Source organism: Mycobacterium sp. SMC-18, from assembly GCF_045310895.1.
Classification (GTDB): domain Bacteria; phylum Actinomycetota; class Actinomycetes; order Mycobacteriales; family Mycobacteriaceae; genus Mycobacterium.
Window position 1 is genome coordinate 227,548 of the sequence record NZ_JBJIAL010000002.1, and the last position, 85,777, is coordinate 313,324.

Below are 85,777 nucleotides of genomic sequence, written 5' to 3' on the forward strand. Positions count from 1 at the left end.
GACACACCTGCTCGCGGCTGGTGCCATCAACCGCAACATCGCTGCACTGGAAGAGTCCATCAAGGCGCTGGCGGTGAACCTGAAGAAGCGGCTGCCGCCACCGGACCTGACGACGTCCCAGCTTCGCTCACGGTCGTGGTGGAGCGGTCCGGACGTGGTGCTGCTGGTCGATGACTGGCACATGATCGTCGCCGCCAGCGGTATGGGGTCGCCGATGGCGCCATTGGCGCCGCTATTGCCCGCCGCTGCCGATATCGGTCTGCACATCATCGTGACATGTCAGATGAGTCAGGCGCACCGGTCCACGATGGACAAGTTCGTCGGTACCGCTTATGGCGCCGGAACGCCGACGATGTTCCTGTCGGGCGAGAAAGCGGAGTTCCCGTCGAGCGAGTTCAAACTCCGTCGTAGGCCCCCTGGCCAGGCGCTTCTGGTGTCACCGGACGGTAAGGAGGTCATCCAGGCGGCCTATGTTGATCCTCCGGCGGAATAAGTGTAGGTGACCCCCCAAAACCCTCGGTAGTATCAGTTTCAGACGTTCAGCAACGCTAAACGCCCGCTGATCGGCCTAGGGGGAACGGGGGTTCCGTGGGGGATCTTCAATTCTTATCTGTGCCGTTCGCACAATTCCATACCGCGATCTTGAATTGGTAAGGAGAAAAGAAATGCAGCCTTTGCAACATGAAGAGGGCGCGATCGGCGTCGGCACGCAGGTTGTCGCCAACGGAGCGCGTGGCGTTGCGACCGGCACCGCCACCATGACGGAGGCCAGCACCCTGGTCCCGGCCGGTGCAGACGAAGTGTCGCTGCAGGCCGCCATGGCATTCGCCGTCGAAGGCGTCGAGGTCATGGGCATCAACGCCTTCGCCCAGGAAGAGCTGGCGCGTGCCGGCGCGGCGTACGTCGAGGCGGGCGCCATGTATGAGGCCACCGACGTGGCTACGTCAGCGACCCTGATCTAGCCACCGCGTACGACGAGCCCACAAAGAGCCTGAGGACAGCACATCATGGGGCTTCCCGCCATGCCGGCGATGTTCTACGGAGCATTCCCGCCGGAGATGAACACCGGCCGACTCATGGCCGGTGCAGGCCCTGCGCCGATGCTGCAAGCAGCTGCAGGGTGGGAAGCGTTGGCCGTTGCGCTGGAGACGCAGGCGGTGGAGCTTGCCGCCAGCTTGGCGGAGCTGAGCGCGAACTGGTCCGGCATGGGCAGTGAACGGGCCGTCACGGCAACCACGCCGATGGTGACGTGGCTACACACCACTGCTGTGCAGGCACAGAAGCGCGCGATGCAGGCATTGGCACAGGCGGAGTCATACAGCTTGGCCTTGGCCACCACTCCGCAGCTGCCGGAAATCGAGATGAACCACGTCACGCACGGTGTACTCGAGGCCACGAATTTCCTGGGTATCAATACGGTGCCCATCGGCTTCAACGAGGCGGACTACGCGCGCATGTGGGCGTTGGCGGGCTCGGTGATGGAGACGTATCAGGCCGAGACCACCATGAACACGTTGTTCGAACCCATTCTGCCGCCAAAGCCCATCGTGATACCTGGAGTCGGCGAGGCGACGGAAGCGGCGATTGTCGCGCGAACCGCGATGGGGGTATCCGAGGCAGTGGCGCGCAATTTGGTCATTTCGCAGGTGGCCAGCCAGGCGGCAATCGAAGACGCGGCGCTGATGGTCGGAAATGCTGCGGCGCAGGCGAATTTCGCGGGACAGCGGGCCCAGGGCCAGGCGTCCAAGGCCGAATCGGCCGCGCAGCGTGCCAGCGAGCAACAGGACAAAGGCCAGCAGGGCGCGCAAATGATGATGCAGGTGGTCTCGCAGGTCGGTTCGCAGGCCGCGCAGCTGCCGCAGCAGCTCGGCCAGCTCATCACGCAGCCGGTTCAGCAGTTGAGCCAGCCGATGCAACAGATGACGCAGATTTTCAGTCAGCTGGGAAGCAGCTTCGGACAGAACAACGGGCCGCAGATCGGCCTCATGGGCGCCAGCCCCTTCTCCAATCACCCGCTGGCGGGTGGTTCGGGCGCGACATCGGGTGCGGGCTTGGTTCGCGCCGCGTCACTGCCGGGCATGGGCGGTTCGGCCCCGCGGACGCCGCTGATGGCCTCGCTGGTCGGTGGCGTCGATAACGCCTCGACCGCTTCGTTGGAGGCCGGCGCGGCAGCGGGTTCTTCCGGCGCCGGAAAGGCGCCGGTGAGCAGTGCCGGCGGTGCCGGGGCCGGAATGGGTCCCGCCGGCAAAGCAGAGAAAGGCGGGGGGACGAGGGAGGCCCTCAAGGCACCCGGGGTTCTGGTACAGGACCTCGACGACGATGACGACGACTGGTGAGTCGTCGCTTAACACACAGGCTTTCCGGCCCAGGGGGGTCGGCAAGGACTCGCCATTCCCGTGGTGAGGACACAGGAAACAGAAAAGGTGATCCAGCATGACGAGCATGAATACAGATGCCGAAGTCCTCGCCTCAGAGGCAGCGAACTTCGATCGCATCGCGGGCGAGCTGACCGGCGTCAAGACCCACGTCGACGCGGTGGCAGGCCAGCTCGCGACGCACATGAAGACACCCGAGGCGGGCATGGCGGCCCAGGCTGCATTGACTCGCTTCGACGAGGCCATGACGCAGCAGCTGAAGGAACTGGCTGACATCTCTACCAACATCCAGACTGCCGGCGTGCAGTACACCGCGGCCGATGCCGACGCCGGGTCGTCGCTGTCGAGCCAGATGCAGATCTAGCCAGACCAACCACTACGTACAACGACTCAGAAGCGGAGAAGACAAATGGCACAGGACTGGAATTTCGCCGGCATCGAGGGCAGCGCTGGCGACTTGGCCGGCGCCGTGAGCACGACACAGGGCTTGCTGGACGAGGGCAAGGCCTCGTTGGCGAAGCTGGCTTCCGTGTGGGGCGGCTCGGGTTCGGAGGCCTACCAGGCCGTCCAGCAGCGGTGGGACAACACCGCGATGGAGCTCAACAACGCGCTGCAGAGCCTCGGGCATGCCGTCAGCGAGGCCGGTGGCCAGATGCAGTCGACCGAGCACGGCGTCACCGGAATGTTCGGCTAGGCGATCCACGCGACGCAACACAGGAGGTGGGCAGGTCGGCGTAGGGTCGACTCTGCCCACCTCATGTGCGTTCCCGGTGTAATCCACACACAATCGAGAGGTACTCATGTCCGCCGACTATGACCGGCTTTTCAACAACTCGCCGGGCCAGGCCGACAACGAGGAAGCCACGCGAACCGTCGACCATGCGACCCTTGCTGCCGCCGCGCAGATGTCTGCCTCCGCGGCCGCTGCCTCGGCTGCAGGGGCCGAATCGCCGTCGGGCCCGCCCGTTGCCGGCCAGCCACAGCAGCCGCCGGGCATGGTCCCGCCGCCGCGGCCGTCTGAAGTGACGACTCAAATGCCGCCTACGCCACCGCAATTCATGCAGAACGGCCTGATGCGCTCGCCGCAGGGCGCGCCGATGGCCGGCGCGCAGTACGAGCAGCCGCAGCACGCCCCGATGATGATGCCGCCCCCACCGCGGCACATGCAGCCGCCGCCACAGCACTACGCCATGGATCCCCAGGCCGACATGCAGTGGACCGAGCAGCACATGCCGGACCAGACGTCGGCCGCCACCATCGGCGACCACCGCGCCATCGACGCGCTGTCTCACGTCGGCGTGCGGGCCGGGGTGAAGATGCCGTCGCAGCGTGGTTGGCGCCACGTGCTGTACCTGCTCACGCGGATCAACCTGGGCCTGTCGCCCGACGAACTGTACGAGTTGGACCTCTACACCCGGATCCGACGTAATGCCCGCGACTCGTACCAGATCGGTGTGCTCGGGCTGAAGGGCGGCGTCGGCAAGACGGCTGTCACGGTCACTCTGGGATCTGTCATGGCGAAAGTCCGCGGTGACCGAATCCTGGCTGTCGACGCCGATCCGGACGGTGGCAACCTGGCCGACCGGGCCGGCCGGCAGTCGGCCGCGACCATCTCGGATCTGTTGTCCGACAAGGAACTTGCGCGCTACAACGACATCCGCGCGTACACCAGCATGAATGCCTCCAACCTCGAGGTGCTGTCGTCGGCCGAGTACAGCGTCGCGCGCCGCGACTTCAACGAAGAGGACTGGTCGGCCGCGGTCAAGATCGTCTCGCAGTACTACAACCTGGTGCTCGCCGACTGCGGCGCGGGTTTGTTCCACCAGGCATCGCGAGCCGTGTTGTCGACCGTGTCCGGTCTGGTGATCGTCGCTAGCGCCTCGATCGACGGTGCCCGCCAGGCAGCGGTGACCATGGACTGGTTGCGCCAGAACGGATATCAGGATCTGCTGGGCCGGGCGTGTGTGGTCATCAACCACGTGACACCGGGCAAGACCAACATCGACGTCGACGACCTGGTGCAGCAGTTCGAGCGGCACGTGCCGGCCGGCCGCGTCGTCGTACTGCCGTGGGACAAGCACATCGCCGCCGGTTCCGACATCCAGTTCGACCTGTTGGGCAAGACCTACCAGCGGCGCATCACCGAACTCGCCGCGGCGCTGTCCGACGACTTCGACAGGCTCGAGCGCCGGTGACCGCATCGGCCGGCCCCGCAACCGCCGCGCCCACCGCGGCAGCTGACAATCCGACAAGGCAGTCGACCACCCGGGTCACCATCCTGACGGGTCGACGCATGACCGATCTGGTCCTGCCGGCGTCGACGCCGATCGAGACCTACATCGACGAGACGGTCAACGTCCTCGCCGATCTGCTCGACGACACCCCGGCCGATGTGTTGGCCGGGTTCGACTTCAAGGCCCAGGGCGTCTGGGCGTTCGCGCGCCCGGGGTCGCCGCCGTTGAAGTCCACCGAGTCGCTCGACGACGCCGGGGTCGTCGACGGTGCCCTGCTGACCTTGGTGTCGGTGAGTCGGACCGAACGCTACCGGCCGCTGGTCGAGGACGTCATCGACGCCATGGCGGTGCTCGAAGAGTCCCCAGAGTTCGACGGCGCCGCGCTGAAACGGCTTGTCGGACTGGCCATCCCAGTCGCGACGCTCGCAGTTGCTGGTGCGTCGTTGTGGTCGTGGTCGCAGTCCGGCCACGGTTGGTGGTGGCCGGTCGCGCTCGGCCTGCTGGGCGCGCTGGTGTTGGGCGGCAGCTTCGTTGCCAAGAGCCGCTACGACAACGTCGATCTGTCCGAGAGTCTTCTCGTGGCCTCGTTGCCGCTGTTGGGTGGCGCGGCCGCATTGGCGGTTCCGCTCCCTCGGGGCATCAACGACATGGGTGCGCCGCAGCTCGCCGGGGCGGCGGCGGTGATTCTGATCGTCGTGCTGGCGACCCGCGGCGGGCCGCGCAAACGTGCTGCGGTGGCAGCTTTCCTGGCGGTCATCGCGGCCGCGGTGACCGGCGCCGCCATCGCTTACGGATATGGCGGAGCTTCGTGGGTTCCCGCCGGTGCCATCGCCCTCGGACTGATCGTCGTGACCAACGCGGCGAAGCTCACGGTCGCGGTGGCGCGGATCGCGCTGCCGCCGATCCCGGCCCCGGGTGAGGTGATCGCGAACGAGGAACTGCTGGATCCGGTTGCCGCGCACAGCAATGTCATCGACGAAGAGTCGGCGACATGGCGCGCGATCATCGATTCGGTGCCTGATTCCGCGGCCCGCCTGACAGAACGCAGCACGCTGGCACGACAGCTGTTGATCGGCTTCCTGAGCGCCGGTGTCACGGTGCTGACCTACGGTGCCATCGCGATCGTGGTGCAGGGACACTTCTTCGTGCACTCGCTGATCGTCGCGGGACTGGTGACGGTCGTCTGCGGCTTCCGGTCGCGGCTCTACGCAGAACGGTGGTGCGGCTGGGCACTGTTGGCGGCGACGGTGGCCATCCCGACCGGGGTGATGATCAAGTTGGTCTCGTGGGATGCCGACAGCGCCTGGCTGGTGATAGTGCTGTACGTCGCCCTTGCGCTGGTGGCGCTGATCACCGTCGGTGCGACGGACGGCGTCGGCCGCGTCTCGCCGGTGACGAAGAGGATCTTGGAGCTGACCGATGGAGCGGCGATTGCCGCGGTGATTCCGTTGCTGCTGTGGATCGCCGGGGTCTACGACAACATCCGGAACATCCGGTTCTGACGGGTCTTTCGGCCGCGCCCGGAGCGCGATACCGCTGCAGGACCGACATGTTGGCGCCCGTACCGTGTCTTGAGTAGTCAATTTTTAGGGAGACCACGATATGTCCGAAAATCACGAGGCCGGCCCGGCGAGTGAGCAGCCGCCGACGGCCGGTGATCTCGAGGAGAAGACCCAGTTCGTCGATCGGTCGGCGTTCCAGTCGCCGAGCGCAGCCTTGCCGGGGACGGGCGACCAGACCCAGGTCGTTCCCTCGACCGCAGCCGCCCCCGAGACGGGTGACCAGACTCAGGTCGTTCCGCCGACCGTCGCGGCCCCGCAGTGGCAGCCGCCGCAGCCTCCCGCCGCGCCGAACCCTTACGGCCAGCAGGTGCCGCCCGCGGCCCCGCAGTGGCAGCCGCCGCAGCCGGGCTATCAGCCGCCGCAGTCGCAGTTCGGCCAGCCCGGAGCACCGGTGCCACCGCAGCCTGAGCAGCCGTGGAACCCCGCGGGTGCGCCCGTGCCGCCGCCGCCCCCGCCCGGGTTCGGCGCTCCGACCTACGGTGCCCCCGGGTTCGGCGCTCCGGGTTTCGGCGCTCCGATCCCGCCGGGATTTGGTCCGGGCGGCGCCCAGCCTGGTTTCGGCGCGCCCCAACCCGGTGGCTACCCCGGCCCGGGTGCACCGCAGTTCGGCGGGCCGGCCGGTCCGCAGCAGACGCCGGTCGACATGGCCAAGTCGCTGCTCACCAAGGGTGATTCGTTCATCTTCCGGTTGATGACGCGCGGTGTCCGCGGCGAACTGATTCAGCAGCCGTGGTTCCAGAACATGCGGAACAACCCGCAGGGTTCCAACCAGTTCGTCTATCTCGGCTATGGCGGAGCGGTGCTGATCGGGCTGTTCCTCAGCCTGTTCGGTGGCATCGGTTCGCTCATCGCCAGTGTGGTCTGGCTCGGGTTGGCCTACTGCTTCCTGGCCCTCGGCACGAAGCTGGCAGCCCAGTTCGTGGCCTACGGGATTTGTGGTGTGGGTGCGGCCGCCAGCCTGCTGGGTCTGTTGATCGGCATCATCGGCCTGGCGGGAGTGAGCAGCAGCCCCTACATCAGCGGTAGCCTCACGGCAATGTTGATACTGGCTGTGGTGATCAACGGTGTCATCGCAGTTGTGCTGGGCTACATCGGAATTCAGGTCCACAAGGGTATTCAGAAGATCGCTGCCGGTCAGTTCTGACAGCCCGACCGATGAACGGTGCACCCTGACATCGGGGTGCACCGTTCGCTGTTCTGAAGCTGCCGGCAGGCCATAGTCTGAATCGAACGTCAGGGGGCACGATGACAGGCGGTTTCGGATTGCGGGTGATACGCGGAACGGCGCTGCGACGTTCGGTGGCGGTATGCGTGGTGACGCTGCTCGCCGGCTGTGCGCCGACCGTCGCCGGCACCGCGGTCTCGCCTGTCAACGACCCCTTCCACGTCGCCGACCTCCCGGCCAAGGATGGCCCGAGTGGGTTGCGCGACAACGCGCCCGCAGCGGTCGGCAAGGTGCAGAACACCAACAACAGCGACGTCGACCGGCTGGCGTTGCAGGCGATCAATGACATCGCCGAGTACTGGCAACACGACTACAGCGCATCGGGTTTGAAGGGCTCATTCAAACCGATCGAGAAATTCCTGTCGTATGACGCCCGCGATCGGAGCAGTCCGGAGGCGTGCGGCGAGGACACCGCCGGCCTGGTGAATGCCTTCTACTGCCCCAGCGAGAAGCTGATGGCGTGGGACCGCGGCATCATGGTGCCGACCGGGCGAAAGTACTTCGGCGACGTCTCAGTCGCGGGTCTGATCGGGCATGAATACGGCCACGCGATCCAGTACATGGCGAAACTGGTGACCCGCAGTACGCCGGTCATCGTCCGTGAACAGCAGGCCGACTGCTTCGCCGGCGCGTATCTGCACTATGTCGCGGCCGGTGATTCCAAGCGGTTCATGATGAGCACCGGTGACGGCCTCAACCATGTGCTCGCCGGATTGATCACCGTCCGGGATCCCACGCTGGGGCCGCACGACGACGACATGCTCACCGACGGCCACGGCACCGCGCTGGACCGGGTCAGCGCGTTCCAGCAGGGCTTCACCGTCGGGCCGCAGGCCTGCGCGGCCATCGATCTGAACGACATCAAGCAGCGCCGCAAGGGTCTGCCGATGGAGCTCGAAGATGAGCCGATGGACGACGATCACCGGTCCGCAGACCTGGCGATCGACAAGGACACGATCGGCACTCTGGTCGAGTTGCTCGGGGTGATCTACTCCCCGAAGCAGCCGCCGAAGTTGACCTACGAGCCGGCGAAATGTGATATCTCACAGGGTGATTCGCCTGCCTCGTACTGTCCGTCGACGAACACGATCTCGGTGAACCTGCCTACCCTGCAACAGATCGGCACACCGGCCGACATGGCCGAAAAGACGCTCATCCAGGGTGACAACACGGCGTTCTCGATCATCGTGTCGAGGTACATGATGGCGCTCGAGAACCAGCGTGGCGTCAAGCTGGACAATCCGACAGCCGCGCTACGCACGGCCTGCCTGACTGCGCAGGCCCAGCGCCAGATGGCCAAGCCGCATGACCTGCCCAGTGGTGCCAGCCTGCAGTTGACCGCAGGTGACCTGGACAAGGCCGTCGCCGGGCTGCTCACCAACGGTTACGTGGCCACGGCGGTCGACGGGCAGGGTGTTCCGGCGGCATTCACCCGGATCGCGGCGTTCCGGGCGGGGCTGGCCACCGACGACGAGGGCTGCTACAAGCGCTACCAGTGAGGAGAGTGCATTCGTGAGCTCCGTCCCGCCGCTGATCGTGACGCTCGGTGGCGCCATGTTCACCTTCCCGCCCGGCAAGGAGGTCACCGTCGGCCGCGGCGAGGCCTCGGACGTCAGGATCCCGGACGCCGGCCCCGGTGCCAAGCATGTGGTATCTCGGTTGCACCTGATCATCCGGGTAGACCCCGGTGTCGGTCAGTGGGTGGCAATCGACAAGTCCCGCAACGGAATCTTCGCCAATCGGATGCGCGTGCCGTCGGCCGTCATCAGTGACGACCTCGTGCTGGCCGTCGGAGCTCCGGACGGGCCGCAGCTCCACTTCCGTACGGCGACCCAGGTCATTCCGGTCGCCAAGTACCGGCAGCCACCGGCGCAGATGGCATCCCCGCGTCCGACGCAGCGGATCCCTCAAGCGCCACGGCCGGTTCCGCCGCAGCCGCCGCCTCCGCCGCCGCGCCCGCCTGCAGCCGCCCCACAACGCTCGTCGGGACCGCCCGCGGGCGCCGTCACCATCGGGCGGCATTCGACAGCGACCATCAGAGTCGACGATTCGCTGGCCTCCCGAATCCACGCCTACCTGATACCCGCCCCGACCGGAACCCAGCTGTACGACAACGGCTCGGGCAACGGTACTTTCGTCAACGGTCACCGCGTCGAGGCGGTCACGCTGCGCCCCGGGGACGTCATCACCGTCGGCAACACCGACCTGGTGTTCACCGGAGGTACCGCGGTCCAGTCGCGGCAGGCGGTCGCGACCGGTGGCATCGAGGTACGCCAGGTCGGCCTCGCCATCGAGGGCCACCAGCTGCTGACCAACGTGTCGTTCGACGCCCGGCCCGGCACTCTCACGGCGGTGATCGGCCCCTCGGGCGCAGGCAAGTCGACGCTGATCAGGCTGCTCGGCGGCGTCACCAAACCCACGTCCGGGCAGGTCACCTTCGACGGACACGACGTGCACGCCCACTATGCGTCGTTGCGGTCGCGGATCGGCATGGTGCCCCAGGACGACGTGGTCCATCGGCAATTGACCGTCAGTCAGGCGCTGAACTATGCCGCCGAACTCCGGTTGCCGCCCGACACGAGCAAGGATGACCGCCACGCTGTGGTGGAACGGGTGCTCGCTGAGCTCGAGCTCGCTGCGCACCGCGACAAGCGGGTGGACAAGCTTTCGGGCGGGCAGCGTAAGCGCGCTTCGGTGGCGCTTGAATTGCTTACCGGCCCATCGCTTTTGATCCTCGACGAGCCCACTTCCGGTTTGGACCCGGCGCTGGACCGACAGGTCATGCAGATGCTGCGCCGCCTGGCCGATGCCGGGCGCACGGTGCTGGTGGTGACGCACTCCCTGACGTACCTGAACATGTGCGATCAGGTGCTGCTGCTGGCGCCCGGCGGCAAGACGGTGTACGCGGGGCCCCCGCAAGCGGTCGGATCAGCGATGGGTACACAAGACTGGGCCGACATCTTCGCCTGGGTTTCGGCCAATCCCGACGCGGCGCATGCGGTGTTCCTGCAGAACAATCCGGCCGCCGACCGACCGGCGGCGCCGCCGGAGCCCGCGGGTCCGCTCGGTGCACCGGCCCGTACCAGCACCCGCCGTCAGCTGCTCACCGTTGCGCGCCGGCAGTTGCGGCTGATCTTCGCCGATCGGATCTACACCACCTTCCTGTTGCTACTGCCGTTCATCCTGGGCGCGATGTCGCTGATCGTGCCGGGGGACACCGGATTTGGGGTGGCGACTGTAGGCCACTCCCCCAACGAACCGAATCAACTGCTCATCGTCGCCAACATCGCGGCAGTGTTCATGGGGACCGCACTGACGATCCGTGATCTGGTCGGCGAGCGCACCATCTTCCGCAGGGAGCAGGCTGTCGGTTTGTCGGCCGCCGCCTACCTTTCCGCCAAAATCGTTGTCTACAGCGCATTTACTGCCATTCAGACAGCAATCGTGGTGGCGATCGTGGTGATCGGCAAAGGTGCACCCACCCAGGGTGCCTTGCTGTTGGGCAGCCCGACTCTCGACTTCTATGTGAGTCTGACTGTGGCAGCAATTGTTTCGGCGATCCTGGGTCTGCTGCTGTCCTCGGTGGCGCGGTCCAGTGAGCAGATTCTGCCGATGCTCGTCGTCGTCATCATGCTGTCGATCGTGTTCTCCGGCGGCATGATTCCTGTCACCGGACGTGTCGGTCTGGATCAGGCATCGTGGTTCCTGCCGGGGCGGTGGGGCTTCGCAGCGTCGGCGAGCGTGGTCGACCTGCTGAAGATTGCTCCGCTCATGTCGGTCGACGATCAGCTGTGGCACCACGAATTACGTTGGTGGGCGCTGGATATCGGGGTGCTGGTGCTGCTGGGCGCGGTTGCCGGATTCGTGGTGTACCGACGGCTGCGGCTGCCGAGCTGCGGCGCCGAATCAGGTGCGCCGAAAGCGGCGCTGATCGTGGGCGCCGTGGTCCTGGCCGCGGGATTTGTGGCCGGCATGACCTACGTGACCCGCGACTCCGGAAACCGGCCGACGCAACCGACGGCACCCACAGCACCACCCAAAGCTGTTGCGCCGCCGGGGCACCGCATCGACCTGGCGACCCTGCTCCCCGACGGCAAGGCGGTGAGCGCCGCCATGCAGTCGCCGCCGATGGCGACCGCGACCATCGTCACCGCGGAAACTCCGCGAGCAGGGACAGCCACTCCCCCGCCGTGCGCCGGTGTCGCGGACGCAGGTGGCGCCACAACCTTCGGCCCGGGGTTCACCGGGATGTCAGGTATGGAACTGCGTAACCCGGCGGACCCGAATACCTGGATGGTTGCTTATGCCGTGGGCTATCCAGGACCGCAAGCAGCGGAACGGATTCCGGCCGCCGCGACATGGTTGGGATGTGCGAATACAGGTGTGACGTTCACGGCCGACGGCCGACCGGCGCGGCAGCTGGCCGTCGGTGGGGTCACATCCGACGACGGCACCCTCACCGCGGAGTTCACCGAACCGGGGCGCAGCTGCCAGCACGTGCTGACCACCAAGGCCGATGTGGTGGTCGACGTGCTGGCGTGCAGCCCGGGCGGCGGCACGCAGGCGGCGGAGCTGGCCAAGCAGATCGCTGACAAAGTCAGCTGACGGAAGGATCAGATGAATCCCTGGCGTACTGGAATGCTCATCGGAGCGGTCGTCGTTGTGGCGGCGGGTTGTTCGGTCACTGACCGGAAAGTGTCGGGTACGGCCACGACGGCCACAGGTGCCGCTTCCCCGGCGACGTCGACATCAGCTGTAGCCAAACCGATCGATGATGCCGGCCTGCCGAGGCTGTTGGGCTCGCCCTCGGAGATCAGCGACCTGGTGGGCGTCGCGATGACGCCGGAGGCGATCTTCAGAAAACCGGATACGAAGCTGCGGGTGGAACCGATCCGCTGTCTCGAAGCGGTCATGCCGGCTCTCGACACCATTGGGTACTACGGCCGAACAGGTTTCGCAGGGCAGCTTCTTCACGGGGATCAGCATGCGCAAGTGGTGCAGGTGGTGGCCGCATTCTCGACGGACGCGGAGGCGGCGGGCTTTCGTGAGGCGACTACCGGACATTGGAGGTCGTGCCAGGACCAGCAGGCGACTGTCACGGGTGGTCGGGTGCCCCTGACGTATGCGTTGGAAAGAGTTGAATCGGTCGATTCCGTCGCGAGCGTTCCGGTGTCGGGGACAGCCAGCGACGGGACCCGGGTTCCATGTCAGCACGCATTGGGTTCGCGCAGGAACGTGATCATTGACGTGCGGGTATGTGCTCCGAACGTGGCAAACAAGGGGCGCGACCTAGTCGCGAAGATCGCCGCCGGCCTGTGAATCAGCGGATGACACTCATCAGCGGAACGAAGTTGGCGTTGAGATACTCGGTAGCCAGGTAGCCGCCGGGATCGGCAAGTGCTGCAACGCTATTAGGGTCATCCACGATGATCATCGATCCGCGGTAGGCGGCCAATTGGTAGGGAAGCCCCGCTGCCCCACCGTTACCGGCGGCTTTGTCGGTGCGGACCACGACCAGTACTTCGCTGTGAATCAAGAACAATTTTCCAAGGTCGGGCATCGAACGGGTTGAACTATTGTCGCCTGGCTTGCGACGCAATTCGGGGTCGTAGTTCAGGCCGAGCGAACTGAGATAGTCGGCCGCGTTGGACGGCGTCAGCGTCTGGCTGACGCCATCGTCCGACACGTGGATCACCTGGACGCTCTTCCCCGCGGCTCTCGGATTCTGATTCTTCAGGTCGGTCTGCTGGGACGACACCTGATCAATGAGGTTGTCGGCGTCCTTGTAGCGGCCGAGAATCTTGCCGATCCATTTGAGCTGGGTCTGCCAGTTCCATGCTCGGCTGGTGTCTTTTGGCTGAGTCACGGTCGGGGCGATCGCGGCGAGGCGCTGGTAGGTCGCGTCATCGATCTCGCCGGTCGCGATGATGACGTCGGGTTTGGCGGCCTGAATGGCGCTGGTGTCGATGAAACCGACGGTGTCCTTGACCGACGGGGTTCCGGTGATCTTGGACTGCAACCATGAGGGCAGGGAAGTGCCTGCGCCGGCAATGGCCACCGGTTGTAGGCCGAGCGACAGCACGGCGTCGGCGTCGCCGGGGCCCAAGGCGGCGACAGCTGTTGGCGCCTTTGTGATTTCGGTGGTGCCGTGGGCGTGCGTGAATGATTGCGCCGTGTACGCCGGGGCGTCGGGCTTGCCGATCAGCATGATGGAGGCGACGACCGCGATGACGGTGATCACGGCGGCGCCGGCGGCACCGATGACTATTCGACGCTTGCGTGGACTCTTTTGTCGAGCAGCCGGAGGTTGGGGTGCCGCCATCTGGCCAGGCAGCGGGCCGGGCGGGTAAGGACCGCTGAACTGTCCGCTCGGATAAGTCAATACGCCATCGGGCGGTGTTGGCTGACGCGGCGGCCATGACTGCGAACCCGGAGGCGGTAGCCGACTGGGCGGCTGTAGCGCAGGGCCCGGGTTCGCGACGGCCGCGGTGGCCGCGGCCGCGAGTTCGCGGGCAGTCTGGTAGCGCGCGTTGGGGTCCTTCGCCATGCCGCGGGCGATGACTTCGTTCAGCGCCCACGGAAGAGTAGGCACCCGATCCGTGACGCGCGGTATCTCTCCTGTCACGTGTGCTGCCGCGATCGCGGCGATGCCACCCGGCAGTCCTCCATACGGTGTCCGGCCGGTGAGTAGCACGAACAGGCTGCAGGCAAGCGAATAGATATCGGCTCGAGAGTCGACGTGCTGCCCACTGAGCGCTTCAGGTGGCGCATAGGCGATGGACGCCATGACCGAGCCGTCGGTGGTCAGGTGCGCAGCGTCATCAAAGGCGCGAGCAATCCCGAAGTCCGCCAGGAAGACTCGTTCGTCATCACCGGGATCTTCGGCGTTGGCCAGCAGAAAGTTGGCGGGCTTGACGTCGCGGTGCATGATGCCCCGCCGATGCGCGTAATCGAGAGCCTTGGCGACCTCGGTGATGATGCGGGCCGCCCGCGCGGGTGACATCCGCCCGGACCGGACTTCCTGGTCGGCGTCGGTGCCCGCGACGTATTGCATGGCGATCCACAGCTGACCCGCCTCGGTTTCGCCACGGGAGTAGACCGCGACGATATTGGGGTGGTCGAGCGTGGCGGCGACATTGGCTTCGCGGAGGAAGCGCTCCCTGAACTGGCCGTCGCCCTGGATGGAAGTGGTGAGAACCTTCAGCGCGTCGCTGCGGGGCAGCTGGGGATTCTTGGCCTTGTACACCACACCCATGCCACCGACACCCAGGACGGATTCGATGGTGTAACCGGCCACGATGTCGCCGGGGTTGAAGGTCGAGGTCATTGTGGTCCGATTATTTCGCAGTCAGCAGCAGATACTGGGACGCCATTCGTTGTGTGGCGTCGAATGGTTGCAATGATGCTGCCGTATAGACCCACCGGTCCAGCGCTGCCGCGCAGGAGTAGACCCGGGCTTTGACGTCAGCGACATCGGTTGCCTGGCACTTCGCTGAGGGCAGGCCGGGCACGGCGGGACCAGGTTCACTTGGGTTCTTGGCGTCAGGCTCGGCGAACTTTTGCGCCAGCTGCGTCGCTGCGGCGGCGTCTTTGGCCCGGTACAGATGGGTGCCGCGTACCGAAACGACGTCAACGCCGGCTGGTGTCAGGGCGGTGCTCGTGAGTAACGGGTCGTCACTGAAATGAAGGATGCCGCGTGGCCCCCATAGGCCCTGATTGCTCTTGTGTTCCTTCGTGGGAACTGTCCGGCTGAGTAGGCCTTCGGGATCGGTTTGCATGGTGGCGAACTGCGCTGGATCGGTTGGCTGGAACTTGTCGATGCGTGAAGTCTGCATATCCAGCACCTTTGCAACGAATTGTGTTGCGGTGTCGCGGTTTACGTCACTCGAAGCGTATTGATACAGCACGTATGGCCCGTGCGGAGTATAGGAGCTGACTGTGAAACTTCGCTCTGACGTGGTGGCTGCGTGCGCGAGCGCCTCGGGATGTCCTGGAATTGATATCGGTTGATTGGGTGAGGCTGGATCTATTGTCGGGGCCTGTGCCGCGAATTGGCGGGCAGCGTCGTTGGCCAGGTCGGCTGTTGGGAATCGCAGTACCAGAATCACTAACTGGTTGTCGTGATCCGCGCCGCGAATGGTGCCACGACCTGAGCCGAACCCGTTGATCAGCTGATGATCTTTGGCGATCTGCTTCATCGGGCCGGGCTCGACGCTGTTTAGGCGGTCGGCGTCGAGAAATACGCCCGTCACGTTCACCCCGATGCTGATCAGGGTGGGATCGACTTCCCACGGTCCGACGACAAATTCGCCAAGCCGTTCGGCATCGATGAGGCGTCCAGATTCGGCGCCTGGTTTCAGCGCGGGCCCGGGCTTGGGTGCCGTCGGATAGTTCCCGGGGTTCAACAGGCTGACGATGGCGTCACCAGGCCTGAACGAGGGGTCTTTCGTCGCGTCGCCGTTCGTTATCGTTGTGCAGGCGGCCAGCAGTGCCACTGCGACCGTCGCTACGGCCAACTTGGCGGTCTTCATGACGTTCCCCATCGTCTCCCGACTGCGCCGGCTCCCCGTTGCGTTGCGCAGTGACTCTCCGCGAACTGTACGCACTCGAGCGCCTGAGTGCCTCAGCCCGCCGCGGCAACGGCCGGACGGCCTGAAGGCGGCCGAACGCGAGTTGAACCAGGTGCCGCTATTTCGCGGTCAGCAGCAGGTATTGGGATGCCATTCGTTGTGTGGCGTCGAACGGCTGCAACGAGGAAGCCACGTACACCCACCTATCGAATGACGCGGTGCAGTCGTAGACAAGCGCTTTCACTTCCGCATAATTGATCGCCCGGCACTTGGCCGCGGGGAGTCCGGGTACGGTCGGGCCAGGTTCGCTGGGGCTGCTACCGCCAGGCTCGGCGAGCTTCTGCGCGAGCTGCGCCGCGGTCGTGGCGTCTTTGGCCCGGTAGAGGTAGGTACCGCGTACCGAGATGACGTCGACGCCGGCTGCCGTCAATGCCGCGGCGGTTTGGACTGGGTCGTCTTCGAAATGAAGGAGGCCGCGTGGCCCCCACAAGCCCTGGTTTGCCTTGTGTTCCTTGGTGGGCACCGTCCTGCTCAACAGTCCTTCTGGATCGGTCTGCATGGTGGCGAACTGACTGGGATCGGTGGGCTTGAAGTTGTCGATTCGACTTGCCTGAAGGTCTAACGACTTGGTCGCCAGTTGCAATGAAACGCCGGGGCTTTCCTGTGCTGTGCCGCTTTGAATCAACACATATGGGCCATGCGGGGAGATGATCGAGGTGGCGAACGTTCCATCAGGCATGGTGACTTGGAGCGCCTGCGATTCCGGATGTCCGGGTATCGGGAGATTGAGTTTCGTCGAGGGATCGTGGATGCCCGGGTGCCGTGTGTAGAAACCAGATGCTGCGGCAGCCGCTTCGTCGGGGCTTGGAAAGCGCAAAACGGTGTTCTGCAGTTTGCGGAGGTGGTCGGCGTCGACGTCCGTGTGGCGGCCGGAGCCGAATCCGTAGATCAAGTGGTGCTGTTGCGCCAGTTGGTCGAGCTCGGGCGACAGGAGCGATACGACACTGAACAACAGACCGGTCGAAGTGAAGCCGACGTGCAGTAGCTGCGGGTCAATCTCCCATGGCCCGACCACGTAGTCACCCATGCGTTCGCCGTCGATAATCCGGCCGCTCTCGGGCCCGGGTTTCATGGCTGGTCCGGGCTTCGGCACCGTCGGGTAGTTGCCCGGGTTCAGCAGGCTGACTATGGCGTCACCCGGCTTGAATGACGGGTCTTTCGTGGCATCGCCGGTCGTCACCGTGGTGCAGCCGGCCAACAGTGCCACGGCCGCGGTCGCCGCGGCCAGCTTGGCGATCTTCATTCAGTGACCGCTACGGCTGGGCGGGCGGATTACCGGCCGTGATCTCGGCGACGAGCTCGTTGAGGCGGGCCCGGTCGGCGTTGATGGACTCGGTGGCCTTCGCCGTCGCGTTGCCCAAGGCCTCGTTGATGCGGGCTTCGACGGTTTCCGCGCCGAGGCGCAGCAGGCCGTCCTCGATGAACAGGTCCGTCAGCCAGTGGTGGCCGTTGAGCGTGACCTCGACGGTCTTGGCCTCGTCGGTCGCGGTGAACGACTCGGTGTTCATCTTGGCGAGCTGCTCGTCCATGACCGACTGCAGACGCTGGGCCTGCTGGAGAACCGCAGCGACCTCGGGGTGCATCTCGATCATTTGGTGTCCTTCTTGTCATCGATCTTGGTGCGACGCCGGTGTCCGATGACGCCGTCGGTGAAGGCCCGGTCCTCCTTGTACAGGACCTCGTCGGGCGACAGGTTCGCGTTGCGCTTCTTCTCCTTGCCGCCTTCGCGGCCAGCGCCGTGGCCGCCCATGCCGCCACCCATGCCGCCACCCATACCGCCGCCGCCGACCGGAGGGCGGCCCGCGGCCTGGCTGGCGCCACCGGCTGCCGCACCACCGGCACCCACCGCGGGCGCGACGGCTGCCGGCTGCATGGGCTGGCCGCCCAGCCCACCGCCACCGCCTCCGGACCCGCCGCCCGCGCCGCCGCCCGCGGACGCCGGGCTCACGCCGGGGCCGTCGGGCAGACTCGGCATCTCCGGCTTGTCGCCGCCCAAGCCGCCGGGCATGCCACCGCTCGGTGAACCCTGTCCGGAGCCGCCTGACGGCGAGCCGCCACCGGAAGGTGAACCGCCAGAGGGTGATCCGCCGCCTGCGGGCTTCTGCTCACCGGCAGAAGCCGGGCTGACGCTCGGCGACTCCGGAATCGATGGCGTCGCACCACTCGGGGTGCCACCGCCGCCACCGGCCGATGGTCCACCTCCACCAGGTCCTTGGGGCGCGCCTGTGCCGTTGCCGTCTTTCTTCGCCACGTCTCCCGGCTTGACGGCCGGCCACGGGCTCGACCCGAAGTTGGGTGGTGGCGGGGTGACGAGGGATCGGATCGTCGCCTGCTGCGCGTACTTGGCTCGTACGGTGTCGGATTCTTGCTGCTTGGTGGCGTGGCCGGTGAAGAAGTCGTATGCCGCCTGACCGACTGTCGCGAGCACGCTGGCGTTCTCGTAGTCCGCCACGTCCTGCATGCTGGGATGCTCGGGTCGCCTGCCGCCATGGATCGTGGATAGTTCGATGGCCTGGACGGCCAGGTTGTTCGCTGCCGCGGTCATCGCCGTCAGCCACGTCGAGTAGTCCTTCAGCGCCGTCTCCGCGGCTTCGGCAGCGTCGCCTTCCCACTCGACGCCCGCCATGTTGAACTTGCCGTTCAGTTCAGCCAGTTTCGCTGCCACTGCAGTCATTTTCGCGCCGAACTCGATCATCGAGGCGCCCTGGTCGCCGCCGTTGATCTGCTTGGCGGCCACCTCCCAGTCCATGCCGGGATTGCTGGGGTGCGATTCGGCTCCGCCAAGCGATTCGAGCATCCAGGGCAAGCTGCCGACCGGGTCTGAAGGGGCTGGTGCCGGGGGCAGGTTGGGCGTGATCGGTGCACCACCGCCAGCGCCCAGCTCGGTGGCATTGATGCCGGATTTCCCGGCTGCGTCGGCAGCGTCGTAAGCCGCGGCGGCCGCCCGTAGGCAGGCCGCCAGTCGCCGATTCTGAGCCCGCCCAGCCTTGAGTGCGGCGTCGAGCTGCTGCAGGTTGTTCTTGAGGAAACCGGTGGCCTCTTGCGCGATGGTCAACTCGCATGGCGCATTGGGCGCCGGCGGCAAGGTCGGCAGGTCTACGTCGACTTCAGCGGCCTTGGCGTTCAGCGTCTCCGAGGAGACTTTCAGTTTTCCAGCCATCTACTTGCTCCCCCTCACTTCTCCAGCGCCATCTGGAACCGGCTCTCCTCGCGCGGGTTGATCAGCTGGATGGGCAGCTGACGGTGGCGCGGGGTATCGATGAAGTTGTGGCGCAACAGAATTCGTGAAATACCCGGGTGTGGACCGAGGTAGGTGGTGGCGTTGGGCCACACCACCTTCGGAACGTTCCCGATCCGGGCGTTGATGAACCCCGCGAATTCCTTGAACTGCGGCGCCAAGGTGACGACGGCCCCTGCCGCCGCCGAGCGGACCACGAACTGGGTGAACACGTGTGCGTCGCCGAGGTTGATCGTCGAGTCCACGTTGTCGAACGGCATGTACACCGGGTAGCGGTCGGCGGTCTCCCCCACGAGGACGCCGGCCGAGCCGATCGGCAGCTCGTAGTGCCGGTCGGTGATCGGGCTCAGCCCCTCCAGCGCGGCGCGTTGGCCACCGAACAGACACGAGAAACCGCGCGGCGTCGTCGGCGTGGCCAGCGTGGTCAGCAGCACGGTCGCCGTCGGCGCTTGACCCGGCTTGACCCGGACGCGGGTGATCGTGTGGTCGGCGCGCGCCGACCACCACATGTTGGGACCGCCGGGTGCCGAGTAGGCCGCGGTAAATGTGCTGCGGCCCTTGATGGTTGACCACGTCTCGCGCTCGAAGCTGATCGCGGTCGCGCGGTCGTACTCCTCGAAGCTGCGGGCGGGGCGGGCGTCGATGCCGTGGCTGGCCAATTGATCGGCGATGCGGGTGGTGGTCGCCACCAGGTAGCTGGCCAGGCCGGAGACCCCGGTGCCGCGGCGCAGGGCCGACCGGCGGGTCTCGTCGGGGTCGGCGCGCAACACGATCCAGGTCCGCCGGTTGGCGGGGGCGGCGTAGGGGCCGACCACCTGCTCGTACAGCGCGACGACACTCGAGGGCGCGGTCTTGCCGACGCGGTAGCCGGCCGAGACGATGTCCGCCTCGAGATCCGGTGCGTGCGCCGCGAGCAGCTGCTCCACCAGTCGGGTGTCGAGGTTGTCGTCGGTGAAGGCCTCGCCGTTGACGATGACGGTCGGGGTGAACGAGCGCGGCACCAGTTCGACAAGCGAGACCAGGTGGTCACCCAGCCAGCGCACCGCGACGTGGTCGCCGGGCATGACCGTCGCGCCGACGGCCGGTTCCGACGGTGCCGGCGGGGCGACCTTGCGTCGGCGCTGCCAGGCGAACATCGCGGCGATCCAGCCTGTCAGCCGCCGCCCGCGGATGGCGAGGACCGAGAACAGCGCGATCAGGACACCGAGGGTGATGCCCAGCCACAGCAGATTGAAATGCATGCACAGCAGCACGACCGCCGGCACCAGCGTTGCCGCCCACAGCAGGTGCCCCGTGGTGAAGCGGAGCCCGAAGTGCCTCATCGGCGCCTCAGCGCACGGCGGGTCACCGCACCCAGGCCGAGCAGCACGATCAGCGCGGCACCGGCCACGACGACCATCGTGATCGGCCCGCGGTCCGGCGGCGGGATGTACACCGGCGGCGGAATGCTCTTGACCTGGTAGGGCGCCTGCTTGGGGCCGGCGGGAACGTCCCACGTCAGCGCCGCCACCGGGTCGATGACACCGGCGCCGACGTAGTTGTCCACTCCCCCACCGGGATGGCGTGCCGTCGCGGTGATGCGGGTGACGATCTGTGCGGCGGTCAGGTCGGGGAAACGCTGCCGCAGCAGGGCCGCCAGGCCCGAGACGTACGCCGCGGCGAACGATGTGCCGTTGATGGGGATGGGGCCGTCCTGTCCGTTCAGCGCGTTGACGGGATTGCCGTCGTAGCCCAGTGCGGTGTCGCCTTCGGCGGGGGCGGCGGCACCGACCCAGGGGCCGGACATCGAGAAGTTGCTGGGCTGGCCCTGCGGCCCGATGCCGCCGACGGTCAGCACCAGCGGCGAGTACCAGGCCGGCGAGACGATGGTCTGCACCTGCTTCCAGCCCCGCGGGTCCGACGGCACACTGACGTCCGGCGGCGGGTTCTGGTTGCAGTCCTGGCCGGTGTTGCCGGCGGCCACGATGACCACGGCGTTCTTGACGTTCACCGCGTAGGCGATGGCGGAACCGACGCCGGTCTCGTTGATGGCCCGGGTCACCTTGTAGCAGGCGGCCTCGGAAATGTTGATGACCTGTGCACCCAGGTTCGCCGCGTGCACGATGGCGCGAGCGAGGCTGCGCAGCGACCCGGCGGTCTGGGTGGTGTTCGGATCGTTGGGATCGCTGCGGGAGTCTTTCGGCTGAAATGCCTCCGAGGTCTGGCGCAGCGATAGGATGCGGGCTTCGGGCGCGACGCCGATGAACGCGTCCGTCGGTGCCGGACGGCCGGCGATGATCGACGCGGTCAGGGTGCCGTGGGCATCGCAGTCCGACAGGCCGTTGCCGCCCTTGTCGACGAAGTCGCCGCCGGGCTCGGCGGGGACCCGCGGCGAGGCGTTCACGCCGGTGTCGATGACGGCGACGGTGACGCCTGCTCCCGTCGCAAACTTCTGTGCCTCGGCGAGGTGCAGATAGTCGGCCGCCCACGGCTTGTCGGCGAAGTTGGTGTTCGGCAGCACGGTCGGTGCGGAGCAGATCTTGCGCTGCTCCATCGGCTGATCGGGGCCGGTGTCGTCGGGCGGGACGGCGCCGGGGTCGATGGCCGGCGGTTCGATGGCGAGTGCGGGCGGGGCGCTGGCGACAGCCAGCAGCAACGCAGCAGCTACGGCGGCTAGACGACGCACGAGCAACCGCCCCCACCATGGGGACGACCGCTCGTGATGTTCCGAGTCCCCCGTGACATTTTTCCCGCTACGACACCGCCGCGAACCGCGATGCCCTCCCCATACGCATGTAGCACGAATTCATACTAGTGGTGCGTAGTGGGGGCTCTGTGCGCTTTCTGTGGCTGCTGGGAGTGACCCCGAGCCGTGCCCGTCAGGCGTCGAGGTCCTGTGCCACCAGGTCAGCGACGGTGGCCAGGGCGGTTTCGTCGTCGGAGGCCACCGTCACCTGCGCTCCGTTGCCTGCCCCGAGCGTCATGATCATCAGTGCCGAGCCGGCGTCCACGGGTTCCCCGCCGTCGACCGCGAGGGTGACCTGGGCACCGGAATTGATGACGGCCTCGGAGATGACGGCCGCCGGACGGGCGTGCAGGCCGATGGCGGATCCGACGGTGACGGTCTTGCTGGGCATTGCTTCTCCTTGTGATTGTTGGGTTTGTTGCTTGATCGGGACGTTCTAGCTGTTGGCCGGCTGCAGGGCCGCGGTGGTGTCGACCGGCGGGAGCGACCGGCCGGCGCTCTTGGCGGCGATCACCGCGAGCGCGCTGCAGACGGCGCCGACGACGACGGCCACCACGAACCAGATGAGGTTGCCGATGGCGAAGAAGACGAAGATGCCGCCGTGCGGTGCCTTGGAGGTCACGTCGAACGTCATGACCAGGGCGCCGGTCACCGCGCCGCCGAACATCATCGACGGGATGACCCGCAGCGGATCGGCGGCGGCGAACGGGATGGCGCCCTCGCTGATGAAGCATGCGCCGAGAAGCCATGCGGCCCGGCCGTTTTCGCGTTCGGGTTCGGTGAACAGCCGGGGCCGGACCGCCGAGGCCAACGCCATGGCCAGCGGCGGCACCATTCCGGCGGCCATGACGGCGGCCATGATCCGCAGCGACGCGACGTCGGTGATGTTCAGTCCGGCGGCGGCGAAGGAGTAGGCGGCCTTGTTGACCGGTCCGCCCAGGTCGAAGCACATCATCAGGCCGAGGATGACGCCCAGCAGGATCAGTGAACTGCCGGACATGCTGCCGAGCCAGTGGGTCAGCCCGGAGGTGACGGCGGCCAGCGGACGGCCCAGCAGCAGGAACATCGACAGGCCGACGATCAGCGAGGCGCCGAGTGGGATCACCACCACCGGCATCAGGCCGCGGAACCACTGGGGCACCTTGAACGAGCTGATCCACAGGGCGGCGAACCCGGCGATCAGGCCGCCGACGATGCCGCCGATGAATCCGCCGCCGACGGTGACGGCCACTGCGCCCGCGGTGAAACCCGGTGCGATACCGGGGCGGTCGGCGATGGCGAACGAGATGTACCCGGCGAGCGCGGGGACCAGGAAGCCGAAGGCCAGCCCGCCCAAGGTGAAGAGCACGGCACCGAGGTACTGCATGAGCCCGCCTGCGGGCAGGTTGGTCAGCGAGTTGGTGGTCGCGATGATGTGTGCGAGCGAATCCGATTGCCCGGCAGGCTTGTTGGCGATCTCATATCCCGCGAACAGGAAGCCGAGCGCGATCAGCAGACCGCCGGCCGCCACGAACGGGATCATGTAGCTGACGCCCGTCAGCAGGATCTGGCGCAGCCGGGTGCCCCAGCCCAGCCCGCCGCGAGTATCGGTGGTGGCGGCCCCGGCGGTCTCGCCCTGGACTCGGGGGGCCTGCGGATCCTTCGCCGCGGCAACGGCTTCGGCAATCATGGTGTCGGGTTCGTTGATGGCCCGCTTCACACCGGAGGCGACGACGGGCTTGCCGGCGAAGCGCTGCTTGTCCTTGACCCCGACATCGGTGGCGAAGATGACGGCGTCGGCCGCGGCGATGGTTTCGGGGGACAGTGGGGTGGACCCGGACGAGCCCTGGGTTTCGACGCTGAAGTGCACCCCGGCGCGGCCGGCGGCCAGTTTCAGGGCATCGGCGGCCATGTAGGTGTGGGCAATTCCGGTGGGACAGGCCGTGATCGCGATGATCGAGGCCGTGGGCGCCGGTTCGGCAGCAGGTGCGGCGGGGGTCGGCGCCGGGGGTGTGACCGCGGCTGCCGGTGTCGGGGCGACCACGCCTTCGACGAGTTCGACCACCTCATCGGCGGTGCCCGCGCCCCGCAGCTGTTCGACGAAGTCCTTGCGGACCAGGGCCCGGGCCAGGCTGGACAGCAGCTTCATGTGCTCGGCACCGCCGGAGTCCGGGGCGGCGATGAGGAAGGCGAGGTCGGCGGGGCCGTCGGGTGCGCCGAACGGGACCGCGGGCGCCAGGCGGGCAAACCCGATCGTCGGTTCGTCGACGTGGGGCGATCGGCAATGGGGGATGGCGATGCCGCCGGGAAGCCCGGTGGCGGACTGGGCTTCGCGCGCCAGGGCGGCTTCGACGAGTCCGTCTCCGTTGGTGGCGCGGCCTGTTTCGGCCATCCGGGCGGCCAGCAGTTCGATCACATTCTGCTTGTCGGGGCCGGCGTCGACGTCGAGTGCGACGAGGTCCGAGGTGATGATCGGCATGGGTGTTCCTTTTGAATAGAACGGATCAGAGGTGGGCGGAGGCGGACGTGACGGCGTGGACCTGAACGGCTTTCACGTCGATCTGGTCCGGGCCGGGCAGTGCGGAACCCGGCAGGGCGGCAGCGGCGCTGCCGTACGCGACGGCGGTCTGCAGCCGCTGCGCGGGTGCGGCACCGGCGATGGTGGCGGCGAGATAGCCCGCGAGCGACGCGTCACCCGCTCCGACGGTGCTGCGCGGCACGATCGACGGGGCCGTGGCGGCCCAGGTGCCGTCGCGGTCGACGAGGACGGCGCCCGCGCCGCCGAGGGTGACGAGCACGGTGCCGGCCCCGCGGTCGACGAGCTGCCGCGCGGCGGATACCACCGGCATCGGATCGCCCTGTGCGGCAGCGTCTTCCAGCTCCGATGCGGAGCGCCCGGTCAGCCAGGCCAGTTCCTCGGAGTTCGGTTTGATGAGGTCGGGCGCCGCGGATTCGAAGGCTTCTGCCAGGGCGGTGAGCGGACGTTCGGAGGTGTCCACCGCCACGCCGCATGGCAGTGCCGCCAGCCGGGCCGCGATGCCGGCGTACCAGTCGTCGGGCACCCCGGGGGGCAGCGATCCGGACAGCACGACCCAGGTGGCCCCCGCTGCGTGGTCGCAGACGGCGGCGGTCAGGGTCGCCAGTGCGGCGGCATCCAGGTGGGCCCCCGGCTCGTTGAGTTTGGTTGTGGTGCCGTCTTTTTCGGTGATGGTGAGGTTGCTGCGCACGGTGCCCGGGATGGTGATGTTGTGGAACGGCACGCCGCGCGTCGTCAGCCCTGTCAGGATCGGATCGTGGTCGGCTGCCGGCAGCAGCGCGAGGGTGTCGACACCGTTCTGGGTCAGTGCGCGAGATACGTTGACGCCCTTACCTCCTGGCTCGGTGGAGACGGGGGTGAGGCGGTGCACCGCTCCCCTGGTCAGCGGCTCGTCGAGCGTGACGGTGCGGTCGAGGCTCGGGTTCAGGGTGACGGTGACGATCATGATTCACTCTCCGCGCAGATGACGTCGACGCCGGCGTCGATGAGCTCTTGGCGCTCGTGGGGGCGGATATCGGTGTCGGTGACGACGGTGCGAACCGCCGACAGCGGCGCGAAACTGACGAGGTCTTCCCTGCCGAACTTGCTCGAATCCGCCGTCACCACAACATGGTTGGCGCAGTGGACCATGGCGCGCTTGATGGCGGCCTCGTCGCTGTCCGGGGTGGAGAAACCGTGTCGGACGCTGATGCCGTTGGTGCCGAGGAAGGCGACGTCGACGCGCAGTGAGTCGAGTGTCCGCAGGGCCTGCTCCCCCACCACGGCCTGGGTGAGGCTGCGGACGCGGCCGCCCAGCAATTGCAGGGACACCGTCGGGTTGGATGTCAGCTTTGCGGCGGCGGGAATGGAGTTGGTGATGACGACGAGGTCGCGGTCGGTGGGGATGAGCTCGGCGATGCGCGCGGTGGTGGTGCCGGCGTCGATCAGCACCGTCCCGCCGGTGGCGGGCAGGAAGGCGACGGCTGCGGCCGCGATGGCGGCCTTCTGCTGGGTCTGCGTGGAATCGCGCTGGACGACGCCCTGCTCGACCAGGTGCAGGGTGCGGGCGGGCACCGCTCCCCCGTGCACGCGCCGGATGACGCCGGCCTTGTCGAGGACGTCGAGATCGCGGCGGACGGTTTCGGTGGTGACGTCGTAGGCCTCGGCCAGGTCGTTGACCGAGGCGCGGCCGTCGGCGAGGACTCGCGCGGCGATGGCTTGCTGCCGCTCTTCCGCGTACATGACCCTCCAATTGTGTGGGAATCCATCCGGTTCGATCTTTGTATTGTTTGTTTTACGCTTGGATGTGTTGACTTGTCAACGGTTCGGAGTAATCTACATCACATGAGCCAGACATTTGTGAGCCCGTCGCCAAGGGTCGTCGACGTGGAAACCAGCAGTGCACCTGTAGTCCTGCGCGGCGTGCCCGCCGTCGGCGGAGTGCGGTACGCGCCGGTGCTGTGGCCGGGTCCCCGGCCCGCGCCGGAGGCCGATGACGGCGCCGCCGAGCTGGAAGAGCCGGAACGGGCGGGGGAGCGGGAGCGCTTCGCCGCGGCTTCGTCGGCGGTCGCGGACCGGCTCCGCAACCGCGCGGCGCGCGCGACCGGCGCGGCGGCCGAAGTCTTGGCCACGACGGCGACGCTCGCGCAGGACCGGGCCTGGGCGGCGGCGACGGAGAAGCGCATCGCCGACGGCATGTCCGCAGTCCGCGCCGTCGTCGCGACCGCGGACCAGTTCGTCGAGATGTTCACCCGCATGGGTGGATTGATGGCCGAGCGGGTCGCCGACCTCAGGGATATCCGGGATCGGGTGATCGCGGATCTGCGTGGCCTTCCTGAGCCGGGGGTGCCGGTGCCGGATGTGCCGTCGGTGCTGTGTGCCGAGGATCTGGCGCCTGCGGATACTGCCGGCCTGGACCCGAATCTGGTGGTCGCGTTGGTGACCAGCCTGGGTGGGCCGACCAGTCACACCGCGATCATCGCCCGTCAGCTCGGCATCCCGTGCGTCGTGGCCGTTTCCGGGCTGGAGAAGGTGCAGCCGGGAACGATGGTGCTGGTGGACGGCACCAACGGCACGGTGGAGATCGAGCCCGACGCGACCCTGGCGGCCGCGGCCGTGGCCCAGGCGCGCCGCGAGGCCGACCTCGCCGACAGCTGGCGTGGCCCGGGCGTCACTGCTGACGGCCATCGAGTCGCGGTGCTCGCCAACGTGCAGGACGGTGCCGCGGCGCATGCGGCGGCGCAGACGCCTGCGGAGGGCATCGGTCTGTTCCGCACCGAATTGTGCTTCCTGAACCGCGATCTCGAACCGACCGTCGACGAGCAGGCGCAGATCTACGGCGACGTGCTGGCGGCATTCCCGGACCGGAAAGTGGTGGTGCGCACGCTCGACGCGGGTTCGGACAAGCCGCTGCGTTTCGCCGGGCACGCCGATGAGGCCAATCCGGCGCTCGGTGTCCGCGGCATCCGCATCGCCCAGGGCAATCCGGAGCTGCTGACCCGCCAACTGCAGGCCATCGCGGCCGCGGCCGACGCCACCGGCCAGCGTCCGTGGGTGATGGCCCCGATGATCGCGACGCCCGCCGAAGCGAAAGCCTTTGCGGCACAGGTGCGGTCGTTCGGCCTGACGCCCGGAGTGATGATCGAGGTGCCCGCCGCGGCGTTGTTGGCGGATCGGATTCTGCGACACGTCGACTTTTTGTCGATCGGCACCAACGATCTGACGCAGTACACGATGGCGGCGGACCGGATGTCGGCCGACCTGGCCACGCTCAGCGACCCGTGGCAACCGGCGGTGCTGGCGTTGGTGGGTACGGCCGCCAAGGCGGGTGCCGAGCAGGGCAAGCCGGTCGGGGTGTGCGGGGAGGCCGCGGCCGATCCGGCGCTGGCGTGTGTGCTTGTCGGATTGGGCGTGACGTCACTGTCGACGGCGGCTGCTGCGGTGCGTGCGGTCGGCGCCGCGCTCGCCGGGGTGACGCTCGAGCAGTGCCGGGCGGCCGCGGAAGCGGCGCTGGCGGCCGAGTCGTCGGCGGACGCCCGCAGCGCGGCGCTCGCTGCGCTGGCAAGCCGCTGACCAGCGGTTATCGGATGCGCACAGCACCCGGAATTAATCGGACTGCAGTCCGGTTATAGGTGACATGCCTGCTATCACCGCTGACACGATCAGCTTGCCGCGTATTGCTTCCGCTGCGCCGAGTGACACAGAACGCCCGGTGCGGTCCATCACCACCGGCCCTCGTGGCTATGAGGGCGAGGGCTTCCCGGTGGTCCGAGCCTTCGCCGGGGTCAGCCCGGCCGACCTCGACCCGTTCGTCCACCTGGACCAGATGGGTGAGGTCGAGTACGAACCCGGTGAACCGAGGGGCACCGACTGGCACCCGCACCGCGGGTTCGAGACGGTGACCTACATGATCGACGGCCGCTTCGCCCACCAGGATTCCCACGGTGGCGGCGGTCTGATCACCGACGGTGCCACGCAGTGGATGACCGCCGGGTCGGGCATCCTGCACATCGAGACGCCGCCGGCCGAACTGGTCGAGAGCGGCGGACTGTTCCACGGCCTGCAGCTGTGGGTGAACCTGCCCAAGAAGGACAAGTTCGCTGCCCCCAGGTACCAGGCCATCGAGGGCCCCGACGTCACCCTGTTGTCGTCGGACGACGGCGGCGCGCTCGTGCGCGTCATCGCCGGCGAGATCGGCGACGCCAAGGGCCCGGGCGGTACGCACACACCGATCACCATGGCGCACGCGACGATTGCGCCCGGCGCGCGCCTCGACCTGCCGTGGAACCGCAACTTCAACGCGCTCGTCTACATCCTGTCCGGACGTGGCAGCGTCGGACCCGTCGGCCATCCCATCCACCAGGGTCAGCTGGCGGTGCTGGGGCCGGGCGACCGGATCACCGTCGCCGCCGACGAAGGCCAGGATTCCAACCGGCCCGCGCTCGAGGTGCTGTTGCTCGGCGGTCAGCCGATCCGGGAACCGGTCTTCCACTACGGCCCGTTCGTGATGAACTCCAAGTCGGAGCTCATCGAGGCGTTCGAGGACTTCCAATCCGGCAAGTTCGGCACGATTCCGCCGAACGCGTTGAAGCCGCACCGCCCCGGGCACTGATCACGCGGGCGCGGTCTCCGGGTAGAGGAGTTCGAGCTCGCCGAGGCTGGCGGCGACGGTCACCAGAGGCAGCGCGGCCTCGACCGACAAGTTTCCGCCGCCGGTCTCGGCGCGCAGGGCGAGCACGAAATCGTCACTGATGGGTGTGCGCGCTGCGGCGTCGGCGTCTTCGGTGCCCATGATCCGGGCGCAGATCGACGCGGTGTGCGCTTCGAGGACCTCGCGGGCGGCGCGATACGGGGCCAGGGGCGGTGGCACGACGTCAGCGATGAGGTCGGCCGCCGCCCGCAACCGGACCGTCTGATTGGCCGCCCGGACCACCGGCGCCCGCAGTTCTGTCGCCCCGCTGCTCTCCGAAAGGAAGTGGCGCACCGCATCATCCACGGTCCGGGAGGCCGTCAGCGCGTCGAAGCTCAGGGCGTGCACCCGGTCTGTGGCAGCCTCGGAGGCGCCGCGGGTCACTCGCCGCACGGCCGCGGTCAGATACCGGGTACCGGCGACGCGCGCCGCTTCCAGCGCGCGCTGAACGACCGCCGCCGACCCGCGCGGCCACAGCAGCAGCGACACCACGATGCCGACCGCGGCACCCACCAACACGTTCTCGAGCCGGATCAGCCCGACGCGCCAGCCGGCCGGGCTGATCAGGTTGTAGATGGTGAGCACCAGCATGGTGAACATCGCCTGGCCCGCCACGAACGAGAACACATCGGGCACATAGGCCGAACCGAACGCCACGATGGGCAGGACGAACCACAGCAGGACGGGGTTCGCGCCGATCAGGTGGATCACCACGGTGCCGAGGAGGAATCCGATCGCGGTGCCGCCAACGGCGCGCAACACGCGGGTCCCGGTGGTCAGCGCGCTGCTGCGCAGTACCGACAGCGATGCCATGGCGATCCAGAAACCGTGCTGCAGGGGAAACAGATGGACGACGGCCACCGCAACGGCCAGGCCGATGCCGGTACGAAGGCTGTTCTGAACCACCACCGCTCGTGTCGCGACGAATCCCGACGGGATGGCTGACACGGCCTGGGATTCGGACAGCACGCGGTCGAGGTTCCCGGCCGCCGGCAGTCGCCGACCCAGGACGCGGGCCCACACCGGCCGGGCGTCGGCGTCGGCTGCCAGTCCGATGACGCGTCCGGTCGCCCCGATACAGGCCGAGAACGTGCGCAGCCGCAACAGCTTTCGGCCCGTCGCGACGGCCAGCAGGTCGTCCGGTTCGGCGCGGATCAGCTCGATGTCCTCGCGGTAGCGCCCGCGCGTGGCGGCCCGATGCGCGGTCAGGGCGTCGGCCAGGTCGGCGCGGTAGCGATCGCGGCCCGCGGCGCGCGGTGTGCTCAGCACCCGGGCGCAGTCGTTCAGTACCCGGATGGCCGGTTCGCGGGTCTCGGCGAGCAGGGAGCCGGTGGCGTCCGTGGCACGGTCGCACAGCCAGCGCAGGTCGTCGACGACCCGCACCAGGGCGCGGCTGCCGGCGGTCAGACCGACCGGGCGGAAGTCGGCGCCGAGGAAGTTGTCGCCCAGCACCTCCATCGCATCGAAGAGCTCCTGCGCCGTCGCGGACCCCTCGAGCCGGGCGGCCAGCAGGCGGCACACCTGCGCGGCGTGCTTGCGCAGGTCGTCGTGATGCGTGGGTGGCAACAGGAACAGCGCGGCCGGGACGGCAATGGCCCAGGCCACGGCCCAGCCGAGCAGTCGATCGGGGACGGGTCCCGCCGGCGTGCACACCGGCAGCACGAACGTCATCAAGGTGGAGCGCTGCCCGGCGGCGATGATCTCGCTGAGGACACCCGAGAACGTCACGAGCAGCCCGATGGCGAACATCGCCGGCACCGCCAGCCACGGATGGGGGGACAGCAAGGTGCCCAGCGTGATCAGGACCGCGCCGTTGAAGCCGAGCCCGGCGTAGGCCAGCGCCCGCGCCGGCCGGTTGCCGGGGAAATCCACCACCACCAGCAGCGCGACGGCGCCGAAGATCGCGAACATGGTCGTCTGCGACCGGCTTCCGACGGCGGTACCGACGGCCAGTCCGACGATCGCGACGACCGGGAGCACCACACCTGCGCGGGTCGCGCGCCGGAGGGCGTCGTATTCGGGGTCCTTGTCGCGCAACCGGCTGACGAGCTGCTGCCGGCGCAACGCCGGCGACTCTCGCGACACCACGCCCGCCATGGCGCCCAACATTAATTTGGCTGACGTCGACATGCGCCGGCAACAACACGCCTGTGGCCGCGGTGTTTCGCAGGCGCCGGCACACCGGCGGTCGTTCCTGGCCGGGCTACCGATCGGCGCCGGCCCGCGGCCGGGAACCGCACGCCGTGCAGCTTTCGGTTGTTGACAGATCTGCAAGTTTGCTGGGAGCAGCAATTTCGACGGCTGTCCCGCGCATACGAGCAGGGTCGGGCCGAGATCTATGGCACAATTTGACGATGCCGTACATCGCCACCCGTGGCCCGGGTCGCCCTCCCGCGGCGAAGGCGGCCGAAACTCGTGAGCGCATCCTGCGCGCCGCACGCGAGGTTTTCAGTGAACTTGGTTATGACGCAGCAACATTCCAAGCCATTGCGATCCGTGCGGATCTGACGCGCCCAGCGATCAACCATTACTTCGCGAACAAGCGTGTGCTCTACGGCGAGGTCCTCGATCAGACCAACGCCATGGTCGTCGCTGCGGGCCGTCGCCGGGCCGAGGAAGAGACCACCTTCATCCGGCGCCTGTCGTCGTTTTTCGTCGCCGCCATCCAGGCCGATTCCGAGGACCGGTCCGCTGCGGCGTTCCTGGTGACCTCGATCCTCGAGGCACAGCGACATCCCGAATTGCGCCAGGAGGAACACGACGCGCTCGTGGCCTCCCGTGACTTCGTGACCTGGGCCGTCACCGACGCCGTCGAACGCGGCGAACTGGCCGTCGACACCGAGGTGTCCACGGTGGTGGAGATGCTCATCGCGGTGATGTGGGGCATGGGGTTCTACGCCGGCTATGTCGGCAGCCACCAGGAGCTGACCGCCGTCATCGAGCGGCTCGAACTATTGCTGGCCAACAAGCTGTGGCAGGTCACCGAATAGACCGGCATCAGCTGGTACACCTGGTACATGGGCAGCGAGCGCTCCGACGACGACACCTGGGATATCGCGAGCAGTGTGGGTGCGACGGCGGTGATGGTGGCCGCCGCGCGGGCCGGGGAAACCGAACGCGATGACGCGCTGATCCGCGATCCGTTCGCGAAGATCCTGGTGGCCGGCGCGGGTACCGGCGTGTGGGAGACGATCCTCGACGCCGATTTCAACAACCGGATGGCCGGCGCCGATCCCGAGGTGGCCGCGGTCCTCGAGCACATGGGCAACTACCAGGCGGTGCGCACGCACTTCTTCGATGCCTACTTCGCCGACGCCGCCGCGGCCGGTATCCGTCAGGTGGTGATCCTGGCGTCCGGGCTGGATTCGCGGGCCTACCGATTGGACTGGCCGGCCGGCACGACGGTGTTCGAGATCGATCAGCCGAAGGTGCTCGAGTACAAGGACGAGACCCTGAAGGCGCATGGCGCGACGCCGGCGGCGACGCTGCATCAGCTGCCGATCGACCTGCGTAACGACTGGCCGAAAGCATTGCGGGAAGCCGGGTTCGACGATTCGGCGCCGACTGCCTGGCTGGCGGAAGGGCTGCTGATGTACCTGCCGGCTGACGCGCAGGACCGCCTCTTCGAGAACATCACCGCGCTGAGCGCGCCGGGTAGCCGCATCTCGGTCGAGACGGTCGGCGAGCACGCCGCCGAACGACGCCAGCGGATGCGGGACCGGTTCGACAAGCTCGCCGGCCAGTTCGGCATGGGGCAGGTGATGAACGTGCAGGATTTGATGTACGAGGATCCCGATCGCGCCGACGTGGCCGAGTGGCTGGACGCGCACGGCTGGTCGTCGACGTCGGTCACCTCGCAGGAGGAGATGCGCCGGCTGAATCGTTGGGTGCAGGTCGATACCGTCGATGACAAGGCGTTTTCCACCTTCGTGACGGCGCGCAAGGGCTGATCGCCAGCAGTTGACCCTTCTGCCCAACCGGCTGGTTGGTTAGGATTCCGGTGTTGCCTGGCTCACGTAAGGACGTTCGTCATGACCACCGAATCTGTCGCACCCGTCGCGACCACTGATATTCCGGCTGTCGTGGCCGGTCTTCAAAAGACTTACGCCACCGGGCGCACCCGCGACCTGCAGTGGCGCAAGCGCCAGCTACTTGCGCTGGCCCAGGCGATGGAGGAGAACGAGACGGCCATCGCCAAGGCGCTGGAGGCCGATCTCGGCCGCAAGCCATTCGAGGCCTGGCTCGCGGACAGCGTCGGCACCATCGCCGAGGCCAAGGACGCCGCCAAGAACTTGCACAAGTGGGCGAAACGTCGCTACCGCCTGCTGGAGCGCTCGCAGCTGCCCGGCCGCGGCTGGGTCGAGTACGAGCCCTACGGCACGGTGCTGATCATCGGCGCCTGGAACTTCCCGTTCTACCTCACGCTGGGCCCGCTGGTCGGTGCCATCGCCGCGGGAAACACGGTGGTGCTCAAGCCATCTGAGTTCGCCCCGGCCTCGTCGCGGCTGATGGTGGAACTGGTCGAGAAGTACCTGGACACCTCGGCGATCGCGGTGGTCGAGGGCGACGGCATGGTCAGCCAGGAGCTGATCGCGCAGGGCCTGGACCGCATCATGTTCACCGGTGGCACCGAGATCGGCAAGAAGATCATGGCCGCCGCAGCCGAGCACCTGACGCCGGTGACGCTGGAGCTCGGTGGCAAGAGCCCGGTGATCGTCGCGGCCGACGCCGACATCGACGTCGCCGCCAAGCGCATCGCCTTCGCCAAGGTGATCAACTCGGGCCAGATCTGCGTCGCGCCGGATTACGTGGTGGCCGAGAAGCCCATCCGTGACGAGTTGGTCGCCAAGATCCGGGACGCCGTCGTGGCGTTCACCGCCGACGATGCCGACGGTCTGCCGATCGTCACAGAGCGGCAGTTCAACCGGCTCAGTAGCTACCTCGGCACGGGTGGCGAGGTCGTCACCGGTGGCGGCACGAACCCGGCCCGGCTCACCATCCAGCCGACCGTCGTGGTCGACCCGCCGCTCGACGCACCGGTCATGACCGAGGAGATCTTCGGGCCCATCCTGCCGGTGATCACCGTCGACTCGCTCGATGACGCCATCGCGTTCGTCAACGCCCGGCCCAAGCCGCTGGCGGCGTATCTGTTCACCAAGGCCAAGGCCGTCCGCGAGCGGTTCATCCGTGAGGTCCCGGCCGGCGGCATGCTGGTCAACCATCTGATCTTCCAGGTCTCGACGGCGCGCTTGCCGTTCGGCGGCGTCGGACCGTCCGGCATGGGCGCCTACCACGGTCGCTACGGCTTCCTGGAGTTCAGCCACGCGAAGTCGGTCATGACCAAGCCGACGCGGCCCGACCTGGGCAAGCTCATCTACCCGCCGTACACCGACAAGGCGTGGAAGATCGCGCGCAAGTTCTTCTAGAGATCGCAGACCCGGCGGCACGGCGGTCAGCCGGTCGCCGTATACACAAGGGGTGGCCCCACCCGAAAATAGATGGGGCGGGCTGTCCAATTTCTGTTCCATGAGAGGAAACCCATGCCCGGAGTGCAGGATCGCGTCATTGCCGTCACCGGAGCCGGAGGCGGCCTGGGTCGTGAATACGCGCTGACGCTGGCCCGCGAAGGCGCTTGTGTCGTGGTCAACGACCTCGGCGGCGCCCGCGACGGCACCGGCGCCGGCCACAACATGGCCGACCAGGTCGTCGAGGAGATCAAGGCCGCCGGCGGCCGCGCCGTCGCCAACTACGACTCGGTGGCCGAGGCCGAGGGCGCCGAGAACATCGTCAAGACCGCGATCGAGGCGTTCGGCAAGATCGACGGTGTGGTGTCCAACGCGGGCATCCTGCGCGACGGCACCTTCCACAAGATGACCGCCGAGCAGTGGGACATCGTGCTCAAGGTGCACCTCTACGGCGGCTACAACGTCATCCGTGCCGCCTGGCCGCACTTCCGCGAGAACGCCTACGGCCGCGTCGTGGTCGCCACCTCGACCAGTGGTCTGTTCGGCAACTTCGGTCAGGCCAACTACAGCGCCGCCAAGCTGGGCCTGGTCGGCCTGATCAACACGCTGGCCCAGGAAGGCGCCAAGTACAACATCAAGCTCAACGCCGTCGCGCCGATCGCCGCGACCCGCATGACCGAGGACATCGTGCCGCCGGAGGTCTTCGCCAAGCTGTCGCCGGAGTACGTGGCGCCGGTGGTGGCGCAGCTGTGCAGCGAGGAGCTGCCCGAGACGGGCTCGATCTTCATCGTCGGCGGCGGCAAGGTGCAGCGCACCGCGCTGTTCCAGAACGACGGTGTCACCTTCGACCACGTGCCCAGCGTTGACGAGGTGGCCGCCAAGTGGGGCGAGATCACCGACCTGTCGGCCGCCAAGGCTGCTTCGTTCGCGCTCGGCTGATAGGTGAAAGCGCTTGTCGCACAGTCGCTGACGGGTCCATCGGGCCTCGCCTACACCGATGTCGATGACGCCGCAGACCCCTCGGGCAATGCGGTCGTCATCGATGTCGGTGCGGCCGGCGTCTGCTTTCCCGACCTGCTGCTGATCCGCGGCGAGTACCAGCTCAAGCTCCCACCCGGGTTCACCCCCGGCATGGAGGTGGCAGGTACCGTCCGGTCGGCGCCGGAGAGTTCTGGTTTCGTTGCCGGCCAGCGGGTTTCGGCGTTCACCATGATGGGCGGCTACGCCGAGCGCGCGCTGGCGCTGCCGGATTCGGTGATCCCGACGCCCGACGGCTTGGACGACGCCACGGCGGTCTGCCTGCTCGGCAACTACTACACCATGTACTTCGCGCTCGCTCGCCGCGGCAAGCTGCTGGCGGGGGAGACGGTGCTGGTGCTGGGCTCGGCCGGTGGCGTCGGGGTCGCGGCCATCCAGATCGCAAAGGCCATGGGCGCCAAGGTGATCGCCATGGTGCACCGGGTCGAGGCGCTGGACTTCGTGGCCTCTGTCGGTGCCGACGTGGTGCTGCCATTGGCCGACGGCTGGCGCGAAGCCGCGCTGGCGGCGACCGACGGTCGGGGAGTGGACCTGGTGGTCGACCCGGTCGGCGGTGAGGCGTTCGATGAAGCGATTCGGGTGCTGGCGCCCGAGGGTCGCCTGCTGGTGCTGGGTTTCGCTGCCGGACAGGGCATCCCGTCGGTGAAGGTGAACCGGCTGCTGCTGCGCAACATCAGCGTCGTGGGTGTCGGGTACGGCGAGTTCATCCGCCAGGTGCCCGGTTCGGCCGCCGAGGTCGGGGCGGGCCTGGCGAAGCTGGTCGAGGCCGGGTTGCGGCCGCCGGAGCCGATGCGCTTCGCGTTGTCCGACGGTGCCGCCGCCCTGCAGGCGTTGGCAGACGGCAAGATTCACGGCAAGGCTGTCCTGGAGCCGTAAGTGAACACCTTGGGAACAGTGCTGGTGGCGCTGGTCATCGCGATCGGCCTGGTCGGCATCGTGGTGCCGGTACTGCCCGGTGGATTGCTCGTGTTCCTGGCGATCGCGGTGTGGGCGGTGGCCGTCCACACCGCGACGTCATGGGTGGTGCTCGGTGTGGCGGCGGCGTTGTTCCTGGCCGGTGAGGTCATCAAATATCTCTGGCCGATGCGCCGGATGCGTCGCGCCGACGTGTCCACCCGCAGCCTTGTCGTCGGCGGAATCCTCGGCGTCATCGGGTTTTTCGTGATCCCGGTGCTGGGCCTGGCCCTGGGCTTCGTACTGGGCGTCTACCTGTCCGAGTACTCGGCGCTGCGGGACACCAGCCGGGCCTGGACGTCGACCAAGCACGCCATCAAAGGTGTCGCACTGGCCATGGGGGTGGAGTTGACGGCCGCGCTGCTGGCCGCGGCGGCGTGGGTGACGGGATTGGTGGTCGGTAGTTGAGCGCAGAGAGACGGACTTTCGACGCGTCGGCCGGTGAGCTGCTCCTGCACACCGGCGTCACCGGCAGTGCGGCGCGGATGGGACACCGGTTGACCATCGCGATGCGATCGTGGGCGGCGACCGTGGACGTGGACGGAGACGAACCCGTTGCGGTCGAGGTGACCGTCGACCTGGACTCGCTGGACGTGCTGACGGGCGAGGGCGGTATGACGCCGCTGTCGGGTGCCGAGAAGACACTGGTTCGCAACAATGCGCTGAAGACGTTGCAGGCCAAGCGCTTTCCGCGGGCGACGTTCCGCTCGTCGTCGATCGAGCGGGATGGCGACTCGTGGCGGCTTGTCGGGACCCTGGACCTCAGCGGTCAGAGCCGCGAGCAGAGCGTCGTCGTCCACGCGGTGGGGGACGACGCGGACCTGCGGATCACCGGTGAGGCGGTGGTACGGCACAGCGACCATCGCATCAAGCAGTTCTCGATGTTGATGGGCGCGATGAAAGTGGCCGACGAGGTCCGAGTGACACTCACCGCGCAACAGGCGAACCCGACCTAGCCCCTCAGCACCGTCCGCAACCGCCTCACCTGCTCATCGGTAACACCAATGGCGGCAAGGTAATTCGATAGCGAACCATACTCGGCTTCGACGACGGCCAGGGCCGCGTCCAGGTACTCCTCGCGGACGCCGAGCACCTCTTCGGTGAGCCGGGCTTCGGCGAACGTCACGACCTCGGCAGTCTCACCGGCCCGGGTCCGGATGGTCTCGAGGATGCCTTCGCGCAGCTGCGGTACGGCGTCGTTGCTCCGCAGGAAGTCGGTGAGGATCGCGTCACGCTCGATGCCGACGGCCCCCAGCACCGTCGCCACCGTGAAGCCGGTGCGATCCTTGCCGGCGAAGCAGTGCGCGATCACCGGCCGCGAGTCGGCGAGCATCGAAATGACCTGGCGTATCGCAAGATGCGCGCCGGGCAGGGTGGGGAAGCGGCGGTACTCCTCGACCATGAAGCGACCGGCGGCGACGGCGACGTCCTCGTCATCGGGCTTCGCGGTCATCATCTTCTCGAAGGCGTTCTCGTGCGGTGCCTCGGCGGTATCGGTGCCTGCCGCGGCCAGCTCGTGGAACGGCAGCAGGTGGATCGCGACGCCGTCGGGCACCTGGCCTGGGCCGCGGCGCTCGACCTCACGCAGCGACCGGAGGTCGGCTACGTCGGTGATGCCGTAGTGCTGCAACGCTTTACGGCCGTCTTCGACGAGCCCGCTGAGCTCGCTGGAGCGGAACAGCCGGCCGGGGGCGATGCCCGTCTCTTCGGCGACGTCGCGGAAGTTCCAGGCGCCGGCGAGTTCCAGACCAGTGGACCGCATCACTGACCCAACACCGCGGCCGCCAGTGCGGACTTCTCGCGGCCCAGTTCGGCGCGCGCGATGGTGCGCATGTGCACCTCGTCCGGTCCGTCGAACAGCCGCATCGCGCGGTGCCAGGCGTAGAGCCGGGCCAGCGGGACGTCGTCGCAGATCCCGGCGGCGCCGTGCACCTGGATGGCGCGGTCGATCACATCGCACGCGACCTGCGGGGCCACCGATTTGATCTGTGACACCAGGACATGCGCGGCCTTGTTGCCCTGCTGGTCGATGGTCCAGGCGGCCTTCTCACACAGCAGCCGGGCCTGGTCGATCTCGTTGCGGGACTTGGCAATCGACTCGCGCACCACGCCCTGCTCGGCCAGCGGCTTGCCGAACGCCACGCGCTTCTGCACCCGGTCGATCATCAACGCCAGGGCCCGCTCGGCGGCGCCGAGGGCGCGCATGCAGTGGTGGATGCGGCCCGGCCCCAACCGGGCCTGCGCGATGGCGAAACCGGAGCCCTCTTCGTGCAACAGGTTCTCCGCCGGTACTCGGACGTTGTCGAAGACGATCTCGCAGTGCCCGTGCTGGTCCTGCCACCCGAACACCGGCAGCGACCGCTGGATGTCCACACCCGGGGTATCGGCCGGCACCAGGATCATCGACTGCTGGGCGTGCGACGCGGCGTCGGGATTGGTGCGGCCCATCACGATCAGGATTTTGCAGCGCGGGTCGGCGGCGCCGGTGATCCACCACTTGCGGCCATTGATGACGTAGTCGCCACCGTCGCGCAGCATCGTCGTCTCGATGTTGCGGGCGTCGGACGACGCGACGGCGGGCTCGGTCATGGCGAAGGCGCTGCGGATCTCACCACCCAGTAGCGGATCGAGCCACTGCTTGCGCTGCTGCTCGTTGGCGAACAGGTGCAGGGTCTCCATGTTGCCGGTGTCCGGCGCCGCGCAGTTGATGGCCTCGGGCGCGATTTCCATGCTCCAGCCGGAAATCTCGGCCAGCGGGGCGTACTCGAGATTGGTCAGCCCCGACTCCGACGGCAAGAACAGATTCCACAGGCCACGCTTGCGCGCCTCGATCTTGAGCTCCTCGACCACCGGCGGCACCGTGTGGTCCTGCGGGCCCTTCTCCTCGCGGTAGGCGTGGTAGGAGGCCTCGGCCGGCAGCACGCGCTCGGTCATGAACTCGGTGAGCCTGTGCTGGTAATCCTGCGCTTTTGCCGACAACGCGAAGTCCATGACCGCCACGATAAGCCACTTGGTTAGACATGTGGAAGCGCGGCCCACTCCTCGGGAACAACGCGGACGTCACTGAGGTCGATGGCCACCATGAGCTCGTCGGCCAGCGGTCGGCCGGCGGCGTCGCACCGGTAGGCGCGGCGCCGTGTCGGCACCATGATGCCGTCGGCTTCGACGATCTCACTGACATAATGGTGGGCGGCGAACCCGCCGGCGATCTCGACGCGGTAGTCATGGCGCCGGATGAGGAAATCGCTGCCGAAGAAGAAGTCCTCCTCCCGGCTGTGACTGGCGAAGCCATCGGGATAGCGCACCCGCAGGCCGCGCCACCGCTCGCCGTGATCGAGGACGGGTTCGATTTCGGTGACGTCCATGCCCGGCAGTGCCATGAAGAACGGCGTGGTCAGGTACATCCACAACGCGTAGCCGTTGAAGTAGGCCCGCTGTAACGGATTCCACGGTGTGCTCAGCTCGTGGTCGGCGAAAGTTGTTCGCGGATCCGTCTGCACGGCCACCACCCGGCCGTCGAGCTTCTCGATGGCGACGCGAGCCGGGGTGAAGTCGGTGCGCTGATCCGGTGCGCCGAACGGCCGCACCGACGCCCACTGGCGTTGCGTCGCAACGGACATCCGTCGTGGCGCCGGGTCCTGCGGCAGTCCCTTGATGCCGAACAGTTTGCCACCGGTGACGATGGTCGCCTCCACAGAGCTCAGACTGCGCCACCGGTCCAGCCCGCCGTGCGCTTCCAACACCGAGCTCAGCAGATCTGTTGTCATCTGAGGCCTTTCGCCGCCGTTGCCTCCTATGCAACACAACCCGTCGCGGCGTGGCGTCCGCCGAAGGTGGCCCTGTCACTACCAGGAGTCGCGGGGACGGACTGGCGGGCCGTGGGCCGGAATGGTGTCCGGGGTATCCGGCGCTGTGTGAGGCGAAATCTCCCCACCACGGAGCCCGCCGTGCCGCCGAGTGGCAACTGAATTCGATCAGAGGAAAACGAATGTCTACGTATCGCGCCTTTCAGGTGACTGGCCAGGCCCATTTCGAGCTGGTGGAGCGGCCCTTGCTCGAGCCACCTCCGGGTCAGGTGCGCTTCCGCGTACAGAGCTGCGGGGTGTGCCACAGCGACGTCCTCGCCGTCGAGGGCCAGCGGCCCGACCCGCACCTGCCTGTGATACCCGGTCATGAAGCCGTGGGCGTCATCGACGCCATCGGCGCCGACGTCACCGGTTGGCACGTCGGTGACCGCGTCGGCGTCGGCTTCCTCGGTGGCCACTGCGGCGTCTGTTCATCCTGCCGCCGTGGTGATTTCGTCAACTGCAACGATCAGCCCTGGTTCGGCACCAACACCGACGGTGGCTATGCCGAGGTGGCGTATGCCCGGGCCAGCGGACTGGTCCGCATCCCCGAGGGAATCGACTCCGTGGCCGCCTCGCCGCTGCTGTGCGCCGGCATCACGACCTACAACGCTGTGCAGCTGGTCCATGCGGCGCCGGATTCGCTTGTGGCCGTGCAGGGTATCGGCGGTCTGGGACATCTGGGCGTGCAGTACGCCCGCAAGCTCGGCTACCGGGTTGCGGCCATCGCCCGGGGCACCGACAAGGCCGCGCTGGCCGCCGAGCTCGGCGCCGACCACTACATCGACAGTGCGGCAACCGATCCCGCTGAGGCGTTGCAGGAACTCGGCGGCGCTGAAGCCGTCGTGGCCACGGCGTCGAGCGGCTCGTCGATGGCGCCGCTGCTGGCCGGACTGAAGCCGCGCGGCCAGCTGATCGTCGTGGGTGTCGCCGGAGACCCGATTCCGGTGAACACCGTGGATTTGGTCACCGCCAGCCGATCGATCGTCGGCAGCCTCACCGGCACCCCCGTCGAAAACGAGGACGGCATGAACTTCAGTGCCGCGCACGGGGTTGCCGCGATGACCGAGGTCCTGCCGTTCGACGAAGCACCGAAGGCCTACGCGCGCATGATGTCCGGGGACGCGCGTTTCCGCGTTGTGCTCGATATGCAGGACCGGTAGCGCCTGCGTGCTCAGGCAGCTGTCGCGCGGTCGAGGTACGGCGTGATATTGCGCAGTGCACGGGCGACGTAGTCGTCCTTCTCGCCAACGGGTGCCACGTAGCGCAGGGCTTCGACAGCGGCGTCGACGCCCTCGCTACGGGCGATGAGCCACCCCGCCAGATACGCGGACGACAGGCAGCCGCCGGCCGTCGCGACGTTGCCCTTGGCGAACAGCGGTTGGTCAAGAACGTCCACTCCGGCGGCCTGCACCCAGGGCTTGGTCGTCGAGTCGGTGCACGCCGGAACTCCGTCCAAGAGGCCGAGTTTGGCGAGGACCAACGTGCCCGAGCACTGTGCAGCCAACAGTTGCCGGGACGGGTCCAGTTTCAGGCGCGCCATCAAACACTGGTCGGCGACCACCTCGCGAGTCCGAATGCCACTGCCGACGATGACCGCATCGGCGGTGCACGCCTGTTCCAGATCGATGTGGGATTCGATGACGACGCCGTTCATCGAACCGACTCGAGGGCTTGGGCTGGCGATGGACACGCGCCAGTCCGCCTTGCGGACTCGGTTGAGAACGCCCAGTGCGATCAGCGAATCGAGTTCGTTGTAGCCGTCGAAGGTGAGGATGGCGATGTGCATGATCCGAGCCTAGGGTCGCCAATTCAATACGATCAACAAATTGTCATGCATACAATGCGGGCATGGGTCGGGCTCGGTACAAAGCCGTCGTGGACGCGCTGGCTGCCGACATCCGCGCCGGCGTGATCCCTCCCGGCGCAAGGCTGCCGACCCACCGCGAACTCGCCGCGCGTGAAGGGCTGGCGCTGGTCACCGCGACCCGCGTCTACGCCGAACTCGCCGAGATGGGACTGGTCAGCGGTGAAGCCGGCCGGGGCACTTTCGTCCGGGAATCGTCGCTCCCGCTCCGCGACGACGTTTCGGAGCGGGCATTCGCCGACGATGTCGTGGATCTGAACTTCAACTATCCCTCGGTTCCGGGACAGGCCGACCAGCTGCGAAATGCGTTGCGGGGCCTGGCCTCGTCGGGTGATCTCGACGCCCTGTTGCGGTACCAGCCGCACGCTGGGCGGCTGCACGAGCGGGCCTCGGCCGCACTGCATCTGGAGCGACGCGGCCTGAGCGTCCCGGCCGAACGCGTGTTGATCGTCAGTGGCGCACAGCACGGGCTGGCGGTCACCGCGTTGGCGATGCTGCAACCCGGCGACGTGGTGGCCGTCGATGCCCTGAGTTACCCCGGCTTCAAGGTGCTGGCCCAGGTGCTCCGGCTCGAGATGGCGCCACTTCCTGCCGGGAACGAGGGACCCGATCTCGATGCGTTCGAGGAGCTGTGCCGTACGCGGCCGGTCCGGGCGATCTACACCATGCCGACGCTGCACAACCCGCTCGGCTGGGTGACACCGGCACCGTGCCGCGAGACCCTCGTCGGGATCGCGCGCCGGCACGGTGTGACGATCATCGAGGACGCGTCGTACGCATATCTGGTCGATCGCCCGCCCGCACCGCTGGCGGTACTCGCCCCGGAACTGACCGTCTACGTGTCGGGGCTGTCGAAGAGTGTGGCCACCGGCCTGCGCATCGGATTCGTGGTTCCGCCAGCACAATTCATCGGTGCCTTCGAACGCGCGATCCGGGGGACGACGTGGAACACACCACCGTTGGTCACCGCGATTGCCGCCGGTTGGCTCAATGACGGCACCGTCACCCGGCTGGAAGCGGACAAGCGAGCCGACGCCCGGCATCGGCAGGTGGTCGCGCGCGAAGTGCTGTCCGGACTGGACGTCGTGGGGAATCCGTCTTCGTACTTCCTGTGGCTTCCGCTGCCCGGTGAGGCGCGCGCCGATCAAGTGGCGACCGATCTGCTGCGCGAAACGGTGTCGGTGTCCACCGCAGAACCCTTCGCCATGACCAAGAACCCGCCGCACGCGATCCGGGTGGCGTTGGGTTCGGTGCAGATCGACGTCCTGGCTCGATCACTCGCGACCGTGAAGCATGTCATCGACGCCCACACGTGGTGACAGGTCGGAGTCCGCGAAGTCCAGGATCATCGCCGCGACGGCGTCCGGGAATTCCACATGCAGCCAATGACCGCCGGACTCGATGGTGCGGACGTCTGGCCGACCAAAACGCGAGGCGATGGCGTCGGCAAGCTCGCCGGTGACGAAACCGTCTGCGCCGCCGCGAATCACGAGCACCGCGCCCGGGAATGCGCTGGCGGCGGGCGCGTCGGCCGCGCCGTCGTTCCACACGTCGACGTAATGGCCGGCGACGCCCGGCACCAGGTGCCTGCCGATGTCGGTGAGCCGGTCGAGCTGGGCGTCGGTGAGATGGGGGGAGATCGCCGCCCGCGAGAGGCGCTGCGCGGCACTGTCGCCGTCGATAGCGTGGAACTGCGCGACCACGCCGCCGGGTAAGCGGGTGCCGCCCAACGGAACTGGGGTGAGCAGCACCAAGCCCCAGACCCGATCGGGATGCGCGGCCGCGACCAGCTCGGCGATCTGCGAACCGAGGCTCTGGCCGACCACGATGACCGGTCCGGCGATGCTGTCGATGACGGCGCCCGCCTCGGCGGCGAGCGATTCCAACGTGATGGCGCTTGTGTCCCTGGCGGTTCCGGCGCGACGACCGAACTCCGGCAGGTCGTAGCGCACGGTCGCGACTTTGTCGCCCAGGCCGTCGATCACGCCATCCCACACGGTCAGGTCGTCGAGGAAACCGTGAATGAGAAGTACGGTCGGGGCATTCGGGTCGTGAGCCAACGTCCGGACGACAGGGAACTCGATAGGGCACCTGATCTGCATGTGCGGCGCTCCTTTCGTCTCGCTTCCGGCACAACATCCACGATGACGGCACTCGCCGGAGGTTTGGGTCACCGCGGTGATCCTGGTACCGGCAGGGTCAGCCAGCGAGGGCCGAACTCAGGCTGAAGCGTGAACCGTCAGCTCAGTCACATCGCAGATCAACAGCGGATTCCCTCCCCGCGACGACTTCGGGGAGGGAATCCGGGTTCAGGCGGTCAGCGGCCCTGCAGGGCTGAGACGCGGTAGATGCCGTGGTGCCAGAACACGCCGGGCAGCGGCATGCCGGCGGGCGGAGCCGTGATCGACGGGGTGGCGACGATGGCCGGCGGACGGACATCGGGCCCGAGGGTCGTGGCGCCGGCAGCACCGGCCAGGCCGAGTGCCGAGCCGCCGAGAACGCCGGCGGCGATGATCGAGAGGCCGAAGGTGCGGGCTGTGCTGCTCATGTGAATTCTCCTGTGTCAGTGGGTTTTTCGTGTCTTGCTCCGGTGTGTTCCGGTGATGACTCAAGAGTGCCTGGCTGCGGAGCCCGCGGGTATCGGGTAATCGGCCGAGTTGTCGGAGGATTCCCGTGTCCCCTGATCGGGGGACACGCGGCCGTCAATTTGCGATCGGAGTTACTTTTCGCTGGTTGCCGTGCGACGCTGACGGCATGAACGACGAACGGGTTCGCGTGGTGGTGGGTGACGACCACCCGATGTTTCGCGACGGCGTCGTCCGCGCCCTGACGGCGAGTGGCGCCATCGAGGTGCTGGCCGAAGCCGACGACGGCACGTCGGCGTTGGAGGCCATCCGCACCCACAAGCCTCAGGTCGCCCTCCTGGATTACCGCATGCCCGGCATGGACGGCACCGAGGTGGCGGCAGCGGTGCTGCGCGACGGCCTGCCGACACGGGTGCTGCTGCTCTCCGCGCATGACGAGGCGGAGATCGTCTACCGGGCCCTGCAGGAAGGCGCGGCCGGCTTCCTGCCGAAAGAGTCGACACGTAGCGAGCTGGTCAACGCGATCCTCGAATGCGCGAAGGGCCGCGACGTCGTCGCGCCGAGCCTGGCCGCCGGGCTCGCGGGTGAGATCCGTCGGCGGGCCGAGCCGGACGCCCCGGTGCTGAGCCCGCGCGAACGCGAGGTGCTGCAGCTGATCGCCAAGGGGGCGACCATTCCCGCCATGGCCAAGGAGCTGTACCTGGCGCCGTCGACGGTCAAGACCCATGTGCAGCGGCTCTACGAGAAGCTCGGCGTCGGGGACCGCGCGGCGGCCGTGGCCGAGGCGATGCGTCGAAAGCTACTGGACTGACGTGAGGCCGATGCTCAGCCGGATCGGGGAGTACCTGGCTGCCGAACCAGTGCGGATTTCGGCCGGGCTACGGCTCCCGCTGATCGCGCTGATCGGTGTCCTGGTGTGGATCTGGGAAGTCGACCACTGGCTGCCCGAGCTGTACGCCGTGATCCTGGGCCTGTATGCCGTCGCCGCGGTGATCTGGCTGGTGGCGGTGCTACGCGGACCCGTGCCGCGCTGGGCAGACTGGGCATCGACCGGCATCGACCTGGTGGTGATCCTGGCGCTGTGCCTGGTGTCCGGCGGCGCGACCGCGGCCCTGCTGCCCGTCTTCTTCCTGTTGCCGATCTCGGTGGCGTTCCAGGACCGTCCGCTGATGACCGCGGCGATCGGCACCCTCACTGCCACGGGCTATCTGGCGGTCTGGATCTTCTACTCCAAACACGACGACCGCATGGGCCTGCCGAACATGGTCTACACGCACTTCGGCTTTCTCGTGTGGCTGGCGGTGGCCACCACTGTGTTGTGCTTCGTGTTGGTGCGTCGACAGGAGCGCGTGCAGGCCCTACAAGAGGTGCGTCGCCAATTGGTTTCCGAGGCCATGCAGTCCGACGAGCGGCACAACCGGGAGGTCGCCGAAGGGCTGCACGACGGCCCGTTGCAGACGCTGCTGGCGGCCCGGCTGCAGCTCGATGAGGTCCGGGAGCGGACCCCCGGGCCGGAACTCGACGCGGTCTACGCCGCGCTGGAAGACACGGCGACGGCATTGCGGTCGACGGTCACCGAGTTGCATCCGCAGGTGCTCGCCCAGCTCGGGTTGACGCCGGCGGTGCGGGAACTGGTGCGGCAGTTCGAATCTCGCGGCCGGATCGAGGTGCGGGCCGACCTCGAGGAGGTAGGTATGCCGGATTCGCAGCAGCTGCTGTACCGGGCGGCCCGCGAGCTGCTGACCAACATCGGCAAGCATGCACAGGCCACGACGGTGTCGGTGCGGTTGGGCCGCATAGGCGATCGCGTCGTCCTGACCGTCGCTGACGACGGCGTCGGGTTCGACCCCGGTGTGGTGTCACGGTACGTGGCCGACGGGCACATCGGGCTGGGCTCGCTGCTGGCGCGGCTCGACGCGATGGGCGGCTCGATGCTCGTCGACTCCGCGGTCGGCGGCGGAACTCGGGTGACAGTGACGTCGCCCCCCGAGCGCGAGCTGGGTGGCACTAGATAATTCGTCGCTGGGAGGGGCCCGCGGCGGTAGCGTCACGCCATGAAACTGCGCATCCTGGTCGGTCTGCTGGCCGCAGCGGTGGTGGCCTTGGTCGTCAACGCCGTGGTGGCGGACCACACCGGTCGCGCTGCGGAACCATTCGCCGGGGGCCACGTGCTCACACTCGACGGCCCAGACCTGAACGTCCGCGAGTACGGGCCGCCCGGTGACCGGGCAATCGTTCTGCTGCACGGATATTCGGCGTCCATCGAATGGTGGGAGAAGGTCGCCCCGGCCCTGGCGGCCCATCAGCGGGTGATCGCCGTCGACCTCGTCGGGCATGGTGGCTCCGAGGCGCCGACCGATGCCGCGCCGTATCACGCCGACGGTCAGGCCGCGGCCGTCCATCGCGCGCTCGAGGCGCTGGGTGTCCGGCACGCCGAACTGGTGGGGCATTCGATGGGCGGCGAGGTGGCTGCCGCATTCGCCACCAAGTACCCGGAAATGGTTGAGCGCGTTGCGGTTTCCGATACTCCCGCCGGCGAAGATCTGGTCGAGATGCCGTTGCTCGGCAGGATGCTGTGCTGGCCCGTCATCGGGCCCGCGCTGGACCGCTTCCGCGGCGTCGATGCGATCAGCGAAAGCTCGCTGCAGACCGGGTTTGCCGCCGACTACCCCGTTCCGGCGCTGGCATTCCGGTCCCTGAAACAGCTCAACTACGCGGGGGTGTGCGACTCGAAAGACCCCGGCCGGCCCGTGGTGGAGACGTTGAAGGAGCTGGGCAAGCCGGTGCTGGTGCTGTGGGGCGACAAGGACGTCCTGACGCCGACGGCGTCGAACGTCGCGCGCTACACCGCCGCGGGCCTGCCGCCGCACCTCATTGCGGGTTCCGGCCACAGCCCGATGGTCGAGAAGCCGGACCAGTTCCTCGCGGCGATAGGCGATTTCGTCCGCTGACGAGTGCCCGGCGGCCCGCGCCGGCGCAAGGCGCGAACACAATGTGACGCTGTGAGCTTCGCCGTGTCGCTATTTTGCATCACGGCGCTCACAGCCGCACATTGTGTCCGGCACCGACACGAAAAAGCCTCCAATCCATCGGGATTGGAGGCATTTTCGTGTGTAGCGCTACAGCGCGGCGAGGATGTCGTTGACGCGGTCGCGGGCGTCGCCGAACAGCATCTGGCTGTTGTCGCGGAAGAACAGCGGGTTCTGCACGCCGGCGTAGCCGGAGGCCATGGAGCGCTTGAACACGATGACGTTGTTGGCGTTCCACACCGTGAGCACCGGCATGCCGGCGATCGGGCTGCCCGGGTCTTCGGAGGCGGCGGGGTTGACGGTGTCGTTGGCGCCGATGACGAGCACGACGTCGGTGTCGTCGAAGTCGTCGTTGATCTCGTCCATCTCGAGGACGATGTCGTAGGGCACCTTGGCCTCGGCGAGCAGCACGTTCATGTGGCCGGGCAGGCGGCCGGCGACGGGGTGGATGCCGAAGCGGACGTTGACGCCCTTGTCGCGCAGCTTGCGGGTCAGGTCGGCGACGCCGTACTGGGCCTGGGCGACGGCCATGCCGTAGCCGGGCGTGATGATGACCGAGCTGGCGGAGGCGAGCATCTCGGCGGCGCCTTCGGCGGTGATCTCGCGGTGCTCGCCGTAGTCCTTGTCCTCGGCGGGGCCGGCCTCGATACCGAAGCCGCCGGCGATGACGGAGATGAAGGACCGGTTCATGGCCTTGCACATGATGTAGGACAGGTAGGCACCGGAGGAGCCGACGAGCGCGCCGGTGATGATCAGCAGGTCGTTGGACAGCAGGAAGCCCGAGGCGGCCGCGGCCCAACCGGAGTAGCTGTTGAGCATCGACACGACCACGGGCATGTCGCCACCGCCGATGGAGGCGACCAGGTGCCAGCCCAGCAGCAGCGCCAGGACGGTGACGCCGACCAGCAGCCACAGGTTCGGGGAGATGCAGAACCACACGGTCAGCGCGATGAACACCACCAGCGAGCCGACGTTGAGGAAGTTCTTGCCGGGCAGCATCAGGGGCGCGGACTTGATCTTGGCCGACAGCTTCAGGTTGGCCACGATCGAACCGGTGAAGGTCACCGCGCCGATGAACACGCCGATGAAGACCTCGGCGGAGTGGATGCCGAGCATGCCTTCCTTGGCGAGCTCGAGGGCGCCCTGGCTGTTCGGGTCGAACTCGGCGTGCAGGTAGCCGCTCCAGCCGACCAGCACGGCGGCCAGACCCACGAAGCTGTGCAGCAGCGCGATCAGTTCGGGCATGCCGGTCATCTCGACGATGCGGGCGCGCCACAGGCCGATGGCGGCACCGATGGCCATGGCGCCGATCAGCAGCGCCAGGCCCAGGGGCTCGATCTGCTTGTTGATGGCCAGGACGATGGTGGCGACCAGGGCGACGCCCATGCCGGCCATGCCGAAGGCGTTACCGGCTTTGGAGGTCTCGTGCTTGGACAGGCCGGCCAGAGCGAGGATGAACAACAGGGCGGCGACGACGTAGGCCGCGTTCGCCACGTTGGTGATGGTTTCTGCGTTGAACATGAATCCGTTCCAAAGGTTCTTTAGGTCAGCAGGCTCTAGCTGCGGGAGAACATGGCCAGCATGCGGCGGGTCACCGCGAAGCCACCGAAGACGTTGATGCTGGCGAGCAGAATCGCCACGGCCGCCAGGGCGGTGATCGGGGTGTTGTGATGCCCGATCTGCAGCAGCGCGCCGACCACGATGATTCCGGAGATCGCGTTGGTCACCGACATCAGCGGGGTGTGCAGGGCGTGGTGTACGTGCCCGATCACGTAGTAGCCGATCACGATCGCCAGCGCGAACACCGTCAGGTGGACCTGCAGGGCGGCCGGGGAAGCGGCGATCAGCAAGAACAGCACCGCGGCGGCGGCGAACGTGATGCCGAGGCGACGCTGCGTCGACATCGGCTCCTTGGCCTGAGACACCGCGGGCGCGGCGGCAGGCTGGGCGGCGGGGGCGGCGGAGACCTGCACCGGCGGCGGGGGCCAGGTGATCTCGCCGTCGCGGACGACGGTCACGCCGCGCTGTACCACGTCGTCGAAGTCCAGGACGACCTGGCCGTCCTTCTCCGGGGTGAGCAGCTTGAGCAGGTTGACCAGGTTGGTGCCGTACAGCTGGGAGGCTTGTGCGGGCAGGCGGCCGGCCAGGTCGGTGTAGCCGATGATCGTCACGCCGTTGTCGGTGACGATGGCCTGGTCCTTGACGGTGCCCTCGACGTTGCCGCCGTTGGCCGCGGCCATGTCGACGATCACCGAACCGGGCTTCATGGAGGCGACCATGTCGGCGGTGATGATGCGCGGTGCCGGGCGGCCCGGGATCAGCGCGGTGGTGATGATGATGTCGACGTCTTTGGCCAGCTCGGCGTAGAGCTCGGCTTCGCGGGCCTTGTAGTCGTCGCCCATTTCCTTGGCGTAGCCCGTGGCCGACACTTCACCCGCGTTGGGGTCGACGGACACGTACTCGCCGCCGAGGGAGGCGACCTGATCGGCGACCTCGGGGCGGGGGTCGGTGGCCTTGACGACGGCACCGAGCGAGCCGGCGGCGCCGATGGCGGCCAGACCGGCGACACCGGCACCGACGACGAGAACCTTGGCCGGCGGGACCTTGCCGGCGGCGGTGACCTGGCCGGTGAAGAACCGGCCGAAGGCGTGGGCGGCCTCGACGACGGCGCGATAGCCGGCGATGTTGGCCATCGACGACAGCACGTCCAGGGATTGGGCGCGCGAGATACGCGGCACCGCGTCCATGGCCAGCACCGTGATCGGGCGGGTGGCGAGCTTCTCGAGCAGTTCCGGCTTGAGGGCCGGGGAGATCAGCGAGACCAGGGTGGCGCCGTCCTTGAGGGACGCGATCTCGGCGTCGTCAGGGGCGTTGACCTTGAGCACGATGTCGGCGGCCCAGGGGGAGCCGATGTCGGCGCCGGCCTCTACATAGGCGGCGTCGGAGAAACTGGACGCGGCACCCGCGCCGGACTCAACCACTACCGAATAGCCGAGCTTGATCAGCTGCCCGACAGTTGCAGGAGTGGCGGCAACCCGTGTCTCACCAGCCAGAGACTCGCGGGGAATCCCGATGATCATCGAATCCGATCCGATCTGTGTTGGTTTGCTTGCAAGAGTCTCCCCCATCCACGTAGGGACGGTGCTCTTGCCCCCCTATACCAGTTAGCAATCGCTTATAAATTAGCAGTCGCTCATAATGCGACCAAAAGTCCGGTGCCGGGGCGTTGCCTGGATATGTCTACGTCATCAGCCCGGATTTGGGTACGCAGATTCCGACCGGTGGGATCTCCTGGACGGCAAACGTCCACTCAGTTCCGATGCGGCCGATCTCCGATCAGGGCTGGACGGTCAGGTGAGACGCGTCAACCCGCCGAAGAACTCGATGCTCGGGGCGTAGCGATCTTGGGGCAGGCGGCCTGCAATTTGTCCGTGGCCTCGGCTACTTTTTTGGAATTATCGACGAACCGCTGAAACCGGACGTCCTCGGGGCCTTTCCCGGTATCGCGCGCGATATTGGCGAATTCGTCGAATCCGGTGGCCCATGAAGCCAAATCGGATTTCAGGTCGGGCGCGGATACCGAATTTGCGGCCTGGCGGCTTTTATGTGCAAGAGCAGCCCAACGTTCGGGGTCCTCGGCAGCGCCCGGCTGCATGGCCGCGGCATTGCTGGCTTCGCCTACGGCCCGCCAGTCCTGCGCCACATCGGCCACGACGCCGCAATCGGATGCTGACGGAGTGCCAGCGTCGCGGCGCTGTGAAATCCACAGTGCCGCAGCGATTACCGATCCAACTACCGCGATAGCGACGAGTAGTGCCGCTCGGCGGCGCACGGGCGTGCGTAAAAGGGTTCTCATGGGGCTGACACTCCTGGGCGCTTGGGATTGAGCACTACCTGTCCGCCGCTCGGTGTGGGTACGTACATCGTGAGTCGTGGGTTATCGGCCTGCGCACGGTAGATATCTTTGATATCGATCGGATGCCATTCACCCAAACCGAAATTTGGAGTGAAAAACCCGGTTGAGCTTACGCCGCGACGCACGTGCTCGGCCTCGAAGTTATAGTCGACCCATTTTGCTTGATACCATTTTCCGTCGCGCTGCACCCATCGAGTGTGGTCGGGGGCGCCATTGAACGTTTCGCCCGTCAATCGGAATTTGTAATTCTCTTGCATCCGCCATGACGGGTCGACGCCCCATCCGTTCGGTGTTTTGCCGACGACGTCCTGGTAGCCGGTGGGTCCGCCTTCGATCGGGGGTTTGATGTCGCGGTGCCACGGCTTGGGCGGGGTAAACGGTCCAACCGGCGGTCCGCCGCCCGGCCCGCTCGGGTAGGGCTGCGGGTCGATGTCCCAGCGCCCGCCGCCGGGAGCGGAGTCGGCCGGCGGTGGCGGATCCCACGGATACTGCCACCCCTTGTCATCCATTAGCAGGTCCGGCTTGTTGCCGGGCGAATCGTCGGTCTTGTCGGTCGGCTCCTTGGAGCGGGGTCCTGCTTGCTTCTGCAGCGCTTCGGCGAGGAGGGCGTCGGCGTGGTCGGCTGATTGCCGAATCTTGTCGAGTGACTGCTGGGCGGTGTGCGTCAAATCCTGCACCAGCTTGCGGGTGGCCGCGGGCAGCGAAGACAGATTCGCCGGCGGCACCGCCCGACTGCTCTTTGCGTCGACAGTGATTCCGTACTGCCCCAGCGTCGACCTCAAATCGTTGAGCTGGTTCTTTGTCTGCCGAACTTCGTTGGCGGCGGTTTTGGCGGCCGATGCGACTGCCGCCGCGTCGCGGCTGTGCTGGTCCAGGCCGTCCGCTTCCACGTTGGTCCGCTGCCGCGCAGCGCTGGCGCTTGAGCCTTGCCAACTCTCGAACGCCGACAGATTGCCCAATCGCGAGCTGGCCTGAGACGCTGCGTCTGCCCGAGTTTTGCTCGCTGTGCCGACCGCATCGAGCGAGTCCGGGTTCCACTTATCGATGTCGGCTATCGATAGGCCCACAGGACATCCCCCAACCCCGTCAACTCCGCGGATACAGCCCCCGTTGACCTACCGTAACTCCCGTCGAAGGGCTCGACCTGCGCTAGTTGTTCGTGCGCACACACAATTCCGACCGGTGGGACGCAAGGCGCCAACACACCGGTCGGTGAGGTGAGATGCTCGGGTGGTTGGTTACACCGGGGGGTACGCCGGGGGCGGGTATACGCCGCGCAGGCCCCACGGGACCCAGTTGAAGAAGTACTCGACCTCGTCGCTCGCGTCGTAGTCCGGGCTCGGATCCATCAGGTACCTCCAACCGACAAGCTTGTTACTCGCGAGCTTAGCTGCTGAGGCCCGGATGCGAGTGGCAGATCGGCCGCCGAGATCCCACGGCATAGACTGGCCAACCAGTTGATTGGGTCCCGGGCCGCACGCCCGGCTGCATAGAGTGAGCTGACATGTCCACAGAGTCGTCGACAAAGGGTTCTGCCACGGGATCGCCCGCGGGGGCTTCGGCTGCGTCGAACGGGTCGAACGGCTCGTCGCGCCGTGAGGAGTTGCTGGCGGTGGCCGCGAAGTTGTTCGCGGCCCGCGGCTATCACGGGACCCGCATGGATGACGTCGCAGACGCGGTCGGCCTCAACAAGGCGACCGTGTACCACTACTACGCCAGCAAGTCGCTGATCCTCTGGGACATCTACAAGTCGACCGCCGACTTCACCGTCGATGCCCTGCACGACGACCCGACCGCTTCAGCGCGCGAGACCATCTTCAACTTCACCCGGCGGCTGCTGACCGGCATCGCCACCGACCTCGAATCCGCGGCGGTGTACTTCCAGGAGGGGCCGTACATCACCGAATGGTTCACCGAGGAGCAGGTCGCCTACATCCGCAAGGCGGAGACGACCGTCTATGAGCACGTCCGCGACGTCATCGATCGCGGCATCGCCAGCGGCGAGTTCAACGACTGCGACTCACATGTCCTCGCGCTGGGCTACATCGGGATGACACTGGGCGCCTACCGGTGGCTGCGGCCGCACGGCCGGCGCACGGCCTCCGAGATCGCCGTCGAATTCAGCACGGCACTGCTGCGCGGCCTGATCCGCGACGAAACGATCCGCACCGAGGACCCTCTCGGCGGCGGCGCCTGACACAGACCAGCGCGATCGAGAGGTGACCGAGGTCCGATGAAATCTCTTCTGCTGTCCCGCCGGGACCTCGACTTCCTGCTGTACGAGTGGCTGAAGGTCGACGAACTCACCAGCCGCAAGCGGTTCGCCGATCACTCGCGCGAGACCTTCGACGGGGTACTGGACCTCAGCGAGCAACTGGCCGAACGCTATTTCGCGCCGCACAACAAGAAGAGCGACGCCAACGAGCCGACCTTCGATGGGCAGACCGTCACGATGGTGCCGGAGGTCAAAGAGGCCTGGGATGCGTTCGTCGGCGCCGATCTGATCGGCATGTCGATGGACGAATCGGTGGGTGGCGCGCAGTTGCCCGCCGTCGTCGCGCAGGCGGCGTTCGCGTGGATCGCCGCGGCCAACGTGTCGACGTCGGGTTACCTGATGCTGACCATCGCCAACGCCAATCTGCTCACCAAGTTCGGTACGCCCGAGCAGATCGAGACCTACGTCAAACCCATGCTGGCAGGCCGCTTTTCGGGCACCATGGCGCTCTCGGAGACGCAGGCCGGATCGTCGCTCGCCGACGTGGCCACCCGCGCCGAACCGCGCGACGACGGCACCTACCGGCTGTTCGGGTCGAAGATGTGGATCTCGGGCGCCGAACACGAGATCACCGACAACATCGTCAACCTGGTGCTGGCCAAGCTGCCCGGCGGACCTCCCGGCACGAAGGGGATCTCGCTGTTCATCGTGCCCAAGTACCTGGTGAACCCCGACGGGTCGATCGGCGAGCGCAACGACGTCGCCATCGCGGGCCTGAACCACAAGATGGGGCAGCGCGGCGTCACCAACACGGTGCTGAATTTCGGTGACACGCAGTTCAATCCGGGCGGCGAGAACGGCGCGGTCGGCTATCTGGTCGGCGAGCCGCACCGCGGCATCGTCTACATGTTCCAGATGATGAACGAGGCGCGGATGGCCGTCGGCATGGGTGCCGTGGCGCTCGGCTACACCGGCTACCTGAAGTCCGTGCAGTACGCCCGGGAGCGGCCGCAGGGCCGTCCCCTGGACGTCAAGGACCCGACGACTCCGCAGGTGCCGATCGTCGAGCATCCCGATGTGCGACGAATGCTGTTGGCGCAGAAAGCCTATGCCGAAGGCGGCATGGCCCTCGGTCTGTACTGTGCGCGGTTGGTGGACGTGCAGCACAGCGCGGAGTCGGACGACGAAGCCGATGCGGCCGGCCTGCTGATCGACATCCTGACCCCGATCGCCAAGAGCTGGCCTTCGCAGTGGTGTCTGGAAGCCAACAACCTGGCGATCCAGGTGCACGGCGGGTACGGCTACACGCGCGAGTACGACGTCGAACAGCACTACCGCGACAACCGGCTGAACCCGATCCACGAGGGCACCAACGGTATCCAGAGCCTGGACCTGTTGGGCCGCAAGGTGACTCAGCGGGGCGGGGCGAGCCTGGCGGCGCTGGGACAGGTCATCGCGGAGACGGTGCGCGCGGCGGGCGAACTGGGTGGTGAGGGTGCCGAACTCGCGGGCGCCCTGGACGCGTCCTGGCAGCGACTGGTCGCCGTCACTGGCGGCATGTTCGGCTCGGGCGACATTCCCGCGGTGATGGCCAACAGCCACGTCTATCTGGAAGCGCTCGGGCACATCGTGGTGGCGTGGCTGTGGCTCGAACAGTTCGTGGCCGCCGCGGGCAAGGACGGCGACTTCTACGACGGCAAGCGGCAGGCGACCCGGTATTTCTTCCGGTTCGAATTGCCCAAGACCGCACCGCAATTGGACCTGCTCGAGTCGCTGGACCGCACGACGCTCGAGATGCGGGACTCCTGGTTCTAGCTCAGAACTGCACGATCTGCCGCACCGCGCGGCCGTCGGCGAGGGCGTCCATGCCGGTGTTGATGTCGTCCAGCGAGATGGTGTCTGACACCAGCTTCTCGACCGGCAGCCGACCCGACCGCCACAGCTCGACGAAACGCGGGATGTCCCGGGCCGGCACGGCCGACCCGAGATAGCTGCCGATCAGTGACCGGCCGTCGGCGACCAATGCCAAGGGCGACACCGAGATTCGCGCGTCGGGGTGCGGTAGCCCGACTGTGATGGTCTTGCCGCCGGGGGCCGTCATGCCGATGGCGGTCTCGAGGGCCGCGGGGTGGCCGGCCGCCTCGATCACCACATCGGCCTTGAGGTCTCCCGGATCGGTGACGGCGTCGTGCGCACCGAGCGCGCGGGCCTGCTCGAGCTTGTCTGGCAGCCGGTCCACGGCGACCACCCGCACGTCGTCGTGCGCCAGCGCCGTGAGCATCGCGGCCATGCCGACGCCGCCCATGCCGACGATGGCCACCGTCTGGCCGGGCTTCGGTTGTCCGGCGTTGAGCACCGCGCCGCCGCCGGTCAGCACCGCGCAGCCGAGAAGCGAGGCGACGACGGGTGGCACATCGGCGTCGACGGGCACCACCGAACGGCGGTCCACCACCGCGTGCGTCGCAAAGGCCGACACCCCCAGGTGATGGAGAACCGTTGTACCGCTTCGGGATAACCGCGTGTCGCCGCCGAGCAACGTGCCCGCGCCGTTGGCGGCGCTGCCGGGAATGCAGGGTGCCAGGCCGTCCGTCGCGCAGGACCGGCACTGGCCGCAGCGTGGCAGGAACGTCATGACGACGCGCTGCCCCACCGCCAAATCCGAAGTGCCGCCGACCTGTTCGACGATTCCGGCCGCTTCGTGACCGAGCAGCATCGGCACCGGGCGGACCCGGTTGCCGTCGACCACAGAAAGATCGGAATGACACAGCCCGGCCGCTTCGATACGCACCAGCAGCTCGCCGTCGCCCGGGGCCTCCAGGTCCAGCTCGCTGATGGTGAGCGGCTTCGATTCGGCGTAGGGGCGGGCGCGCCCGATCTCTTCGAGTACGGCACCGCGAATCAACATGGCACCAGCCTGACAGACTGGCCGGCATGGAGCAGGCACTGACCACCGCAGAGTTTCCGGTGCACTGGCCCGTGCAGACCCGCTGGACCGACAACGACATGTTCGGCCACCTCAACAACGCGGTCTACTACGAGCTGTTCGATACGGCGATCAACGCGTGGATCAACACCACGTGCGACGTCGACCCGGTGGCCGCGCCGTGGCTCGGGGTGGTGGCCGAATCCGGCTGCCGGTACTTCGCCGAGCTGAAGTTCCCGTCGCAACTGGTCGTCGGGCTGGCGGTGACCCGGTTGGGCAACAGCAGCGTCACCTACCGCACCGGGTTGTGGGCGGACGGGGACCATAACCCTGCGGCGGTCGGTTCCTGGGTGCACGTCTACGTCGACCGCGATGCTCGTCGTCCCGTCCCGATCCCGGCTCCGATCCGGGAACTGCTGGAGACCGCCGTCGTCAGCTGACTCCGCGGTGGCGGCATCGGTCACTCGCACAAATGCGCCCTACGCGCAGGGTCAAGGGCCGGGCAGGCGCCGTACAGGTTGAGCCTGTATCCAGGGCGGGAAATGTCGAGAGCCGGGCGCCGTCAGTACAGGGTCAACGGAGACACGTGCGGGACCAACGCAATATCGGCCTCGATATGCTTCGGCCCATGCCGATCGTGAGCAAGACCGTCGAGGTGGCCGCACCCGCTGCGCAGATCCTGGGGATCGTGGCCGATTTCGAGGCCTACCCGCAGTGGAACGAAGAGGTCACCGGCTGCTGGATCCTGCACCGCTACGACGACGGACGGCCCAGCCAGCTCCGCCTGGACACCAAGATCCAGGGCATGGACGGTTCCTACATCCAGGCCGTCTACTACCCGGGCGACGGCCAGATTCAGACGGTCATGCAGCAGGGCAACCTGTTCTCCAAGCAGGAGCAGCTGTTCTCCGTGGTCGACCTCGGGGCGAGCGCCCTGCTGACAGTTGACATGGACGTCGAGGTCGACATGCCGGGTATCCCGGCAATGATGGTCAAGAAGGTCGTGAACGACGCGCTGGATCACCTGGCCGGCAACCTGAAAACCCGCGCCGAGCAGCTCGCCGCCAACTAAGCAGGCCACAACCCGAGCTCGTCGAGGCGCCCCGTCAGGCGCTGTGCGGCATCGTCGAACTGCCGGCGGGTCTGTCGCACGACTTCGTCGATGTTCTTGTCCCGCAAGGCCGCGATCAGTTCGCGGTGATTGGCCACGGCCTCTTCGCCCCAGAGTGGGTCGGTGGCGTAGATCCGGACCGGTAGATACCGCGCCGCGTTGAGCAGGAACCAGGCCAGCTTGGTCCGGCCCGCAGCACGGTTGAACTCCTTGTGGAACAGGAACTCCGCCAGAGCGATGGCGTCGGCGTCGCCCGTTGCGACGGCGTCCGCCAGTTGGTCGGTGAGTCGGTCGAGTTCGGCGATGACGGGTTCGGTGATGCGCCGGGCCGCGGTCGCGGCGATCTCGGTGGCGATGGTGGCTTGCAGCCAGAAGATGTCGTCGATGTCGTCGCGGGTGAAGGCCGACACCACGTGCCCGCGGTTGGGTTCGAGCTGGACCATGCCTTCGCCCCGAAGGGTGCGCAGCGCCTCGCGGACCGGCGTGATGCTCACGCCGAGCGCGGCGGCGGTTTCGTCGAGCCGCACGAACGTGCCGGGCCGCAGGGTGCCCGACATGATCGCCGCCCGGAGATGGCCCGCCACCTCGTCGGACAGCTGTTCCCGCCGGCGCAGGCCGGGCAGCGATTGAGCCGAGGCGTTCACGGCATTCCTTCTTCTGAGGGCTTCCGAGGGCGGAGCAGCGGGCACCCGGCGGTTGTCCGGATGGTGCGGGCGTCCTATTGTGACGGCGGCAACACTATATTTGATCAAATATCAGCATCGTTTGTCGCGATCACTTCAACTCCGCCACGATGCCGATCGAGACACAGGAGCAGACCGTGTCATCCGCAGCACTCGAGCAGCCGTATCTGGCCCGCCGGCAGAACTGGACCACCCACCTGGCCCGGCACGCCCTCATGCAACCCGACGGGACCGCGCTGCGTTTCGTCGGCCACACGGTCACCTGGGGTGAACTGCAGCGACGCGTCACCCAGCTCGCGGGAGCGCTGAGCCGTCGAGGGGTCGGCTTCGGCGATCGTGTGCTGATCCTGATGCTGAACCGCACCGAATACGTCGAGTCGTTCCTGGCCGCCAACCTCCTCGGGGCCATCGCCGTCCCGGTCAACTTCCGGATGACCCCGCCCGAAATCGCCTACCTGGTGCGGGACTGCGACCCGAGAGCCGTGATCACCGAGCAGGTGCTGGCTCCCGTCGCCACCGCGGTGCGGGAGCTGGAACCGTCGCTGGCGACGGTGATCGTCGCCGGCGGCGCCACCGAGGGGACCGTGCTGGGCTACGAGGACGTCCTCGCCGAGGACGGTGCGCCGCCCGCACCTGTCGACATCCCCGAGGACTCTCCGGCGCTGATCATGTACACCTCGGGCACCACGGGCTATCCGAAGGGCGCCGTGCTCACGCACGTCAACATCATGGGCCAGGCCATGACCAACCTGTTCACGATCGCGCCGGACATCAACAACGACGTCGGCTTCATCGGCGTCCCCTTCTTCCACATCGCCGGCATCGGCAACATGATCGGCGGCCTGCTCCTGGGTCTGCCGACCGTCATCTACCCTCTCGGCGCGTTCGATCCCGGCGCGCTGCTCGACGTGCTGGAGGCCGAGGGAGTCTCGTCGATCTTCCTGGTCCCGGCGCAGTGGCAGGCGGTGTGCGCGGCGCAGCAGGCCAAGCCGCGCGACGTGAAACTGCGCGTCCTTTCCTGGGGTGCGGCGCCCGCATCGGACACTCTTTTGAGGGAGATGGCGTCGACGTTCCCGGGAACCCAGATCTTTGCTGCGTTCGGCCAGACCGAGATGTCGCCGGTGACGTGCATGCTGCTGAGCCAGGACGCGCTGCGGAAGCTCGGGTCGGTGGGCCGGGTCATCCCGACCGTGGCCGCCCGGGTCGTCGACGACAACATGAATGACGTCCCGGTGGGCGAGGTCGGGGAGATCGTCTACCGTGCGCCCACCCTCATGGCGGGGTACTGGAACAACCCGAAGGCGACAGCCGAGGCTTTCGCCGGCGGTTGGTTCCATTCCGGTGACTTGGTTCGCCAAGACGAAGAGGGTTACATCTGGGTCGTCGATCGTAAAAAAGACATGATTATTTCCGGCGGCGAAAATATTTACTGCGCAGAAGTAGAGAACATTCTGGCCGCGCACCCGTCGATTACCGAAGTTGCGGTGATCGGACGTCCGCATGAAAAGTGGGGCGAGGTCCCGGTCGCCGTCGTTGCTGTGACGGCCAATGTGGACGCCGAACGCGAAAGTGCCCTGACCCTGGCGGATCTCGACGATTTCCTGACCGAACGACTGGCGCGCTACAAGCACCCGAAAGCGCTGGAAATTGTCGACGCATTACCGCGAAATCCTTCTGGCAAGGTTCTTAAAACGGAACTCCGCGCGCGGTTCGGTGATACAAGTGTGTCGTGAGCGCGGCAAGTGACGTCGCGCTGAGAAATTCGACCACCTGAGTGGAGGGCGGATGGGCCCATGTCGCGTTTGCTGAAACTGAACGCAATTATCCCTCAGTTGGGTCACGGGGTACGCGGTGTATCGGGTACAGTCCTGTGGTCCGTCTTACTACTCGGGAGTAGCGAGACAGAAATCACTCAGTTTGTGCTAGTGGCTAAGGAGGGGACGTGCCACGCGTGACGCCGCGGAACGGCCGCTTTCCGGAAGGGAAGGCTGATCGGTGACAGCCTCTGACAACTCCCTGGTCGGGTATCTCAAGGACCAGCTCGACAAGCCATTCACCAAGGTGGGTGGCTTCGTCAAGATGTGCATCCTCACCTTCAAGGCGCTGGTCTCGCGGCCGTTCCAGTGGAAGGAGTTCATCCTTCAGTGCTGGTTCCTGATCCGGGTGGCGTTCCTGCCCACCCTGGCCGTCTCCATTCCTCTGACGGTGCTGATCATCTTCACACTGAACATCCTGCTCGGTGAATTCGGTGCGGCCGACGTGTCCGGCGCAGGCGCCGCCCTCGGTGCCGTCACCCAGCTGGGACCGCTGGTGACGGTGCTCGTGGTGGCCGGTGCCGGTTCGACGGCCATCTGCGCCGACCTCGGCGCCCGGACCGTCCGCGAAGAGATCGACGCCATGGAGGTGCTCGGCATCGATCCGATCGAGCGCCTGGTCGTGCCCCGCGTGGTTGCCTCCACGTTCGTGGCCTTCATGCTCAACGGCGCGGTGATCATCATCGGTCTGGTCGGTGGCTACTTCTTCGGTGTGTACATCCAGAACGTCAACGCCGGCGCCTACGTGTCGACGCTGACGCTGCTGACGGGCTTCCCCGAGGTCGTGATCTCGGTGCTCAAGGCCACCGTCTTCGGCCTGATCGCCGGCCTGGTCGGCTGCTACCGCGGGCTCACCGTGGCGGGCGGCTCGAAGGGTGTGGGTACCGCGGTGAACGAAACACTGGTGCTCTGCGTCATCGCCCTGTTCGCGGTCAACGTCGTGCTCACCACCATCGGTATCAAGTTCGGAACGCAGGCCGGGTAGCGACATGAGCACATCGACAGTTCTGCAGGGCCGATTCCCGCGGCTCTTCTCCCGCGTCAGGGAATTCGGCGGCGCCCCGGGCCGCCTGCTCGCCAGCCTCGGCCACGTCGGCGTCTTCGTCGTGACGGCCGTCGGGCACATTCCGCACGCGCTGCGCTTCTACCGCAAAGAGGTCTTACGGCTGATCGCCGAGGTCGGCATGGGCACCGGCGCCATGGCCGTCATCGGCGGCACCGTCGCCATCATCGGCTTCGTCACCCTGGCGGCGGGCTCACTGATCGCCATTCAGGGTTTCGCCTCACTGGGCAACATCGGTGTCGCGGCGTTCACCGGCTTCTTCGCCGCACTCGCCAACATCCGCGTCGTCGCACCGGTCGTCACCGGTACGGCGCTGGCCGCGACCGTCGGCGCCGGCGCCACCGCCGAGCTGGGCGCCATGCGCATCAGTGAAGAGGTCGACGCCCTCGAGGTCATGGGCGTCAAGTCCCTGTCCTTCCTGGTGTCGACCCGCCTGATCGCCGGCATGGTCGTCATCATCCCGCTGTACGCGCTGGCCATCCTGCTGTCGTTCCTGTCGGCGCAGCTGGTCACCACGCTCTTCTACGGCCAGTCGGTCGGTACGTACGAGCACTACTTCCACACGTTCCTGCGGGTCGACGACGTGATGTGGTCGTTCCTCGAGGTCATCATCATGTCGATGGTGGTGCTGCTCAACCACGCGTACTTCGGTTACTACGCCAGCGGCGGTGCGGTCGGCGTGGGCGAGGCCGTGGGCCGCTCGATGCGTACGTCGCTGATCTCCAATGTCGTTGTCGTCCTGCTCTTCTCGTTGGCGCTGTACGGCACCGACCCGAACTTCAACCTGACGGTGTGACGCGATGACGAACCCACAGCCGAAGCCGCCCGTCGCCGAGGGGCAGGTCCACGCGCCGCTCAACACCGACCGCACGCCGCCGTACAAGGTCGTCGGCGTCATCCTTGCGGTGGTCTCCGCCCTCGTCCTGGTGGTGGTCTGGTTCCAGTTCCGCGGTTACTTCGACACCAAGGCCAAGCTGTATGTGGTGTCGCCCCGGTCCGGGCTGTCGATGGACCCGGGCTCGAAGGTCACCTACAACGGGGTCCCCATCGGCCGCGTGAAGGAGATCAACGTCGTCGGCAAGGAAGACGACACGAAGGCCCGCCTGCAGCTCGATGTCGACCCGAAGTACCTCGAACTGCTGCCCAAGAACGTCAACACCAAGCTGCTGGCCACCACGGTCTTCGGCAGCAAGTACGTCTCGTTCACCTCGCCGACCGATCCCGAACACGCGCGGCTCAAGAGCGGCGACACCATCGACGTCTCCAAGTGCTCGCCCCCGACACCGGCCACGGCCTGCGTCACCACCGAGCTCAACACCCTGTTCGAGACGATCACGGCGATCTCCGAGCAGGTCGACCCGATCAAGCTGAACGCCACCCTGACCGCCGCCGCGCAGGCGCTGGACGGTCTCGGTGACAAGTTCGGGCAGTCGCTGGTCAACGGCAACTTCATCCTGGCCGACCTGAACCAGCGGATGCCGACCATCCGGCACGACACCAAGGCCCTCGCCGACCTGTCCGAGGTGTACTCGAAGGCCTCCCCGGATCTGTGGGACGGCCTGAAGAACGCGGTGACCACCGAGCGCACGCTGAACGACCAGCGCGGCACCATCGACCAGGCCCTCATGTCGGCCGTCGGCCTCGGCAACACCGGTGGTGACATCCTCGAGCGCGGTGGCCCCTACCTGGTCCGCGGCGCCGAGGACCTGCTGCCGACCTCCCGGGTGCTCGACAAGTACGCCCCTGAGCTCGACTGCCTGTTCCGCGGATTCGCCGCCGGTGCGCCGGCCGCGGCCAAGGGCCTCGGTGGCAACGGCTACTCGCTGGTGACCCACACCGAGCTCGTCGGTGCGGCCAACCAGTACGTGTACCCGGACAACCTCCCACGGATCAACGCCTCCGGCGGTCCGATGGGACGCCCGGGCTGCTGGACGGTCACCAAGGACATCCTCCCGATGCCCTACATGGTGATGGACACCGGCGCATCGATCGCGCCGTACAACCACTTCGGTCTCGGATCGCCGTTCGCATCGGAGTACGTCTGGGGTCGTCAAGACGGGGAGAACACGATCAACCCATGAGCATCAAGGGCACGGCGATCAAACTCGCCATCTTCTCCGCGGTCCTGCTGGCCTTCACGGCAGGCATCTTCATCGTCTTCGGTCAGTTCCGGTTCAGCCGGACCAACGAGTTCTCGGCGATCTTCACCAACAGCAGCGGTCTGAAGGCCGACCAGTTCGTGCGCGCCAACGGCGTCGAGGTCGGCAAGGTCACCGACGTCGAACTGATCGACGGTGGCAGCAGGTCGCGGGTGCATTTCACCGTCGACAAGTCCCTGTCGCTCTACCAGGGGACCACGGCCCACATCCGTTACCTCGATCTGATCGGCAACCGGTTCCTGGACCTGCGCCGCGGCGACAGCAACCAGGTGCTGCCCCCGGGCGGCACCATCCCGGTCGACCGTACCGAGCCGGCCCTGGACCTGGATGCCCTGGTGGGCGGCTTCCGGCCGCTGTTCCGGTCGCTGGATCCGCAGAAGGTCAACACCATCGCCTCGTCGCTCGTCACGATCTTCCAGGGCGAGGGCGGCACCATCAACAACATCCTCGATCAGACGGCGTCGTTCTCCTCGACCATCGGCGAGCAGGACCAGGCCATCGGTGAGGTGATCAAGAACCTCAACACGGTGCTCGACACCACGGTCAAGCACCAGAAGCAGTTCGACGACACCATCAAGAACTTCGAGTCCCTGGTCACCGGGCTGAAGCAGCGCTCCGATCCGATCGCGGACTCGGTGGCGAACATCAGCAACGCGGCCGGCTCGCTCGCCGACCTGCTGGGCGACAACCGCGAGCTGCTGCACAGCACGCTCGGCTACCTCGAGACCACGCAGCAGTCGCTGGTCGACCAGAAGGAACAGCTCAACGACACGTTGCAGAAGGTGCCCCAGGCACTGAAAATCCTGGGTCGTTCCGGTGGTGTCTACGGCGACTTCTTCAACTTCTACGTCTGCGACATCGAGTTGAAGATGAACGGTCTGCAGCCGGGTGGCCCCGTGCGCACAGTCAAGCTCACCAACCAGCCGTCGGGAAGGTGCACGCCGAAGTGAGGTCCATAGAAGGGTCCGATCGGGTCCGCAGAGGCATGATGGGTCTGGCGGCCGTCGTGCTCGTCACGGCCGTGGGTGCGTCAGTCACCCAGGTGCCGATGCTGTTTGCTGCGCCGACGTACTACGGCCAGTTCAGCGATTCCGGTGGCCTGATGGTCGGCGACTACGTCCGCATCGACGGCGTCAACGTCGGCACGGTCAAGAGCATGGACATCGATCGCGACAAGGTGATCATCGGCTTCGACATCGGTACCAACACCATCGGTACGGACAGCCGCGCGCTGATCAAGACCGAGACCATCCTGGGCCGCAAAGCCATCGAGATCGAGGCCAAGGGCGCCCACAAACTGCCGCCGCGCGGCACGTTGCCGCTGGGCCAGACCTCGACGCCCTACCAGATCTACGACGCCATCTTCGACGTCACCCGGGCCTCGCAGGGCTGGGACACCAAGGTCGTCAAGGAGTCGCTGAACGTCCTGTCCGAGACGGTCGATCAGACGTCGCCGCACCTGACCGCCGCGCTGGAGGGCGTGCAGAAGCTGTCCGAGACCATCGGCAAGCGCGACGAACAGGTCCGCTCGCTGCTCGGCAATGCCAACAAGATCGCCACGATCCTCGGCGACCGCAGTGGTCAGGTGAACGCGCTGCTGGTCAATGCCCAGGCACTGCTGCACTCGCTGAACCAGCGCGGCGAGGCCATCAGCCTGCTGCTGGAGCGCGTCTCGCGGGTGTCGCACCAGCTGAAGGCGACCATCGACGAGAACCCGAACATCAACCACGTCCTGGAACAGCTCCGGACCATCGGCGACATCCTGGTCGCCCGTAAGCAGGACCTGGCCGACACCCTGGTGTCCGCCGGCAAGTTCGTGGCCTCCCTGTCGGAGGTCATTGCCTCTGGCCCGTACTTCAAGGTCATGGTCGAGAACATCCTGCCGCCGCAGCTGATGCAGCCGTTCGTGGATGCCGCGTTCAAGAAGCGTGGCCTGAACCCCGAAGACTTCTGGCGCAGCGCCGGTCTGCCGGAGGCCCAGTGGCCGGATCCCAACGGCAAGCGCTTCGCCAACGGTGCGCCGCCGCCGGCCCCGCCGAAGCTCGAAGGCACACCGGAGCACCCCGGCCCGGCGGTGCCCCCCGGCTCGCCGTGCTCGTACACCCCGGGAGCGGGTGCCGATCCGTCGCCGGCCGATCCGCTGCCGTGCTCGCACCTCAGCGTCGGTCCGTTCGGTGGCCCGGCCTACGGTCCGCCGGACGTCATCCCGTCGGCGCCGAACCCCGCCGGTGTTCCCACCGGACCTGGTGTGCCGTCGGCCGCCTTCCCGGGACAGCCGGCTGAGAACGTGCCCGGTACGCCGGTGCCGTTGCCGCCGGCGCCCGTCGGTGCCCGGACGGTTCCGCTGACGCCGCAGCCCGGTGACAGCGACATCGCGCCTGGATTCGCTCCGATCCCCGGGCCGCTGATCGCGCCGCCGGCGCCGCCGGGACCGGGTCCCAGCGCCGGTCCGGCCGGTACCGCGCCGTTGCCGGGTAACCCGCCGTTCCTCCCGCCAGGGTCGCAAGGATAGGGCCGCCACGATGTCGACTGTTTTCAACATCCGGAACATCAAGAAGCCGAACCTGTCCAAGGGGACGGTCATCGGTGGTGCGATCGCGCTCGTGGCGATCGTGCTCCTCGGTTTCTTCGGTCTGCAGTTGTACCGCAAGATCACCACCACGACGATCACGGCGTACTTCCCCGAGGTCCTCGCGCTGTATCCGGGCGACAAGGTCCTGATCATGGGCGTCGAGGTCGGTGCCATCGACACCATCGAGGCGCACGGCGACCAGATGAAGGTCGTCATGCACTACTCGAATCACTTCAAGGTGCCGCAGAACGCATCGGCGTCGGTGCTGAACCCGAGCCTCGTCGCGTCCCGTGTGATCCAGCTGTCGCCGCCGTACACCGGCGGGCCGACGATGGCCGAGGGTGCCGTGATCCCGAAGGAACGCACCCAGATCCCGATCGAGTACGACGAGCTGCGCAACCAGTTGACGCGCATCCTCGCCGAGCTGGGTCCGACCAAGGAGCAGCCGAAGGGCCCGTTCGGCGACATCATCGAGTCGTTCGCGGACGGCTTCGAGGGCAAGGGCGCCCAGTTCAACAAGACCCTCAAGGGTCTGTCGGATGCGGTGAACACCCTGAACACGGGTCGCGGTGACTTCTTCCAGGTGATCAAGAGCCTGGCGGTGTTCGTCGACGCGCTGCACAAGAGTGACCAGCAGTTCGTCTCGCTGAACAACGACCTGGCCTCGTTCACGAACAAGTTCACCAACACCGACCAGGAGCTGGCGTCGGCGCTCAAGGACCTCAACCAGGTCATGACGACGACCCGGAGCTTCCTGGACAAGAACGGCAGCGTGCTGGCCCACGACATCAACGATGTCTCGGAGGCGACGTCGGCCATCCTGCAGCCGGAGCCGCGCGACGGCCTGGAGCGGGCGTTGCACGCGTACCCGAACTTCCTGGCCAACCTCGAGAACATCTACTCGCCGGCCACCGGCGGTCTGATCGCCTCCGGTGTGCTGCCGGGCGTGACCAACTTCTCGAACCCGCTGCAATTCATCTGCAGCTCGATCCAGGCCGGTAGCCGGTTGGGCTACCAGGACTCCGCCGAGCTGTGCGCGCAGTACCTGGCGCCGGTCATGGACGCGATCAAGTTCAACTACCTGCCGTTCGGCATCAACATGGCGACCACCGCCATGACGCTGCCGAAGCTGGTCACCTACTCGGAGCCGCGCCTGCAGCCCCCGGGCGGGTACAAGGACACGACCGTGCCGGGTGTGTTCTCGCCCGACACCCCGTGGTCGCACGGCCAGCACGAGCCGGGCTGGATCACGGCGCCGGGCATGCAGGGACTCAAGGTCGGACAGTCGACGCAGGACCTGCTGACGCCGGAGTCGCTGGACGAGCTCATGGGCGGCCCGGACATCATCCCGCCGACCGGTGGCGTCAACATGGCGGGTCCGCCGAACGCCTACAACGAGAGCAGCCCGCTGCCCCCGCCGTGGTACCCGCAGCCGGGACCGGTCTCGCCGCCGCGACCGGGTAACGACCCGAGCCCGATGAGTGCCATGGCACCTGGGCCCGCCCCAGGACCGGCTCCGGCGCCCGCGCCGGCCGGACCCGCACTTCCTGCCGAAGTTGGAGGCCAATGATGACCGGGTCCATGGGGCCGAAGTCACCCTCGGCATCGTCGCGCCGCAGCAGGTGGGCGCGTAACGCCCGCCGGGCCGGCGTGTTGTCGGCAGCGGCGCTGATCCTCAGCTCCTGCGGCTGGCGCGGTATCGCCAACGTGCCGCTGCCCGGTGGTCCGGGCACGGTGGACGGCCACTCGACGATCTACATCCAGATGCCGGAAACGTTGGGCCTCAACGCCAACAGCCGGGTCCGGGTGGCCGACGTGTTCGTCGGCCGGGTGCGTGCCATCGAGCTGAAGAACTGGGTGCCCACCCTCACGGTGGATCTGAACCCCGGCATCAACCTGCCGCGCAACGTGCAGGCCAAGATCGGCCAGACCAGCCTGCTGGGTGCCCAGCACCTCGAGTTGGACCCGCCTGCCGATCCGTCGCCCCAGCCGCTGCGCAACGGCGACACCATCGAGCTGAAGAACTCGTCGGCGTACCCGACCATCGAGCGGACGCTGGCCGGTATCTCCGGAATCCTCAACGGCGGCGGTGTGCCGAACGTCGAGAAGATCCAGTCCGAGGTCTACAACATCCTCAACGGGCGCGCGGATCAGATCAAAGAGTTCCTGCACCGGTTGGACACGTTCACCGACGAGATCAATCAGCAGCGCGAGGACATCACGCGGGCCATTCGCTCCAGTGACACGTTGCTGAAGGTCGTCGCGGATCGCAACGACACCCTTGATCGGGTGCTGACCGAGACGCCGCCGCTGATCGAGCACTTCAACAAGACCCAGGACCTGTTCTCGAACGCCGTGCTGGCGCTGGGCCGGTTGTCGAAGGCTGCGGACACCACGCTGTCGAACAGCAACGCGAACCTGCACACCAATCTCGCGACGTTGCAGCGGGCGCTCAAGCAGATCGCCAAGACGTCACCGAACCTAGTGCCGGCCATGAAGCTGCTGTTCACGCTGCCGTTCCCGATCGACAACATCCCCAAGGTGATCCGCGGCGACTACATGAACCTCTCGCTGCACCTCGACCTGACGCTGAGTGCCATCGACAACGGCATCCTGACCGGCACCGGTCTGTCGGGTATGGCTCGGGCTCTGGAACAGTCGTGGGGCCGTGACCCGGCGACGATGATCCCGGACGTCCGATTCACCCCGAACCCGGCCAACGCACCGGGCGGCCCGCGAATCGAAAGGGGCGAGTGACCGATGCTTACCCGTTTTCTGAAGATTCAGCTGATCATCTTCAGCATCGTGACCGTGGCGGCTCTCGTCGGGCTGTCCCTGGTGTACCTCAAGCTGCCGACCTACCTCGGTGTGGGTATGCATCGGCTGTACGCCGAACTGCCCAACTCGGGCGGCCTGTACAAGACCGCCAACGTCACCTACCTGGGTAACCAGGTGGGCAAGGTGCTGTCCGTCGAGCCGACGGTCACCGGCGCGCGTGTGACCATGGACGTCAACAACGATGTGGACATTCCGGACAACGTCGTGGCGAACGTGCACTCGGTGTCTGCCGTCGGTGAGCAGTTCATCGACCTCGTGCCGCCGGAGAACCCGTCCAAGAAGTACCTCTCTTCCGGTCAGACCATCACCAAGGGCTCGGTGCCCAAGGAGGTCGGCCCGGCGCTCGACGCGACGCAGAACGCGCTCCAAGCCCTGCCCAAGGAGAAGATCGGGGCCCTGCTCGACTACACCGCGGAGGCGGTCGGTGGTCTCGGCCCGTCACTGCAGCACCTCGTCGACGGCACCCAGGCGCTGGCGGGGGACTTCAAGGACAACCTCGGTTCGGTCGACAACATCATTCAGAACTCGGGGCCGATCATCGACAGCCAGGTCAAGTCCGGTGACGCCATCTCGCGGTGGGCCCGGAACCTGAATGTCCTGGCCGGGCAGTCGGCCCAGCAGGACGCGGCGCTGCGGAGCGCCATCCAGCAGGGTGCGCCGACAGCCGATCAGCTCAACGCCGTGTTCGGTGAGGTCCGCGACGCGTTGCCGCAGTCGCTGGCCAACGTCGAGATCGTGCTCGACATGCTGAAGCGCTACAACAAGGGCCTCGAACAGGTGCTCGTCGTGCTCCCGATGGCCGGTCCGATCGTCGACTCGCTGACCGCGGTCTACGAGAAGGAACTGCCCATCAACCTGGCACTGGGCATCAACCAGCCGCCGCCCTGCCTCACCGGCTTCCTGCCGGCGTCGAAGTGGCGGTCCCCGGCGGACACGTCGACCGCACCGCTGGAGTCGGGTCTGTACTGCAAGATCCCGAAGGACGCCCAGAACACGGTCCGCGGTTCCCGCAACCTGCCCTGTGTGGACAACCCGGCGAAGCGCGCGGCGAGCCCCATGGAGTGCCGCGACAACAAGCCGTACGAGCCGCTGGGTACCAACCCGTGGTACGGCACGCCGGACCAGATCGTGAACTGCCCGGCTCCCGCCGCGCGCTGTGATCAGCCGGTCGACCCCGGCAAGGTGATCCCGGCGCCGTCGATCAACAACGGGATGAACCCGCTGCCGGCCAACATGCTGCCGCCCCCGGAGCGGGCGTCGGCGCCGTCCAGTGACCCGGTCAGTGCACCGGGGCAGGGCACGGTGGAGTGCAGCGGGCAGCAACCCAACAAGTGCCTCTACACTCCGGCAGCAGGACCAGAGGCCACCTACAACCCGCAGAGCGGTCAGGTGGTCGGACCGAACGGTGTGAAGTATTCGGTCAGTAACTCGAGCAACCCAGGAGACGACGGATGGAAGGAGATGCTGGCACCAGCCAGCTGAACCCCACCGATGAGCAGGACGTCACGTCGCAGGACGTGGTGACGACAGAGCCGTCTGCCGAGGAATCGATCGAGGCGCACGCGAGGAGCAGTTCGGGATTGGTGCCGGGCGAAACCGGCGAATCAGAGGGCGCGCAGCGCCCCGCCCGCATCGGGCGGGGCATCGCCCTGACGGTGTGCGTGGCGCTCGTGGTGCTGGCCGCCGCGGTCGGCGCGGGCGGCTGGTTCGCGCTCAAGTCGCATCGGGAGAGTCAGGCGCTCGCGGCGAACGAGACGGCCGCCATCGCGGCGGCCAAGGACTGCGTCACGGCCACCCAGGCTCCCGACACGACGGCGATGATCGCCGCGCAGACGAAGATCATCGAGTGCGCCACCGGCGCGTACCAGACGCAGGCGTCGTTCATGAGTGGCATCACGCTCGAGGCGTACAAGGCCGCCAACGTGCAGGTGCAGATCTCGCAGATGCGGGCGGCCGTCGAGAAGCACAACGACGACGGATCCATCGACGTCCTGGTGGCGGTGCGCGTGAAGATCAACAACAGCGCCGAGAAGGACAAGGAAGTCGGATACCGGATGCGGGCGCAGATGGCACCGGTGGACGGAAAGTTCAAGGTGGCCAAGCTCGACCAGGTCACCTCGTGACGGTTGGTGAGGAGACGACGAGCGCCGAGGCAGTGAGCACGGGGTCCGAGTCCGAAGCGGCACCGGTGTTGGCCTCGTGGCCGGCGCGGGCCGGCGCTTTCGCGCTCGACGTGCTGCTGGGCCTGGCGATCATCACCGTGATGGCACTGCTGGGCTACGCCGCCCGGGCCGACTGGACGCTGTGGGTGTACGCCGCCCTGGCGACGCTGGCCGCGGCCGCGATCCTGGTGAACCGGTGGCTGCTGCCGTCGATCACCGGGTGGAGCGTGGGCCGGTCGCTGTTCGCCATCCGGGTGGAGCGGGTCCCTGCCGGCGTTCCCGCCGGCATGGGCCGGCTGGTCCTGCGTGACCTCGCGCATCTGTTGGACACCGTCGCGGTGCTGCTGGGCTGGCTGTGGCCGCTCTGGGATCCGCGGCACCGCACCTTCGCAGATCTGTTGCTGCACACCGAAGTTCGCGTTGTCCCGGCTCCCGAGCGGGACCCGTCGCGGCGGGCCGGGCAGGTGCTGGTGGCGGGCGCCCTGGTCTGTCTGGCGGCGGTGGGGCTGAGCTACGGCGTGCAGTTCCGGCATGACCGCGCGGTCGACGAGGCGCGGCACCAGATTTCCGAGCAGGGTCCCAAGATCGTCGAGCACGTCCTGAGCTACGGCATCGACACGTATCAGAACGACTTCAAGACCGCCCAGGCGCTGGTGACCGACGGATACCGCGACCAGCTGATCAAGCAGCAGCAGGCGGTGAGCAAGAAGCCGACGACCAACCAGTACTACGCGGTGAGCAGTGCGATCCTCAGCGCCGGCACAGATCAGGCGACCATGCTGCTCGCGCTGCAGGGACAGCGCGGCGTCGACGCCAACACCCTGCGGTTCATCACCGCCACGGTCCGGGTCGACTTCGTGAAGTCACATGACGGCAAGTGGCAGTTGTCGAATCTGACGGTGCTCAAGAGCCCGCGGGGAGGACGCTGATGAGCCCGCGTCGCAAGATCGATGCCGCCGAGCGCTTCGTCGCCGGTGAGTACTTCAAGGCTGTTGCGGCGGCGCCCCGGCGCGTGACGCTGATTGTGATTGCCTGTGTCACAGCGGTTTTGGTGGTCTCTGCCATCGGGGCCAGCACCTATCTGCTGGTCCAGCACGAGAAGGACGTGGCGAGCCAGGCCAAGTCGGCGGCGGTGCTGGGCTATGTCAAAGAGTTCATGAGGGGCTTCACCGCGGTCGACCCTTTCCACGCCAATGCGTACGTCGAGAAGATCGCGGGCCAGTCCACCGGTGATTTCGCCAAACAGTTCAAGGACAAGCACGACCAGATCCTGATGCAGGTGGCCCGCGCACAGCCTGCGGAGGGGACCGTCGAGGACGCGGGCGTGCAACGGTGGAACGACGACGGCAGCGCGGACGTGCTGATCGCGATGAAGCTGACGACGACGACGCCGGATGGCAACGCGACCGTGGAAAGTGGCTCGCGTTGGGTGGTAACGGCTACGCAGGAAGGGCAGCAGTGGAAGATCAGCCGCATGAATCCGGTGATGTGACCCCCGGGGAGTCTGTGGCCGATGCTCCGGCCGGTGCCCCGCAGGGCAAGGCCGCCCGGCGCAGGCACCGGCTGCCTCGGCAGAAGGCCGTCGACGCCGCGCCGGCTGATGAGCCCGTTGACGAGGCTGCTGACGCTTCGGCCGACGAGGCTGCCGTAGCCGAGCCGGAAGATGCTGCCGCTCAGGAAGTTTCGGACAGTGAAGCGGTTGACGAGGTAGCCGAGGAGAAGTCCGAGGCGGCGCCCGTGGTGCTGGTGCCCCATCGTCCTGCCGGTCGCAGGCTGTTGATCGCGGGTGTCGTGGCGGCGGCCCTGTTTGTCGGTGCGTCGGCGTTCGCGGGTGCCGCGGTGCAGCCGTATCTGGCGGATCGCGCCCTGGTCCAGAACAAGTTCGAGGTCGCCAAGACCGCCGCCGCGGCGGTGACCACGCTGTGGTCGTACTCGCCCAATGACATGGACAAGCTGGCGGACCGGTCGCAGCAGTATCTGGCCGGCGGCTTCGCCGAGGAGTACCGCAAGTTCGTCGATTCGATCGTCGCCAGCAACAAGCAGGCTCAGGTCACCAACCAGACCAAGGTGATGGGCACAGCGGTGGAAAGTATCAGTGCAAATGAGGCCACCGCGATCGTCTACACCAACTCCGTCGCGACCAGTCCACTGACCAAGGGCATCCCCTCGCTGCGGTACCTGTCGTATCGGCTGACCCTGAAGCGTTCCGGCGCTGATTGGAAAGTCAGTCAGATGAGTGCCCTGACCAAATTGGATCTCACTCCGCAGCTGTAGCGGCAAGCCTCGTTTGGCGGGTTTGCCTGAATTGACGCGTGCTACCTGTCAGCACACTGTGAATCGCCTGACGTGGGTTGCGGCCAAGGGCGGCTCTGCCCTGGCCGGGCGCACCGGCTATGGCGTGAATCACGTCTGGACCTGCGGTGGGTGCGTATCACAGTGACCGCCGGCGTCAATATTTGCGGAGATTCCGCCAGGGTCCAAGCCCGGTCGGCGCGCCCTTCAGCAAACAATTTTCGCACTATGAAAATTAGCTGGCTTCACGGCGTCGGCTGCGTGGAGTGAGCTCTGTTCACCCGTTTGCCAGATTTGGGAAAGCGGCAGGTCAAAGTGCGTGTTGGAGCTGCGATGCATTAATGTTACCGTCCGGTTGATAACCGATTGTGGCGGCTGAGGGGACGGGGCAAATGGCTGTCGTCTGCCATGAGGATGGGACCAGTGTGACCTGATTTTTGCCAGGGTGATGGGACCACCTGGATTGCCAGTTATGGGACCACCGGCGCGTCGCGTCGGTGGTCTTTTCATTTGTTCGTTCGATCGCCGTGACGGCTCAAGGTCACGGAGGTCGGCGGGCATGGCTTTTCGGGAGGTCAGTGTGAATGAGATCAGGGAAGTGCTGCGGGTGTGGCTGGGGGTGGTGGGACTGCCGGCGCCGGGGTACCGCAGCATTGCCGCGCATTGCGGCCTGGACCGCAAGACGGTGCGCCGCTACGTCGAGGCCGCCCAGGCGGCGGGTTTGCGTCGCGACGACGACGTCAGCGCGGTCGATGATGCGTTGATCGGGATGGTTGCCGAGGCGGTGCGTCCGGTGCGCCCCGATGGCCACGGGGCGGCGTGGGAGCAGCTGGTGGGCTTCGAAGATCAGATCACCGCCTGGGTGGCCGGCACCGGTGAGCATCGGCCGTTGACGGTCACGAAGATCCACACCCTGTTGGCCCGGCAGGGGTGTGTGGTGCCGTATCGGACGTTGCACCGATTCGCCAGCCAGCGTTGCGGTTTCGGCCGCAAAGACCTCACGGTGCGGGTCGCTGATGGCGATCCCGGAGTGGAGTGCCAGGTCGACTTCGGCTACCTGGGGATGCTCACCGACGCTGCTGACGGGCGCCGCCGCAAGGTGCACGCGCTGATCTTCACCGCGGTGTACTCCCGGCACATGTTCGTGTGGTTGTCGTACTCGCAGACCCTGGCCGCGGTGATCGCCGGCTGCGAGGCGGCCTGGGAGTTCTTCGGCGGGGTGTTCGCCGTGCTGATCCCCGACAACCTCAAACCGGTGATCGCCGCCGCGGACGCGGTCAACCCGCAGTTCAGCCAGGGCTGGCTGGACTACGCCGGGCATAGCGGGTTTCTGACCGACCCCGCCAGGGTGGCCTCGCCGAAAGACAAGCCACGGGTGGAACGCGCCGTGCAGTACGTGCGGCGAAACTTCTGGGACGGAGAAACATTCACCAGTCTGCAGCAGGCGCAGGACGCCGCCACAGCGTGGTGTCGTGACACTGCGGGCACCCGCACCCACGGCACCACCTGCGCACGCCCGCTGGAGGTGTTCACCGACGAAGAGCAGCCCCGGCTGTTGGCGGTGCCGCAGGTCTATGACGTGCCGGTGTTCAAGACGGTCAAGGTCCACCGCGACTTCCACGCCGAGGTCGCCAAGGCCCTGTATTCGCTGCCCGAATGCTGGATCGGTCAGTACCTGGACGTGCGCGCCGACACCGAGCTGGTGAAGTTCTATCGCCGCGGCGTGCTGGTCAAGGTCCATCCCCGCCAACCGGCCGGTGGGCGCAGCACCGACCCCGCTGATCTGCCCGAACACAAGACCGGCTACGCGCTGCGCGATGTGACGACATTGATCGCCACCTGCGCCGCGCACGGCCCCAACGTCGGGATCTACGCCGAACGCATCCTCGATGACCGGCTGCCCTGGACGAAGATGCGTACCGTCTACCGGCTGCTGGGTCTGGTGCGCCGCTACGGCGCCGACCGGGTCGAACAGGCCTGTTCATTGTCGCTGGATCTCGATGTCGTCTCGGTGAACAAGATCGCCTCCATGCTCGAGCGTGCCACCGAGACCAGCTCCCCGGCCCTGCCGAAAGCGGTCGGTCACACCGCGACCCGCTTCGCCCGTGATCCTTCCGAATTCAACTCCACCCCAACATCATTGACCATCGTTTCCGAGGAGAACCGCTGACATGACTACCACCGCCCGTGGAGCTACCGACCCGATCGGCGCTGATCTGCTCCGACTGCTCAAAGCCCTCAAGCTCGGTGCACTGGCTGACACCCTGCCCGAACGCGCCGCCTTGGCCCGACAACACAAACTCAGCCACATCGGCTTCCTGGAAACACTGCTGGCTGACGAGGTCTCCCGACGCGAATCCCGCTCCGCGGCACTACGAGCGGCCAAAGCCGGACTCGATCCGAGCATGCGGTTTGATACCTGGACCGCCCACGGCGACCTGCGCTATGACCGCACCCTGCTCGGTGATCTCACCTCGCTACGGTTCCTCGATGCCGGCCAGTCCGCGATCGTCCTCGGGCCCGTCGGCGTTGGCAAGACGCATCTGGCAACAGCATTGGGAAACATGGCTATTCGACGCAGACACACCGTCGTGTTCGGCCGCGCCGACAAACTGTTCACCCGGCTGCGCGCCGCCCGCCTCGACCACACCGTCGACGCCGAGATCCGCCGCCTGGCCGCCGTCGACGTTCTGATCATCGACGACTTCGCGCTACGCCCCCTCGACGCCACCGAAACCAGCGACTTCTACGAAATCGTCGTCGAGCGCCACCGCGCCAAGACCACGATCATGACGTCGAACCGCGAGCCCGCCGAATGGCTGACCATGACCGCCGACACCCTGCTCGCCCAATCAGCCATCGACCGACTGACCTCCGCCGCGCACACCCTGGTCATCGAAGGACCGTCCTACCGCCAACGGACCCGCCCTCAGCTTGACCCAGACCCCGCCGACGAGCATCCTCAATAACGCGCCACGGTGGTCCCATCCCCCTGGCAATCAGGTGGTCCCATCACCCTGGCAAGCGACAATGGCTGTTACGCATCTGGCTGGGCGGGTTCAAGCAAAGCGGGCGGCATTGCTGGGTGCGACTGTCGCAACAGCTACCGCAATGACGGTGACGGCCTCCGTGCCGAACGCGCCGGCGCCGCGGGTGGTGCCGGCGTCGCATTCGGCCGTCAACCTGTCGGCGTTCACCACGCCGTTCCCGAAGCCGGGCGTGCTGCCCGACATCACCTTCGGCGTCGGCAACGCCGCGTACAACCTGGCCCAGGGCGGCGTCGAGGCGCTGCTGCCGCCGCTGGTCCAGGCACTGAGCGCCGCCGGCGGTCTCAGCGGCCTCAATCTCAGCAACCTCATCAACCAGCTGCCGAAGAATCTGCTCAGCCAGATCCTCGATGCGCTGCCGATCAAGCTGACGCCGCTGCTGAACGCGGCGCTGGGCCCGCTCCTCACCGGTGCCTTGGTCCCGCTGCTCAGTGCGCTGGGCATCATGGACGCCCAGGGCAACGTGACGCTCAGCGGCCTGCTGGACGTCCTGGGCATCCGCCTGGACAACATCCTCGACCTGAGCAACCTGGACATCCCCGGCGTCAACATCGTCACCGCCGGACCGGTGTTCACGCTGCTGAAGATCGCCGGCCTGGACCTGGGCTGGACCCCGGGCACCGCCAACGCGATCGCCAACGCCATCAACAACACCGACTACCTCGACGTCGGCGCCATGGGCCTGATCAACGAGGTGCTGGACCGGGCCACGAAGCTCGGCGGCCTGGGCCCGCTGATCGGCGCCCTGCAGGTGGTGATCAACACCGTCGGTGACGCAATCGGCCTGGACAAGCTGGACCTGATCGATGTCCGGGTACCGCTGTCCGTCGGCTTCGGTCTCGGCGCGTTCTCCATGGGCCAGGCGTATTCGAAGGTCGTCTCGGATCTGGCGAACCAGCCGGGCGGCGCCAATCATGCGGGCCCGGTCCTCGGCAGCCTGACCGTCCTGCCGATGATCCTGCTGAACAACCTGGGCCGCGCCAACGGCGGTCTGCTGGCGCGCTTCTACCCGATCGGCGACCTGCTGGGCATCAACCTGATCACCCCGGATGTGCACGCCATGAACAGCGGTGGCATCCCGCTGCTGAACACCGGCTTGGGCATCGGCGGCGCCAACCTGCTGCCCATCAAGGTCGACGCCACCCTCGAATACCAGCCGTTCTCGGACCTGGCCGCGTGGCCCAACCCGTTCAGCCTGGCCAACAACCTGGTCGCGGGCACGCTACCGACCTATCTGCTGCGCGGCATCTCGACCGCGACGCTGACCAGCCAGCTCACCAGCCAGCTGGGCGACCTCACCGGTGGCCTGCTGAGCGGAAACCCGTTGGCCGTCAACATCTATCTGACGATCCCGACCAACACGCTGCCGTTGATGGAACCGATGTACCTCACCGGTGACGTGCTGAACATGGTCAGCTTCGGCACACTGGGCAGCCCCATCTACAAGTTGGCCAACGCCCTCGCGCCGGCCATGACCAGCCTGGTGAACCTGGGCTACACCGACGTGGTGCGCAACCCGGACGGCACCTACAGTCGCACGCTGAACGACCCCGGCACGCCGACGCCGTTCTTCTCGTTCCCGAACGTCAACTGGCAGAAGGTGCCGGCGGACATCATGAACTCGCTGGTGGCCGGCTTCAAGAAGGAATTCTTCAGCGCCAACCCGACCGATGCGCCGGACAACGCTGTCGAAGCGTTGATCAAGCTGATCACCGGCGGCAAGCTGGGCGGATTCAACCCGTTGGGTGGCCTGGCGGGCACGGTGCAGAACCTCCTCAACGGAGTGCTGGGCACGCTGGGCGGCCTCACGCAGGGCGCGACGGTCAACTCGCTGGCGGCGAAGGAAGGCGTCGTCAGCGCGACGGCCGCGACGGACATCCCGTCGACCACTCCGAAGTTGGCGCCGCTGTCGGCCAGCCTCACCGGCCTCACCGGTTCGAAGAAGGACGGCAAGCAGGCCACCGACCAGACGGCCGGCGAGAAGGACAAGACGGCCGAGGACAAGACCGGTACCACGCCGGCCGCCGAAGATCCCAAGACCGACCCGAAGGCCGAGCCCAAGGCGGAGGACACCAAGACCGACCCGAAGGTCGATCCGAAGACCGAGACCAAGACCGATCCGAAGACCGACACCAAGACGGGCACCGAGGAGTCCTCGGGCAAGCACGCCGCGCCGGAGGGCACCCCGTCCACGCCGGACAGCGGCCAGAAGCCCAAGCACGCCGCCGACGACGCGGGCAGCACGCCGACCGCGGGCAAGGACAAGAAGGACAAGAAGGCCGACAAGCCTGCGAAGTCCGACAAGGACACCAAGGCGACCAAGGCCGGCACGGACAAGTCCGAGAAGGTCACCAAGGACGCCCCGAAGACCAAGAAGCAGAAGAAGGACGGCGCGGCGAAGTCAACTGCCGCGACCGGCGGGGGCTCAGCCGCCCACTGACACCCGGCAACGAGAACGCCCGACGTGCCTTCACGTCGGGCGTTCTTGTGTCATCGGCCGCGTGCGGTGGCCGATCGCTGTTGGCGCGCAGTCAATGTGGTCCGGCGTCCCCTCCGCACGTCGGGTCTCGTGCAGGTCTGACGAGCAGCGTGCTGCCGACGCACTACGGTGCCGCCCGTCCGACGGTCGCCACCGTGAGTGCGTCGGTTACTCCGAATCCGGTTCCGCTGCAGTTCAACTCGGCCGGTGTCGGCGCCCGGTTGGCGAATGATGGTCAGCAGTCGGCGGGCGGTGACGACCACGCCCACGAGCAGCCGCCCCAGGAGCCACAGGCACAGGCCGAGACAGACGCCGATGCCGAGCCCGAGGCAGAAAAGCCCGAGTCCGATGCGAAGGCCGATCTTCAGGCCGATCCGCAGGCACGCGGGGAAGCGTTCGATCTCGAGGCCGGTGACGCGAGGTCGGTGTTGGCGCCGGATGGCGAGGAGCGCGAGCCGCAGCAGGGCGCGGACGGAGACCGGGCGGGTGGGCCCGACGTCGAAAAGGAGCCGAAAAACGTTGGTGCCAAGGCTGATCCCGGTGCCGACAGTGGCACCGGTGGAGGAGCGGCCCGACGCCTGACGCCTCAAGCGAAGCCGAGCCAGCCTGGGAGTGCGCGTTCCCTGGAGTCGCACAGCACTGCCGGGGTGTCGCAGGAACCGCGTGGCGTTCCGGATCCGGCCCAGCGGCCGCCGGTGTCGCGGCGCAGCACGATGGCGGAGGAGCCACCGCCGTCCAGCAGGATGGCGGTGTCACTGCCGAGTCCGCGGAACAGGTCCTGGATCTGGTCGGGGGTGTGGCTGCCGCCCTGGAAGATGTACATCTCGTCGCGGCTTCGCACATAGGCGAGCGCGGTGCGGGCGGCGCTGGGGCCGCCGTCGTTCAGCTGTCCGGTATCGCCGGGTGCCAGTAGGCCGATGCCGCTGACCGCGACGAACCGGGCGCCCTGATTAACCAGGTTGTTGATCGGGCCAGTCGCGGCGTTGAAATCGCTTGTGCTGCTTGGGGTGATCATGTACGGCGCGCCGTCGGACGGGATGACCATGGTGCTCAGCGCTGTCCACACCTCGTTGCCGCCGGACAGGCCCTGCTTGCCCGCGTAGGGGATGGTTCCGGTGACCGCGGCGTTGGCGCGGCCCTGGCCGCGCGTGTTGTCGACGTAGGCGCCGAGCGGCGAGCTGCAACCCGTCGACGTCCACGAGCCGCCCTGCTGGCCGCGGATGTCGAAGAAGTTGGCGTTGACCGCGATGGTGGGCCGGCCCAGCGCCTGCCACGCCTCCAGCGGGGTGAAGACCTCGGAGGCCTGCAACAGACCTTCGGCGGTACGGGCGCGGGGATCGCGCTCGCAGCGGGACTGGATGCCGCGGTGGGAGTCGACGAGCAAGCGGGGATTCATGCGCTGCGACGCTGCCTTGATGACGAGCAGGTGCCCGCCATTGCCCGACTCGTACCAGTTGCCCGCGGCGTTGAGCATCGGCGCGGGGTGGTCACCGCCGAAGTTGTAGACCAGGAAGCTGCCGCGGTAGTTGGTGATGGCGTTGACCAGTAGCGAGCGCCCGTCGGCGGCGTGGGCTGCCGGCACGCAGATGGTACTGACCAGGCCCGCGCACAGCGTCAGAAGCGTTGTGCGCCTGAGGGTTTTCCGTACGCGACGAACGGTGTCGCGTCGGGTAACCGGCCCGAGAAACGACATTGTGGCCCTTCCTCCGGTCCGATACAACGACCTTCAGCGTAGCCACAGCAAACACTCTGTCAACTTTGGTCACGTCTACATCACGGCGCGGTGACGGAGGAATCACCTTGGCGGACAGAGTAATTGGCCCCGCCGCCGACCGGAGTCGGGGCGGGGCCGTCGGCGCAGGGTTACGAGCCGAGCAGATCGGCGTGCATTTCCCACACCAGGATCTCGGCCGGCGTGGTGGCGGTGACGCGCTGCCCACCCGAGGCCGTCAGCCGCACGGCGTCGCCTTCCTGCAGTGGCCCGGCACCCTCGAGGGCCACCTCGCCGCGGGCCACGAACAGGTGCAGGTACTTTGCCGACGGCAGTTCGACGCTGTCGCCGGGCTCAAGGCGGGCGCCGTGCAGCGCCGCATTGCGCTGGCCGATGGTGATGGCGGTGTCATTGGAGTGTTCGGGCCTGCCCGAGGCGATGGTGACCAGCTTGCCGCGCAACAGCTCGTCGTCGATCTCGAGCTGCTGGTAGCCGGGCGTCTTGCCGGACTCGTCGGGCACCACCCACATCTGCACGAAATGCACGGGCTCGCTGTGTGATTCGGCCCCTGTTAGGCGCCAGGAATCGTTCTTCTCCGAATGCAGGATGCCGCGTCCGGCCGACATCCGTTGCGCCAGTCCGGGGTAGATGACGCCCGAGTTGCCGGTCGAGTCCTGGTGTACGAGCGATCCGCGCAGCACCCAGGTGACGATCTCCATGTCACGGTGCGGATGGGTCTCGAATCCCGAGCCCGGTGCGACGCGGTCGTCGTTGTTCACCAGGAGCAGGCCGTGGTGGGTGTTGGCCGGGTCGTAGTGACCGCCGAACGAGAACGAGTGCTTGGAGTCCAGCCACGAGATGCGGGTGGTGTCGCGGTCGGCCGCGCGACGGATGTCGATTGTTTCGGCCATGTCGTCCCCTGTCGTTGTCGGTGAGCTTAGGTGTCGCTACTGGACGGCACAACATAAATGATGTGTCATGTATTCCGTGTGGCTGACCGATGACCAACAGGACCTCTGGCGCGCTTACCTGGCAATGAGCGGCCGCTTGCAGGCAGCGCTCAACCGGCAACTGCAGCGCGATCACGGGTTGTCGCTGGCGGACTACGACGTCCTGGTCGCGCTGAGCGAACTGCCCGATTGCCGGATGGGTGCGCTCGGTGCCCATCTGGGATGGGAGCAGAGCCGGGTGTCCCACCAATTGGCGCGCATGCGAACCCGCGGTCTGATCGAGCGATCCGGGGCAGCCGACGACCGGCGCGCCGCCGTCGTCACCCTCACCGCAAGCGGGCGGAATGCGCTCGAGGCCGCCGCCCCCGGGCATGCCGAGTTGGTGCGCGCGACGGTGTTCGACGGCATGAGCCGAGCGCAGGCGGACGCGTTGCGGCGGTGGACTGCGACGGTGCTCGAACGAGTGGACTGACGGAGCCGGGGAGCCGGGGCGAATTCGCGGCTACAGTAGGGGTCGTCGGGTTTGCGGGGAGGATTCACGTGAAACATTCGGTAGCCACCGTTGCGGCAGCGGGCGCGCTGGTCGCCGGGCTGGCGTGGCTGCCGGCCCCGCTGGCTCATGCCGAACGCTGTGTGCCGTTGGACGGCACCCCGATGGTGCTCAAGCGCGAGAAGAGCGTCGGCATCGGCAAGGACCTTCAGATCAACCGGACCTACACCTACGCCGATGGCATGGTGAATTGGACCATCGAGCAGTCCGGCGGCGTCAAATACAACACCGGTTTCGGTTTCGGCGCGCGGATCAACGCCGTCTACATCCCGGAACTCAATTCGAGTGGCTCGGTCCCCGGCGCACCCGGTGAATACGTGAACATCGACAGCTGGCATTTCCACGAGACCGTGCTGGTCTGCCCGCAGTAGTAGCCGTTCGCGGCGTCGCATCACACTTTCACGAACAGTTGACCGAGTTTGGCGCCGAGCCAGGGCTTGCGGCCTGCCGACAGGATCTTGCCCTGCAGAATCGCCGCCCACTGGCTGCTCCGGCCATAGCCCACCAAGAGGTAGGCGACGGGGTCGGCTGAAATCCAGCAGTCGACGGCTCCGCCGGCCGGACCCACGGCGGCGGATCTGTCCTCGATCGTGACGCGATAGCGGGGACCGTCCCGGAATCGCAGCTCATAAGCCAGATGCAGTCCGGCGGCCTTCTGCCGGTCGACATAGTCGGGAATCATCGCCATTACGCCGGCTATGACGTGCAACGCCTCGGCTCTCGAGATCGTCCAATCGGCCCCGACAGCGCGGGCGATATCGAGGCCGTGGAGCAGTTGCTCGCCCAGCATCGCACTGGCCATGACCGGAACGGTCATGGCCAGACCGTTGAAGGCCGGCATCGGTTCGTCAGTTGGCCGCCGGTCGGATACCGCGATGAAGTTCTCCGCCGCGCTGATCAGCAGGTCGGCGAGCCGGCGCGGATCCCGTTCCGTGAACTCCTCGAGCATGCGAGCGTTTGCGATCACCCCTCGCTCGGTTGGGGTAGCACGCGGCGGCGCGAGCGCGAGGTACTCCTGAATGTCCGTCTCCCCTGTGACAAGCCCCGCGTAGTGCTGCAAGCCGGTGACCAGATGAGCAGCGGTCTCCGCCACGGTCCAGGAGAGATTCGGGACGGCAGCGGCGGGATCGGTCACGCTGCGTACGAGCGCGGATGTCCGGGACGCTGCGGCCCGCAAGGCCTCCCGGGTCCCTGCCAGATCGATACCGGACACGACACGGATCCTCGCACCGGGCGGGTCGACGACGAGGTGTTTCAGCCGACCTCCGATTCGGTCGATTCGCCGGGTTCGATCGGCATGATGTCGACGCCGGATGAGCTTTGCGAGGTCCGTCCCGGTGAGCGGACGGCCTCGCATACGCTGTCGGCGTGGATATCAATGGAGCTAGCGCGGTCGTCACCGGCGGCGCGTCAGGAATCGGTGCGGCTGTTGCCCGTCAGTTGGCCGCCAAGGGTGCCCGGGTCGTCATTGCCGACCTCCAGGCCGAGAAGGGCGAGGCGCTCGCCAAGGAGATCGGCGGCGTTTTCGTCACCGTCGACGTCACCAACACCGAGCAGATCATCGACGCGGTCAAGACCGCCGCTGACCTCGGCCCGCTGCGTGCGCTCGTGAACTCGGCCGGTGTCGGCTGGGCCCAGCGCACCATCGGCAAGGACGGCGAGTTCGAGTCGGCGCACAACCTGGACCTGTACAAGAAGGTCCTCGACATCAACCTGGTCGGCACCTTCGACTGCATCCGCATCGCCGCCACCCAGATGAGCAAGAACGACCTCGCCGAGTCCGGTGAGCGTGGCGCCATCGTCAACATGACCAGCGTCGCGGCGTTCGACGGCCAGATCGGCCAGGCCGCGTACTCGTCGTCCAAGGGTGGCGTCGTGGGCCTGACCCTGCCGGTCGCGCGCGACCTGTCGGCAGTCGGCATCCGCGTGAACACCGTGGCCCCCGGCCTGATCGACACCCCGATCTACGGCGAGGGCGAAGCCTCAGAGGCCTTCAAGGCCAAGCTCGGCGAGTCGGTGCTGTTCCCGCACCGCCTGGGCAAGCCCGAGGAGCTGGCCTCCATGGTCATCGAGCTGATCACCAACTCGTACATGAACGCCGAGGTCGTCCGCGTCGACGGCGGCATCCGGATGCCTCCGAAGTAGTTTTCGCGAACAGACACGAAACTGCCCCTTGTCTTCGGATGAGGGGCAGTTTTGTTGCGGGGTCGCCCCGCGGGACTGCGCGCGCCGACCCCGCACCGAATGTGCGCAGAGATTGCGGATCCAGCCGTCTTGGCGATCTGGCTGCACATTCGCCGCCGAATTCCTGTGAATCGCTCGGTACGCTCGGATGGCATGACGCGCACGCGGTTCCGGCCGGTCGTATTTCTTGCCCTGTTGATCGCCTCGTTGTGGTTGGTGGCCGGGTGCAGCGGCGGCAACTCGACGCGGCATTCCGAGTCGGCCCCGGCGGCACCGGCGCCGCTCAAGAGTGGCGCGGATTTCAAAGGCGGTGCCCCCGAGGCGCCCGCGCCGCCCGTCGAACAACCGCGGGACATCGTCAAGACCGCGTCGCTGATCCTCGTCACCGCGGACCCGGCGGCGGCCGCGGACAAGGCGACTACGATCGTCGACAAAGCGGGCGGACGGGTCGACGAGCGCTCGGACGACGCGGGGTCGACGTCCGGCCGCGCGAGCGTCCACCTGGTGCTGAGAGTGCCGGCCAACGGGCTCGACCCTGCCCTGGCGGCGCTCAAGGGGCTCGGCACCGTCCAGACGCTCGAGGTCAAGACCGACGACGTCACCGCACGTCGTGTCGACCTCGATGCCCGGATCACCGCGCTGAAGACGTCGGTGGATCGGTTGCTCGGGATCATGCGTGACTCGAAGGACCCCGATGCGTTGATCAAGGCCGAGGAGGCGTTGTCGTCGCGGCAGGCCGAGCTACAGAGCCTGCAGGCGCAGCGCGACGCCCTCCGCGACCAGATCACCTACAGCTCGGTCGACGTCCAGATCACCGCCGAGCGTCGCGGTGGCCCAGCCCCGGAGCGCTATCACGGGTTCTTCGGACAGATCGAACACGGCTGGGACACGTTGTGGGCCTTCGGTTCTCGCCTGGTCCTGGCGTTCGGATTCCTGCTGCCGTGGCTGATTCCGCTCGCGGTCCTCGGCGGGGTGCTCTATGTCTTCGTCAAGTGGTCGGGCTCGCGTCACAAGAGCGCACCAGCCGAGCCTGCGGCGCCCGCCTCCAAAACGGAGGAGTAGCTTCCGCACGTCGTGAACCGTCCCGGGTTTCATGCACCCTCAGGTTTCTGTGATCCGGCCGGTCTACCGGTCACGAGTTGGGAATAGTAG

77 protein-coding genes (1 of these 77 cut by a window edge) are annotated in these 85,777 nt (G+C 67.1%); 49 read left to right on the forward strand and 28 right to left on the reverse strand.

Annotated features, from left to right (window positions below; genetic code table 11):
• The 11 genes from eccCb to ACJH6J_RS02750 form a co-directional block, all read left to right on the forward strand.
• Positions 1 to 493, forward strand: the end of a protein-coding gene (gene eccCb, locus ACJH6J_RS02700) for a type VII secretion protein EccCb (RefSeq protein ID WP_212807848.1). It extends 1,253 nt beyond the left edge of the window; only the last 493 of its 1,746 coding nucleotides appear in the window; the start codon falls outside the window, past its left edge; the stop codon is at positions 491 to 493.
• A 172-nt stretch (positions 494 to 665) separates the two neighbouring features.
• Complete coding sequence (locus ACJH6J_RS02705; protein WP_212807849.1) at positions 666 to 962, forward strand: PE family protein; 297 nt, start codon at positions 666 to 668, stop codon at positions 960 to 962.
• Positions 963 to 1,007: 45 nt separating this feature from the next.
• Complete coding sequence (locus ACJH6J_RS02710) at positions 1,008 to 2,336, forward strand: PPE family protein (RefSeq protein ID WP_212807850.1); 1,329 nt, start codon at positions 1,008 to 1,010, stop codon at positions 2,334 to 2,336.
• Between the two features lie 97 nt (positions 2,337 to 2,433).
• Positions 2,434 to 2,739 carry a WXG100 family type VII secretion target gene (locus tag ACJH6J_RS02715; protein ID WP_212807851.1) on the forward strand — a complete coding sequence of 102 codons (306 nt, stop codon included), beginning with the start codon at positions 2,434 to 2,436 and terminating at the stop codon, positions 2,737 to 2,739.
• Between the two features lie 45 nt (positions 2,740 to 2,784).
• Positions 2,785 to 3,069: a WXG100 family type VII secretion target gene (locus ACJH6J_RS02720; RefSeq protein ID WP_212807852.1), complete on the forward strand. Its 285-nt coding sequence runs from the start codon at positions 2,785 to 2,787 to the stop codon at positions 3,067 to 3,069.
• A 106-nt stretch (positions 3,070 to 3,175) separates the two neighbouring features.
• Positions 3,176 to 4,570 carry a MinD/ParA family protein gene (locus tag ACJH6J_RS02725; protein WP_020099962.1) on the forward strand — a complete coding sequence of 465 codons (1,395 nt, stop codon included), beginning with the start codon at positions 3,176 to 3,178 and terminating at the stop codon, positions 4,568 to 4,570.
• Positions 4,567 to 6,111: a type VII secretion integral membrane protein EccD gene (eccD, locus tag ACJH6J_RS02730; RefSeq protein WP_212807853.1), complete on the forward strand. Its 1,545-nt coding sequence runs from the start codon at positions 4,567 to 4,569 to the stop codon at positions 6,109 to 6,111. Before ACJH6J_RS02725 ends, eccD begins: the two co-directional genes overlap by 4 nt.
• 100 nt (positions 6,112 to 6,211) lie before the next feature.
• The gene (locus ACJH6J_RS02735; RefSeq protein ID WP_212807854.1) at positions 6,212 to 7,315 is read left to right on the forward strand and encodes a hypothetical protein; all 1,104 of its coding nucleotides are present in this window, start codon (positions 6,212 to 6,214) and stop codon (positions 7,313 to 7,315) included.
• A 101-nt stretch (positions 7,316 to 7,416) separates the two neighbouring features.
• On the forward strand, positions 7,417 to 8,895 hold the full coding sequence (locus ACJH6J_RS02740; RefSeq protein WP_212807855.1) for a neutral zinc metallopeptidase: 1,479 nt from the start codon (positions 7,417 to 7,419) through the stop codon (positions 8,893 to 8,895).
• A gap of 55 nt (positions 8,896 to 8,950) precedes the next feature.
• The gene (locus tag ACJH6J_RS02745; RefSeq protein WP_212814468.1) at positions 8,951 to 12,001 is read left to right on the forward strand and encodes an ATP-binding cassette domain-containing protein; all 3,051 of its coding nucleotides are present in this window, start codon (positions 8,951 to 8,953) and stop codon (positions 11,999 to 12,001) included.
• Between the two features lie 33 nt (positions 12,002 to 12,034).
• Positions 12,035 to 12,715 carry a sensor domain-containing protein gene (locus ACJH6J_RS02750; RefSeq protein WP_212807856.1) on the forward strand — a complete coding sequence of 227 codons (681 nt, stop codon included), beginning with the start codon at positions 12,035 to 12,037 and terminating at the stop codon, positions 12,713 to 12,715.
• Between the two features lies 1 nt (position 12,716).
• Here ACJH6J_RS02750 and ACJH6J_RS02755 read toward each other — a convergent pair whose 3' ends face one another.
• The 11 genes from ACJH6J_RS02755 to ACJH6J_RS02805 all read right to left on the reverse strand — a co-directional run bounded on the left by ACJH6J_RS02755 (position 12,717) and on the right by ACJH6J_RS02805 (position 26,226).
• Entirely contained in the window at positions 12,717 to 14,723 is a 2,007-nt protein-coding gene (locus ACJH6J_RS02755; RefSeq protein ID WP_212807857.1) for a serine/threonine-protein kinase, read from the reverse strand.
• Positions 14,724 to 14,733: 10 nt separating this feature from the next.
• Complete coding sequence (locus tag ACJH6J_RS02760) at positions 14,734 to 15,927, reverse strand: hypothetical protein (RefSeq protein ID WP_244872715.1); 1,194 nt, start codon at positions 15,925 to 15,927, stop codon at positions 14,734 to 14,736.
• A 157-nt stretch (positions 15,928 to 16,084) separates the two neighbouring features.
• Positions 16,085 to 17,269, reverse strand: a complete 1,185-nt coding sequence (locus ACJH6J_RS02765) for a hypothetical protein (RefSeq protein WP_212807859.1) — start codon at positions 17,267 to 17,269, stop codon at positions 16,085 to 16,087.
• 10 nt (positions 17,270 to 17,279) lie between these two features.
• On the reverse strand, positions 17,280 to 17,618 hold the full coding sequence (locus ACJH6J_RS02770; protein ID WP_212807860.1) for a YbaB/EbfC family nucleoid-associated protein: 339 nt from the start codon (positions 17,616 to 17,618) through the stop codon (positions 17,280 to 17,282).
• A complete protein-coding gene (locus ACJH6J_RS02775; protein ID WP_212807861.1) occupies positions 17,615 to 19,186 on the reverse strand; it encodes a PPE domain-containing protein in 1,572 nt (523 codons plus the stop codon). The genes ACJH6J_RS02770 and ACJH6J_RS02775 overlap by 4 nt, the downstream gene beginning before the upstream one ends.
• Before the next feature lie 14 nt (positions 19,187 to 19,200).
• On the reverse strand, positions 19,201 to 20,586 hold the full coding sequence (eccE, locus tag ACJH6J_RS02780) for a type VII secretion protein EccE (protein ID WP_212807862.1): 1,386 nt from the start codon (positions 20,584 to 20,586) through the stop codon (positions 19,201 to 19,203).
• Positions 20,583 to 21,929, reverse strand: coding sequence for a type VII secretion-associated serine protease mycosin (gene mycP, locus ACJH6J_RS02785; protein WP_212807863.1), 1,347 nt, complete (start codon positions 21,927 to 21,929; stop codon positions 20,583 to 20,585). Before mycP ends, eccE begins: the two co-directional genes overlap by 4 nt.
• Before the next feature lie 193 nt (positions 21,930 to 22,122).
• On the reverse strand, positions 22,123 to 22,380 hold the full coding sequence (locus ACJH6J_RS02790) for an HPr family phosphocarrier protein (protein ID WP_020099974.1): 258 nt from the start codon (positions 22,378 to 22,380) through the stop codon (positions 22,123 to 22,125).
• Positions 22,381 to 22,425: 45 nt separating this feature from the next.
• Positions 22,426 to 24,447, reverse strand: coding sequence for a fructose-specific PTS transporter subunit EIIC (locus ACJH6J_RS02795; RefSeq protein WP_406803483.1), 2,022 nt, complete (start codon positions 24,445 to 24,447; stop codon positions 22,426 to 22,428).
• A 25-nt stretch (positions 24,448 to 24,472) separates the two neighbouring features.
• Positions 24,473 to 25,450, reverse strand: coding sequence for a 1-phosphofructokinase (gene pfkB / locus ACJH6J_RS02800; RefSeq protein ID WP_406774755.1), 978 nt, complete (start codon positions 25,448 to 25,450; stop codon positions 24,473 to 24,475).
• Positions 25,447 to 26,226, reverse strand: coding sequence for a DeoR/GlpR family DNA-binding transcription regulator (locus ACJH6J_RS02805; RefSeq protein ID WP_212807866.1), 780 nt, complete (start codon positions 26,224 to 26,226; stop codon positions 25,447 to 25,449). The genes pfkB and ACJH6J_RS02805 overlap by 4 nt, the downstream gene beginning before the upstream one ends.
• A 102-nt stretch (positions 26,227 to 26,328) precedes the next feature.
• On the opposite strand from ACJH6J_RS02805, the gene ptsP reads away from it, so the two are divergent.
• Both ptsP and ACJH6J_RS02815 read left to right on the forward strand, forming a co-directional pair.
• Positions 26,329 to 28,056, forward strand: a complete 1,728-nt coding sequence (ptsP, locus tag ACJH6J_RS02810) for a phosphoenolpyruvate--protein phosphotransferase (RefSeq protein ID WP_406774756.1) — start codon at positions 26,329 to 26,331, stop codon at positions 28,054 to 28,056.
• Between the two features lie 64 nt (positions 28,057 to 28,120).
• Positions 28,121 to 29,095 (forward strand): pirin family protein, encoded by a 975-nt coding sequence (locus ACJH6J_RS02815; protein ID WP_406774757.1) that lies wholly within the window; start codon positions 28,121 to 28,123, stop codon positions 29,093 to 29,095.
• On the opposite strand, the gene ACJH6J_RS02820 is transcribed toward ACJH6J_RS02815, so the two are convergent.
• Complete coding sequence (locus ACJH6J_RS02820; RefSeq protein ID WP_406774758.1) at positions 29,096 to 31,270, reverse strand: FUSC family protein; 2,175 nt, start codon at positions 31,268 to 31,270, stop codon at positions 29,096 to 29,098.
• A 257-nt stretch (positions 31,271 to 31,527) separates the two neighbouring features.
• On the opposite strand from ACJH6J_RS02820, the gene ACJH6J_RS02825 reads away from it, so the two are divergent.
• From ACJH6J_RS02825 to ACJH6J_RS02855, 7 genes are all read left to right on the forward strand, one after another.
• On the forward strand, positions 31,528 to 32,163 hold the full coding sequence (locus ACJH6J_RS02825) for a TetR/AcrR family transcriptional regulator (RefSeq protein ID WP_406774759.1): 636 nt from the start codon (positions 31,528 to 31,530) through the stop codon (positions 32,161 to 32,163).
• 27 nt (positions 32,164 to 32,190) lie between these two features.
• A complete protein-coding gene (locus tag ACJH6J_RS02830) occupies positions 32,191 to 33,123 on the forward strand; it encodes a class I SAM-dependent methyltransferase (RefSeq protein WP_406774760.1) in 933 nt (310 codons plus the stop codon).
• Between the two features lie 81 nt (positions 33,124 to 33,204).
• Entirely contained in the window at positions 33,205 to 34,599 is a 1,395-nt protein-coding gene (locus ACJH6J_RS02835) for an aldehyde dehydrogenase family protein (RefSeq protein WP_406774761.1), read from the forward strand.
• Positions 34,600 to 34,713: 114 nt separating this feature from the next.
• Positions 34,714 to 35,577: an SDR family oxidoreductase gene (locus ACJH6J_RS02840; protein WP_212807872.1), complete on the forward strand. Its 864-nt coding sequence runs from the start codon at positions 34,714 to 34,716 to the stop codon at positions 35,575 to 35,577.
• Between the two features lie 3 nt (positions 35,578 to 35,580).
• Complete coding sequence (locus ACJH6J_RS02845; RefSeq protein WP_212807873.1) at positions 35,581 to 36,552, forward strand: NADPH:quinone oxidoreductase family protein; 972 nt, start codon at positions 35,581 to 35,583, stop codon at positions 36,550 to 36,552.
• Positions 36,553 to 37,038: a DUF456 domain-containing protein gene (locus ACJH6J_RS02850; protein WP_212807874.1), complete on the forward strand. Its 486-nt coding sequence runs from the start codon at positions 36,553 to 36,555 to the stop codon at positions 37,036 to 37,038.
• On the forward strand, positions 37,035 to 37,586 hold the full coding sequence (locus tag ACJH6J_RS02855; protein ID WP_212807875.1) for a YceI family protein: 552 nt from the start codon (positions 37,035 to 37,037) through the stop codon (positions 37,584 to 37,586). The genes ACJH6J_RS02850 and ACJH6J_RS02855 overlap by 4 nt, the downstream gene beginning before the upstream one ends.
• On the opposite strand, the gene ACJH6J_RS02860 is transcribed toward ACJH6J_RS02855, so the two are convergent.
• The 3 genes from ACJH6J_RS02860 to ACJH6J_RS02870 are packed head-to-tail and all read right to left on the reverse strand — an operon-like array spanning position 37,583 to position 40,397.
• A complete protein-coding gene (locus ACJH6J_RS02860; RefSeq protein ID WP_212807876.1) occupies positions 37,583 to 38,392 on the reverse strand; it encodes a tyrosine-protein phosphatase in 810 nt (269 codons plus the stop codon). The two genes, ACJH6J_RS02855 and ACJH6J_RS02860, sit on opposite strands and share 4 nt — an antisense overlap.
• Positions 38,392 to 39,609: an acyl-CoA dehydrogenase family protein gene (locus ACJH6J_RS02865; RefSeq protein WP_406774807.1), complete on the reverse strand. Its 1,218-nt coding sequence runs from the start codon at positions 39,607 to 39,609 to the stop codon at positions 38,392 to 38,394. Before ACJH6J_RS02865 ends, ACJH6J_RS02860 begins: the two co-directional genes overlap by 1 nt.
• A 35-nt stretch (positions 39,610 to 39,644) precedes the next feature.
• Positions 39,645 to 40,397, reverse strand: coding sequence for a hypothetical protein (locus ACJH6J_RS02870; RefSeq protein WP_212807878.1), 753 nt, complete (start codon positions 40,395 to 40,397; stop codon positions 39,645 to 39,647).
• A 221-nt stretch (positions 40,398 to 40,618) separates the two neighbouring features.
• Here ACJH6J_RS02870 and ACJH6J_RS02875 point away from each other — a divergent pair, with 221 nt between their 5' ends.
• Complete coding sequence (locus ACJH6J_RS02875) at positions 40,619 to 41,638, forward strand: alcohol dehydrogenase catalytic domain-containing protein (RefSeq protein ID WP_212807879.1); 1,020 nt, start codon at positions 40,619 to 40,621, stop codon at positions 41,636 to 41,638.
• A gap of 11 nt (positions 41,639 to 41,649) precedes the next feature.
• Here ACJH6J_RS02875 and ACJH6J_RS02880 read toward each other — a convergent pair whose 3' ends face one another.
• Positions 41,650 to 42,264, reverse strand: a complete 615-nt coding sequence (locus ACJH6J_RS02880) for a DJ-1/PfpI family protein (RefSeq protein WP_212807880.1) — start codon at positions 42,262 to 42,264, stop codon at positions 41,650 to 41,652.
• A gap of 62 nt (positions 42,265 to 42,326) precedes the next feature.
• On the opposite strand from ACJH6J_RS02880, the gene ACJH6J_RS02885 reads away from it, so the two are divergent.
• Positions 42,327 to 43,661: a PLP-dependent aminotransferase family protein gene (locus ACJH6J_RS02885; protein ID WP_212807881.1), complete on the forward strand. Its 1,335-nt coding sequence runs from the start codon at positions 42,327 to 42,329 to the stop codon at positions 43,659 to 43,661.
• Here the strand turns inward: ACJH6J_RS02885 and ACJH6J_RS02890 are convergent.
• Positions 43,617 to 44,444, reverse strand: a complete 828-nt coding sequence (locus ACJH6J_RS02890; RefSeq protein ID WP_212807882.1) for an alpha/beta fold hydrolase — start codon at positions 44,442 to 44,444, stop codon at positions 43,617 to 43,619. The two genes, ACJH6J_RS02885 and ACJH6J_RS02890, sit on opposite strands and share 45 nt — an antisense overlap.
• Positions 44,445 to 44,659: 215 nt before the next feature.
• Positions 44,660 to 44,890 (reverse strand): hypothetical protein, encoded by a 231-nt coding sequence (locus ACJH6J_RS02895; protein ID WP_212807883.1) that lies wholly within the window; start codon positions 44,888 to 44,890, stop codon positions 44,660 to 44,662.
• A 206-nt stretch (positions 44,891 to 45,096) separates the two neighbouring features.
• Between ACJH6J_RS02895 and ACJH6J_RS02900 the strand changes: the two genes are divergently transcribed.
• From ACJH6J_RS02900 to ACJH6J_RS02910, 3 genes are read left to right on the forward strand one after another with little or no spacing between them, the layout of a single operon-like run.
• On the forward strand, positions 45,097 to 45,738 hold the full coding sequence (locus ACJH6J_RS02900) for a response regulator transcription factor (RefSeq protein WP_212807884.1): 642 nt from the start codon (positions 45,097 to 45,099) through the stop codon (positions 45,736 to 45,738).
• A 10-nt stretch (positions 45,739 to 45,748) separates the two neighbouring features.
• The gene (locus tag ACJH6J_RS02905) at positions 45,749 to 46,942 is read left to right on the forward strand and encodes a sensor histidine kinase (protein ID WP_406803484.1); all 1,194 of its coding nucleotides are present in this window, start codon (positions 45,749 to 45,751) and stop codon (positions 46,940 to 46,942) included.
• Between the two features lie 39 nt (positions 46,943 to 46,981).
• Entirely contained in the window at positions 46,982 to 47,878 is an 897-nt protein-coding gene (locus tag ACJH6J_RS02910) for an alpha/beta fold hydrolase (protein ID WP_212807886.1), read from the forward strand.
• Between the two features lie 168 nt (positions 47,879 to 48,046).
• Here the strand turns inward: ACJH6J_RS02910 and pntB are convergent, their stop codons facing one another.
• The 5 genes from pntB to ACJH6J_RS02935 all read right to left on the reverse strand — a co-directional run bounded on the left by pntB (position 48,047) and on the right by ACJH6J_RS02935 (position 53,224).
• Positions 48,047 to 49,477 (reverse strand): Re/Si-specific NAD(P)(+) transhydrogenase subunit beta, encoded by a 1,431-nt coding sequence (pntB, locus tag ACJH6J_RS02915; protein ID WP_406803485.1) that lies wholly within the window; start codon positions 49,475 to 49,477, stop codon positions 48,047 to 48,049.
• 35 nt (positions 49,478 to 49,512) lie between these two features.
• On the reverse strand, positions 49,513 to 51,036 hold the full coding sequence (locus ACJH6J_RS02920) for a Re/Si-specific NAD(P)(+) transhydrogenase subunit alpha (RefSeq protein ID WP_406803486.1): 1,524 nt from the start codon (positions 51,034 to 51,036) through the stop codon (positions 49,513 to 49,515).
• Positions 51,037 to 51,320: 284 nt separating this feature from the next.
• Entirely contained in the window at positions 51,321 to 51,668 is a 348-nt protein-coding gene (locus ACJH6J_RS02925) for a hypothetical protein (RefSeq protein ID WP_061000463.1), read from the reverse strand.
• A 140-nt stretch (positions 51,669 to 51,808) separates the two neighbouring features.
• On the reverse strand, positions 51,809 to 52,939 hold the full coding sequence (locus tag ACJH6J_RS02930; RefSeq protein ID WP_212807889.1) for a hypothetical protein: 1,131 nt from the start codon (positions 52,937 to 52,939) through the stop codon (positions 51,809 to 51,811).
• A 171-nt stretch (positions 52,940 to 53,110) separates the two neighbouring features.
• Entirely contained in the window at positions 53,111 to 53,224 is a 114-nt protein-coding gene (locus ACJH6J_RS02935; protein WP_177127396.1) for a hypothetical protein, read from the reverse strand.
• A gap of 152 nt (positions 53,225 to 53,376) precedes the next feature.
• On the opposite strand from ACJH6J_RS02935, the gene ACJH6J_RS02940 reads away from it, so the two are divergent.
• Together ACJH6J_RS02940 and ACJH6J_RS02945 are read left to right on the forward strand one after the other, a co-directional pair.
• The gene (locus ACJH6J_RS02940; protein ID WP_244872714.1) at positions 53,377 to 54,069 is read left to right on the forward strand and encodes a TetR/AcrR family transcriptional regulator; all 693 of its coding nucleotides are present in this window, start codon (positions 53,377 to 53,379) and stop codon (positions 54,067 to 54,069) included.
• A gap of 36 nt (positions 54,070 to 54,105) precedes the next feature.
• Positions 54,106 to 55,902: an acyl-CoA dehydrogenase gene (locus tag ACJH6J_RS02945; protein WP_406774762.1), complete on the forward strand. Its 1,797-nt coding sequence runs from the start codon at positions 54,106 to 54,108 to the stop codon at positions 55,900 to 55,902.
• A 1-nt stretch (position 55,903) separates the two neighbouring features.
• Here ACJH6J_RS02945 and ACJH6J_RS02950 read toward each other — a convergent pair whose 3' ends face one another.
• Positions 55,904 to 56,992 (reverse strand): alcohol dehydrogenase catalytic domain-containing protein, encoded by a 1,089-nt coding sequence (locus ACJH6J_RS02950; RefSeq protein WP_406774763.1) that lies wholly within the window; start codon positions 56,990 to 56,992, stop codon positions 55,904 to 55,906.
• Between the two features lie 26 nt (positions 56,993 to 57,018).
• Between ACJH6J_RS02950 and ACJH6J_RS02955 the strand changes: the two genes are divergently transcribed.
• Both ACJH6J_RS02955 and ACJH6J_RS02960 read left to right on the forward strand, forming a co-directional pair.
• Complete coding sequence (locus ACJH6J_RS02955; protein ID WP_073694009.1) at positions 57,019 to 57,450, forward strand: thioesterase family protein; 432 nt, start codon at positions 57,019 to 57,021, stop codon at positions 57,448 to 57,450.
• A 188-nt stretch (positions 57,451 to 57,638) separates the two neighbouring features.
• Positions 57,639 to 58,082 (forward strand): SRPBCC family protein, encoded by a 444-nt coding sequence (locus tag ACJH6J_RS02960; protein WP_061000498.1) that lies wholly within the window; start codon positions 57,639 to 57,641, stop codon positions 58,080 to 58,082.
• Here ACJH6J_RS02960 and ACJH6J_RS02965 read toward each other — a convergent pair.
• Positions 58,079 to 58,765: a GntR family transcriptional regulator gene (locus ACJH6J_RS02965; protein ID WP_406803487.1), complete on the reverse strand. Its 687-nt coding sequence runs from the start codon at positions 58,763 to 58,765 to the stop codon at positions 58,079 to 58,081. The genes ACJH6J_RS02960 and ACJH6J_RS02965 overlap by 4 nt on opposite strands.
• Before the next feature lie 149 nt (positions 58,766 to 58,914).
• Here ACJH6J_RS02965 and fadD5 point away from each other — a divergent pair, with 149 nt between their 5' ends.
• From fadD5 to ACJH6J_RS03045, 16 genes are all read left to right on the forward strand, one after another.
• On the forward strand, positions 58,915 to 60,537 hold the full coding sequence (gene fadD5, locus ACJH6J_RS02970; RefSeq protein WP_406803488.1) for a fatty-acid--CoA ligase FadD5: 1,623 nt from the start codon (positions 58,915 to 58,917) through the stop codon (positions 60,535 to 60,537).
• 262 nt (positions 60,538 to 60,799) lie between these two features.
• Positions 60,800 to 61,603, forward strand: a complete 804-nt coding sequence (locus ACJH6J_RS02975; protein WP_020103356.1) for an ABC transporter permease — start codon at positions 60,800 to 60,802, stop codon at positions 61,601 to 61,603.
• A 4-nt stretch (positions 61,604 to 61,607) separates the two neighbouring features.
• The gene (locus ACJH6J_RS02980; RefSeq protein ID WP_133425772.1) at positions 61,608 to 62,477 is read left to right on the forward strand and encodes an ABC transporter permease; all 870 of its coding nucleotides are present in this window, start codon (positions 61,608 to 61,610) and stop codon (positions 62,475 to 62,477) included.
• A gap of 4 nt (positions 62,478 to 62,481) precedes the next feature.
• Positions 62,482 to 63,762, forward strand: a complete 1,281-nt coding sequence (locus ACJH6J_RS02985) for an MCE family protein (protein WP_133425773.1) — start codon at positions 62,482 to 62,484, stop codon at positions 63,760 to 63,762.
• On the forward strand, positions 63,759 to 64,790 hold the full coding sequence (locus ACJH6J_RS02990) for a virulence factor Mce family protein (RefSeq protein ID WP_133425774.1): 1,032 nt from the start codon (positions 63,759 to 63,761) through the stop codon (positions 64,788 to 64,790). The genes ACJH6J_RS02985 and ACJH6J_RS02990 overlap by 4 nt, the downstream gene beginning before the upstream one ends.
• Positions 64,787 to 66,352, forward strand: a complete 1,566-nt coding sequence (locus ACJH6J_RS02995) for an MCE family protein (RefSeq protein WP_205848798.1) — start codon at positions 64,787 to 64,789, stop codon at positions 66,350 to 66,352. The genes ACJH6J_RS02990 and ACJH6J_RS02995 overlap by 4 nt, the downstream gene beginning before the upstream one ends.
• Before the next feature lie 10 nt (positions 66,353 to 66,362).
• Positions 66,363 to 67,982: a virulence factor Mce family protein gene (locus ACJH6J_RS03000; RefSeq protein WP_133425775.1), complete on the forward strand. Its 1,620-nt coding sequence runs from the start codon at positions 66,363 to 66,365 to the stop codon at positions 67,980 to 67,982.
• Entirely contained in the window at positions 67,982 to 69,169 is a 1,188-nt protein-coding gene (locus tag ACJH6J_RS03005; protein ID WP_406803489.1) for a virulence factor Mce family protein, read from the forward strand. Before ACJH6J_RS03000 ends, ACJH6J_RS03005 begins: the two co-directional genes overlap by 1 nt.
• Before the next feature lie 3 nt (positions 69,170 to 69,172).
• Positions 69,173 to 70,732, forward strand: coding sequence for a virulence factor Mce family protein (locus ACJH6J_RS03010; protein ID WP_406803490.1), 1,560 nt, complete (start codon positions 69,173 to 69,175; stop codon positions 70,730 to 70,732).
• The gene (locus ACJH6J_RS03015) at positions 70,702 to 71,373 is read left to right on the forward strand and encodes a hypothetical protein (RefSeq protein ID WP_346416569.1); all 672 of its coding nucleotides are present in this window, start codon (positions 70,702 to 70,704) and stop codon (positions 71,371 to 71,373) included. The genes ACJH6J_RS03010 and ACJH6J_RS03015 overlap by 31 nt, the downstream gene beginning before the upstream one ends.
• Entirely contained in the window at positions 71,370 to 72,341 is a 972-nt protein-coding gene (locus tag ACJH6J_RS03020) for an RDD family protein (protein WP_212807901.1), read from the forward strand. Before ACJH6J_RS03015 ends, ACJH6J_RS03020 begins: the two co-directional genes overlap by 4 nt.
• Positions 72,341 to 72,904 (forward strand): mammalian cell entry protein, encoded by a 564-nt coding sequence (locus ACJH6J_RS03025; RefSeq protein WP_406803491.1) that lies wholly within the window; start codon positions 72,341 to 72,343, stop codon positions 72,902 to 72,904. Before ACJH6J_RS03020 ends, ACJH6J_RS03025 begins: the two co-directional genes overlap by 1 nt.
• Before the next feature lie 14 nt (positions 72,905 to 72,918).
• Entirely contained in the window at positions 72,919 to 73,686 is a 768-nt protein-coding gene (locus ACJH6J_RS03030; protein ID WP_406803492.1) for a mammalian cell entry protein, read from the forward strand.
• 577 nt (positions 73,687 to 74,263) lie between these two features.
• Positions 74,264 to 75,874, forward strand: coding sequence for an IS21 family transposase (istA, locus tag ACJH6J_RS03035; RefSeq protein ID WP_406775775.1), 1,611 nt, complete (start codon positions 74,264 to 74,266; stop codon positions 75,872 to 75,874).
• A gap of 1 nt (position 75,875) precedes the next feature.
• Positions 75,876 to 76,673: an ATP-binding protein gene (locus ACJH6J_RS03040; RefSeq protein WP_138247680.1), complete on the forward strand. Its 798-nt coding sequence runs from the start codon at positions 75,876 to 75,878 to the stop codon at positions 76,671 to 76,673.
• A gap of 148 nt (positions 76,674 to 76,821) precedes the next feature.
• On the forward strand, positions 76,822 to 79,191 hold the full coding sequence (locus ACJH6J_RS03045) for a hypothetical protein (protein ID WP_406803493.1): 2,370 nt from the start codon (positions 76,822 to 76,824) through the stop codon (positions 79,189 to 79,191).
• Positions 79,192 to 79,816: 625 nt separating this feature from the next.
• On the opposite strand, the gene ACJH6J_RS03050 is transcribed toward ACJH6J_RS03045, so the two are convergent.
• Together ACJH6J_RS03050 and ACJH6J_RS03055 are read right to left on the reverse strand one after the other, a co-directional pair.
• Positions 79,817 to 80,923: a phosphodiester glycosidase family protein gene (locus ACJH6J_RS03050; protein ID WP_406803494.1), complete on the reverse strand. Its 1,107-nt coding sequence runs from the start codon at positions 80,921 to 80,923 to the stop codon at positions 79,817 to 79,819.
• A gap of 170 nt (positions 80,924 to 81,093) precedes the next feature.
• A complete protein-coding gene (locus ACJH6J_RS03055; RefSeq protein WP_406803495.1) occupies positions 81,094 to 81,852 on the reverse strand; it encodes a pirin family protein in 759 nt (252 codons plus the stop codon).
• 67 nt (positions 81,853 to 81,919) lie between these two features.
• Here ACJH6J_RS03055 and ACJH6J_RS03060 point away from each other — a divergent pair, with 67 nt between their 5' ends.
• Both ACJH6J_RS03060 and ACJH6J_RS03065 read left to right on the forward strand, forming a co-directional pair.
• Entirely contained in the window at positions 81,920 to 82,363 is a 444-nt protein-coding gene (locus ACJH6J_RS03060) for a MarR family winged helix-turn-helix transcriptional regulator (protein ID WP_406803496.1), read from the forward strand.
• 68 nt (positions 82,364 to 82,431) lie between these two features.
• Positions 82,432 to 82,812 carry a hypothetical protein gene (locus tag ACJH6J_RS03065; RefSeq protein WP_406803497.1) on the forward strand — a complete coding sequence of 127 codons (381 nt, stop codon included), beginning with the start codon at positions 82,432 to 82,434 and terminating at the stop codon, positions 82,810 to 82,812.
• Positions 82,813 to 82,832: 20 nt separating this feature from the next.
• Here ACJH6J_RS03065 and ACJH6J_RS03070 read toward each other — a convergent pair whose 3' ends face one another.
• Positions 82,833 to 83,654, reverse strand: coding sequence for a maleylpyruvate isomerase N-terminal domain-containing protein (locus tag ACJH6J_RS03070; RefSeq protein WP_406803498.1), 822 nt, complete (start codon positions 83,652 to 83,654; stop codon positions 82,833 to 82,835).
• A 155-nt stretch (positions 83,655 to 83,809) separates the two neighbouring features.
• Here ACJH6J_RS03070 and ACJH6J_RS03075 point away from each other — a divergent pair, with 155 nt between their 5' ends.
• Both ACJH6J_RS03075 and ACJH6J_RS03080 read left to right on the forward strand, forming a co-directional pair.
• Positions 83,810 to 84,586, forward strand: a complete 777-nt coding sequence (locus ACJH6J_RS03075; RefSeq protein WP_029105664.1) for an SDR family NAD(P)-dependent oxidoreductase — start codon at positions 83,810 to 83,812, stop codon at positions 84,584 to 84,586.
• 192 nt (positions 84,587 to 84,778) lie between these two features.
• On the forward strand, positions 84,779 to 85,687 hold the full coding sequence (locus tag ACJH6J_RS03080; RefSeq protein WP_406803499.1) for a DUF4349 domain-containing protein: 909 nt from the start codon (positions 84,779 to 84,781) through the stop codon (positions 85,685 to 85,687).
• Positions 85,688 to 85,777 lie beyond the last annotated feature (90 nt).

Bases quoted from the DNA above. Each gene is read 5' to 3' on its own strand.
- ACJH6J_RS03050 (WP_406803494.1), bottom strand. From the start codon at position 80,923: ATGTCGTTTCTCGGGCCGGTTACCCGACGCGACACCGTTCGTCGCGTA.
- ACJH6J_RS02805 (WP_212807866.1), bottom strand. From the start codon at position 26,226: ATGTACGCGGAAGAGCGGCAGCAAGCCATCGCCGCGCGAGTCCTCGCC.
- ACJH6J_RS03060 (WP_406803496.1), top strand. From the start codon at position 81,920: ATGTATTCCGTGTGGCTGACCGATGACCAACAGGACCTCTGGCGCGCT.
- ACJH6J_RS03025 (WP_406803491.1), top strand. From the start codon at position 72,341: ATGAGCCCGCGTCGCAAGATCGATGCCGCCGAGCGCTTCGTCGCCGGT.
- fadD5 (WP_406803488.1), top strand. From the start codon at position 58,915: ATGCCGATCGAGACACAGGAGCAGACCGTGTCATCCGCAGCACTCGAG.
- ACJH6J_RS02945 (WP_406774762.1), top strand. From the start codon at position 54,106: ATGAAATCTCTTCTGCTGTCCCGCCGGGACCTCGACTTCCTGCTGTAC.
- ACJH6J_RS02825 (WP_406774759.1), top strand. From the start codon at position 31,528: ATGCCGTACATCGCCACCCGTGGCCCGGGTCGCCCTCCCGCGGCGAAG.
- ACJH6J_RS02990 (WP_133425774.1), top strand. From the start codon at position 63,759: ATGAGCATCAAGGGCACGGCGATCAAACTCGCCATCTTCTCCGCGGTC.
- ACJH6J_RS02710 (WP_212807850.1), top strand. From the start codon at position 1,008: ATGGGGCTTCCCGCCATGCCGGCGATGTTCTACGGAGCATTCCCGCCG.
- ACJH6J_RS02795 (WP_406803483.1), bottom strand. From the start codon at position 24,447: ATGCCGATCATCACCTCGGACCTCGTCGCACTCGACGTCGACGCCGGC.
- ACJH6J_RS02745 (WP_212814468.1), top strand. From the start codon at position 8,951: ATGTTCACCTTCCCGCCCGGCAAGGAGGTCACCGTCGGCCGCGGCGAG.
- ACJH6J_RS02760 (WP_244872715.1), bottom strand. From the start codon at position 15,927: ATGAAGACCGCCAAGTTGGCCGTAGCGACGGTCGCAGTGGCACTGCTG.
- ACJH6J_RS02950 (WP_406774763.1), bottom strand. From the start codon at position 56,992: ATGTTGATTCGCGGTGCCGTACTCGAAGAGATCGGGCGCGCCCGCCCC.
- ACJH6J_RS03080 (WP_406803499.1), top strand. From the start codon at position 84,779: ATGACGCGCACGCGGTTCCGGCCGGTCGTATTTCTTGCCCTGTTGATC.
- ACJH6J_RS03005 (WP_406803489.1), top strand. From the start codon at position 67,982: ATGACCGGGTCCATGGGGCCGAAGTCACCCTCGGCATCGTCGCGCCGC.
- ACJH6J_RS02885 (WP_212807881.1), top strand. From the start codon at position 42,327: ATGGGTCGGGCTCGGTACAAAGCCGTCGTGGACGCGCTGGCTGCCGAC.
- ACJH6J_RS03015 (WP_346416569.1), top strand. From the start codon at position 70,702: ATGGAAGGAGATGCTGGCACCAGCCAGCTGAACCCCACCGATGAGCAG.
- ACJH6J_RS02960 (WP_061000498.1), top strand. From the start codon at position 57,639: ATGCCGATCGTGAGCAAGACCGTCGAGGTGGCCGCACCCGCTGCGCAG.
- ACJH6J_RS02835 (WP_406774761.1), top strand. From the start codon at position 33,205: ATGACCACCGAATCTGTCGCACCCGTCGCGACCACTGATATTCCGGCT.
- ACJH6J_RS02815 (WP_406774757.1), top strand. From the start codon at position 28,121: ATGCCTGCTATCACCGCTGACACGATCAGCTTGCCGCGTATTGCTTCC.
- ACJH6J_RS02890 (WP_212807882.1), bottom strand. From the start codon at position 44,444: ATGCAGATCAGGTGCCCTATCGAGTTCCCTGTCGTCCGGACGTTGGCT.
- ACJH6J_RS02840 (WP_212807872.1), top strand. From the start codon at position 34,714: ATGCCCGGAGTGCAGGATCGCGTCATTGCCGTCACCGGAGCCGGAGGC.
- ACJH6J_RS02985 (WP_133425773.1), top strand. From the start codon at position 62,482: ATGACGAACCCACAGCCGAAGCCGCCCGTCGCCGAGGGGCAGGTCCAC.
- ACJH6J_RS02870 (WP_212807878.1), bottom strand. From the start codon at position 40,397: ATGACAACAGATCTGCTGAGCTCGGTGTTGGAAGCGCACGGCGGGCTG.
- ACJH6J_RS03055 (WP_406803495.1), bottom strand. From the start codon at position 81,852: ATGGCCGAAACAATCGACATCCGTCGCGCGGCCGACCGCGACACCACC.
- ACJH6J_RS02750 (WP_212807856.1), top strand. From the start codon at position 12,035: ATGCTCATCGGAGCGGTCGTCGTTGTGGCGGCGGGTTGTTCGGTCACT.
- ACJH6J_RS02895 (WP_212807883.1), bottom strand. From the start codon at position 44,890: ATGAGCAGCACAGCCCGCACCTTCGGCCTCTCGATCATCGCCGCCGGC.
- ACJH6J_RS02720 (WP_212807852.1), top strand. From the start codon at position 2,785: ATGGCACAGGACTGGAATTTCGCCGGCATCGAGGGCAGCGCTGGCGAC.
- ACJH6J_RS02755 (WP_212807857.1), bottom strand. From the start codon at position 14,723: ATGACCTCGACCTTCAACCCCGGCGACATCGTGGCCGGTTACACCATC.
- ACJH6J_RS02830 (WP_406774760.1), top strand. From the start codon at position 32,191: ATGGGCAGCGAGCGCTCCGACGACGACACCTGGGATATCGCGAGCAGT.
- ACJH6J_RS02790 (WP_020099974.1), bottom strand. From the start codon at position 22,380: ATGCCCAGCAAGACCGTCACCGTCGGATCCGCCATCGGCCTGCACGCC.
- istA (WP_406775775.1), top strand. From the start codon at position 74,264: ATGGCTTTTCGGGAGGTCAGTGTGAATGAGATCAGGGAAGTGCTGCGG.
- ACJH6J_RS02765 (WP_212807859.1), bottom strand. From the start codon at position 17,269: ATGAAGATCGCCAAGCTGGCCGCGGCGACCGCGGCCGTGGCACTGTTG.
- ACJH6J_RS02980 (WP_133425772.1), top strand. From the start codon at position 61,608: ATGAGCACATCGACAGTTCTGCAGGGCCGATTCCCGCGGCTCTTCTCC.
- ACJH6J_RS03000 (WP_133425775.1), top strand. From the start codon at position 66,363: ATGTCGACTGTTTTCAACATCCGGAACATCAAGAAGCCGAACCTGTCC.
- ACJH6J_RS02820 (WP_406774758.1), bottom strand. From the start codon at position 31,270: ATGGCGGGCGTGGTGTCGCGAGAGTCGCCGGCGTTGCGCCGGCAGCAG.
- ACJH6J_RS02900 (WP_212807884.1), top strand. From the start codon at position 45,097: ATGAACGACGAACGGGTTCGCGTGGTGGTGGGTGACGACCACCCGATG.
- ACJH6J_RS02740 (WP_212807855.1), top strand. From the start codon at position 7,417: ATGACAGGCGGTTTCGGATTGCGGGTGATACGCGGAACGGCGCTGCGA.
- ACJH6J_RS02940 (WP_244872714.1), top strand. From the start codon at position 53,377: ATGTCCACAGAGTCGTCGACAAAGGGTTCTGCCACGGGATCGCCCGCG.
- ACJH6J_RS02705 (WP_212807849.1), top strand. From the start codon at position 666: ATGCAGCCTTTGCAACATGAAGAGGGCGCGATCGGCGTCGGCACGCAG.
- ACJH6J_RS02910 (WP_212807886.1), top strand. From the start codon at position 46,982: ATGAAACTGCGCATCCTGGTCGGTCTGCTGGCCGCAGCGGTGGTGGCC.
- ACJH6J_RS03010 (WP_406803490.1), top strand. From the start codon at position 69,173: ATGCTTACCCGTTTTCTGAAGATTCAGCTGATCATCTTCAGCATCGTG.
- eccE (WP_212807862.1), bottom strand. From the start codon at position 20,586: ATGAGGCACTTCGGGCTCCGCTTCACCACGGGGCACCTGCTGTGGGCG.
- ACJH6J_RS02955 (WP_073694009.1), top strand. From the start codon at position 57,019: ATGGAGCAGGCACTGACCACCGCAGAGTTTCCGGTGCACTGGCCCGTG.
- ACJH6J_RS03040 (WP_138247680.1), top strand. From the start codon at position 75,876: ATGACTACCACCGCCCGTGGAGCTACCGACCCGATCGGCGCTGATCTG.
- ACJH6J_RS02880 (WP_212807880.1), bottom strand. From the start codon at position 42,264: ATGCACATCGCCATCCTCACCTTCGACGGCTACAACGAACTCGATTCG.
- ACJH6J_RS02920 (WP_406803486.1), bottom strand. From the start codon at position 51,036: ATGATCATCGGGATTCCCCGCGAGTCTCTGGCTGGTGAGACACGGGTT.
- ACJH6J_RS02725 (WP_020099962.1), top strand. From the start codon at position 3,176: ATGTCCGCCGACTATGACCGGCTTTTCAACAACTCGCCGGGCCAGGCC.
- pfkB (WP_406774755.1), bottom strand. From the start codon at position 25,450: ATGATCGTCACCGTCACCCTGAACCCGAGCCTCGACCGCACCGTCACG.
- ACJH6J_RS02715 (WP_212807851.1), top strand. From the start codon at position 2,434: ATGACGAGCATGAATACAGATGCCGAAGTCCTCGCCTCAGAGGCAGCG.
- ptsP (WP_406774756.1), top strand. From the start codon at position 26,329: ATGAGCCAGACATTTGTGAGCCCGTCGCCAAGGGTCGTCGACGTGGAA.
- ACJH6J_RS02735 (WP_212807854.1), top strand. From the start codon at position 6,212: ATGTCCGAAAATCACGAGGCCGGCCCGGCGAGTGAGCAGCCGCCGACG.
- ACJH6J_RS02860 (WP_212807876.1), bottom strand. From the start codon at position 38,392: ATGCGGTCCACTGGTCTGGAACTCGCCGGCGCCTGGAACTTCCGCGAC.
- pntB (WP_406803485.1), bottom strand. From the start codon at position 49,477: ATGTTCAACGCAGAAACCATCACCAACGTGGCGAACGCGGCCTACGTC.
- ACJH6J_RS02875 (WP_212807879.1), top strand. From the start codon at position 40,619: ATGTCTACGTATCGCGCCTTTCAGGTGACTGGCCAGGCCCATTTCGAG.
- ACJH6J_RS02770 (WP_212807860.1), bottom strand. From the start codon at position 17,618: ATGATCGAGATGCACCCCGAGGTCGCTGCGGTTCTCCAGCAGGCCCAG.
- ACJH6J_RS02905 (WP_406803484.1), top strand. From the start codon at position 45,749: ATGCTCAGCCGGATCGGGGAGTACCTGGCTGCCGAACCAGTGCGGATT.
- ACJH6J_RS02775 (WP_212807861.1), bottom strand. From the start codon at position 19,186: ATGGCTGGAAAACTGAAAGTCTCCTCGGAGACGCTGAACGCCAAGGCC.